General features: G+C 69.3%; 92 protein-coding genes and 2 pseudogenes. 58 read left to right on the forward strand and 36 right to left on the reverse strand.

The annotated features are described in order from the left end of the window. On the reverse strand, positions 1-750 hold a 750-nt coding region (locus tag A5695_RS18695; RefSeq protein WP_068085353.1), incomplete at its 3' end, for a cyclopropane mycolic acid synthase family methyltransferase. 184 nt (positions 751-934) lie between these two features. Further along, positions 935-1,654: a TetR/AcrR family transcriptional regulator gene (locus tag A5695_RS18700; protein ID WP_068085354.1), complete on the reverse strand. Its 720-nt coding sequence runs from the start codon at positions 1,652-1,654 to the stop codon at positions 935-937. 133 nt (positions 1,655-1,787) lie between these two features. Between A5695_RS18700 and A5695_RS18705 the strand changes: the two genes are divergently transcribed. From A5695_RS18705 to deoC, 6 genes are all read left to right on the forward strand, one after another. After that, entirely contained in the window at positions 1,788-3,170 is a 1,383-nt protein-coding gene (locus tag A5695_RS18705; protein ID WP_156749736.1) for a DUF445 domain-containing protein, read from the forward strand. An 84-nt stretch (positions 3,171-3,254) separates the two neighbouring features. Next, positions 3,255-3,683: a helix-turn-helix domain-containing protein gene (locus A5695_RS18710; RefSeq protein ID WP_068085577.1), complete on the forward strand. Its 429-nt coding sequence runs from the start codon at positions 3,255-3,257 to the stop codon at positions 3,681-3,683. Positions 3,684-3,829: 146 nt separating this feature from the next. After that, a complete protein-coding gene (locus A5695_RS18715; RefSeq protein WP_068085579.1) occupies positions 3,830-4,435 on the forward strand; it encodes a heparin-binding hemagglutinin in 606 nt (201 codons plus the stop codon). 38 nt (positions 4,436-4,473) lie between these two features. Next, complete coding sequence (locus A5695_RS18720; protein WP_067282206.1) at positions 4,474-4,761, forward strand: DUF2516 family protein; 288 nt, start codon at positions 4,474-4,476, stop codon at positions 4,759-4,761. Between the two features lie 4 nt (positions 4,762-4,765). After that, a complete protein-coding gene (locus tag A5695_RS18725; protein WP_068085360.1) occupies positions 4,766-5,182 on the forward strand; it encodes a DUF2599 domain-containing protein in 417 nt (138 codons plus the stop codon). Continuing rightward, positions 5,182-5,859: a deoxyribose-phosphate aldolase gene (gene deoC / locus A5695_RS18730; RefSeq protein WP_082946173.1), complete on the forward strand. Its 678-nt coding sequence runs from the start codon at positions 5,182-5,184 to the stop codon at positions 5,857-5,859. Before A5695_RS18725 ends, deoC begins: the two co-directional genes overlap by 1 nt. A 331-nt stretch (positions 5,860-6,190) precedes the next feature. On the opposite strand, the gene A5695_RS18735 is transcribed toward deoC, so the two are convergent. Genes A5695_RS18735 through A5695_RS18745 form a run of 3 tightly spaced genes read right to left on the reverse strand, consistent with a single transcriptional unit; the run spans position 6,191 to position 8,608 of the window. Continuing rightward, positions 6,191-7,231 (reverse strand): DUF2993 domain-containing protein, encoded by a 1,041-nt coding sequence (locus A5695_RS18735; RefSeq protein ID WP_068085364.1) that lies wholly within the window; start codon positions 7,229-7,231, stop codon positions 6,191-6,193. Continuing rightward, complete coding sequence (locus A5695_RS18740) at positions 7,228-8,058, reverse strand: carbon-nitrogen hydrolase family protein (protein WP_068085368.1); 831 nt, start codon at positions 8,056-8,058, stop codon at positions 7,228-7,230. Before A5695_RS18740 ends, A5695_RS18735 begins: the two co-directional genes overlap by 4 nt. A 25-nt stretch (positions 8,059-8,083) precedes the next feature. Continuing rightward, positions 8,084-8,608: a DUF2505 domain-containing protein gene (locus tag A5695_RS18745; protein ID WP_068085371.1), complete on the reverse strand. Its 525-nt coding sequence runs from the start codon at positions 8,606-8,608 to the stop codon at positions 8,084-8,086. 26 nt (positions 8,609-8,634) lie between these two features. On the opposite strand from A5695_RS18745, the gene A5695_RS18750 reads away from it, so the two are divergent. Next, on the forward strand, positions 8,635-9,732 hold the full coding sequence (locus A5695_RS18750) for a UDP-N-acetylmuramate dehydrogenase (RefSeq protein WP_068085374.1): 1,098 nt from the start codon (positions 8,635-8,637) through the stop codon (positions 9,730-9,732). Positions 9,733-9,792: 60 nt separating this feature from the next. Then, complete coding sequence (locus A5695_RS18755) at positions 9,793-11,139, forward strand: Ig-like domain-containing protein (protein ID WP_068085376.1); 1,347 nt, start codon at positions 9,793-9,795, stop codon at positions 11,137-11,139. Here A5695_RS18755 and A5695_RS18760 read toward each other — a convergent pair. Then, entirely contained in the window at positions 11,123-11,872 is a 750-nt protein-coding gene (locus A5695_RS18760) for an SDR family NAD(P)-dependent oxidoreductase (RefSeq protein ID WP_068085379.1), read from the reverse strand. The genes A5695_RS18755 and A5695_RS18760 overlap by 17 nt on opposite strands. A 242-nt stretch (positions 11,873-12,114) precedes the next feature. Between A5695_RS18760 and A5695_RS18765 the strand changes: the two genes are divergently transcribed. The 10 genes from A5695_RS18765 to A5695_RS30355 all read left to right on the forward strand — a co-directional run bounded on the left by A5695_RS18765 (position 12,115) and on the right by A5695_RS30355 (position 23,755). Next, positions 12,115-13,365, forward strand: a complete 1,251-nt coding sequence (locus A5695_RS18765; protein WP_231974899.1) for an ROK family transcriptional regulator — start codon at positions 12,115-12,117, stop codon at positions 13,363-13,365. A gap of 29 nt (positions 13,366-13,394) precedes the next feature. Continuing rightward, positions 13,395-14,696, forward strand: coding sequence for a D-inositol-3-phosphate glycosyltransferase (mshA, locus tag A5695_RS18770; RefSeq protein WP_231974898.1), 1,302 nt, complete (start codon positions 13,395-13,397; stop codon positions 14,694-14,696). Continuing rightward, a complete protein-coding gene (locus A5695_RS18775; protein ID WP_068085388.1) occupies positions 14,693-15,199 on the forward strand; it encodes a YbjN domain-containing protein in 507 nt (168 codons plus the stop codon). Before mshA ends, A5695_RS18775 begins: the two co-directional genes overlap by 4 nt. A gap of 10 nt (positions 15,200-15,209) precedes the next feature. Further along, positions 15,210-15,959, forward strand: a complete 750-nt coding sequence (locus A5695_RS18780; RefSeq protein WP_068085392.1) for a phosphoglyceromutase — start codon at positions 15,210-15,212, stop codon at positions 15,957-15,959. Positions 15,960-16,110: 151 nt separating this feature from the next. Next, the gene (locus A5695_RS18785; RefSeq protein WP_156749737.1) at positions 16,111-17,331 is read left to right on the forward strand and encodes a cell wall metabolism sensor histidine kinase WalK; all 1,221 of its coding nucleotides are present in this window, start codon (positions 16,111-16,113) and stop codon (positions 17,329-17,331) included. 49 nt (positions 17,332-17,380) lie between these two features. After that, on the forward strand, positions 17,381-18,064 hold the full coding sequence (gene regX, locus A5695_RS18790) for a two-component sensory transduction protein RegX (protein WP_046187060.1): 684 nt from the start codon (positions 17,381-17,383) through the stop codon (positions 18,062-18,064). A gap of 709 nt (positions 18,065-18,773) precedes the next feature. Next, entirely contained in the window at positions 18,774-19,196 is a 423-nt protein-coding gene (locus tag A5695_RS18795; RefSeq protein WP_197515544.1) for an MmpS family transport accessory protein, read from the forward strand. After that, the gene (locus tag A5695_RS18800; protein ID WP_068085401.1) at positions 19,193-22,129 is read left to right on the forward strand and encodes an RND family transporter; all 2,937 of its coding nucleotides are present in this window, start codon (positions 19,193-19,195) and stop codon (positions 22,127-22,129) included. Before A5695_RS18795 ends, A5695_RS18800 begins: the two co-directional genes overlap by 4 nt. 169 nt (positions 22,130-22,298) lie before the next feature. Further along, complete coding sequence (locus tag A5695_RS30125; protein ID WP_082946182.1) at positions 22,299-23,504, forward strand: PPE family protein; 1,206 nt, start codon at positions 22,299-22,301, stop codon at positions 23,502-23,504. A gap of 5 nt (positions 23,505-23,509) precedes the next feature. Then, positions 23,510-23,755 carry a hypothetical protein gene (locus A5695_RS30355; protein WP_156749738.1) on the forward strand — a complete coding sequence of 82 codons (246 nt, stop codon included), beginning with the start codon at positions 23,510-23,512 and terminating at the stop codon, positions 23,753-23,755. Positions 23,756-23,865: 110 nt separating this feature from the next. On the opposite strand, the gene A5695_RS18810 is transcribed toward A5695_RS30355, so the two are convergent. Genes A5695_RS18810 through A5695_RS18820 form a run of 3 tightly spaced genes read right to left on the reverse strand, consistent with a single transcriptional unit; the run spans position 23,866 to position 26,989 of the window. Then, positions 23,866-25,716, reverse strand: a complete 1,851-nt coding sequence (locus tag A5695_RS18810; RefSeq protein ID WP_068085406.1) for a GMC family oxidoreductase N-terminal domain-containing protein — start codon at positions 25,714-25,716, stop codon at positions 23,866-23,868. Continuing rightward, positions 25,713-26,042, reverse strand: coding sequence for a hypothetical protein (locus A5695_RS18815; RefSeq protein ID WP_068085409.1), 330 nt, complete (start codon positions 26,040-26,042; stop codon positions 25,713-25,715). The genes A5695_RS18810 and A5695_RS18815 overlap by 4 nt, the downstream gene beginning before the upstream one ends. Further along, positions 26,039-26,989 (reverse strand): hypothetical protein, encoded by a 951-nt coding sequence (locus tag A5695_RS18820; protein WP_068085412.1) that lies wholly within the window; start codon positions 26,987-26,989, stop codon positions 26,039-26,041. The genes A5695_RS18815 and A5695_RS18820 overlap by 4 nt, the downstream gene beginning before the upstream one ends. A gap of 42 nt (positions 26,990-27,031) precedes the next feature. Between A5695_RS18820 and A5695_RS18825 the strand changes: the two genes are divergently transcribed. Next, positions 27,032-27,784 (forward strand): FadR/GntR family transcriptional regulator, encoded by a 753-nt coding sequence (locus tag A5695_RS18825; RefSeq protein ID WP_068085415.1) that lies wholly within the window; start codon positions 27,032-27,034, stop codon positions 27,782-27,784. Here the strand turns inward: A5695_RS18825 and A5695_RS18830 are convergent. Continuing rightward, positions 27,747-28,541: a hypothetical protein gene (locus A5695_RS18830; RefSeq protein WP_068085418.1), complete on the reverse strand. Its 795-nt coding sequence runs from the start codon at positions 28,539-28,541 to the stop codon at positions 27,747-27,749. The two genes, A5695_RS18825 and A5695_RS18830, sit on opposite strands and share 38 nt — an antisense overlap. Before the next feature lie 121 nt (positions 28,542-28,662). On the opposite strand from A5695_RS18830, the gene A5695_RS18835 reads away from it, so the two are divergent. The 9 genes from A5695_RS18835 (at position 28,663) to A5695_RS18870 (ending at position 36,109) form a co-directional block, all read left to right on the forward strand. Then, positions 28,663-29,679: a Ppx/GppA phosphatase family protein gene (locus tag A5695_RS18835; protein ID WP_067306251.1), complete on the forward strand. Its 1,017-nt coding sequence runs from the start codon at positions 28,663-28,665 to the stop codon at positions 29,677-29,679. Then, on the forward strand, positions 29,676-30,611 hold the full coding sequence (locus A5695_RS18840; RefSeq protein WP_068085421.1) for a hypothetical protein: 936 nt from the start codon (positions 29,676-29,678) through the stop codon (positions 30,609-30,611). Before A5695_RS18835 ends, A5695_RS18840 begins: the two co-directional genes overlap by 4 nt. A 24-nt stretch (positions 30,612-30,635) precedes the next feature. After that, a complete protein-coding gene (locus tag A5695_RS18845; protein WP_068085424.1) occupies positions 30,636-31,478 on the forward strand; it encodes a sugar phosphate isomerase/epimerase in 843 nt (280 codons plus the stop codon). 14 nt (positions 31,479-31,492) lie between these two features. Further along, complete coding sequence (locus tag A5695_RS18850) at positions 31,493-32,335, forward strand: thioesterase family protein (RefSeq protein ID WP_068085427.1); 843 nt, start codon at positions 31,493-31,495, stop codon at positions 32,333-32,335. A 27-nt stretch (positions 32,336-32,362) separates the two neighbouring features. Further along, complete coding sequence (gene proC / locus A5695_RS18855) at positions 32,363-33,238, forward strand: pyrroline-5-carboxylate reductase (RefSeq protein ID WP_197515546.1); 876 nt, start codon at positions 32,363-32,365, stop codon at positions 33,236-33,238. Positions 33,239-33,378: 140 nt separating this feature from the next. Beyond that, positions 33,379-33,633, forward strand: coding sequence for a cell division/environmental response transcriptional regulator (locus A5695_RS18860; protein ID WP_046185670.1), 255 nt, complete (start codon positions 33,379-33,381; stop codon positions 33,631-33,633). 123 nt (positions 33,634-33,756) lie between these two features. Beyond that, entirely contained in the window at positions 33,757-33,858 is a 102-nt protein-coding gene (locus A5695_RS27790; RefSeq protein ID WP_003402602.1) for a 30S ribosomal protein bS22, read from the forward strand. Between the two features lie 53 nt (positions 33,859-33,911). Next, positions 33,912-35,039 (forward strand): SDR family oxidoreductase, encoded by a 1,128-nt coding sequence (locus A5695_RS18865; RefSeq protein ID WP_068085433.1) that lies wholly within the window; start codon positions 33,912-33,914, stop codon positions 35,037-35,039. Further along, positions 35,021-36,109 (forward strand): lysophospholipid acyltransferase family protein, encoded by a 1,089-nt coding sequence (locus tag A5695_RS18870; protein WP_197515547.1) that lies wholly within the window; start codon positions 35,021-35,023, stop codon positions 36,107-36,109. The genes A5695_RS18865 and A5695_RS18870 overlap by 19 nt, the downstream gene beginning before the upstream one ends. A gap of 99 nt (positions 36,110-36,208) precedes the next feature. Here the strand turns inward: A5695_RS18870 and A5695_RS18875 are convergent, their stop codons facing one another. From A5695_RS18875 to A5695_RS18900, 7 genes are all read right to left on the reverse strand, one after another. Then, positions 36,209-37,138: a cyclopropane mycolic acid synthase family methyltransferase gene (locus A5695_RS18875; protein WP_067282300.1), complete on the reverse strand. Its 930-nt coding sequence runs from the start codon at positions 37,136-37,138 to the stop codon at positions 36,209-36,211. A gap of 11 nt (positions 37,139-37,149) precedes the next feature. Continuing rightward, on the reverse strand, positions 37,150-37,659 hold the full coding sequence (locus tag A5695_RS18880; protein ID WP_068085436.1) for a MaoC family dehydratase N-terminal domain-containing protein: 510 nt from the start codon (positions 37,657-37,659) through the stop codon (positions 37,150-37,152). Between the two features lie 44 nt (positions 37,660-37,703). Then, positions 37,704-38,615, reverse strand: coding sequence for an HAD family phosphatase (locus A5695_RS18885; RefSeq protein WP_068085439.1), 912 nt, complete (start codon positions 38,613-38,615; stop codon positions 37,704-37,706). 356 nt (positions 38,616-38,971) lie between these two features. Continuing rightward, the gene (locus A5695_RS28715; protein WP_156749740.1) at positions 38,972-39,745 is read right to left on the reverse strand and encodes a hypothetical protein; all 774 of its coding nucleotides are present in this window, start codon (positions 39,743-39,745) and stop codon (positions 38,972-38,974) included. Beyond that, the gene (locus A5695_RS18890; protein WP_068085442.1) at positions 39,735-42,200 is read right to left on the reverse strand and encodes a putative adhesin; all 2,466 of its coding nucleotides are present in this window, start codon (positions 42,198-42,200) and stop codon (positions 39,735-39,737) included. The genes A5695_RS28715 and A5695_RS18890 overlap by 11 nt, the downstream gene beginning before the upstream one ends. 4 nt (positions 42,201-42,204) lie before the next feature. Continuing rightward, entirely contained in the window at positions 42,205-42,495 is a 291-nt protein-coding gene (locus A5695_RS18895) for a WXG100 family type VII secretion target (RefSeq protein WP_068085445.1), read from the reverse strand. Further along, positions 42,488-42,796: a WXG100 family type VII secretion target gene (locus tag A5695_RS18900; protein ID WP_068085448.1), complete on the reverse strand. Its 309-nt coding sequence runs from the start codon at positions 42,794-42,796 to the stop codon at positions 42,488-42,490. Before A5695_RS18900 ends, A5695_RS18895 begins: the two co-directional genes overlap by 8 nt. Positions 42,797-42,855: 59 nt before the next feature. On the opposite strand from A5695_RS18900, the gene A5695_RS18905 reads away from it, so the two are divergent. The 7 genes from A5695_RS18905 (at position 42,856) to A5695_RS18935 (ending at position 49,159) form a co-directional block, all read left to right on the forward strand. After that, the gene (locus A5695_RS18905) at positions 42,856-43,125 is read left to right on the forward strand and encodes a glutaredoxin family protein (protein ID WP_068085590.1); all 270 of its coding nucleotides are present in this window, start codon (positions 42,856-42,858) and stop codon (positions 43,123-43,125) included. Positions 43,126-43,251: 126 nt separating this feature from the next. Further along, positions 43,252-44,622 (forward strand): glutamyl-tRNA reductase, encoded by a 1,371-nt coding sequence (locus tag A5695_RS18910; protein WP_068085450.1) that lies wholly within the window; start codon positions 43,252-43,254, stop codon positions 44,620-44,622. A gap of 13 nt (positions 44,623-44,635) precedes the next feature. Next, a complete protein-coding gene (gene hemC / locus A5695_RS18915; protein WP_068085594.1) occupies positions 44,636-45,580 on the forward strand; it encodes a hydroxymethylbilane synthase in 945 nt (314 codons plus the stop codon). Positions 45,581-45,603: 23 nt separating this feature from the next. Beyond that, positions 45,604-47,262, forward strand: a complete 1,659-nt coding sequence (locus A5695_RS18920) for a uroporphyrinogen-III synthase (protein ID WP_068085452.1) — start codon at positions 45,604-45,606, stop codon at positions 47,260-47,262. A gap of 91 nt (positions 47,263-47,353) precedes the next feature. Continuing rightward, the gene (gene hemB / locus A5695_RS18925; RefSeq protein WP_082946177.1) at positions 47,354-48,337 is read left to right on the forward strand and encodes a porphobilinogen synthase; all 984 of its coding nucleotides are present in this window, start codon (positions 47,354-47,356) and stop codon (positions 48,335-48,337) included. Between the two features lie 49 nt (positions 48,338-48,386). Further along, on the forward strand, positions 48,387-48,899 hold the full coding sequence (locus tag A5695_RS18930; RefSeq protein ID WP_082946183.1) for a DUF3093 domain-containing protein: 513 nt from the start codon (positions 48,387-48,389) through the stop codon (positions 48,897-48,899). Further along, a complete protein-coding gene (locus A5695_RS18935) occupies positions 48,896-49,159 on the forward strand; it encodes a hypothetical protein (RefSeq protein WP_068085460.1) in 264 nt (87 codons plus the stop codon). Before A5695_RS18930 ends, A5695_RS18935 begins: the two co-directional genes overlap by 4 nt. On the opposite strand, the gene A5695_RS18940 is transcribed toward A5695_RS18935, so the two are convergent. Next, positions 49,146-49,571, reverse strand: coding sequence for an STAS domain-containing protein (locus A5695_RS18940; RefSeq protein ID WP_068085462.1), 426 nt, complete (start codon positions 49,569-49,571; stop codon positions 49,146-49,148). The genes A5695_RS18935 and A5695_RS18940 overlap by 14 nt on opposite strands. Before the next feature lie 315 nt (positions 49,572-49,886). On the opposite strand from A5695_RS18940, the gene A5695_RS18945 reads away from it, so the two are divergent. Next, positions 49,887-51,125 carry an acyltransferase gene (locus tag A5695_RS18945; RefSeq protein WP_068085465.1) on the forward strand — a complete coding sequence of 413 codons (1,239 nt, stop codon included), beginning with the start codon at positions 49,887-49,889 and terminating at the stop codon, positions 51,123-51,125. 93 nt (positions 51,126-51,218) lie between these two features. Next, positions 51,219-51,905 carry a GDSL lipase gene (locus tag A5695_RS18950; RefSeq protein WP_068085467.1) on the forward strand — a complete coding sequence of 229 codons (687 nt, stop codon included), beginning with the start codon at positions 51,219-51,221 and terminating at the stop codon, positions 51,903-51,905. A gap of 196 nt (positions 51,906-52,101) precedes the next feature. On the opposite strand, the gene A5695_RS18955 is transcribed toward A5695_RS18950, so the two are convergent. After that, positions 52,102-54,249, reverse strand: coding sequence for an acyltransferase family protein (locus tag A5695_RS18955; protein ID WP_068085470.1), 2,148 nt, complete (start codon positions 54,247-54,249; stop codon positions 52,102-52,104). A 9-nt stretch (positions 54,250-54,258) separates the two neighbouring features. After that, a complete protein-coding gene (locus A5695_RS18960) occupies positions 54,259-55,137 on the reverse strand; it encodes an esterase family protein (protein ID WP_231974901.1) in 879 nt (292 codons plus the stop codon). 409 nt (positions 55,138-55,546) lie between these two features. On the opposite strand from A5695_RS18960, the gene A5695_RS18965 reads away from it, so the two are divergent. The 4 genes and pseudogenes from A5695_RS18965 (at position 55,547) to A5695_RS18980 (ending at position 59,811) form a co-directional block, all read left to right on the forward strand. Next, positions 55,547-56,692 (forward strand): LLM class flavin-dependent oxidoreductase, encoded by a 1,146-nt coding sequence (locus tag A5695_RS18965; protein ID WP_068085474.1) that lies wholly within the window; start codon positions 55,547-55,549, stop codon positions 56,690-56,692. Positions 56,693-56,696: 4 nt separating this feature from the next. Then, positions 56,697-58,052 carry an MFS transporter gene (locus A5695_RS18970; RefSeq protein ID WP_068085477.1) on the forward strand — a complete coding sequence of 452 codons (1,356 nt, stop codon included), beginning with the start codon at positions 56,697-56,699 and terminating at the stop codon, positions 58,050-58,052. A gap of 55 nt (positions 58,053-58,107) precedes the next feature. Continuing rightward, positions 58,108-58,362 (forward strand): annotated as a pseudogene (locus tag A5695_RS18975) (class I SAM-dependent methyltransferase); the annotation flags it as partial. Between the two features lie 96 nt (positions 58,363-58,458). After that, positions 58,459-59,811: an amino acid permease gene (locus A5695_RS18980; RefSeq protein ID WP_068085480.1), complete on the forward strand. Its 1,353-nt coding sequence runs from the start codon at positions 58,459-58,461 to the stop codon at positions 59,809-59,811. Positions 59,812-59,829: 18 nt separating this feature from the next. Here the strand turns inward: A5695_RS18980 and A5695_RS27800 are convergent. Continuing rightward, positions 59,830-59,988 (reverse strand): annotated as a pseudogene (locus A5695_RS27800) (nitroreductase family deazaflavin-dependent oxidoreductase); the annotation flags it as partial. A gap of 48 nt (positions 59,989-60,036) precedes the next feature. On the opposite strand from A5695_RS27800, the gene A5695_RS28720 reads away from it, so the two are divergent. The 8 genes from A5695_RS28720 (at position 60,037) to A5695_RS19020 (ending at position 67,757) form a co-directional block, all read left to right on the forward strand. Continuing rightward, positions 60,037-60,381: a hypothetical protein gene (locus tag A5695_RS28720; protein WP_068085483.1), complete on the forward strand. Its 345-nt coding sequence runs from the start codon at positions 60,037-60,039 to the stop codon at positions 60,379-60,381. A 57-nt stretch (positions 60,382-60,438) separates the two neighbouring features. Then, positions 60,439-61,782, forward strand: a complete 1,344-nt coding sequence (gene hemL / locus A5695_RS18990) for a glutamate-1-semialdehyde 2,1-aminomutase (RefSeq protein WP_068085485.1) — start codon at positions 60,439-60,441, stop codon at positions 61,780-61,782. After that, positions 61,782-62,387 (forward strand): histidine phosphatase family protein, encoded by a 606-nt coding sequence (locus tag A5695_RS18995; RefSeq protein WP_068085487.1) that lies wholly within the window; start codon positions 61,782-61,784, stop codon positions 62,385-62,387. Before hemL ends, A5695_RS18995 begins: the two co-directional genes overlap by 1 nt. Positions 62,388-62,389: 2 nt before the next feature. After that, on the forward strand, positions 62,390-62,977 hold the full coding sequence (locus tag A5695_RS19000; protein ID WP_068085489.1) for a TlpA disulfide reductase family protein: 588 nt from the start codon (positions 62,390-62,392) through the stop codon (positions 62,975-62,977). Continuing rightward, the gene (locus A5695_RS19005; RefSeq protein WP_068085491.1) at positions 62,974-63,753 is read left to right on the forward strand and encodes a cytochrome c biogenesis CcdA family protein; all 780 of its coding nucleotides are present in this window, start codon (positions 62,974-62,976) and stop codon (positions 63,751-63,753) included. The genes A5695_RS19000 and A5695_RS19005 overlap by 4 nt, the downstream gene beginning before the upstream one ends. 113 nt (positions 63,754-63,866) lie before the next feature. Then, positions 63,867-65,456, forward strand: a complete 1,590-nt coding sequence (locus A5695_RS19010) for a cytochrome c biogenesis protein ResB (protein ID WP_068085598.1) — start codon at positions 63,867-63,869, stop codon at positions 65,454-65,456. Continuing rightward, positions 65,453-66,430 (forward strand): c-type cytochrome biogenesis protein CcsB, encoded by a 978-nt coding sequence (ccsB, locus tag A5695_RS19015; RefSeq protein WP_068085493.1) that lies wholly within the window; start codon positions 65,453-65,455, stop codon positions 66,428-66,430. The genes A5695_RS19010 and ccsB overlap by 4 nt, the downstream gene beginning before the upstream one ends. 37 nt (positions 66,431-66,467) lie before the next feature. Then, positions 66,468-67,757: a MinD/ParA family protein gene (locus tag A5695_RS19020; RefSeq protein ID WP_369830211.1), complete on the forward strand. Its 1,290-nt coding sequence runs from the start codon at positions 66,468-66,470 to the stop codon at positions 67,755-67,757. A 4-nt stretch (positions 67,758-67,761) separates the two neighbouring features. Here the strand turns inward: A5695_RS19020 and A5695_RS28725 are convergent, their stop codons facing one another. Further along, the gene (locus tag A5695_RS28725) at positions 67,762-67,920 is read right to left on the reverse strand and encodes a hypothetical protein (protein WP_156749741.1); all 159 of its coding nucleotides are present in this window, start codon (positions 67,918-67,920) and stop codon (positions 67,762-67,764) included. A gap of 118 nt (positions 67,921-68,038) precedes the next feature. Here A5695_RS28725 and A5695_RS19025 point away from each other — a divergent pair, with 118 nt between their 5' ends. Next, positions 68,039-68,332 (forward strand): DUF4229 domain-containing protein, encoded by a 294-nt coding sequence (locus tag A5695_RS19025; RefSeq protein WP_231974902.1) that lies wholly within the window; start codon positions 68,039-68,041, stop codon positions 68,330-68,332. On the opposite strand, the gene fabH is transcribed toward A5695_RS19025, so the two are convergent. Then, positions 68,326-69,333, reverse strand: coding sequence for a beta-ketoacyl-ACP synthase III (gene fabH / locus A5695_RS19030; protein WP_068085498.1), 1,008 nt, complete (start codon positions 69,331-69,333; stop codon positions 68,326-68,328). The genes A5695_RS19025 and fabH overlap by 7 nt on opposite strands. A gap of 108 nt (positions 69,334-69,441) precedes the next feature. Continuing rightward, positions 69,442-70,314, reverse strand: coding sequence for a 1,4-dihydroxy-2-naphthoate polyprenyltransferase (locus A5695_RS19035; protein WP_068085500.1), 873 nt, complete (start codon positions 70,312-70,314; stop codon positions 69,442-69,444). Positions 70,315-70,388: 74 nt separating this feature from the next. On the opposite strand from A5695_RS19035, the gene A5695_RS19040 reads away from it, so the two are divergent. Together A5695_RS19040 and A5695_RS19045 are read left to right on the forward strand one after the other, a co-directional pair. Further along, positions 70,389-71,165, forward strand: a complete 777-nt coding sequence (locus A5695_RS19040; protein ID WP_068085503.1) for an S-methyl-5'-thioadenosine phosphorylase — start codon at positions 70,389-70,391, stop codon at positions 71,163-71,165. After that, the gene (locus A5695_RS19045) at positions 71,162-72,190 is read left to right on the forward strand and encodes an NAD-dependent epimerase/dehydratase family protein (RefSeq protein WP_068085506.1); all 1,029 of its coding nucleotides are present in this window, start codon (positions 71,162-71,164) and stop codon (positions 72,188-72,190) included. The genes A5695_RS19040 and A5695_RS19045 overlap by 4 nt, the downstream gene beginning before the upstream one ends. A gap of 5 nt (positions 72,191-72,195) precedes the next feature. On the opposite strand, the gene A5695_RS19050 is transcribed toward A5695_RS19045, so the two are convergent. Then, positions 72,196-73,854 (reverse strand): hypothetical protein, encoded by a 1,659-nt coding sequence (locus A5695_RS19050; protein ID WP_068085512.1) that lies wholly within the window; start codon positions 73,852-73,854, stop codon positions 72,196-72,198. Between the two features lie 279 nt (positions 73,855-74,133). On the opposite strand from A5695_RS19050, the gene A5695_RS19055 reads away from it, so the two are divergent. From A5695_RS19055 to A5695_RS19065, 3 genes are read left to right on the forward strand one after another with little or no spacing between them, the layout of a single operon-like run. After that, positions 74,134-75,774 (forward strand): hypothetical protein, encoded by a 1,641-nt coding sequence (locus tag A5695_RS19055; protein WP_068085517.1) that lies wholly within the window; start codon positions 74,134-74,136, stop codon positions 75,772-75,774. 7 nt (positions 75,775-75,781) lie between these two features. Beyond that, entirely contained in the window at positions 75,782-76,435 is a 654-nt protein-coding gene (locus tag A5695_RS19060) for a glycosyltransferase family 2 protein (protein WP_068085521.1), read from the forward strand. Beyond that, positions 76,432-77,091, forward strand: coding sequence for a DUF2064 domain-containing protein (locus A5695_RS19065; protein WP_068085523.1), 660 nt, complete (start codon positions 76,432-76,434; stop codon positions 77,089-77,091). Before A5695_RS19060 ends, A5695_RS19065 begins: the two co-directional genes overlap by 4 nt. Before the next feature lie 15 nt (positions 77,092-77,106). Here A5695_RS19065 and A5695_RS19070 read toward each other — a convergent pair whose 3' ends face one another. The 10 genes from A5695_RS19070 to A5695_RS19115 form a co-directional block, all read right to left on the reverse strand. After that, positions 77,107-78,459 (reverse strand): hypothetical protein, encoded by a 1,353-nt coding sequence (locus tag A5695_RS19070; protein ID WP_068085526.1) that lies wholly within the window; start codon positions 78,457-78,459, stop codon positions 77,107-77,109. 11 nt (positions 78,460-78,470) lie between these two features. Beyond that, the gene (menE, locus tag A5695_RS19075; RefSeq protein WP_068085530.1) at positions 78,471-79,553 is read right to left on the reverse strand and encodes an o-succinylbenzoate--CoA ligase; all 1,083 of its coding nucleotides are present in this window, start codon (positions 79,551-79,553) and stop codon (positions 78,471-78,473) included. A 68-nt stretch (positions 79,554-79,621) separates the two neighbouring features. After that, positions 79,622-79,924: a DUF3349 domain-containing protein gene (locus tag A5695_RS19080; RefSeq protein WP_068085536.1), complete on the reverse strand. Its 303-nt coding sequence runs from the start codon at positions 79,922-79,924 to the stop codon at positions 79,622-79,624. A 56-nt stretch (positions 79,925-79,980) separates the two neighbouring features. After that, on the reverse strand, positions 79,981-80,280 hold the full coding sequence (locus A5695_RS19085) for a hypothetical protein (protein WP_068085538.1): 300 nt from the start codon (positions 80,278-80,280) through the stop codon (positions 79,981-79,983). Then, the gene (locus A5695_RS19090) at positions 80,280-81,524 is read right to left on the reverse strand and encodes an inorganic phosphate transporter (RefSeq protein WP_068085541.1); all 1,245 of its coding nucleotides are present in this window, start codon (positions 81,522-81,524) and stop codon (positions 80,280-80,282) included. Before A5695_RS19090 ends, A5695_RS19085 begins: the two co-directional genes overlap by 1 nt. Positions 81,525-81,621: 97 nt before the next feature. Next, positions 81,622-82,029, reverse strand: coding sequence for a VOC family protein (locus A5695_RS19095; protein ID WP_068085544.1), 408 nt, complete (start codon positions 82,027-82,029; stop codon positions 81,622-81,624). A gap of 30 nt (positions 82,030-82,059) precedes the next feature. Further along, entirely contained in the window at positions 82,060-82,953 is an 894-nt protein-coding gene (locus tag A5695_RS19100; protein WP_068085547.1) for an SDR family oxidoreductase, read from the reverse strand. 87 nt (positions 82,954-83,040) lie between these two features. Continuing rightward, positions 83,041-83,943 (reverse strand): 1,4-dihydroxy-2-naphthoyl-CoA synthase, encoded by a 903-nt coding sequence (locus A5695_RS19105; protein WP_068085549.1) that lies wholly within the window; start codon positions 83,941-83,943, stop codon positions 83,041-83,043. Between the two features lie 13 nt (positions 83,944-83,956). Next, positions 83,957-84,412: a nitroreductase family deazaflavin-dependent oxidoreductase gene (locus A5695_RS19110; protein WP_068085552.1), complete on the reverse strand. Its 456-nt coding sequence runs from the start codon at positions 84,410-84,412 to the stop codon at positions 83,957-83,959. Positions 84,413-84,423: 11 nt separating this feature from the next. Then, complete coding sequence (locus A5695_RS19115) at positions 84,424-85,347, reverse strand: aldo/keto reductase (protein WP_068085554.1); 924 nt, start codon at positions 85,345-85,347, stop codon at positions 84,424-84,426. Positions 85,348-85,430: 83 nt separating this feature from the next. Between A5695_RS19115 and A5695_RS19120 the strand changes: the two genes are divergently transcribed. Then, complete coding sequence (locus A5695_RS19120) at positions 85,431-85,985, forward strand: TetR/AcrR family transcriptional regulator (RefSeq protein WP_068085560.1); 555 nt, start codon at positions 85,431-85,433, stop codon at positions 85,983-85,985. 75 nt (positions 85,986-86,060) lie between these two features. On the opposite strand, the gene fadD8 is transcribed toward A5695_RS19120, so the two are convergent. Then, positions 86,061-87,662, reverse strand: coding sequence for a fatty-acid--CoA ligase FadD8 (fadD8, locus tag A5695_RS19125; protein ID WP_068085572.1), 1,602 nt, complete (start codon positions 87,660-87,662; stop codon positions 86,061-86,063). 78 nt (positions 87,663-87,740) lie between these two features. On the opposite strand from fadD8, the gene A5695_RS19130 reads away from it, so the two are divergent. Further along, positions 87,741-89,345 (forward strand): amidohydrolase, encoded by a 1,605-nt coding sequence (locus tag A5695_RS19130; RefSeq protein ID WP_068085575.1) that lies wholly within the window; start codon positions 87,741-87,743, stop codon positions 89,343-89,345. Then, positions 89,342-89,945, forward strand: a 604-nt coding sequence (locus A5695_RS19135) for an o-succinylbenzoate synthase (RefSeq protein ID WP_082946180.1), incomplete at its 3' end; no start/stop codon positions are given. The genes A5695_RS19130 and A5695_RS19135, both read left to right, overlap by 4 nt.

Consider the following 89,945-nt stretch of genomic DNA (forward strand, 5'->3'; position numbering starts at 1 on the left):
GGCCGCTTCCTTATTGGCCTCTAGATTTTCCGCCCAAATATTGAGAGTCCGCTCGTAGTGCTCACGCAGTAATTGGACCTTTTCGACCGAGAATCCGGCGGGCTCAGCGAATTTGAAAATATCTTCCTGGGTCGGCAGCTGGCCACCCGGAAAAATCTCGGTGCCGATGAATCGCGCGAATTTCACATCGTTCATCGTCAGCTTGATGCCGAGTGCGGGCATCTGCTGCCATTGATAGGTCAAAATGGTGTGCAACAGCATCCGACCGTCATCGGGCAGGATGTGGTGGGCGCGTTCAAAAAACGCCGGCCACCGGTCGGCCTTGAACGCCTCGAAGGCGCCAATGCTGACGATCCGGTCGACCTTGTCTTCGAACTCCTCCCAGCCCTGCAGCCGCACTTCGACGCTGCGCTCGGTGGGGATGGCGGCCATTTTGGCCTTGCTGTAGGCAAACTGGTTGCGACTCAGCGTGATCCCGATGACGTTCACGTCGTACTTCTCGATGGCCCGGCGCATGGTCGCGCCCCAGCCGCAGCCGATGTCCAGCAGCGTCATACCCGGTTCCAGCTTCAGCTTGCCCAGCGCCAGGTCGATCTTGGCGAGCTGCGCCTCTTCCAGGGTCATGTCGTCGCGCTCGAAGTAGGCGCAGCTGTACGTCTGGGTAGGGTCGAGGAACAGCCGGAAGAAGTCATCGGACAAGTCGTAGTGGGCTTGCACGTTTCCAAAATGCGGCGTGAGCTGCACAGACATGTCGAGAAGAGCCTTTCGTTACGCGGAGGCGGGGATGACCGGCCCGTGCGGCGCATGTGCGTCGCCCCCGAAGCGCCCCCTGCATGCTAGTCGCTGCGGCGATGCGCGTCATTCACTAGGGGCTCATAGCGTCACACGAACCGGGATGAATTGACAAAATGAGGCCCGCCACGCGGTATCGCCCCTACCGCGGGGACCGGTCCTGCTGCCGGCGGGGCGGAACGATCGGCGACGGGTGGGGCTCTTCGCGGAACTTTTCCAGCGATCCGCCGACCTCGACGATGCCCTTCAACGCGTTCCAGCTCAGCATCGTCAGGTAGTCGATCAGCTCGTCGCGGCTCATGCGTGGGAAAGACATCCAGGAGTGCGTAGCCAGCTGGACGCCGCCGACGATCAGGTAGGCCCACGGCTCGGCCCCGCCGGTGTCCATGCCCGCCTGCTGCATGCGGCGGCGCATCAGCACCGCGAGCATGCGGGCGATTATCCGCTCTGAGTCGGCGATCACCTTGCTCTTGCTGGCCGAGCTGTTCGACATCACGAAGCGGTACGGCTCGGGTTCGTTCGCGACCGTTTCGACATACACCCGGATGACCTCGCGGGTCAGGTCGAAGCCATCCAGATTGGACGTCAGCGCCGCGGCCAGGTTGGGAATCAGGGTGGTTTGGGTGAACCGCATCATGACGGCGGTCGTCAGGTCGTTCTTGTCGACGAAGTAGCGATACAGCACCGTCTTGGATACACCGATATCCGCGGCGATGTCATCCATGCTCAAGGTGCCGCCGTGCCGCCGGATCGCTTCGATCGTGCCGTCTACCAACTCGTTGCGGCGCTCCACCTTGTGCTGGTGCCAGCGCCGCTTGCGACCATCCGTCTTGGTCGCCACCGCCAACGTTCGCTCTGCCACTGTCGCCGATTTCCCATTCACTAGACGACCTCGATACTACGGCGTGCGGCCCCGTTTCGAACGCTGACCGCGCGCCCGTGCGGGCTTGTGAACAGTGCGGTCACACCAAACGCCCGCGACGATGAATGATGGAGTGGTGGTACACAGAGCCTCGCCCCGAGGCGAAGCGCCGGGCCCCCGCGCGGCGGGCCCGGTCCCGACGTCCCCGTTGAGCGAAACCGAGCGCCCGCACCCGTCGCTCGCCGAATCCTTCGCGGGCGCCGACCCGCAGGCCGACGCCGAGCGCCGCGTGGCGCTGCGCCGGATGAAGGCGGTGGCGCTGAGCTTCCTGATCGGCGCCACCGGCCTGTTCCTCGGCTGCCGCTGGGCCCAGGCCCACGCCCACCTGGGCGCCTGGGTCGGCTATCTCGGCGCCGCGGCCGAGGCCGGGATGGTGGGGGCCCTGGCCGACTGGTTCGCCGTGACGGCGTTGTTCCGGCATCCGCTGGGCATCCCGATCCCGCACACCGCGATCATCAAGCGCAAGAAGGATCAGCTCGGCGAGGGGCTGGGCACCTTCGTGCGGGAGAACTTCCTGTCTCCCCCGGTGGTGGAGACCAAGCTGCGCGACGCCGAGGTGCCCGGACGGCTCGGCAAGTGGATGTCGGAGGCCTCGCACGCCGAGCGCGTGGCCGGCGAGACGGCCACCGTGCTGCGGGTGCTGGTCGAGCTGCTGCGCGACGAGGACGTGCAGCAGGTGATCGACCGGATGATCGTGCGGCGCATCGCCGAGCCGCAATGGGGGCCGCCGGTCGGGCGGGTCCTGGCGACGCTGCTGGCCGAGAACCGTCAGGAGGCGCTGATCCAGCTGCTGGCCGACCGGGCCTTTCAGTGGTCGCTGAATGCCGGCGAGGTGATCCAACGGGTGGTCGAGCGTGATTCGCCGACGTGGTCGCCGCGGTTCGTCGACCACCTGGTGGGCGACCGCATCCACCGCGAGCTGATGGATTTCACCGACAAGGTGCGCCGCAATCCCGATCACGAGCTGCGCCGGTCGGCGACCCGGTTCCTGTTCGAATTCGCCGACGACCTGCAACACGACGCGGACACCATCGCGCGCGCCGATGCGATCAAGGAGCAGCTGATGGCGCGCGACGAGATCGCCAACGCGGCGGCGACGGCCTGGAAGACGCTGAAGCGGCTGGTGCTCGAGGGCGTGGACGACCCGTCGAGCGCGCTGCGCACCCGGATCGCCGACACGGTGGTCCGCATCGGGGAGTCGCTGCGCGACGACGCCGAGCTGCGCGACAAGGTGGACAACTGGCTCGTGCGCGCGGCCCAGCACCTGGTTTCCCAGTACGGGGTCGAGATCACAGCGATCATCACCGACACCATCGAGCGGTGGGACGCCGAGGAGGCCAGCCGGCGCATCGAGCTACACGTGGGCCGTGACCTGCAGTTCATCCGGATCAATGGGACGGTGGTCGGCTCCCTGGCGGGACTGGTGATCTATGCGGTCGCGCAGACACTTTTCTAGTAGTGCTAACAAGTGCTTGCAATAGCAAGCACTTGTAGTAGTCTGATGTCCGTCACCATCGACCATCGGACCCAGGAGCACGCCATGGCACCCGAGGAGAAGCTCTCCGCGAAGGTGTCCAACGCCGCCTCCGACATGGCCTCGGACATTGGCAGCTTCATCCGCAGCCAGCGCGAGCTCGCACAGGTCTCGGTGCGCCAACTCGCCGAAAAATCCGGGGTCAGCAATCCGTATCTGAGCCAGGTGGAGCGTGGCTTGCGCAAGCCGTCCGCCGACGTGCTCAATCAAATCGCGAAGGCCTTGCGGGTATCCGCCGAGGTTCTCTACGTGCGGGCCGGGATTTTGGAGCCGAGCGACAAAAGCCAGGTGCGCGACGCCATCATCACCGACACCGCAATCACCGAGCGCCAAAAGCAGGTTCTGCTCGACGTCTACACATCGTTCACCCAGCAAAACGAAATAAGTGAACCAAGCGACGAGGAGTGTTCCACCGAATCCAGCGGCGACGAATGAGCTCGCCCCGTTCCGGCCGGTATGCATAGACCACCGGCCGCGCGGGTTACCCAGGAGCGATGATCCGTCGGCGCCAGCGGAGCAGGAGGGGTGCGCCTCGCTTGCCCAACACACACCCCAAGAACGCCGATATGAAAGGAATCATCATGGCGGACAACACCAACATCGAAGATCTGCGGGCCCCGCTGCTCGCGGCCCTCGGCGCGGCCGACCTGGCCTTGGCGACGGTCAACGAGCTGATCGCCAACCTGCGTGATCGCGCCGAAGGGACGCGCGCCGACACCCGCACCCGGGTGGAGGAGAGCCGCGCTCGCCTGACCAAATTGCAGGAAGACCTGCCCGAGCAGATCGGCGAGCTGCGGGAGCGGTTCACCAGCGAGGAGCTCCGCAAGGCGGCCGAGGGCTACCTGGACGCGGCGACCAACCGCTACAACGAGCTGGTCGAGCGGGGCGAGGCCGCCCTGCAGCGGCTGCGCAGCCAGACGGGCCTGGACGACGCCTCCGCGCGCGCCGAGGGCTACGTGGACCAGGCCGTCGAGTTGACGCAGGAAGCGCTGGGCACCGTGGCCTCGCAGACCCGCGCGGTCGGTGAGCGGGCGGCCAAGCTGGTCGGCATCGAGCTGCCCAAGAAGTCTGACGAGACGGCCAAGAAGGCCCAGAAGGCCGTCGCGAAGAAGGCGCCCGCCAAGAAGGCCCCGGCCAAGAAGGCTCCGGCCAAGAAGGCGTCCGCCAAGAAGGTCACCCAGAAGTAAGGTCGACGTTTTCGACGGCGCCCGCATACGCTTATGGCGTGAGCCACCTCGTGGGAACCGTCATGTTGGTCTTGCAGATCGCCGTCTTGGTCACGGCGGTGTACGCGTTCGTGCACGCCGCGCTGCAGCGGCCCGACGCGTACACGGCGGCGGAAAAGCTGACCAAGCCGGTGTGGCTGGTGATCCTCGGACTGGCTGTCGCGCTGACATCCATCCTGAGTTTTGTTTTCGGGGTACTCGGGATGGCGATCGCCGCGTGCGCGGCCGGTGTCTATCTCGTCGACGTGCGGCCGAAACTTCTGGAAATCCAAGGTAAGTCGCGCTAGCCGGATGAAGGCGCTGCTGACGCCGCCCACCGCGGTGCTGCTCGCGCTTTGGGCCCCGGCGGGTACCGCGACGGCCGGACCGGTCACGGCGTCCCCGCCGTTCATCGACCACACCGAGTGGGGGCAGTGGCACGGCCTGAGCAGCCTGCGCGTCTTCCCGACACCTTCGGGGCGCGTGGCCGCCGCCGGGCAGGCGGGAAACGTCGCGCTCGCCGACGAGGCGTGGGGTGAGGTGTTGGCGCTCTCGCCGGACGCGGACACCCCAGGCATGCGCGCGCAGTTCGTCTGTCACTGGCAGTTCGCCGAAGTGGCCGAGCCCGACAAGACCAGCTGGAACCTGGAGCCGTGGCGCCCGGTCGTCGACGACGCCGAGATGGTGGCGTCCGGGTGCAATCCCGGCGGCCCGGAGGAAAGGTTCTAGTGGCGAGCAAACCCACCCGGGCGCAACTGGCCGCCATGGTCGACCACACCCTGCTCAAGCCGGAGGCCACCGAGGCCGACGTGGCCGCGCTCGTCGCCGAGGCCGCCGAGCTGGGCGTCTATGCGGTGTGTGTGTCGCCGTCGATGGTCCCGGTCGCCGTCCGAGCCGGCGGAGGCCTTCGGGTGGCCAGCGTCGCGGGTTTCCCGTCGGGCAAGCACATTTCGGCCGTCAAGGCGCACGAGGCCGAAGAAGCGGCGGCAGCCGGCGCCGCCGAGGTGGACATGGTCATCGACATCGGGGCCGCGCTGGCCGGCGACATCGACGCGGTGCGGGCCGACATCGCGGCCGTGCGCGCCGCCGTCCCGGGCGCCGTGCTCAAGGTGATCCTGGAGTCGGCGGTCCTGCTCTCGGGGACCGACGAGAGCACGCTCGTGCAGGTGTGTCGCGCGGCCGAGGACGCCGGCGCCGACTTCGTCAAGACCTCGACCGGTTTCCATCCCGCGGGCGGCGCCTCGGTGCGCGCGGTCACGGTGATGAGCCAGACCGTCGGCGGCCGGTTGGGCGTCAAGGCCAGCGGTGGAATCCGCGCCGCCTCGGACGCGCTTGCGATGCTAGACGCCGGCGCCACCCGGCTCGGCCTGTCGGGCACCCGGGCGGTGCTCGACGGGCTCGGCTGAATTGTCCGGCGCCTCCTCGCGCCGTGCCGGCGCGCATCGTTACCGGACGGCTGAATTGTCCGGCGCCTCCTCGCGCCGTGCCGGCGCGCATCGTTACCGGACGGCTGAATTGTCCGGCGCCTCCTCGCGCCGTGCCGGCGCGCATCGTTACCGGACGGCTGAATTGTCCGGCGCCTCCTCGCGCCGTGCCGGCGCGCATCGTTACCGGACGGCTGAATTGTCCGGCGCCTCCTCGCGCCGTGCCGGCGCGCATCGTTACCGGACGGCTGAATTGTCCGGCGCCTCCTCGCGCCGTGCCGGCGCGCATCGTTACCGGACGGCTGAAGCGCCGTCAGAGGTTCGCGAAGCAGGGGTCGTTGTTGTCGCCGGTGGGGATGCTCGCGTTCCGCGTCGAGAAGTGGCTCGTCACACCGTCATTGGTGACCTGCACGCTGTCCGCGTGGATGCCCAGGGGGTAGTTCTTGGTGAACTGCGAGGTGAAGTCGTCCAGGGTCGACTGCACCGACTCCTTGGGCATTGTGAAGCCGAGCGCGTTGAAGCTGACGATCTGCAGCTGCAGGCCGGTCCCCGACACCACCGGCTTGGTGATCAGGTTGTCCAACATGCCCTTGAGCTCGATGGTCCCGTCGGCGGGGTGGGTGATCACCGTGTTGGTGACGAAGGGTCCCAGCACGGGAATCGCGTTCTGGACCGACTCCTTGATGCCGTCGGACGTCCAGGTGACGGTCGCGTCGAGTGACCCGATCGTGCCCTTGGAGTCCTGCGTGTCATTGAGCCGGACATCGCGGATGTTGATGTCGATCTTCATGCCCTTGGCGTCGCGGACCTGGTTGCCCGCGGTCGACACCGAGATGTTGGTGTAGTGCTTGGTGAGCTGCTGCCACAGCATCAGCGGCGCCACCCCGAACGACGCGGTGGCCTGGTCCTTGACCTCGCAGGCCACCGCCTCGGCGACCTTGCTGTTGGCGACGTGGCGGACGTACAGCTCGCCCCCGACCAGGCCGGCGATCACCAGGCAGACCACGATGATGCAGACGAGCACCACCGAGAGCGGGTCGCGCAGGAAGCGACGCTTCTTCTTGCCCTGCGCCGGTTCCTCGCCCGGAGTGGGCAGCTTCTCCGTCGGCCCCGCGGGCGGGGTGGGCGGAGGCGGCGGCGCGTAGTCGGGCCGCTGCATGTTCGGCGGCGGCGTGGCGATCCGTTCGGTCTGACCCGGCGGCGGACCGGCGGCCGGCGGCGGCGCGGGGGCCGGACCACCGGTGTTGATCCGCTCGGTCGGCCGCTCGGTGGGGGGCTGGCCGAACGGGCCTTGGTTCCCGGGACGGCCCCACGTCGAAGGGTCCTGGTTCGGCGGTCCTTGTGGGTGCGTCACCCGACTGATTCTGCCCTATCGAGCTGAGCGAAATCTGAGTGGTTACGCAGCACCGCGATGCTCTCGCGGGCCTTGGCGACCCGGTCGACGTCGATGTCGGTCACCACCAACTGCGGCCCGGGCCCAGCCGACGCGACGACTTCGCCGAACGGGGAGGCCACCAGGCTGCCGCCTACCCCGGTGGGCGCGCCCGACCCGGTCAACGGGGCGCCCGGGTCGGCCTGGCCGGCCGCGGCGACGTAACTCATCGAGTCCAGGGCGCGGGCCCGTGCCAGGAGCGTCCACTGATCGAGCTTGCCGGGCCCCGCGCCCCACGACGCGCACACGGCGATCAGCTGGGCGCCGCGGCGGGCCAGCTCGGTGTACAGCGCCGGGAAGCGGACGTCGTAGCAGACGCTCAACCCCACCCGGACGCCGGCGACCGTGATCACCACCGGCTCGTGGCCGGGCGCGACCGTGCGGGACTCGGCGAAACCGAAGGCGTCGTAGAGGTGGATCTTGTCGTAGTGCGCGTCCGGGGCATTGGGGCTGCCCGGGCCGGCTGCGATCAGCGTGTTCTTCACCCGGCCGTCCCCGGCCGGGGTGAACATGCCGGCGATCACCGTGATACCGCAGTCGGCCGCGATCCGCCGCACACCTGTCGCCCACGGACCGTCGACCGGCTCGGCGACGGGCGCCAGCGGAACGCCGAACCGGCACATCGTCGCCTCCGGGAACACCACCAACTTCGCACCCGCGTCGGCGGCCTGCACGCTGTACTCGCGCACCAGGCCCAAGTTGGCTGCCGGATCGGTCCCGCTGAGGATTTGGGCCAACGCGATACGCATGGGCGCCAGCTTAGGCTCGGAGCGCTCACCCCGTTCTGGCGATCCACTCCGTGGTGAACCGCTGCTCCGCCGCCACCAGCTCGGCCAATTGGTTGCCGATGATGTTCTCCAACTTCCCGCCGATGATCGGGACGCGCACCTGGACGGTGGCCCTGAACGTCAGCCGGGCGCCGCCCGTCTCGGTGATCGGCAGCAGCGCCGCGGTGCCGGTGAGGTTGACCGGGGCGTCCAGGATCGCGCCGACGACGGTGCCCTGCGCGGTGCCGTCGGCGACCGGTCCCCATACTTCCTCGCGCCGGATCCGCAGATCGCCGGCGTGCAGCTGCGTGACCATCCCGGGCAGCTTGTGGCTGTGGATCACCTGCACGGTGACGACCTCGACGGTGTCGTCATCCCCGGTTTCGCCCCCGACCCGCATCGATTCCAGCGTGGCGACGTCAACACCGGATCCGGCCAGCCGTGCCCGCCAATAGGTCTCGTCGGTGAACGCCCGGTGAACCTCTTCAACGCTGCCGTCGTAGTCGGCCGACAAGTCGAATGAACGCGGCATAGCAGGTGAGGCTACCGTTACGGGCCATGAAATCCAGCGATGCCGGTCCGACGTTCGCCGGTGCGCAAGTCGCCGAAGCGGTGTCGCTCGCGCCGCTGACGACGTTGCGGGTCGGGCCGGTGGCGCGCCGCCTGATCACCTGCACCAGCACGGAGCAGGTGGTCGCCGTAATGCGCGAGCTGGACGCCGAAAGCCCTGGGGCAGAGCGTTCCCCGGTGTTGGTGTTCGCCGGCGGCTCCAACCTGGTGATCGCCGACACGTGCGCCGACCTGACCGCGGTGCGGCTGGCCAACAGCGGCATCACGATCGACGACACCCTGGTCCGCGCGGAGGCGGGCGCGGTGTGGGACGACGTGGTGGTCGCCGCCATCGAGCACGGTCTGGGTGGGCTGGAATGCCTGTCCGGAATCCCCGGCTCGGCCGGGGCCACCCCGGTGCAAAACGTCGGGGCCTACGGTGCCGAGGTCTCCGACACCATCACCCGAGTCAAGATCCTGGACCGCTCCAGTGGGGAGGTGCGATGGGTGCCGGGCGGCGAGCTCGGGTTCGGTTATCGCACCAGCGTGTTGAAACAGGCCGGCCCCGAAATCCCTTGGGTGGTACTGGAAGTCGAGTTCGCACTGGACGCGTCGGGCCGCAGCGCGCCGTTGCGCTACGGCGAGCTGGCGGCCGCCCTGCGGGTGAGCGGTGGCGAGCGGGCCGACCCGCGCACGGTCCGCGGGGCGGTGCTCAGGCTGCGGGGCCGCAAAGGGATGGTGCTCAACCCGGACGACCACGACACCTGGAGCGTGGGTTCTTTCTTCACCAACCCGGTGGTCGCACCCGAGGTGTACGACCGGCTTGCGGCGGCCGTCGACGGCCCGGTCCCGCACTACCCGGCCCCCGACGGCGTCAAGCTGGCTGCCGGCTGGCTGGTGGAGCGGGCCGGCTTCGCCAAGGGCTATCCGGACGATCCGGCGGCCCGATGCCGGCTGTCCACCAAGCACGCGCTGGCGCTGACCAACCGCGGTGGCGCCACCACCGAAGAGGTGATCGCGCTGGCCCGCGTCATCCGCGACGGGGTGCGCGATGTGTTTGGTGTCACATTGAGGCCGGAGCCGGTTCTGCTCGGCTGCAGGCTGTAGCTCCGCATCCCTCGACGCCCGAATTGTCGCGGCGGGGTCGGTGGATTTTGCCCGGTATCTTTGACTTTCGTGAGCACGTCGCGCGACCCGCAGCCGATCAACCGGCGCGTGGCTTTGGCGACCCTCGGACTGGGGGTGTTCGCCCCCGGCGTCTTGGCCGCGTGCGGTGGCCCGTCGGCCAAGCAGGCCGAGAAGAAGGAGCATCCCGCGCCGAAGCTGAAATTCTCACCGGCCGACGCGACCGAGAACGTGGCGCCGGTCGCGCCGATCAGCGTCGAGATCAGCGACGGCTGGTTCCAGCACGTGGCGCTGACGAATTCTGCGGGCAAGGCCGTGGCGGGCAAGTTCAACTCCGACCGGACCGTCTACAGGACCACCGAGCCGCTGGGCTACGACGCGACCTACACATGGAGCGGCTCGGCCGTCGGGCATGACGGCAAGGCAATCCCGGTCACGGGCAAATTCACCACGGTGTCGCCCAACAAGAAGATCAGTGGGGCGTTCCAGCTGGCCGACGGGCAGACCGTCGGGGTCGCCGCCCCGATCATCATCCAGTTCGACGCCCCGATCACCGACAAGGCCGCCGTCGAGAAGGCGCTGACGGTCACGACCAATCCGCCCGTCGAGGGCAGCTGGGCCTGGCTGCCGGACGAGGCGGCGGGCGCCCGCGTGCACTACCGCACCCGCGAGTACTACCCCGCCGGCACCACCGTCAACGTCGACGCCAAGCTGTACGGGCTCCCGTTCGGAGACAGCGCCTACGGCGCCGAGGACATCTCGCTGAACATCCAGATCGGCCGCCGACAGGTGGTCAAGGCCGAGGTCTCCTCGCACCGCATCCAGGTGGTCAGGGACGAAGGCGTGATCATGGACTTTCCGTGCAGCTACGGCGAGGCCGACAAAGCGCGCAACGTCACCCGCAACGGCATCCACGTGGTCACCGAGAAGTACGCGGACTTCTACATGTCCAACCCCGCCGCCGGCTACAGCCACGTTCACGAGCGCTGGGCGGTGCGGATCTCCAACAACGGCGAGTTCATCCATGCCAATCCGATGAGTGCGGGCGCGCAGGGCAACACCAACGTCACCAACGGTTGCATCAACCTGTCGACCGGCGACGCGGAGCAGTACTACGAGTCGGCGATGTACGGCGACCCGGTCGAGGTGACCGGCAGCTCGATCCAGCTGTCCTACTCCGATGGCGACCTCTGGGACTGGGCCGTGGATTGGGATACCTGGGTGGCGATGTCGGCGCTGCCGCCGCCCACCGCACGCCCGCCCTCCACCCAGATCCCGGTGACCGCGCCGGTGACGCCGTCGACCGCCCCGAGCCTGTCGGGGACGCCGACGACGACGACCACCACCACCACCACCTCGTCCAGCCCCGGGGCTAACCCCGGCGGTTAAAGCGGCTGGCCGACGCCTGGTCGCGCGGCTTCATGACGATCAGGTCGAGGTCGACGTGCGGCGGCCGCGAGGCCACGAAACCGATCACCTCGGCGACATCGGCCGCCACCAATGGCGTGAGGCCGGTGTAGACGGCATCGGCGCGTTGCCGATCGCCGTCGAAACGGACCAGCGAAAACTCGGTCTCGACCGCGCCCGGCGCGATCTCGGTGAGCCGCACCGGCTTGCCCAGCAGCTCGCCGCGCAGCGTGCGGTGCAGCGCCCCCTGGGCGTGTTTGGCCGCCGTGTAGCCGGCGCCCCCGTCGTAAACCTCAAGTGCGGCAACCGAAGTCACCGTGACAATCAGGCCGTCACCGGAGTCGATGAGCTTGGGCAGCAGCGCGCGGGTGACCCGCAGCGTGCCCATCACGTTGGTCTCCCACATCCACCGCCAGTGCTCGAAGTCGGCGTCGACGACCGGCGCCAGGCCGCGGGCGCCGCCGGCGTTGTTGACCAGCACGTCGACCCGGCTCAGCTCGTCGGCGAGCGCCGCGACCGCCGCGTCGTCTGTGACATCGGCCACAATGGCGGTTCCGCCGATCTCCCTCGCGAGGGCATTGATGCGGTCGGCCCGGCGCGCGACCGCGACCACGTGAAAGCCCTGCGCAGCAAGGGTCTGGGCCGTCGCCTCGCCGATTCCCGAGCTCGCGCCGGTGACCACGGCGACGCGTTCATTCCCGACATTTCCAGCCATCGAGACAACCTTAGTGAACGTGCTAAATTTTCGGTGTGCACCTCAGCGCCCTGTCCAGCACCACCACCGCGTGTCTTTGCGCGGCGGGTGCGTGCTGTTGTCGCGCACTTTGCCGCTCCTGACTTTCAGGTGTGGCCAGTGACGGCCAACAAGGACTCGGACAAAGGACGCTCGTGCGCTCTAATACCCTCACCCAGACTCATCATTCGCCCACCCGTGCCACCTATCGGGGCCATCGGTCGGTGCGCCGCCAGATCGTGCCGCCGGCCCTGCACATCGCCGACTCGGCGGCAGCGTCGGTGTTCCGGGCCGTCCGCTTGCGCGGCCCCGTCGGCCGTGACGTCATCGCCGGCGTCACCTCACTGAGCATCGCGACGGTCAACCGCCAGGTCATCGCCCTGCTCGAGGCCGGTTTGCTGCGGGAACGCGCCGACCTGGCCGTCTCCGGCGCGATCGGCCGCCCCCGCGTGCCGGTCGAGGTCAACCACGAACCGTTCGTGACGCTGGGCATCCACATTGGGGCCCGCACCACCAGCATCGTCGCCACCGACCTGTTCGGCCGCACGCTCGACACCGTCGAGACGCCGACACCGCTCAGCCCCGCCGGGCCGGCCCTGGCGACGCTGGCCGAAAGCGCCGCCCGCTATCTGCAGCGCTGGCATCGGCGGCGCCCGCTGTGGGTCGGCGTCGCAATCGGTGGGACCGTGGACAGCGCGACCGGTCACGTCGACCATCCGCGGCTCGGGTGGCGGCAGGCGCCCGTGGGCCCCGTGTTGGCCGACGCGCTGGCCTTGCCCGTGTCGGTGGCCTCGCACGTCGACGCGATGGCCGGGGCCGAGCTGCTGCTCGGCATGCGGCGATTCCTGCCCAGCTCGCCCACCAGCCTCTACGTGTACGCCCGCGAGACCGTGGGCTACGCGCTGGTGATCGGCGGACGGGTGCACTGCCCCGCCAGCGGCCCGGGCACCATCGCCGCCCTGCCCGCCCACTCCGAGTTGCTCGGCGGCACCGGCCAGCTGGAATCCACCGTCAGCGACGAGGCGGTCCTGGCCGCCGCCCGCCGGCTGCGGATCCTGCCGTTCGCGCCCGCGGGCCGCCCGAACACGTCGGCCGCCGGCATCAACGACCTGCTGCGGCTGGCCCGCGGCGGCAACGAGCAGGCCAAAGAGCTGCTCAACGAGCGGGGCCGGGTCCTCGGGCAGGCGGTGGCATTGCTGCGCGACATGCTCAACCCCGACGAACTGGTGGTCGGCGGTCAGGCCTTCACCGAGTATCCCGAGGGCATGGAGCACGTCGAGGCGGCGTTCGCCGAGCACTCGGTGTTGCCGGCACGCGACATCCGCGTCACCGTCTTCGGCAACCGGGTGCAGGAGGCCGGCGCGGGTACCGTGTCGCTGGGCGGGCTGTACGCCGACCCGCTCGGTGCGATGCGCCGCGCGGGCGCGCTGGGGCCGCGGCTGCGCGACGTGACCGCCGACGAGTCTTCCGCTTAACGCGAAGCCGTATCCGGGGCGTTGGGCTCGTGGGTCGAGCGTTCTGTAAAGATGAAAGTGTGTGGCACGACGACGTCTTTCGGCTGAAACCGCGCCGCGTCGCCGTGTTGGCGGTGCACACCTCGCCCCTGGCGCAGCCGGGCACCGGCGACGCCGGGGGGATGAACGTCTACGTGTTGCAGACCGCGTTGCACCTGGCGCGCCGCGGCATCGAGGTGGAGATCTTCACGCGGGCTACCGCGTCCGCGGACCCGCCGGTCGCACGGGTGGCGCCCGGCGTGCTGGTGCGCAACGTGGTGGCGGGGCCGTTCGAGGGTCTCGATAAGTACGACCTGCCCACCCAGTTGTGCGCGTTCGCCGCCGGGGTGCTGCGCGCGGAAGCCTCGCACGAGCCGGGCTACTACGACATCGTGCATTCGCACTATTGGCTCTCCGGACAGGTCGGGTGGTTGGCCCGCGACCGCTGGGCGGTGCCGCTGGTGCACACCGCGCACACGCTCGCAGCGGTCAAGAATGCGGCGCTGGCCGCGGGTGACGCGCCCGAGCCGCGGCTGCGCACGGTCGGCGAACAGCAGGTGGTCGACGAGGCCGACCGGCTGATCGTCAACACCGACGACGAAGCCAGGCAATTGATTTCGATCCACCGCGCCGACCCGGGCCGCATCGACGTGGTCCACCCCGGCGTGGATCTCGAGGTGTTTCGCCCTGGTGATCGCGGCGCGGCCAAGGCCGCACTGGGGTTGCCGCTCGACGAGGACGTGGTGGCATTCGTGGGGCGCATCCAGCCGCTGAAGGCGCCCGACATCGTGCTGCGCGCCGCCGCGCGATTGCCGGGCGTGCGCATCGTGGTCGCCGGCGGCCCTTCGGGCAGCGGCCTGGCCTCCCCGGGCGGACTGCACGAGCTCGCCGATGAACTCGGCATCACCGCGCGGGTGACTTTCCTGCCCCCGCAGTCCCGCTCCGATCTGGCCACCCTGTTCCAGGCCGCCAGCTTGGTCGCGGTGCCGAGCTATTCGGAGTCGTTCGGCCTGGTCGCCGTCGAGGCCCAAGCGTGTGGCACCCCGGTGGTGGCCGCCGCGGTCGGCGGCCTTCCGGTTGCCGTGCGGGACGGGATCACCGGCACGCTGGTAGCCGGCCACGATGTCGATCGGTGGGCGGACGCGCTGGACCGGATGCTGCGCTTGCCGGCGCCGCAGGCCGCGGCGATGAGCCGGGCCGCCGCCGCGCACGCGGCCACGTTCTCCTGGGAGAACACCACCGACGCGCTGCTGGCCAGCTATCGCCGCGCGATCAGCGAGTACACCGCCGAACGCCGCGGGGTGGGCGCGTGAGCGCCACGGTCGAGCGCGTGATCGAGGACGCGTTGCAGGCCAGCGGTCTCGTGTACTCCAAACACGATGGCGCGCACGGCGGTTCATCCGGACTGGTGGTGGAGCTGCCCGGCGAGCGCAAGCTCAAGACCAACACCATCCTGAGCGTCGGCGAGCACTCGGTGCGTGTCGAGGCGTTCGTGTGCCGAAAGCCCGACGAGAACCACGAGGGGGTCTACCGCTTCCTGCTCAGGCGGAACCGCCGCCTCTACGGCGTGGCCTACACGCTGGACAACGTCGGCGACATCTACCTGGTTGGCCGCATGTCACTGGCATCCGTGGACGCCGACGAGATCGACCGGGTGCTCGGACAGGTGCTCGAGGCGGTGGACGCGGACTTCAACACGCTGCTCGAGTTGGGATTTCGCTCGTCGATCCAGAAAGAATGGGAGTGGCGGGTGTCTCGCGGCGAGTCGCTGAAGAACCTGCAGGCGTTCGCTCATTTGATCGACGACGACGAATAAGCTAACCGGCATGGGAGATACCGGCACGTTGGTGCTGCTCCGCCACGGCGAGAGCGAATGGAACGCAAGCAACCAGTTCACCGGGTGGGTCGACGTGGACCTGACCGAGAAGGGCCGGGCCGAGGCCGTGCGCAGCGGCGGGCTGCTGGCCGAGCAGAACCTGTTGCCCGACATCCTCTACACGTCGCTGCTGCGCCGCGCGATCACCACGGCGCACCTGGCCCTGGACGCCGCCGACCGGTTGTGGATCCCGGTGCGGCGCAGCTGGCGGCTGAACGAACGGCACTACGGGGCGCTGCAGGGCCTGAACAAGGCGGAGACCAAGGACCGCTACGGCGAGGAGCAGTTCATGACCTGGCGGCGCAGCTACGACACGCCGCCGCCGCCGATCGAGAAGGGTAGCCCGTTCAGCCAGGACGCCGACCCCCGCTACGCCGACATCGGTGGCGGCCCGCTGACCGAATGCCTGGCCGACGTGGTCCTGCGGTTTCTGCCGTACTTCACCGACGTCATCGTGCCGGACCTACGCAGCGGTAAGACGGTGCTGATCGTCGCGCACGGTAACTCGCTGCGGGCTCTGGTCAAGTACCTCGACCAGATGTCGGACGACGACGTCGTCGGGCTGAACATTCCGACCGGGATCCCGCTGCGCTACGACCTCGACGCCGACCTGCGGCCGACGGTCCCGGGCGGCACCTACCTCGATCCGGAGGCGGCCGCGGCGGGTGCCGCCGCGGTTGCCAGCCAGGGGCGCCGGTAAAACGCGCCACGGGCCCAGGCGAGTTTCACAGGCCAGTTTGCCGAACATCGCGTGAACGGGAGTGGAACACCTGAAGCGGAATGTGTGACTTGTCCGATTTTGGCCTCGTTCCGCTAGGGCTGTGTTTCCGAAGATTTGTAGGATTTGCTATGTGACTGTGTTCTCGGCGCTGTTGCTGGCCGGGGTCTTGTCCGTGCTGGGGCTGGCCATTGGTGTAGCAGCCGGAACCCGGCTGTCGCCGAAAGCCGCTCACCGCAGGCAGCGGGTGAGCGCCGAGTGGACCGGGATCACCGTCGCGCAGATGCTGCAACGCATCGTCGCGCTGATGCCGCTGGGGGTGGCGGTGGTCGATTCCCACCGCGACGTCGTCTACCTCAACGATCAGGCCAGGGAGCTGGGCCTGGTGCGCGACCGCCAGCTCGACGACCAGGCGTGGGAGGCGGCACAGCAGGCGCTTGGCGGGGTCGACGTCGAATTCGACCTGCGGCCGGCCAAACGGGCGGCCGGCCGGTCCGGGCTGGCGGTGCACGGCCAGGCGCGGCTGCTCAGTGAGGAAGACCGGCGGTTCGCCGTGGTGTTCGCCCACGACCAGTCCGATTACGCGCGCATGGAGGCCACCAGGCGCGACTTCGTGGCCAACGTCAGCCACGAGCTCAAGACCCCGGTGGGCGCCATGGCCCTGCTCGCCGAGGCTCTGCTGGCGTCCTCGGACGACTCCGAAACAGTCCGCCGGTTTGCCGAGCGGGTGCTCGTCGAAGCCAACCGGCTGGGGGACATGGTCGCCGAGCTGATCGAGCTGTCCCGGCTGCAGGGCGCCGAGCGGTTGCCCAACGTAACCGAGGTCGACGTGGACACCGTAGTGTCCGAGGCGATTTCACGTCACAAGGTCGCCGCCGACAACGCTCAGATCGAGGTGCGCACCGATGCCCCCAGCGGCCTACGGGTGCTGGGCGACGAAACGCTTCTGGTCACCGCCCTGGCCAACCTGGTGTCCAATGCGATCGCCTACTCGCCACCCGGTTCGCCGGTTTCGATCAGCCGCCGCCGTCGTGGGGACAACATCGAGATCGCCGTCACCGACCGGGGCATCGGGATCGCGCTGGAGGATCAGGAGCGGGTCTTCGAGCGGTTCTTCCGGGGGGACAAGGCACGCTCGCGCGCCACTGGCGGCAGCGGGCTGGGCCTGGCGATCGTCAAACATGTCGCGGCCAATCACAACGGCAGCATCGGGGTGTGGAGCAAGCCGGGGACGGGCTCCACCTTCACGCTGTCGATTCCGGCCTACAAGGACAACGACGAAGAACCCGAACAACCGCAGGGCCGCGAGGTGCGGCCCAACAGGTCACAACGAGAGGAAGAACTAAGTCGATGACCCGCGCTAACGACGCTGCACAGCGTCGCGATCAGAAGGAGTGGCGCGCATGACCAGTGTGCTGATCGTGGAGGACGAGGAGTCGCTGGCCGATCCGCTGGCGTTCCTGTTGCGCAAGGAGGGCTTCGAGGCCACGGTCGTGACGGATGGACCGGCCGCGCTGGCCGAGTTCGACCGTGGCGGCGCCGACATCGTGCTGCTCGACTTGATGCTGCCCGGCATGTCGGGCACCGACGTGTGCAAGCAGCTGCGCGCCCGTTCCAGCGTGCCGGTGATCATGGTGACCGCCCGAGACAGCGAGATCGACAAGGTCGTCGGGCTGGAACTCGGTGCCGACGACTACGTGACCAAGCCGTATTCGGCGCGCGAGTTGATCGCCCGGATTCGCGCGGTGCTCCGCCGTGGCGGTGACGACGACTCCGAGATCAGCGACGGTGTGCTCGAGTCGGGACCGGTGCGGATGGACGTCGAGCGTCACGTCGTCTCGGTCAACGGCGACACGATCACCTTGCCGCTCAAGGAGTTTGACCTGCTCGAGTACCTGATGCGCAACAGTGGTCGGGTGTTGACCCGCGGGCAGCTGATCGATCGGGTGTGGGGCGCCGATTACGTCGGCGACACCAAGACGCTCGACGTCCACGTCAAGCGTCTGCGGTCCAAGATCGAAGCCGACCCGGCCAACCCGGTCCACCTGGTGACCGTGCGGGGTCTCGGTTACAAGCTGGAGGGCTAAACCGAGTCGGTGAAAGTGCGGATTATCGCGCCGCCTTGGCGGCCTCGCGATGACCCCTCTTTTTCGCACGGGTCGAACAGCAATGCGACATATCGCAATGGAACTGATTACTGCATTCATGCGAGCAATAAATTGACGCGGCCGGAAGCCAATCCGGATCGGACAGGTCGCGTGGTCGGTCGCTGGGATCGAACGTGTGGCCGCAATGCACGCAGGTCCTGACCTTCGTAGCCATGCCGTCAGGCTACGCGCGAGCGCACTTTATCGCCGCTGGTTTCTGCATTTTCGCAAAGTCGCCAAGTGGGCAATTCAGCCCGGAATTGCCCACTCCAGCGAATTACTTTTTGTAACTAACTCGGTCGTGTCCGTTTGTCGATTGCACCGCGGTCCGACGCGGCCGCGCGGTCATTCTCGATGAAATCTGCCGCGGGACAGGTCAATAGACGGTTGGTCGGCACCATCTAGCGAAATAGCTTGGGGCGCAGACGCTTTCTACGTGTGCGTGGCCGGCCGGCGTCGCGAGTGGCCCGGGCGGGATGCGCGGCCCCCGCGCGACGGTAACTCGGCACGCGAGCAGGACGGCGCACCGGAGGAATTAATCCGGCGGCCATGACGTTCGGGTTAGCCGTGGCGCACGCGACGAAATGCTGGAACAGATGAGGTGTCTTAGCCTGTGCCCGTTGGGCGACCGTGATCGGGGGGAACGGTGTTGACGCTTCTCAAGCGGGCATGGGTTCCGTTGGTCGTGGTCGTGGCGGTGATCATCGGCGGCGTTGCGGTGGACCGCCTCAACGGTGTCTTCCCGGGACCCGGTCTGCCCAAGCCCGATCCGCGGGACGCGACCCCGCCGTACGCGGCCAAGACCGCCATCTACGAGATCCTGGGACCGCCTGGGACGACCGGCGTCGTCAACTGGATGGATGCGGACGCGCAACCGCAGAAGGCCAACTTCTCCACGTTGCCGTGGTCGCACACGATCGTCGCCGAGATGCCCGGCATCTTCGCCTACGTCGTCGCCCAGGGTGACAGTCCTTCCCTCGGTTGCCGCATCACCGTCGACGGCAAACTGGTCGATCAACAACAAGTCGACGCGCGTGATGCGCAGGTTTCCTGCCTGGACAAGTCCGCATGACCGCCGACACGAGCGACACCGACGAAATCCCCGTCGCGCGCCCCGCCGACGTCGAGCGCAAACCGCGTCTGGCCCGTGCCATCCGCGTGCTGGCGCTGCCGATCGTCGTGTGCTGGGTGCTGATCGCGGTCGGCGTCAATGTCTTCGTTCCCCAGTTGGAAAAAGTCGCCGAGGACGTCTCCGTGCCGCTCTCACCCTCCGACGCGCCGTCGGTGACCGGGATGAAGCACATCGGCGAGAAGTTCAAGGAGTACGACTCCGACAACCTCGTCCTGGTGACGCTGGTCGGTGATAAACCCCTCGGCGAGGACGCGCACCGGTATTACGACGAGCTGGTCAAGAAGCTGAAGCAGGACACCAAGCACGTCGAGCATGCGCTCGACTTCTGGGGGCAGCGGTTTACGGCGTCGGGTGTCGAGAGCTACGACCATAAGTCGGCCTACGTCCAGGTCAACCTGCGCGGTGACCAGGGTGGCGCCGTCGGCGACAAGTCCGTTGACGCGGTTCGCCAGATCGTCGCGGACTCGAAGCCTCCGCCGGGGGTGAACGCCTACGTCGCGGGTCAGGGAGCCCTGACCGACGACACGATCGTCGTGGGCAACCAAAGCCTGTTCAAGATGACGATCATCACGATCGTCATCATCGCGATCATGCTGGCGTTCGTCTATCGGTCCGTCGGCACCGTGCTGCTGACGATGGTCATCCTGTTCGTCGGACTGGCTACCAGCCGAGGCGTCGTATCGCTGCTGGGCAATACCGGCATCATGGGGCTGTCGACGTTCGCCGTGAACATGCTGACGGCGCTCGCGATCGCAGCCGGCACTGACTACGCGATCTTCATGGTTGGCCGCTATCAGGAGGGTCGCGAGCGGGGCCTGGACCGCGAAGCCGCCTACTACGACACCTTCGCCGGGGTCGCCAAGGTGGTTCTGGGTTCGGGTTTGACGATCGTCGGGGCGCTGGCCTGTCTGCATTTCACGCGGCTGCCCTACTTCAGTTCGTTGGCGTATCCGTGCGCAATCGGCCTGTTGGTGGTGGTGATCGCCGGGGTGACCCTGACACCGGCGCTGATCGCGTTCGCAAGCGGCTTCGGCCTGTTCGATCCGAAGCGAAAGTTCAACTACACCCGCTGGCGCCGCCTGGCGACGGCCATCGTGCGGTGGCCGGCACCGATCCTCGCGACTTCGGTCATCCTGGCGATCGTCGGCGCCCTGGGATTGTCGGGCTTCAACCCGCGCTACAACGACCTGTACTACCTACCCAAAAGCGCGTCCTCAGTCCAGGCGTACGACGCGGCCGACCGACACTTCACCCAGGCCCGGCTGAACCCGGACCTCCTGATGATCGAATCGGATCACGATCTGCGCAATACGACCGACATGCTGGTCCTGGACAAGATCGCCGGAGCCATCTTCCGGGTGCCCGGTATCGAACGGGTGCAGAGCATCACCCGACCTCTTGGACCGCCGATTCAAGACGGGTCCGTTCCGTTCCAGCTCAGTATGCAAACCGCTCCGATCCGCAGCAACCTGAACTACCTCAAGGACCGCGTCGCCGACATCAAGAAGATCACCGGCTTCCTCGACACCCAGATCACCCTGTTGGAGCGCCAGTACGCGGTGACACAGAGGCTCGCGGACGCCGCGGACGACAGCTCGAAGACGACGGCTGAGACGGCGGCCATCACCGACGAAATCCGGGACCACATCGCGGATTTCGACGACTTCTGGAGGCCGATTCGCAGTTACTTCTACTGGGAGAGGCACTGCTACGACATCCCCATCTGCTGGTCGCTACGAAGCCTGTTCGACGCCCTCGACGGATTCGACCAACTGGCCGAGAAGTTCCACGCTCTCACCAGCGACCTCAACCACACGGCTACGGCGACGCGCGAACTGCTGGCGATCATCCCTGAGAACATCGCCGTCACAAAGGCGATCCGCGATACGACGCTGACCATCTACAGCACGTTCGAGAACCTGGTCGACCAGTTCGACCGGCTGACCGACACGAACGCCGTGATGGGCAAGTCCTTCAACGACTCCCAGATCGAGAGCCTGTTTTACCTGCCGCCCGAGATCTTCAGCAACCCGGACTTTCAACTGGGGTTGAGCCTGATGGTGTCGCCGGACGGCAAGGCCGCTCGCTTCATCATCACACACTCGGTGGATCCCGCGACGACGGAAGGGATCTCGTCCGTCGACAAGGAACGCAGCGCGGCCAAGGAGGCGCTGAAACTCACCTCGCTGCAAAACGCCGACATCTACCTCGGTGGCACGGCCGCAACGTTTTACGACATCGCCAACGGCGCCAAGTACGACCTGCTGATCGCCGCGGTGGCCTCGATCGTGCTCATCTTCATCATCATGGTGATCGTTACCCGCGCTTTGGTCGCTGCCGGCGTCATCGTCGGCACGATCGTGATGTCGCTTGGGGCCGCCTTCGGGTTCTCGACACTGATCTGGCAGCACCTTCTGAACTTCCAATTGCATTGGGTTGCCACAGAATTCGCGCTGATCGTCCTTTTGGCGGTGGGGTCGGACTACAACTTGATGTTGGTGTCGCGAATCGAAGAGGAGATCGGGTCCGGGCTGAAAACGGGGCTTATCCGCGGGATGGGTCTCACCGGACCGGTGGTGACCGCGGCAGGTCTGGTATTCGCCGTCACCATGGCCACGATGATCACCAGTGACCTCCGGGCGATCGGTCAGTTCGGCACGACGATCGGGCTTGGCCTGATGTTCGACACCTTCGTCGTGCGATCGCTCATCACCCCGTCGATCATGACGGTGATGGGACGCTGGTTCTGGTGGCCGAAGCGGGTGCGGGTCCGTCCGGCGAGCCAGATGCTTCGGTCCGTCGGGCCGCGCCCGCTGGTTCGTGCGCTGCTCTACCAACCGCCGCACGCGGTCGCGCGGGACCCGCAGCCGTAACCGCCTAGCCCCTCGCGTTCCTCGTCGGGGCCGCGCGCGGCTCGACTGTCGCGCGCCAATGTCGCCATTGCTGGTGCTCGGCCACCGCAAGGGTTATTCTATCGCTGTTGAAAAAGTATTCTATGGCGGTTGAAAAGTGCGCATGCCCGCCGCGGAGAGGACGGACGACATGGACTTTGCGTCGCTGCCTCCGGAGGTCAACTCTGGCCTGATGTACTCCGGTCCCGGGGCGGGGCCGATGCTGGCGGCCGCGGCGGGTTGGGACGCACTGGCCGCGCTGCTGGAGTCCGCCGCCGGCGGCTACACGGCCGAGCTGGCGAGCCTGACCGGCCAGGCGTGGTCCGGCCCGTCGTCGCTGCTGATGACGGCCGCGGCCACACCCTATGTCCAGTGGCTGTCCACCGCCGCGGCCCGGGCCGCGCAGACCGGCGCCCAGGCCTACGCGGCGGCGGCGGCCTACGAGGCGGCGTTTGCGATGACCGTGCCGCCGCCGGTGATCGCGGTCAATCGGGCGCAGTTGCTGGCGCTGATCGCGACGAACTTCTTCGGACAGAACACCCCGGCGATCGCGGCCACCGAGGCGCAATACCTGCAGATGTGGATCCAGGACGCCACGGCGATGTACGGCTATGCCGCCGCCTGCGAGACCGCCAGCACGCTGACCCCGTTCGACGAACCGCCGCGCACCACCAACCCGGCCGGGCAGGGCGCTCAGGTCCAGACGCTGGCGGCGCAGGCCACCGGCAACGTCACCCGGCAGCTGGCCTCGCCCAATGCCGCGATGCACACCGCCAACGCCGTCACGCCCGTCGCTCCCGGCGAAACGGTCACCGCCCCACCGGGCAGCACCATCACGATCGGCGCCAACACCGGCATGTACCTCAACAGCGGCTCGCTCTCGATCACGGGTTCGGGCACCAACCTCATCACCTTCGGCTCCGTTATCGTCAACCCTGGCAGCACAATTCACACGATCATCGACTGTTCCGAGGGCGGTGTCCTGGTCCCCGGCGGCGTCGACGTCACGGCCGGCTCCAGCCCGCTCGTCCTGACCCCGGGATCGTTCCAGGAGGTTCTGGTCACCCTCGTCAACGGCTCGGCCACCCTCCCCGTTGTCGGCGCGGAACAGGTCGCCGTCCAAACCTTCGGGAGCACCGCCACCGCGATCGTCGGCCCCGCGGGCGCGTCCATCACCAATGTCTTCGGCACCGTCAGCATCGCCACGGTCACCCCGATACCCAGCTCGTCGAGCGCCGTGGCGGCCCCGGTGGCCGGGTTTGCCACCCCTGGGCTGGCGGGTACCGCCGGAATTCAGCCCCAGCTCGACGTGGACGGGCTATTGGACTGGGCGCAAACGCTTTCCGGCGCGCGGTGACGGACATGGCCACACGCCCCAACCCGCCATTGGCATGGCCGTTTGGCCCCCGTATAGGCGCGCCGTGCGCCGGGGTGGGCGGCGCGGCCTCACTCGGTGGGCTGTCAGTGCCCGCGACCTGGACGACGACCACCGCGCGGGCCGAGTCACCTCGGCCCTTGGTGCCGGATACCCGCGTCGACGCCGGCCGGCCGGGACGCACTTTCCAGCGGGCGCTGATGGCGACGATCGTCGGACGCGATGCCGATTGATCATCCTCGACAACGAGCGTGCGCTCAGGGCCTCGAGTCTGCGGCCAGGGCGCATATTTGCTCGATTCGTCGCCCAGGGCTCACCCGCAAAGCCCTGACCGCACACTCGATCACCGGGCGCCCATCACCTCGTCGGCCACACCCAGCGCCAGCGCCATGATCGACACCTGCGGGTTGACCTCCGGGCAGCTCGGCAGGATCGAGGCGTCGGCCACCCATACGCCGTCCACGCCGCGCAGCCGGCCGGCCTCGTCGACCGGGCACAGCTGAACGTCGGCGCCCGCGGCCGCCGTGCCGGTCGGGTGGAAGGCGGCCAGGTGCAGGCTTCGGGGGTCGCTGCGCCGCAACGCATCCCGCAGATCGGGCAGCGACGTCACCGTCATCGCGCCGGGCAGACCGGTGAGCACTTCGGTCGCCCCCGCGGCGAACAACAGCCGCCCCATCGCCTCGATCGCCACTACCAGCTTGCTGACGTCGGCGGGGGAGATGTTGTAGCGCACCAGCGTCTCGCCGCGCACCGTCGAAACCGACCCGACACCGCGATCGGCCACCATGGCGCCGAACGTGGCCACCCGGGGCGCGGCGTCCAGCCAGCCCAGCAGCTCCGCGCCGTAGCCGGGATAGACCATGGAGCCCATCCCGGGCGGGGTGGAGGTGGCTTCGATGAGCACGCCGTGCGATTCGTGCAGCTCGTGCACCGCGGCGCTTTGCAGCACCCCCTGCCAGGCGAAGACGTCGTCGTCGAAGCGCCCGGCGAGCATCGTCGCCGGATGCAGCGCCAGGTTGCGGCCGAGCCGCGGGTGCCAACCAAAGCCGCTGCGCCGCAGCAACCCCGGCGTTTCGGTGGCGCCGGCCGCCACGATGACCGTGTCGGCCAGGACGTCCAGCGCCGTGCCGTCGGGCCGCCGGGCCCGCACGCCGCGGGCGCGTCCATGCCGGTGCAACACCCGCTCGACACGGGCCTGCGAGATGATCCGCGCGCCCGCCGCACACGCCTGTGGCAGCGCGTTGAGGTGCACGCCGAACTTGGCGTTGCGCGGGCAGCCGATCGCGCACTGGCAGCACCCTTCGCAGCCTGGCGCGTTGCGCGGGATGGGGGCCGCCCGCCAGCCCAGCGTCGCCGCGGCCTCCAGCAGCAGCCGGCCGTTGCGGCCCATGATCTCCAGCGGCACCGGGGCGACCTGCAGCGTGCGCTCGACGTCGTCGAGGTGTTCGCCGAGCCGGTCGGGATCGGCCAGGGTGAGCCCGAAGTCCTCGCGCCAGCGCCGCTGCACCGCGGCCGGCGGGCGGTAGCAGGTGCCGGAGTTCACCACCGTGGTGCCGCCCACCGCGCGGCCGATGGGCAGCACCACCGAGGGCCGCCCCAGCGCGACGGTGGCGCCGGCGCCACGGTACAGCCCGGCGTAGCGATCGATGGGATGGGTCGTGCGGAATTCCCCGACCGTCCACCGGCGTCCCTCCTCGAGGACGACGACGTCCAGTCCGGCCCGCGCCAGCGCGCGGGCCACCATCGCGCCGCCGGCGCCGGACCCCACGATCGCCGCGTCGGCGGTGACAACGGAGCGGTGATCGGCCGACGAGACGATGTTCAGCGCCGCGTCGGGCCGCGCCGTCCCGTGCTCGGCGGCATGCGAAAGCAGCTCGGGCGCATAGGTTTCCGCGCCGTTGGCCAGCAACACGATCGCCTTGATGGCCTCGACGGCCGCGCCGGCGTCCGGGCTCAGCGCGGCGACCCGGCGCAGCACCCGCTCGCGTCGGTCGGGGGCCAGCCGCGCCATGGACCGGCCGGTGGTGACGTAGCTCGCCGCGGCCAGCGTGAGCAGCCCGGCGCGGGCCGCCACCCGTGACGTCGTCGGCAGCTGCCGCAGGTAGCGCTCGACGCGCTCCGCCAGCTCGGGCGCCGCCGGGCCGCCGCATTCCTCGGGCAGGAGCGCCGAACCGAACGAGGTGACCAGGCTCATATCAGCCGCGCCAGGCGGCGACCCATCTTGATGAAGAACGGGTAGGTGGCGAAGATGACGCCCGCCGCGGCGTGCAGCGGCCACTCCGCCTCGGCGGTGTCCACGCCGAAAACGCCGCTGTTCCACATGAAGTCGCGGCCATTGCGCGCGCGGAAGGGTCGCCACAGCAGCCCGAGACCGGGCACGTTGTGGTAAAGCCCGAATGACCCGCCGAAGAAGACGCCCAGGGTGGCGGCCTCGGCGACATCGCGTCGGTCGGCGGGCAGCCGCCGCTCGATGAGCACGCCGGAGGCGAACAGCAGTGGTGGGTCGAGCAGAAAGCTCACAAGGGGATCCTTTCGTTGACATCCGGTGCCGCATTGCCCCGCAGGCCCACCTCGGCGTGCCCGGTGCCCAGCACCGACCAGTGCCGGTCGTCGATCTCGATGTGGACATCGGCCTGTTCGGTGTTGGTGCACACCGCCTTGCCGCCGTCAGGGTCGGTGTATTCCAGGCTCACGCACCTGTCCGCCGGTTGGTCGATTCGGATGAGCACCCGCTTGCCACCGATGCGTCCCTCCAGCTGCCAGTGCGCCAGGCCAAGCGTGGTCCGCATCCGTAGCGACGGCAATATGCCTGCGGGCCAATCCTTTCCGTCGATGCGAAACCGGACGAACGCCAGCGGGGCCAGCCTGCGCAGCCCCGGCTTGTGCGAGACGGCGGTGACCGCTTCCACCACATCACCGTTGGCGAGATCGGCGTGCACCCATCCCCAGCGCTTGGCGTTGCCGTGCCCGTAGATGTGCGCGACCCCGCCGCGCCACCCCTCGAGGCGCAAAGCGGTGTCGGCCACGGTGAGCGAGCCGGCGAAGTCGGCGGTGGGGGCGAGGACGACCTGGGCGCCCGGCAGCAGCTCGCGGTCCCAGGCCGCGCGGGGAAACGTCCACAGCGGTGCGCCGGTGTCGGTCCAGGACATCTCCCAGGCGAGTGATCCGGCGCGGCCACTCAGCTGGTTGTCACCCACCCGCGCGCCTGCGGCGTCGAACCACCAGGGGCCCGACGCGGGCCGGGTGGGGGCGGGACCGAACCGCTCGGTGCGGGGCGGGCCGTCGGCCGGGAACCAGGTGGCCCAGCCGTGCGCGTAGGCGTCGCCCTTCAGCGGGGCAACCGTCTCGCAGTGCACCCACAGCCCGGCGCGCGTCGCCGGGTCCGACAGGGTGGCGTACCAGACCTCCAGGCGGCCGGGCTTGCCGCGCCAGCGTGGGGCCGCCGCCAATCGCATGTCGCCGTCCATTGCTCACCTTCCGTGGATTCGTCCACTATATTGGTTGAGCCAATGAACCAGTCAAGTCCGCTGCGCCCGCCCGACCGCCAACGCGTCGACGAACAGATCGCCGCGTCGATCACCGACGCGATCCTCGACGGCGCGTTTCCGCCGGGCACCGCCCTGCCGCCCGAGCGGGACCTGGCCGAACAGCTGGGCGTCAACCGCACGTCGCTGCGCCAGGGCCTGGCCCGGCTGCAGGAGATGGGTCTGATCGAGGCCCGGCACGGCAGCGGCAACGTGGTCGCGGACCCCCACGGGCTCACCCACCCCGCCGTGGTCGAGGCGTTGGTGCGCAAGCTGGGGCCCGAGTTCCTGGTAGAGCTGTTCGAGATCCGGGCGGCGCTGGGCCCGTTGATCGGCCGGTCGGCGGCGCGACGGGGCGCACCCGAGGATGCCGAGGCCCTGCGCGCCGCGCTGGCCGCGGTCCGCGACGCCGATAGCGCGCAAGCGCGGCAGGCGGCCGACCTCGCCTACTTCCGGGTGCTCATCGCGCACGGCGGCAACCGCGCGCTGGTGTTGCTGTATCGCTGGGTGGAGCACGCTTTCGGCGGCCGGGAGCACGAGCTGACCGCCGCATACGACGACGCCGCGCCAGTGGTGGCCGGCCTGGCCGCGATCACCGAGGCCGTGCTGGCCGGCGACGAGGCGGGGTCGGCCGCCGCGGTCGAGGCCTACCTACACGCCAGCGCGCAGCGAATGTTGTTGTCCTACAAGAAGACTGGTGCTACTCGGCGAGCCGAGTCGCCGGATGCACCGCAATGAGCCCCAACTTGCCGCGGCGTTTGCACATCGCCGCCAGCTCCGTGTAGGCCTTGGCGCCCAGCAGCTCGGTGAGCTCGTCGGCCATGCTCTCCCACACCTGCTTGGCGCCGACATGGGCGCCGGGGTCGCCGGTGCAGTACCAGTGCAGGTCGGCGCCGCCGGAACCCCAACCGCGGCGGTCGTATTCGGTGACCCAGGTCTTGAGGATCTCGGTGCCGTCGGGCCGGGTCACCCACTCCTGGCTGCGCCGGATCGGCAGCTGCCAGCAGACGTCGGGCTTCATGGTCAACGGCGCGACGCCGAGCTTGAGGGCCTTGCTGTGCAGCGCGCATCCGACGCCGCCGGGGAAGCCGGGCCGGTTCAGGAAGATGCAGGCGTCCTTGTGCTTGCGCGTGCGGTACTGAGGCTGGTCGTCGTGCTCGTCGAGCTCCAGATACCCCTTGCGGCCCAAGCCCTTTTCGCGGAATTGCCAGTCTTCGTCGGTCAGCTGCTGCACGGCGTCATCGAGCCGGGCGCGGTCGTCGTCGTCGGACAGGAACGCCCCGTGCGAGCAGCAGCCGTCGTCCGGGCGGCCCGCCACCGTGCCGTGGCAGGCGGGCGTGCCGAACACGCAGGTCCACCGCGACAGCAGCCAGGTGAGGTCGGCCGCGATCAGGTGCTCGGGATTGTCCGGGTCGTAGAACTCCACCCACTCGCGGGCGAAGTCCAGTTCGACCTCTTGTCCCGGTTCGGGGTAGGAATTCGCCACGGCGTCCACGTTAGTCGACGAATCCGGCTCTTCGACCCGCTGACACTCGGGGCCCGGCGGATCACAGATCGGCAACCTCCGCAGCGGGGCGCGACGCGGGGCCCGCCCGTATCCGACTAGGTTGTTTCCCGTGCGATTGGGCGTGCTCGACGTGGGCAGCAACACGGTTCACCTCTTGGTGGTTGATGCGCACCGTGGCGGGCATCCCACGCCCATGAGTTCGACGAAGGCCACGCTGCGATTGGCCGAGTCGATCGACAGTTCGGGCAAGATCACCAAGCGCGGCGCCGAGAAGCTGATCTCCACGATCGATGAGTTCGCCAAGATCGCGGACAGCTCCGGGTGCGCCGAGCTGATGGCGTTTGCCACCTCCGCGCTCCGCGACGCGGTGAACTCCGACGACGTGCTGGCCCGCGTCCGCAAGGAAACGGGCGTCGAGCTGGAGGCGCTGAGCGGCGTCGATGAGTCGCGGCTGACCTTTCTGGCGGTGCGCCGGTGGTACGGCTGGAGCGCGGGGCGGATCATCAACCTCGACATCGGCGGCGGCTCGCTGGAGATGTCCAGCGGTGTCGACGAGGAGCCCGAGGTGGCGCTGTCGCTGCCGCTGGGCGCCGGCCGGCTGACCCGCGAATGGCTGCCGGACGACCCGCCCGGGCGGCGACGGGTCGGGATGCTGCGGGACTGGCTGGACGCCGAGCTCGCCGAGGCCAGCGAGCAGGTGCTCGACGCCGGCGCGCCCGACCTGGCGGTGGCGACGTCGAAGACGTTTCGCTCGCTCGCGCGGCTCACCGGCGCGGCGCCGTCGGCCGCCGGACCGCGGGTGAAGAGAACGCTGACGGCAAACGGCCTCAGGCAACTCATATCTTTCATCTCTAGGATGACGACCGCTGACCGGGCAGAACTGGAAGGGGTGAGCGCCGAGCGTGCGCCACAGATCGTGGCGGGTGCGCTGGTGGCGGAGGCGAGTATGCGAGCGCTGTCGATCGAATCGGTGGATATCTGCCCGTGGGCGTTACGGGAAGGTCTCATCTTGCGCAAACTCGACAGCGAAGCCGACGGAACGCCCCTCATGAAGCGATCCGTGCGCGATGCTGGAGGCCAGGCAGGTGATCGGGACGGCAACCGATCGAGAGGCGACAAAGCATGACCGGACCACACTCCGAGACCGAGAGCCCCGGGACTCGGCCGATCTCGGTGGCCGAACTTCTGGCCAAGAACGGGACGATCGGCGCCCCCGCGGTCACGCGGCGCAGGCGCCGGCGGCGCGGCGACAGTGACGCGGTGACCGTCGCCGAGCTGACCGGCGAGATCCCGATCATCCGCGACGACGACGAGGACCCCCGCACGGCCGAACGGCCGGCCGCCGCCGAGGAAACCGAGCCCGAGCAGCAAACCGAAGACAAGCCCGCGGCCGCGTACTGGTCGCAGCCCGAGCCGCGATGGCCCAAGTCGCCGTCGCAACTCAAGAAGGCCACCGGCCCCGAGCGCAGCGCCTATCCGCGCCCCCTGAGCCACGGCGAGGCGGGGGAGACCAACGGCGCCGGGCAATCGGGCGCCGAGGACATGAATCCCGACCCGCTGGACCATTACTCCGATCTGCCGGTGGATGTGATGGATTCGGACGTGCGTGACGCCGAGCCGGCGTTGGAGGATTCCGCCTACGTGCGCTCCTACCTGCAGACCGAGTCCGACGAGGATGAAGAGGACGCGCAGGACCCGTTCGCCGCCGGCTTGTTGCCGCACGACGAGCGCGACGAGGACCACCTCGACGGGGCGGCTACGGCCACGGACGTCCACGCGGTCCCGGGCAGGCTCGGGGCGCTGTGGCGCGGCACCCTGGTCGTCTTCCAGTCGATCCTGGCGGTGGCATTCGGCGCCGGACTGTTCGTCGCCTTCGACGAGCTGTGGCGCTGGAACAGCATCGTGGCGCTCGTGCTCTCGGTGCTGGTGATCCTCGGCCTGGTCGTCGGGGTCCGGGTGGTGCGCAAGACCGAGGACATCGCGAGCACGCTGATCGCGGTCGCGGTCGGAGCGCTGATCACCCTGGGCCCGTTGGCGCTGTCGTTGCAGTCGGGCTAGGCGGACCGGGGACCACACAGACCCTTGCGCCCAGCTATCAAAGTCGGACTCTCAACGGCTTCGGTGTACCCATTGCGGGCCGAGGCCGCCTTCGAGTACGCGGCCCGGCTCGGCTACGACGGCGTCGAGCTGATGGTGTGGGCGGAGTCGGTCAGCCAGGACATCGACGCCATCGCCAAACTGTCCCGGCGCTATCGCATCCCGGTATTGTCCGTGCACGCGCCGTGCCTGCTGATCTCTCAGCGGGTGTGGGGCGCCAACCCGGTCCCCAAGCTGGATCGCAGCGTGCGGGCCGCCGAACAGCTCGGCGCGCAGACCGTCGTGGTGCACCCGCCGTTCCGTTGGCAGCGGCGCTACGCCGAGGGATTCAGCGACCAGGTCGCCGAACTGGAGGCCTCGAGCGACGTGCTGATCGCGGTGGAGAACATGTTCCCGTTCCGGGCGGACCGGTTCTTCGGATCGGGCCAATCGCTGGAGCGGATGCGCAGGCGCGGCGGCGGCCCGGGTCCGGCGATATCGGCGTTCGCGCCCTCCTACGACCCGCTGGACGGCAACCACGCCCATTACACGCTGGACCTGTCCCACACCGCGACCGCGGGCAGCGACTCGCTGGACATGGCGCAGCGGATGGGCGGCGGATTGGTGCACCTGCACCTGTGCGACGGCAGCGGCCTGCCCGCCGACGAGCACCTGGTGCCCGGGCGCGGGACGCAGCCCACCGCGGAGGTGTGTCAGCTGCTGGCCGGCAGCCACTTCGCCGGCCACGTCATCTTGGAAGTTTCCACGTCCAGCGCGCGTTCAGCCAATGAGCGCGAAAGCATGCTCGCCGAATCGTTGCAGTTCGCCCGCACGCATCTGCTGCGCTGACAACCCAGGAGACCATGAACGCGTTATTCACCACCGCGATGGCATTGCGGGAGGTCGGCCCCGGCGTCTTCGAGGGCGAGCTCAACAAGCACTGGACCATCGGTCCCAAGGTGCACGGTGGCGCCATGCTGGCGCTCTGTGCCAACGCCGCCCGCACCGCCTGCAGGGGGCCGTCGACCGACTTTGACGCGGTTCAGCAGCCGGTGGCGGTGTCGGCGAGCTTCCTGTGGGCGCCGGATCCGGGGCCGATGCGGCTGGCGACGTCGATCCGCAAGCGCGGCCGCCGGATCAGCGTCGTGGACGTCGAGCTCACCCAGGGCGACCGGACCGCCGTGCACGCCGTGGTCAACCTCGGCGAGCCCGAACACTTTCCGCCCGACGGCGACGCCAAGCCGCTGCTGTCGGCCAACCCGGTGGTGGACCTGATGGCGCCCGAGCCGCCGGACGACATCGCACCGATCGGGCCGGGCCATCCGCTGGCCGGCCTGGTCCACCTCGGCGAGGGCTGCGACGTGCGACCGGTGCTGTCGACGCTGGGCCCGACGGCCGACGGAGGCCCGCCGGTGATCCAGATGTGGGCACGCCCCCGCGGCGTCGCCCCCGACGCCCTGTTCGCGCTCATGTGCGGGGATCTGTCGGCCCCGGTGACCTTCGCCGTGGAACGCACCGGCTGGGCGCCTACCGTCCAGCTGACCGCCCTCCTGCGCGGCCTGCCCGCCGATGGATGGCTGCGAATCATCGCGACGTGCACCGAGATCGGGCACGACTGGTTCGACGAGGACCACACCGTCGTCGACAGCATGGGCCGCCTCGTCGTGCAAGCCCGTCAACTGGCGTTGGTCCCTGCCGCTGGATAGGCCCGGGGGTCTGCGATGCTGTCGGGCATGGCAAGAATCGCGATCATCGGTGGCGGCAGCATCGGGGAGGCGCTGCTCTCGGGTCTGCTGCGCGCGGGCAGGCAGGTCAAAGACCTGGTGGTGGCCGAACGTGTTCCCGAGCGCGCCCAGTACCTGGCCGACACCTATTCGGTGTTGATCACCTCGGTGGCCGACGCGGTGGAGAACGCGTCCTTCGTGGTGGTCGCGGTGAAGCCCACCGACGTCGAACCGGTGCTCGCGGAGCTGACCCGGGTGGCGGCCGCGTCCGAGAGCGACACCGCCGAGCAGGTGTTCGTCACCGTCGCGGCGGGCATCGGCATCTCGTATTTCGAATCCAAACTGCCGGCCGGGACGCCGGTGGTCCGGGCGATGCCCAACGCGGCGGCGCTCGTCGGCGCGGGGGTGACCGCGCTGGCCGCGGGCCGGTTCGTCACCGCCCCGCAGCTCGAAGGGGTGTCGGCCCTGTTCGACTCCGTGGGTGGTGTGCTGACCGTGGCGGAAGCCCAGATGGACGCCGTGACCGCGCTGTCGGGGTCCGGCCCGGCTTATTTTTTCTTGATGGTCGAGGCGCTGGTGGATGCCGGGGTGGCGGCCGGGCTGAGCCGGGAGGTGGCCACCGACCTGACGGCGCAGACGATGGCCGGGTCCGCGGCCATGCTGCTGGAGCGGATGGACGCCGACGGCCGGCCGGGGGAGGGCGAGGCGCCGGGGTTGCGCGTGGACGCCACGGCGACGCAGCTGCGGGCGACCATCACCTCGCCGGGCGGCACCACCGCCGCGGGGTTGCGCGAACTGGAACGGGGTGGCCTGCGGGCGGCCGTCGACGCGGCCGTTCAGGCCGCCAAAACGCGCTCTGAGCAGCTAAGAATTACATCGGAGTAATCCAAGAAATTTCAACTGATTGTCCCCCACCAGTACCAGTAACCCCATTAGTCCCGCTATTCTCCTCTTTGTATGCACGTGTGGGTGCCAGCGGAGGGGAAGCCGCTGGCATTGCGGGTGCCTGACACGATTGGGTTGCGATGACGTCTACGAACGGGCCATCGGCGCGCGATTCTGCTGGTAAGCGGGACACCGGTTCCGGCGAGGGCCAGCAGGGCAGGACACAATTCTTGACCGTCGCCGAAGTGGCGGCGTTGATGCGGGTCTCCAAGATGACGGTGTACCGGCTGGTGCACAACGGCGAGCTGCCCGCGGTCCGGGTCGGGCGGTCTTTCCGGGTGCACGCCAAGGCAGTGCACGACATGCTGGAGACGTCTTACTTCGACGCGGGCTGACCCGAAACCACACTCCGCCCCTCGCTCGGTGGTCGCCGGCGCCATTTGGTGTTCGGTGCGTCCCGCCGGGTAAAGTGTCCGGGTCAATCCTGCAAGCAGGTCACGGGTCAGATAGCGGAGTTCATGGGTTCAGTAATCAAGAAGCGGCGCAAGCGCATGTCGAAGAAGAAGCACCGCAAGTTGTTGCGCCGCACTCGGGTGCAGCGCAGAAAACTCGGCAAGTAAGGCCCGCCCGCGGCGTCGTGCTGCGGTCTGTGCTGAGTCGATAGGCTGTTTGGGTGGATCAGTCGAGTGGGGATGGCGCCGGAACCGGCGACACCGCGAGCCACACGGTGCACTACCCCAAGGTGGTGCTGGTCACCGGTGCGTGCCGATTCCTGGGTGGCTACCTGACGGCCCGGCTCGCGCAGAACCCGATGATCAACGCGGTCATCGCGGTCGACGCGATCGCGCCCAGCAAAGACATGCTGCGCCGGATGGGTCGCGCGGAGTTCGTCCGCGCCGACATCCGGAATCCCTTCATAGCCAAGGTGATTCGCAACGGCGAAGTGGACACCGTAGTGCACGCGGCCGCGGCGTCGTACGCGCCGCGATCCGGTGGCACCGCGGCGCTGAAGGAAATCAACGTGATGGGTGCGATGCAGCTATTCGCGGCCTGTCAGAAGGCGCCTTCGGTGCGCCGCGTGGTGGTCAAATCGACCTCCGAGGTGTACGGGTCCAGCGCGCACGATCCGGTGATGTTCACCGAGGACAGCACCAGCCGGCGGCCGCTGCGCGGCGGTTTCGCCAAGGACAGCCTGGACATCGAGGCCTATGCCCGCGGACTGGGGCGGCGCCGGCCCGACATCGCCGTGACCATCCTGCGGCTGGCCAACATGATCGGGCCGGCGATGGATACCACGTTGTCGCGGTACCTGGCCGGGCCGCTGGTGCCCACGATGTTCGGCCGCGACGCGCGACTGCAGTTGCTGCACGAGCAGGATGCGCTGGGCGCGCTGGAACGCGCGGCGATGGCCGGCAAGGCCGGCACGTTCAACGTCGGCGCTGACGGGATCATCATGCTGTCGCAAGCGATCCGCCGGGCTGGCCGGATTCCGTTGCCAGTACCCGGTTTTGGCGTGTGGGCACTCGATTCGCTGAGACGGGCCAACCGTTACAACGAGATCAGCCGCGATCAGTTCGCCTACCTGAGTTACGGCCGCGTCATGGACACCACCCGGATGCGCGCGGAGCTGGGCTATCAGCCGAAGTGGACGACTGCCGAGGCTTTCGACGACTACGTTCGCGGCCGCGGCATGACTCCCATTATCGACCCGCATCGGGTACGCTCCTTGGAAGGTCGCGCCATTTCCCTAGCGCAGCGCTGGGGCAGCCGAAATCCAATTCCGTGGGGTGGGGTCAGGTAGGTATCGTGGCGGGTGAAAACAGAGCGAATGTTATTCCGCTGCATACGAATCGGGGTCGGGTAGCAGCACGCCGGAAAGCCGATCAACGCGCGGAGTCAGCCCGCCAGCATCCCTCGTTACTCTCGGATCCGCACGGTCGGGCGTCGGCCGAGCAGATTGCCGCCGTCGTCCGCGAGATCGATGAGCACCGGCGGGCGGCCGGCGCCGGGTCGTCGGATGTGTCGCTCAACGATCTCGCCCGGCGCGTTGCCGCGGTCGCCGGGTTCATGCGCCAGCGGATCACCGGTGATTACACCGTCGACGAGTTCGGTTTCGATCCACACTTCAACAGCGCGATCGTTCGCCCGTTGCTGAGGTTCTTCTTCCGGTCGTGGTTTCGGGTGGAGGTCAGCGGCGTCGAAAACCTGCCCAGCGAGGGCGCCGCGTTGGTGGTGGCCAACCACGCCGGGGTCCTGCCGTTCGACGGGTTGATGCTGTCGGTGGCCGTGCACGACGAGCACCCCGCAAAGCGCGACCTGAGGCTGCTCGCCGCCGACATGGTGTTCGACCTGCCCGTCGTGGGTGAAGCCGCCCGTAAGGCCGGCCACACCATGGCCTGCACCACGGACGCGCACCGGCTGCTCGCCGCAGGCGAGCTGACCGCCGTGTTTCCCGAGGGCTACAAGGGGTTGGGCAAGCGCTTCGAGGACCGTTATCGGTTGCAGCGGTTCGGCCGCGGCGGGTTCGTCACCGCGGCGCTGCGCACCAAGGCGCCGATCATTCCGTGCTCGATCATCGGCTCGGAAGAGATTTACCCGATGCTGACCGACGTGAAGTTGCTGGCGCGGCTGTTCGGGCTGCCCTACTTCCCGATCACGCCGCTTTTTCCGCTGGCGGGGGCCGCGGGCCTGGTGCCGCTGCCGTCGAAGTGGCGCATCGCGTTCGGCGAGCCGATCTACACCCACGACTACGCCGCGTCGGACGCCGAGGACCCGATGGTCACCTTCGAGTTGACCGATCAGGTGCGCGAGACCATCCAGCAGACGCTGTACCGGTTGCTCGCCGGGCGGCGCAACATCTTCTTCGGCTGACGCTTTTCGTTTATTGACCCGGCGGGCTTCGGTATCCGGCCTGGCGCTGACGCGAAAACGCCCCGGAGCCAAGGGCTTCCGGGGCGTTTTTCGGGCGAATTACTTGACCATGGTGAACTGACAGACGTTGGTGTAGCCGTCGCGGAACAGGTCGGAGCAGCCGCGCAAATACTTCAGGTAGATGTCGTAGGTTTCCTGCCCCTTCAGGGCGATCGCCTCTTCCTTGTGCGCCTCGAGCGCGTCGCCCCAGGCGGTCAGCGTCGGGACGTAGTTCTTGCCGATGAAGTGATGGCGCTCGATCTTGAAGCCCGCGTCGGTCGCGTACTTGTCGACCAGGTCGACCTGGGGCAGCTTCCCGCCGGGGTAGATCTCCTTCAAGATGAAGCTGATGAAGCGCAGCAGGGTCATGTTCACCTGCAAGCCCATCTTCTTGCCCTCTTCGGCTGAGGGCACCACGATCGAGTGCAGCAGCATGCGGCCGTCGTCGGGCAGCAGGTCGTAGTACTTCTTGAAGAAGGTGGCGTACCGCTCGTACCCGGCGTCACCCGCGCCGTCGGCGAAGTGCTCGAACGCGCCGAGTGACACGATGCGGTCGATCGGCACGTCGCCGGGAAATTCCTCCCAGCCCTGGATCCGCACTTCCTTGCGGCGGGGGCTGTCCATCTTGTCGAACTCGGCCACGCAGTGGGCGTACTGGTTCTCGCTGAGCGTCAGGCCGATCACGTTGACGTCGTACTCGGCCACCGCGTGCCGCATCGTCGAGCCCCACCCGGAGCCGATGTCGAGTAGCGTCATCCCGGGCTCGAGGTTGAGCTTGTCCAGCGCGAGCTTGCGCTTGGCGTACTGCGCCTCTTCCAGCGTCTTGGTCAGGTTCTGCGGGTCGGGGTTCTCGTCGAAGTAGCCGCAGCTGTAGGTCATCGACGGGTCAAGCCAGAGCTTGAAGAACTCGTTTGATTTGTCGTAGTGCGAGCGGACCTTCTCGACCGGCGGCTTGAGCTGGGTGCTGCCGGTTTCCCCCTGTGACGTCATTGAAATCGACCCTACTTTCCAGCTGATATTGATGCAATCGCGGCCACTGTTGCGTCAGTGTCGGCTTGGGTTGTGGCTTCTCCCAGCATCGTGACTACGCTGGTGATAAGCGGTGTCCCGTCGGCATCTGTTACCTCGCTGCGGATCTGAGCGAGCACGGTGCCATGGGACTCGATCACCGAGTCTAGATAGGTGTCGAAGTAAAGCTTATCGCCAGCGACGATCGGTCGGTGGAATTTGAATTTCTGATCGCGGTGGATGACTCGGGCGATGTTGATCGGGATGCTGAACTTGGTGAAGATCTCCAGCTGCACCCGCCGCCCCGCGATCGCCAGGAACGTCAACGGCGCCACCAGCGAGTCGTACCCGTCGGCGGCGGCGTCGGCCTCGCTGAAGTGGGAGGGGTGATCGTTCTTGACCGCGATCGCGAATTCCCGGATCTTCTCCCGTCCGACGAGGAAGTAATCCGGTGCCCGGTAATGGCTGCCGATGAGCCCTTCGGCCTCTTTGGGGGTCGTCATGCCGCTGTCGCCTCCGCTCGAATTGGTCTCAGCGGCGCAGCCTATCAGCGCGATTGCCGCCGGGATGCCACCGCGGCCAGTGCGCCACCGGCCGCCCCCAGCGCCAGGGCCGACGGGACCCCGATCCGGGCGGCCTTGCGGGCGGTGCGAAAGTCCCGGATCTCCCAACCGCGTTCGCGGGCCAGCGTGCGCAGGCGCGCGTCCGGGTTGATGGCGACGGCGGTGCCCACCAGCGAGAGCATGGGCACATCGTTGAAGCTGTCGGAGTAGGCCGTGCAGCGTTTGAGCTTTAGCCCCTCCCGGATCGCCAGCGACCGCACAGCATGCGCCTTGCCGGTCCCGTGCAGGATGTCGCCGACCAGCCGGCCGGTGAACACCCCGTCGAGGGATTCCGCGACGGTGCCCAGGGCGCCGGTGAGGCCGAGCCGTCGCGCGATGATCGCCGCGAGTTCGTAAGGCGTGGCGGTGATCAGCCACACTTGCTGGCCCGCGTCGAGGTGCATTTGGGTGAGTTCGCGGGTGCCCGGCCAGATCTTGTCGGCGATGATCTCGTCGTAAATCTCCTCACCCAGCGCCACCAGCTGTTCGACCGACCGGCCCTCGATGAAGGCGAGCGCCTTGCGGCGACCGGCGGCGACATCGTTGCTGTTCTCCCTGCCGAGGACCTGAAATTTGGCCTGGGCATAGATGAAGCCGAGCACATCGCGATAGGTGAAGTAGTTGCGCGCGGCCAGCCCGCGGCCGAAGTGCACCGCCGAGGAGCCCTGCACCAGCGTGTTGTCCACGTCGAAGAAGGCGGCCGCGGTCAGGTCGATCGGCGGCTGCGGCCGATCCTCGCCGGAGGCGGCCTTCTCGGCTTGCAGCCCTTCCAGCGCGCGGGCGGCGCTGGCGTCGGCGGCCAGCGACTCCAGGTCAGCGCGACTGACGTCTCCGTTGACCGGGTCAGAGGAAGTCATCGCCAAACCTCCAAGATCGCTGTGTTGCCTGGCGAACCGGTGGGTCCCGGCACTCAACCCTATCCGTCGGGTGGCGGGGAATGCGGTGCGTGTTCGGCAAGCTCACAGTCGGTCGTTGGGTGGTGCCACGAGTGAGCGCTCGGCAGTCCGGTCCTTTATTCGCGTCAGCTGATCCACTTGAGGGTCTCCGGGAAATAAGCCAACTATAAAAGTAGATTGCTTAGCCGAAAACCAGGACCTCGGGACCAGATGGTGGCTACTTGAGTCGCAATCGGTCCGCTAGGTCCAACCCATCTGGTTACCACGGCCGACGATTCCTTCACGCCGTGTGCGTGACTGCTCCCGCCGATTAATTGTCACGCTCCATTGCTCTCGTCGAGCCCTAAAGCTTTTCGATCAACAACTACCCAATCGTCTGCGTTGTTCATCACCTGGACACCTTTAATGTCAGGCAACGCACGGAGCATTTCTTTTAACGCAGACCAGCGCAGGCCCCCGTATCGAATTCCGGGACGAAGCCGGCTAGTATACGCACGTATCACAGGTCCGAGCGGTTCGATCAGAAAAGAATTCATGCTCTGACGGCCGTCATCTCTTGTTGAGCGACTCATCTCAAGGAATATCTCGCGATCCTCAAGCGCGGCTGTCACTGCAGAAACCGAACTCATGGATTTGGAGCCAACGGCACGGCTCACCGATTCCTCGACAGGGTCGGATGCATGATCTTCTTTGGGCGACGTCGCATCAACGGCGTTTTCGAGGAAGTCAAGATATGCCGGAATATGAGCCTTATGAATTGAAACCCATTCTGAAGTCCGATTTGTTACGATTACCCAATCGAGCTCCGGCATTTTGAGGCCTGCCTTCAGCGCGGACTCGAACGTTGCCCCTGCGAAGGAGTCCGGTAGATCCGGATGTGATTTAGAAGTATATAACATCATGGCGTGGGCGCCATCCGGAAGCAAAAGCAAGGGAACCGCTTTAACTTCCGCATCATCGCGAAACGTCGCTTCAAACGGCAGAAAAACTTCGTGGTGCTTTAAGGCAAGGATTGCTCCGCGAAGATCGGCTTGCTCCTGCGTACGAGCCGCCGTGCTTATCAATTCATCGACGTTCTCGCTATTTGCCACGTGAATTAGGCCTTTCGTAAGGGCTCAATTCTCCAGAATTCTCGTCCCATATACCTTCTACATCATATACCTTGCCGGTCGGACAGGTACCGTCGTAAGTGCATACGGCGAGGTGGACATTCCCCATGTCGTTCTCAAGTAGTTCGCTCAGCCTCGTCGGAATTAGCACTGTCCGCGGTTCGCCGAGGATATTCAGTCCGTCGGGTGGGTAAATCGTGTAGTCGGGTATGGATTCGCCTGCACGGAAGACCTGCGAAAAGACTCGAGACGTGTCACCGCGGGTCTCGATGAGGTTGCCGAGGGCGTCAGTGATTGATGACCCATGCTCGGCGTACGCGGTGACCGTGGTTCCGCGAGGCACGAGCGTTGGACCGTGAAGGGGGTTGTACCCCCCGTGGCCGCTAATCACGACATCACCTGTCATTTGGTCGGCGGCATCAACGGGTAAGAGCGGTGCTCCCGCTGACGGGTGGTCGCCATGGCCGGTTAGAGGGCTGTCGGTCGGCGACGGTGGCTCCGTCGCGTTGCCTTCCCCGGGCATCGGGTCTGATGGTGACGCTTCGCCCTCGACCGGGCGAACAGGGCCATCGTGGGGGCCGGGCATCTCGGCCGGGTGCCCACCCGGTTCCCCGCCGTGGGGCATGTCGCCGAGCGGGGTAGGAGCTTCGGGAGGTACGCCTCCGCCCATGGGCATCGAAGGCGGCGTCGGCAGGTGCGGCTCCGGTAGTGAGGGGAGACCCGCGCTGGGAGTTGCAGCGGCCGGTGCGCCACCGGGCGAAGTCGGCGCGTGGGCCGGCACCGGATCGGCCGGCTTGGAATGGGGTACTGGCGCCTGTTCGGCCGACGCGGGCACCGCCGGCTTGCTGCCGGGCTCAGTTGGCGCGACCGCCGGTTTGGGTGGCTCTCCGGTGGGGGGTTTCTCGCCGATCGGTGGCTTGGATTCCGTGGGGCTGTGCGGAAGTGGGCCATCTGCGGGCCCGGGTGCCGGCTTGCCCGACGCTGGGGGTGGACCCGATTCCGGCTTGCCCGGGGCTGCGGGGGGTCCCGATGCCGGCGGCTTGGGACCTGCGGGCGGCGGCTCCGTCGGGGGCTTCACCGCGGGCGGTTTCACGCCCTCCGGCAGTCGCGCCTCCCGCAAACCTTTGAGCGCATCGCTCATACCTCGACCGAGCTTGCCGAGCTTGGACAGCGGCCCACCGGGCACCGCCAAAGTTGCTACGTCGAAGAGGGTCTTTCCGAATGCTTCGTCGGGGTGCTCGGACCACTCGTCCCAGTGGGTGACCTGCTTGCCCAGCGCTTTCCACGCCTCGCCGGCCCCGTGTAGACCGTCGGGACCCAAGCCCGCCAGCGTCGCTTCCCCTTCGACCATGCCGACCGTGTCTCTGAAGAAGCCAACCGGATCGCTTTGGAGGCGGGTTGGGCTGAATTGGTTGAGGCCCTCGAGGTAGTCGTAGCCCTCCTCGCCCAGGCCCTTCAGAGACTGGCCCACGTGATTGAGGACCCTGCCAACCCCGGTGCCATGCAGGAAGTGGTCCCACTCTTTTCCCGCCCAGCGGCCCATATCCTCAATCGCTGTGGCAGCAGCCGACATGGTGGCGCTGAGTTGGTCGCCCAGCGTCTCGGCTTCCTGCGCAAAGTTGTTGACCACCGTGCGGATGTCGTCGGCGATCCTCTTGATCTCGTCTTCGTCTTCGTCGGTGAGCCACTCCCAGACCTCTTTGATTCCGGTCAAGGGGTCACAGATGCGCGACAACAAATCCAGAATCGCCGCGTGTACCTTGTCGACCTTGGCCGCATAGCTGTTGAGCTGCGCGGCGATCGTTTGGCACTGACGTGCGACGTTGATGGTGGCGTTGGAGGCATCCGCCAACGCCTTGTTGATGGCGGCGCCCTCCGGTATCTGCTGGGAGGCGATGGCGGCCATCGTCCCCCCGCCCGCTGCCGTCTCGGTGGCCACGAAGTTCGCGCCCGCGGTGGCCCACGCCGCCGCGGCGGCTCGCAATTTCGCCGAATCTCCACTGGGCCAGATCATTCCGATGTATGGAGCCACCCAGCCCCAGCCCGCCGGGGCGCCGCTGCCTGCGCCCACTGCCGACGGCGGCTTCGCCCCGACGGTCATGGGCGCGGTCACCTGCGGTGCCGGCAAACCCGCGGCCTGGCCGGTGACATCCGACAGCGCCTCGGCCAGGGCATAGTTGTGGGCCGACATTCGCACCCCGTCGCCGATGCTGCACAACCCGTTGCGGATGCTGGTCATCGCCTCGACCGCCTTGGCCGCGGCGCCGTCATATTTCCGACCCAGCGCCGCGCCCACCGGATCGTCGCCGGCCATGCCCGCGCTGCCGCCCAGCGCGGCGGTCAACGTCGAGATCACCGACCCCAGCGACTCACCGGCCGCCAGCACCGTGGCACCGGTGCGATCTAGGGCCGTCGGGTCACACGCCAGCGGCGCCATCTGTTCACGACCACATGCCGAGATTCGTCGACATCGCCCCGGTGTAGTTGCCGTGCGCGGTCGCGGCCACCTTTTTAAGCTGCGCCAGCGCCTCGCGCATCATCGCCTCACCACGCACCCAGTGCTGATGCGCCTCGGCGTGCGCGGCCGCGGCCTCACCCGTCCACGTTGTGTGCAAACGCGTTACGCGGGAATCGATTTCGGCGATCATGTCCTCGGCGTGGCGCTGGAAGGTCGCCATCCGTTGTACCGCGTCGGCCAATGACTGCGGATTCACCCGAAATGCCTCAGCCACCGCGCACCCCCCGTTCCGCCTGGGCGGAGCCGGCCTCGTTGGCCTGATAGGCCTCGCCGGCCTCACTCACCAGGTGCGCCAACACCGACAACCCCAGCTGCACCTCGCGAGCGCCACGGTGCCAAAGCTCCCACGCCGAGCCGTACGCCTTCCCCGCAGCGCCCTGCCAGCCCCCTAACATCTGACCGACCTGATCGTCGAGCTGGTCCAGCTGAGCCGAAAGGTGCTCTGCCGCGCCGCGGATGGACACGGCGTGGCTCTGCATCACCACCGGGTCAACCCGTACGGTCTCGTCGGCCATAACCGGAAAATAATGCCAGCTAGATGTCCCCACAAGTCACCGGTGCCAGACTGATGGCCATGACCGACGAACCCCGACGGCCGCAGGTGGAACTGCTGACCCGCGACGGCTGCACCATCTGCGAGCGGGTGCATGACCGGCTTAGGGAGCTCGCACCCGAGCTGGGTTTCGAGCTGTCGACGACCGACGTCGACGCCGCAGCGGCCGCCGGCAACCCGGCGCTGCGGGCCGAATTCGGCGACCGGCTGCCCGTGATCCTGCTGGACGGTCGCGAGCACAGCTACTGGGACCTTGACGAACCCCGGCTGCGTGAGGACCTCGGTCGATGACGGTGCGGCCGCCGGCGGGCCGGTGTGACGCTGGGCAATTATTTGGTAGCCCACCTGATAAGCGATTACCGTGGAAACCAGTTCAGTTACTGGAGGAAGCAAGGGAGCTGGCCAGGTGATGCTGCCGTGAGCGTCTTGCTCTTCGGGGTTTCGCACCGCAGTGCGCCGGTCTCCGTCCTGGAACAACTCAGCATCGACGAATCCGATCAGGGCAAGATCGTTGACCGAGTGTTGCAGTCGCCGCTGGTGACCGAGGCGATGGTGCTGTCGACATGCAACCGGGTCGAGGTCTATGCGGTGGTCGACGCGTTCCACGGCGGGTTGGCGGCCATCGGGCAGGTGCTGTCGGAGCACTCCGGAATGTCGATGGGGGATCTGACCAAACACGCGTACGTCCGCTACAGCGAGGCCGCCGTCGAGCACTTGTTCGCGGTGGCCAGCGGCCTGGACTCCGCGGTGGTCGGTGAGCAGCAGGTGCTCGGCCAGGTGCGCCGCGCGTACGCCACCGCGGAAAGTAATCGCACCGTCGGTCGGGTGCTGCACGAGCTGGCCCAACGGGCGCTGTCGGTGGGCAAGCGGGTGCATTCCGAGACCGCCATCGACGCGGCCGGCGCCTCCGTGGTGTCGGTCGCCCTCGACATGGCCGAACGCCGGCTGGGCGGTCTGGAAGGCAAGACGGCCGCGCTGGTCGGCGCCGGCGCGATGGGCGCCCTGGCCGCGGCCCACCTGACCCGCTCCGGCGTCCAGCGCGTGCACGTCCTGAATCGGTCGCTGTCCCGGGCGCAACGGCTGGCCCGCAAGATCCGCGAATCCGGCGTACAGGCCGACGCGATGTCCCTCGACCGCCTGGCCGACGCGGTGGCCGACGCCGACGTCGTGGTCAGCTGCACCGGCGCGGTGAGCCCGGTGGTGACGCTGGCCGACGTGCACCACGCGCTGGCCGCCGCGCGCCGCGACGAGTCGACCCGTCCGCTGGTCATCTGCGACCTGGGCATGCCCCGGGACGTGGATCCAGCGGTCTCCGGCCTGCCCGGGGTGTGGGTCGTCGACGTGGACCGTGTGCAGCACGAGCCTTCGGCGCACGCGGCGGCGTCCGACGTGCACCATGCCCGCCACATCGTGGCGGCCGAAGTGGCCGCCTACCTGGCCGGCCAGCGGATGGCCGAGGTCACCCCGACGGTGACCGCGTTGCGCCAGCGCGCCGCCGACGTGGTGGAGGCGGAGCTGCTGCGCCTCGACAACCGGTTGCCCGGGCTCGAGACCGCTCACCGCGAGGAGGTGGCGCGCACCGTGCGGCGGGTGGTGGACAAGCTGCTGCACGCGCCCACGGTGCGGATCAAACAACTCGCCAGCGCCCCCGGCGGCGACAGCTACGCCGAGGCCCTGCGCGAACTTTTCGAACTCGACCAGACCGCCGTCGACGCCGTCGCTGCGGGCGAATTGCCCGTCATAGCAACGGGATTCGATGCCGGAACGCAAGAATCCGCCGCCGAGTAGCCGATTGGCGAATGTGATCCGGATAGGTACCCGGGGCAGTTTGTTGGCCACCACCCAGGCCGGCGTCGTCAGGGACGCCTTGATCGCCAACGGCCACCCCGCGGAATTGGTGATCATCACCACCGCCGGCGACCGCTCGTCGGCGCCCATCGAGACCCTGGGTGTCGGCGCCTTCACCACCGCGTTGCGCGAGGCCATCGACGACGGCCGAGTGGATGCCGCGGTGCACTCGCACAAGGATTTGCCGACGGCGGACGACCCGCGGTTCACGATTGCGGCGATACCACCCCGCAACGACCCCCGCGACGTGGTGGTGGCCCGCGACGGGCTGGTGCTGGGGGAGTTGCCACCGGGTTCGCTGGTGGGAACGTCTTCCCCACGCAGGGCCGCGCAGCTTAGAGCATTGGGTCTCGGTTTGGAAATCCGCCCCCTACGAGGCAACCTAGATACCAGGTTGAACAGGGTAAGCAATGGTGATCTCGACGCGATCGTGGTGGCCCGGGCCGGACTGGCCCGCCTCGGTCGCCTCGACGATGTCACCGAGACGCTAGAGCCGGTGCAGATGTTGCCAGCACCGGCTCAGGGCGCGCTCGCCGTCGAATGCCGCGCGGGTGATGACTTGGTCGCGGTGCTGGCGGAGCTGGACGACGCCGACACGCGCGCGTCGGTCACCGCGGAGCGAGCCCTGCTGGCCGAACTGGAGGCGGGTTGCTCCGCACCGGTGGGCGCGATCGCCGAGGTGGTCGAGTCCATCGATGAGGAGGGCCGCGTCTTCGAAGAGCTGTCGCTGCGCGGTTGCGTGGCGGCGCTGGACGGGTCCGACGTGATACGCGCGTCCGGCATCGGCACCGCCGATCGGGCGTGGGAGCTGGGGGTATCGGTCGCCGCGGAGTTGTTCGAACTCGGCGCCCGAGAGCTGATGGCCGAAGCGCGGCAGGACCCGAACCGAGGAAATTAATTGCGAGTGACGTGGGAGCGACAATGACGACGCGAGGGCGTAAGCCGACACCCGGCCGCATCACGTACGTGGGTTCGGGGCCCGGCGATCCGGGTCTGTTGACCACCCGGGCCGCAGCGGTCTTGGCGAACGCCGCCCTGGTGTTCACCGACCCCGACGTGCCGGAGCCGGTGCTGGCGCTGATCGGCAAGGACCTACCACCGGTTTCCGGCCCGGCTCCGGCCGACGCCGCCGCCGGCGATGGCGACGCGGCCACCGGCGGAGCCCAGCAGCCGGCGGTGATATCGGCCGGTCCGGATGTCCGCCCGGCGCTGGGCGAGCCGGCCGAGGTGGCTAAGACGCTGACCGCGGAGGCCCGTACCGGTGTCGACGTGGTGCGGCTGGTGGCGGGCGACCCGCTGACGGTCGACGCGGTGATCACCGAGGTGAACGCGGTCGCGCGGAGCCACCTGCACATGGAGGTCGTGCCCGGCCTGGCGCCGACCGGCGCCGTACCCAGCTACGCGGGGCTGCCGCTGGGCTCGTCGCACACGGTGGCCGACGTGCGCGACCCGAATGTCGATTGGGAGGCTCTGGCCGCGGCGCCCGGCCCGCTGATCCTGCAGGCCACCACCTCGCATCTGGGCGATGCGGCGCGCACCCTGATCGACCACGAGCTGGCCGAGAGCACGCCGTGCGTGGTGACCGCGCACGGCACCACCTGCCAGCAGCGGTCGATCGAGACGACGCTGGGCGGTCTGACCGACTCCGCCGTGCTCGGCGGGACGGACCCGGCGGGCCCGTTGACCGGGCCGCTGGTGGTGACCATCGGCAAGACGGTGGCCAGCCGGGCGAAGCTGAATTGGTGGGAGAGCCGCGCGCTGTACGGCTGGACGGTGTTGGTGCCGCGCACCAAGGACCAGGCCGGCGAGATGAGCGAGCGGCTGACCTCCTACGGCGCGCTGCCGATCGAGGTGCCGACCATCGCCGTCGAGCCGCCCCGCAGCCCCGCCCAGATGGAACGGGCCGTCAAGGGTCTGGTCGACGGCCGCTTCCAGTGGGTGGTGTTCACCTCGACCAACGCGGTGCGTGCGGTGTGGGAGAAGTTCGGCGAATTCGGTCTGGACGCGCGGGCGTTCTCGGGCGTCAAGATCGCCTGTGTCGGCGAGTCGACGGCGGACCGGGTCCGGGCGTTCGGCATCAGCCCCGAGCTGGTGCCGGCCGGCGAGCAGTCCTCACTGGGCCTGCTGGACGACTTCCCGGACTACGACAGCATTTTCGACCCGGTGAACCGCGTCCTGCTGCCGCGGGCCGATATTGCCACCGAGACGCTGGCCGAGGGTCTGCGCGAACGCGGCTGGGAGATCGAGGACGTCACCGCCTACCGGACGGTGCGCGCCGCCCCGCCGCCGGCGGAGACGCGGGAGATGATCAAGACCGGCGGCTTCGACGCCGTGTGCTTCACCTCCAGCTCGACCGTGCGCAACCTGGTCGGCATCGCCGGCAAGCCGCACGCGCGGACGATCATCGCCTGCATCGGTCCCAAGACGGCTGAGACGGCCGCGGAGTTCGGTTTGCGGGTGGACGTGCAGCCCGAGACGGCCGCCGTCGGTCCGCTGGTGGACGCCCTGGCCGAGCACGCCGCCCGGTTGCGCGCCGAGGGAGCGCTGCCACCGCCGCGTAAGAAGAGCCGCAGGCGCTAGTGGGCGCGGTGCGGGCGAGCGTGCGTGTCTGTACGACGACACGCCGTAGAGCGCGTACAACTACGCACCCTCGCAGCGGCGAAACCGCTCCATGAGTGCCTACCCGCGGCAGCGGCCGCGCCGGCTCCGCTCCACCCCCGCGATGCGTCGCTTGGTGGCGCAAACATCCTTGGAGCCAAGGCATTTGGTGCTGCCGATGTTCGTCGCCGACGGGATATCGGAATCGCGACCCATCCCTTCTATGCCCGGCGTGGTGCAGCACACCCGCGATTCGCTGCGCAGCGCGGCGGCCGACGCCGTCGCCGCCGGGGTGGGTGGGCTGATGCTGTTCGGGGTGCCTCGCGATGAGGACAAGGACGCGACGGGGTCGGCCGGCACCGCCCCCGACGGCATCCTCAACCTCGCCCTGCGCGACCTGGCCAAGGACCTCGGCGACGCGACGGTGTTGATGGCCGACACGTGCTTGGACGAATTCACCGACCATGGCCACTGCGGCGTTCTGGACGCCAGAGGCCGGGTGGACAACGACGCCACACTGGCTCGCTACGTGAAACTGGCGGTGGCACAGGCGGAATCGGGCGCGCACGTGGTCGGCCCGAGCGGGATGATGGACGGCCAGGTGGCCGCGATCCGCGACGGCCTGGACGCGGCCGGCTACGCCGACGTCGTCATCCTGGCCTACGCCGCAAAGTTTGCCTCGGCGTTCTACGGCCCGTTCCGTGAGGCGGTCAGCTCCAGCCTGTCCGGGGACCGGCGCACCTACCAGCAGGAGTCGGGCAATTTCCGCGAGGCGCTGCGCGAGATCCGGCTGGACCTCGACGAGGGCGCGGACATCCTGATGGTCAAGCCCGCGCTGGGCTACCTCGACGTGGTGGCCGCCGCGGCGGAGGTGTCGCCGGTGCCGGTGGCCGCGTACCAGGTCTCGGGGGAGTACGCGATGATTTGTGCTGCGGCCGCCAACAATTGGATCGACGAGCGGGCCGCGGCGCTCGAGTCGTTGACGAGCATCCGCCGGGCCGGAGCCGATATTGTGCTCACCTACTGGGCCGCCGACGTAGCTGGTTGGCTCTCGTGAGATGGGACATGCTGTGAATTCCGATTCGACGGCCGCGGAACGGAAGCCGTTGTTCTACGAACCTGGCGCCAGCTGGATATGGGTGCTGTGGGGCCCGGTAGCCGCGGGCGCGATGATCCTGATCGAAATCTGGAGCGGCGCCCGCGTGTCGTTCGTGATCCCGCTGATCTTCTTGGTGCTGGTGTCGGGGTTCGTCGGGTTACAGGTGAAGGCGGCACGGATCCATGTCTCGGTCGAGCTCACCGAAGACGCCCTGCGCCAGGGCACCGAAACCATCCTGGTGCGCGAGATCCTCAAGGTGTATCCGGAACCGGAGAACCACGAAGCCTCGGGCAAGGAGTTGGCGCGGTGGCAGTCGGCGCGGGCCCTCGGCGAATTGGTCGGAGTGCCCCGCGGCCGGATCGGCATCGGTCTGAAGCTGACCGGGGCGCGCTACGCACAGGCATGGGCGCGACGGCACCGTGAGCTCCGGGCGGCCCTGACCCCACTGGTCCAGGAGCGGGTCGAACCCGCCGACGTCACCGACTTCGACCGCGACGACGACAACGGGTCCGCGCAGTGAGCGCCCGCCACCGGAGCAACAGGGCGTGGATCGAGCTCGTCCTGGCCTGCGCGGCGCTGATCGGCGCGGGAGTCAGCTGGGCGCGTTCCCACCACACGGTGGCGGTGGCGCCGATCGCGGACGGGCAGCCGTTCACCGCGTCGATGGTTTATGACCCGCAGCTGCTGCTGCTGGCGCTGTTGCTGTTGACCGGCGCAGGCGTGCTGGCGGTGATGGGAATCGCCAGGCTGCGCCGTGAGCGGCGCGCTAAGACGTCCTGATCAGCGGCAACGCCATCCGGCGGCGGCGGGCGATGGCGTCGGCCAGGTCGTGCAGGGCCTCGGGTATCGAGTAATCGTCGGAGAAACCGCCGTCGGTCACCAGTGCGGCGACCGCCGGGCTCGCCACCAAGGTCCACTGCACCCCCTCGGCGCGGCACGCGTCGTCGAAGGTTTCCAGAAGTGAAATGCCCGCTGTAGCAAATTCGCTTACGCCGCCCAGGTCGAGCACCACGCGGTCCTCTCCGAGGACGAAACGCCGAATGTGATCGCCGACCTTGTCGGCATTGCAGGCGTCTATTTCACCCCGGATCGTCACCACGGTCGCCAGTTGGCGGCGGTAAGGCCGAACCCATGCACCGCCGCACTCGAAGATGCCGTTCTGATCCCGTGTCAGGACATCGGCGATCGTCATGGGCACCCCTCATTCTCCGTGGCGCTCGCTATGACTTTGACGCTAAACCGCAAGCTTAAGGAGGGTGAAAGCCGCACCTAACTTTTTGTTAAGAAGCGATTCTCGCCGCCATTTCGCGCCGGTCCGAGCAAAGCTGGTCCGGCGTCGCTCGGCGGCGAAAGTCCGCGTGCCACACCACAACCGTCCGCGCGTCGGGGCGATTGCGCTGCTAGGCTGCCAGGGCTACCGGTTGCGAGGCGGGGGCTTGTGACAGCGCGAGGTCGCCCGGTCAGCCGAGCTACCAGGCGAACGTGGAGTCCAGGCGGAAAGAGCATCGTGCGCGGCGCAGAGATCAGGGGAGAGATCAAGGCCCTGACGGGACTGCGCATCGTCGCCGCGTTGTGGGTGGTGCTGTTCCACTTCCGACCCATGGTGGGCGACGTGGGACCCGACTTCCGCGACGCCCTCGCGCCCGTGCTCAACTGCGGGGCCCAGGGCGTCGACCTGTTCTTCATCCTCAGCGGGTTCGTGCTGACCTGGAACTACCTGGACCGGATGGGCCGGTCGTGGGCCACGCGCGCGACCCTGCACTTTCTGTGGCTGCGGCTGGCCCGGGTGTGGCCGGTGTACCTGGTCACCCTGCACCTGGCCGCCCTGTGGGTGATCTTCACCCTGCACGTCGGCCACGTGCCGTCGCCCGACGCCGGTCAGCTCACCGCGATGAGCTACGTCCGCCAGATCCTGCTCGTGCAGTTGTGGTTCGTGCCGTTTTTCGACGACTCCAGCTGGGATGGGCCGGCCTGGTCGATCAGCGCCGAATGGCTGGCGTACCTGCTCTTCGGCCTCCTGGTGCTGGTGATCCTGCGGATGAAGCAGGCCACGCGGGCGCGCAGTCTGATGGTCCTCGCGTTCGTCGCTGCGTTGCCGCCCGTGATCATGCTGCTGGCCAGCGGCCACTTCTACACCCCGTGGAGCTGGCTGCCGCGGATCGTGACACAGTTCGTTGCCGGCGCGCTGGCGTGCGCGGCCGTGCGCAGGCTGCGGCTGACCGATCGCGGCCGCCGCGTGGCCGGATACGTGTCCTTGCTTCTCCTGGCCGCCATGGTGGGCGTCTTGTATTGGTTTGACGCCCATCCGATCTCCGGCGTCGTGGAGAACGACAGCGGCGGCGTGGTCGACATCCTGTTCATTCCGTTGGTGATCACGCTGGCGATCGGCGTGGGCAGCCTGCCGAGGGTGCTCGCAACCCGGTTGATGGTGTACGGCGGGCAGATCTCGTTCTGCCTGTACATGGTTCACGAGCTGGTGCACACCGCCTGGGGATGGTCCGTCGAGCAGTTCGAGCTTGTGCCGCAGGACAATCCGTGGAAATGGAACGTCATCGGCCTGCTGGCGATCGCCGTGTTGATCTCGAGCGCGATGTATCACTTCGTCGAAGAACCCGCCCGCCGGTGGATGCGAAAGATGGTCGACGTCAAAGCCGTCAGCGCGAAAAGCGAACCCGAAGAGGCCGCAGGCGGCAAGGTCCATCCGATCGACCGTTCGCTGGAAAAGGTTTCAGCACGCGCCGTGTGAGGGTTGTCTTAACGCCTCGCCGCGAATCGCGGGCGATAATCGATCGAACGCAGTGGCACATGACGATGCCGTTGACAGGGGAGGGAGGCAGGAGTGAGTCGTCTGGCCACCTTCGTCGTCGCCCTGACCTTTCTGGTCGGCGTCGGCGTCGCCTATCCCGCCCAGGTACGCACCTACGACACGCTGACCCTGGATTTCCGGTTGAACCACCTGGCCGTCGTCGGGGATTCTTACACCACCGGCACCGGTGAGGGCGGCCTGGGCCCGAGGTCGTGGCCCGCCCGCGCGTGGGACGGGCTCGCCGCGCGGGGCGAGCGGATCTCGGCCGACGTGGCGGCCGAGGGCAGGGCCGGTTACGGCATGCCCGGTGACCACGGCAGCGTGTTCGAGGACCTCACCTCCCGAGCCGTGCAGCGCGACGACGTGCTGGTGGTGTTCTTCGGCTCCCGCAATGACGAGCCGATCGACTCGGGTGTGATCGGTCAAAAGGCCCGCAGCACATTCGATTTGGCCCGCCGACTGGCGCCATCGGCGCGGTTTCTGGTGATCGGGCCGCCATGGCCCACGGCCGACGTGCCCCTGCCGATCCTGTTGATCCGCGACGCGCTCGCCGCGGCTGCCGGGGCCGCGGGGGCGACGTGGGTCGACCCGATCGCCGAACACTGGTTCGTCGGGCGGCCCGACCTGATCGGTGCGGACGGCGTGCACCCCAACGACGCGGGGCACCAATACATGGCGGACAAGATCGCGCCGCTGATTCGGAACCAGCTGTCGATCTAGGTAAGGCTGAGGTTCAGTCCTCGGCGTGACGCTCGTAGTCCCATCGCTCCAGGCGGGCTTGCAAATTCAGCAAGCCGAACCCGGCGACCGGAGCGGCGGCCGCAATGCAGGCCAGCAGCAGCGGAGTCATCCCCTACAACCTCCCAAAACCCTTCGCTGATATGACGTTCGTCAACCACCAGAAGTTCATTGCCGTTCACCCACCCGCCAGGGCGCGGTCCGCGAGCGCGCCCATCACCGGCGCCAGCAACTGCGCGTACTCGGTCGTCACGTGGTTGTCGTCGCGGAACACCAGGGTGTTGCCGACGATCATCGGGCAGCGGTCGGGGGTGCAGAACAGGTCGGTGAGATCCGCGTACTGGCCGCCGCCGGCCGTGGTTGCCGCCCGCTCGGCGGCGATGCCGTCGTCGTTGACCGCGGAGGACCGCGTCGGCGCGCAGGCGCCGGCGTCGTCGAGGTGCGCGGAAAGGCAGGCGGGCAGCGAGGAATGCGGATCGGGGGCGGGCCCCAGGATCAACACCGCTGCGCCGGTGCCGCGCAACTGCGCGACGGTGCGGCCCAGGGTGTCGATCCATGCCGGGTCGTAGGAGGTGAAGCCGAAGTCCGCGGCGTAGCGCCGGCTCATGTCCACCACCACCAGGCGCGGATGTTCTTCGGCCACCCGGGCCATGATCTGGCCGCGCCACTGTTCGCACTCGGTGTACTCGCGGCCCAGGTAGGGGCTGGTGATGTGCAGATCCTGGACGGGGCAGGTCACCTTGGCCAGCGTCTCCAACCGCCAGTGGCGCTGCTCGGCGACCTGCGCAAAGGCCGGGTCCCACATCGCAGCGTGCGAGTCGCCGATCAGGGTGACCCTTGTCGGTGAGGCGAGATCGCCCGTCGCGCACTCGTTTTGCCCGACCTCGCGCCAGGAACGCACGCAGCCGTTGACGAAGACGGCGGCCTTGTCCGCGGGCGCCTTGGCGAGCGGAGGATCGAGATTGGCGGGAACAGCTTTGAGGTTCGCCGATGCGGCGACGGCCGCGCGCGCCTGCGCGAACGCCGCACGGACCGCCGCCTCGGGCGCGCCGACGGTGGGGGCGGCGCTGGGCGGTGCCGCCACGATGTTGGCCCGCGGGGCGGCCGCCCCATGACCGACCGGCACCGGCACCGCGTTCAGCAACAGCATGCAGGCGCAGGCCGCCACGGCGCTGGCGGCACCGGCGACGGCGAGGCTGGCCCTTGCCGACCGGCGCAAGGCGGCGGCGAACCGGCCCGGATTTTCGACCAGGTGCAAGGTGAGGATGGCCAGCCCGGCGGACACGGCCGTCGCGGTGAGCCGGGCCGGCAGGCCGGCGGGCTCGCCGAGCAGCGCGGGCATCAGCAGCAGCACCGGCCAATGCCACAGGTACCAGGAATAGGAGATCCGGCCGATGGCGCGCATCGCCGGCCGGCACAGCAGCCGACCCGCCCCCAAGCCGCGGGTGACGCTACCGCCGCCGATGACCAGCGCGGTGCCCAGCACGGGCATCAGCGCCGCGGTGCCGGGGTAGGGGGTGTGCGCGTCCAATTGCGTGCAGGTCAGCAGGATCAGCGCCAGGCCGCCCCAGCCGGCGATCGACCCGGTGCGCAGCGACAGGTGGCGCCAGTGCTGGATCGACAGGGCCAGCAAGCCACCCGCGGCCAGTTCCCAGGCGCGGGTCGGCAGGGAGAAGAACGCCCAGGACGGCGAGGTCCGGCTCCACAATACGGCCCCCGTCAGCGAAAACGCGCCCACCAAGCCCAGGACCACCGCAAACGGTGTGGCGCCCCGCGGCGCCGGGACGCGCCGAACCAGCCAGGCGGTCCCGATGATCAGCACCGGCCACACCAGATAGAACTGTTCCTCCACGCCCAGCGACCAGTAGTGCTGGAACGGCGACTCCAGGTGCGGGGTCAGGTAGTCGGTGCCCTGGGTGGCGAAACGGTAATTGCCGACGTAGAGGGCGCTGGCGATGCCGTCGAGGAACACCCCGCGCGCCTGCAGCGGCGGCAGCACGACCGCCGCGCCGATGGCGGTGAGGATGCCGACGACGGCGGCGGCCGGAAGCAGGCGACGGGCCCGCGCCCCGTAAAAGCGGCCTAGTGCAACGGTGTTGGTGGAGGTCACCTCCCGGAACAACAGCCCGGTGATGAGGAAGCCGGAAATGACGAAGAACACGTCCACGCCGATGTATCCGCCGGTGATTCCCGGGATGCCCGCGTGGTAGAGCACCACCGCGATGACCGCGACCGCCCGCAGGCCCTCGATGTCGGGCCGAAATCCGGTCCGCTGCACTGCCCGCTCGCTTTGGCGGGTGGGGAGTTCACTTTGCCGGACGCTCATCGCTTTGCGCTAGGTCGCCATCCAGGCGAGCTCGCCGGGCAACATAAGACGCCACCAGGTCATGTCGTGTCCGCCGACCGTGAAGCTGACTGTCGGTGGCGTTTTGAGTTGGCTGACGAACTGGCGGGTGGCGGGATAGAAGCGGTCGAAGGTGCCGCAGTCCACCCGTAGCGGAATCTGCGACAGCGCCGGCACGCCCAGCACGCTGTTCTGTACCCAGTCGTCGTTGCTGTCGAACGCCTTGGGCGCGCTGTCGGCGAACGAGCTGTACAGCGCCGGGCTGATCGCGCAGATCCCCGCGGTCCGCGCCGGCCCCAGCTTGGCGCCCAGGTGCAAAGCCCCGTAGCCCCCCATCGACCAACCCATGAAGCCCACCCGGGAGGTGTCGAAACCCATCGAGGACAGCATCGGCAACAGCTCGTCGAGCACCATCGCGCCGGCGTCGGTGCCGTCGGCCCGCTTGTGCCAATAGGAATCGCTGCCGCCGTCGACGCCCACCACCGCGAACGGCGGCTTGCCCTCCTTGACCAGCTGGGCCAGGCCTTGCTCGACACCGCAGTCGAGCATCATGTTCGCGTCGCCGTCCTTGCCGTGCAGGGCGATCACGGGGCGCAACGTCCCGGTATGGCCGGGTGGCAAGGCGATCACGTAGTTCGTCTTCACACCCCCGCGGGCGGCGGAGACGAACGAACCGGTGAGTCTGGTCGGCAGGTTGCTGCTCGCCGCGGACGGCTCGAACGGGGCCGGAGCCTGCGGCAGCGTCGCGGCCTGCGCCCGGACCGGATCGAGCAGGCCACTCAAGGCGAACACGCCGGCGGCTCCCAGGCCGGCGCCGGCTCCCATCCGCAGCACCGCCCGGCGGGTCAGGTCAGGCATGATCGCAATGATGCCGCCCTGATCGGCGATTACCTGCCGAGCCACGCCGAAATGGAAGCATTGTGTGATCTGGCGTGACCCATCGGTTTCCAACCGGTTACCTAAGGATGCACCGATTCGCCGCCTCGCGCCGCGCGCGGCGGCCGAGTTGCGGCCTCGTGATACGGCCATCATCATGGCCCCGGCCGGCGTGCCGGCGCGGGATCTGGCAGATCGTATTTCATTGCGCTGCAATGGCAGAGGGGTCGAACGCCATGGCGCGACAGGGGGCGAACCGACCGCGCGCGGCGCGCGCCCGCCACGGTGGCACCGCCGCCGGCCGGGGATGCAATCTCGCCGGTTTCAACCCTCGCGGGGTGGACGGAAGTTTCGCAGGATGGAGCTTTCGTGCTTGGCGTCGTGGATTGAAAGAGGGTTGAGGATGAGTCTGGCGTTCCACTGGTTTCTGCCGACCTACGGCGATTCCCGGAACCTGGTGGCGGGCGGACACGGCACGCCGATGTCCGGCGACCGGCCCGCCACGCTGCGTTACCTGCGCCAGATCTGCGCGGCCGCCGAGGACAACGGCTTCGAGGCGGTGCTCACGCCCACCGGGTTGTGGTGTGAGGACGCGTGGTTGACGACGGCAATGCTGGTCGAGGCCACCGAAACCTTGAAGTTCCTGGTGGCCTTTCGGCCCGGGCTGCTGAGTCCCACCCTGGCCGCCCAGATGGCCGGGACCTACCAGCGCCACTCGGGCGGGCGGCTGCTGCTCAACGTCGTCACCGGCGGCGAGCCCCACGAGCAGCGGGCCTACGGGGACTTCCTGGACAAGGAGGCGCGGTACGCGCGCACCGCCGAATTCTTGGACGTGGTGCGCCAACTGTGGACGTCCAAGAAGCCGGTGACCTTTGCCGGGGAGCACATTCGGGTCGAGGGTGCGCAGCTGAACAATCCGCCCGATCCGATACCGGCGGTGTTCTTCGGCGGATCGTCGGCGTCGGCCGGCCCGGTCGCGGCCAAGCATTCCGACGTGTATCTCACCTGGGGCGAGCCGGCCAAGGCGGTCGCCCAGAAACTGGACTGGATCCGGAGCCTGGCCGTCGACGCCGGCCGAATCCTGCAGTACGGCTTGCGCATTCACGTCATCAGCCGTGACACCTCCGAACAGGCGTGGGCCGAGGCCGACCGGTTGCTGGCCGCCGTCGACCCGGCCGACGTGGAGCGGGTCCAGGCCAGCCTGGCGCGCAGCGAATCGGAGGGTCAGCGCCGCATGCTGGACCTGCACGGCGGCAGCAGCACCCGGCTGCTGGTCGGGCCCAACCTGTGGGCGGGTGTGGGCCTGGTGCGCGGCGGGGCGGGCACGGCCTTGGTGGGGTCGCACGCCGAGGTCGCCGAGCGGCTGGCCGAATACGCCCAACTCGGCATCACCCACTTCATCCTGTCGGGATATCCGCACCTGGAAGAGGCCTACTGGTTCGGCGAGGGCGTGCTGCCGTTGCTGGAGCGAATGCGATTGTGGCAGCACCCGAACCGTCCAGCCCACCCGGTATCGGCGACGCCGTTCGCCGTCGCCGCGGCCCACTAAGGTCATGGCGGCCACCCTGCCGGCGCCCCCGACGGGCGCAGGGCTGAGCGCGATCGCCGGCCCGGCCGACGAGTCCGACGCGCAGCAACGCCGGCGCCTGCGCGTCGTCGTCGCGGCCAGCCTGTTGGGCACCACCGTGGAGTGGTACGACTTCTTCCTCTACGCGACGGCGGCGGGCCTGGTGTTCAACAAGGTCTTCTTCCCCAGCCAGAGCTCGCTGGTCGGGACGCTGCTGGCGTTCGCGACGTTCGCCGTCGGGTTCGTCATGCGCCCGGTCGGCGGGCTGGTGTTCGGCCACATCGGCGACCGGATCGGCCGCAAGCGCAGCCTGGCGCTGACCATGCTGATCATGGGTGTAGCCACGGCGCTGATCGGGGTGTTGCCCACCGCCGCCCAGATCGGGGTGTGGGCGCCGTTGTTGTTGTTGGCGCTGCGCATCCTGCAGGGGTTCGCCCTCGGCGGCGAGTGGGCGGGTGCGGTGTTGCTGGCGGTGGAGCACAGCCCCGAAGGCCGCCGCGGCCGGTTCGGAGCGATTCCGCAAGTCGGCCTGGCGCTCGGATTGGCGCTGGGCACAGGCATATTCGCGTTCCTGCAGATCACTTTGGGTCCGGCCCGATTCCTCGCCTACGGCTGGCGTATCGGGTTTTTGCTCAGCCTGGTCCTCGTCGTGATCGGCATCGTGGTGCGGCTGCGGGTGGAGGAGACACCGGCCTTTCGGGAGCTGCGCGACCTCGAAGCCACGGCCACCGTGCCGATCCGTGAGATCGTGCGAGAGCCCCGGTCGCGGCGAAACACCTTGCTGGGCTTGCTGTCTCGCTGGGCCGAAGGCTCGGCGTTCAACACCTGGGGCGTGTTCGCCATCAGCTACGCCACCGGGGCGCTGGGCTTCAACCGAGTGTCGGTGCTGGTGGTGGTGACCATCGCGGCCCTGCTGATGGCAGTGTTGCTGCCCGTGTCCGGGGCACTGACCGACCGGTTCGGGGCCCGCCGGATATATCTGGTCGGGGTGGCCTGCTACGGCGTCGCGGCGTTTCCCGCCTTCGCGCTGTTCGGCAGCCGGAATCTGGTCTGGTTCGCCGTGGCGCTGATCGTCGTGTTCGGGGTGGTGCATGCCCTGTTCTACGGCGCCCAGGGCACGCTGTACTCGTCGCTGTATCCCACCAGCACCCGCTATACCGGTTTGTCGTTCGTCTATCAGTTCTCGGGCATCTTCGCCTCCGGGGTCACCCCGATGATCATGACCGCGCTGATCGCGGCCCTCGGTGGTGCACCGTGGCTGGCGTGCGGCTATCTGGTGGCGACGGCCGTCATCAGCGTGCTCGCCACCGCGGCGATCCGCGAGCAAGACCTGCACCTCTAAGCCTTGCGCGCAGTACTCTCGTTCGGAGTCGGCAGGCGCGAGGAAGCGAGAAGACATGACTGACGCGAACGTCGCCGGTTTCGAACCGCTCTACGACGCGGCCGAACACGACGGCCGCCGGATCCCCGGGGACATCGGCGGCCCGCAGCAGTTGGTGGCCTACGGCGGGATCCGCGGCGAGGTGCTCGATCCCGGCACGGGCCGAGGTCACTCTATTCATTTTGCGGCACAAGGGTATTCGACAACCGTTATCGATGATTCGCCGTCGGCCATCGAGCAAGCCAAACGCAACGCGGAGCTGTCGGGCGTCATCGACCCCCTCCTGGACGACCACCGGGTGCACCTCCCGGTGTGGTCCGTGGTGGCCGCCCGGCTGGCCTGACGCCGGTTCACCGGGCGGGGATCGATGGCCAGCACTCCGCAACTGCGCCAAGGGTTGTCGCAGCGGCAGCTCAGCATGATCGCGCTCGGCGGGGTGATCGGCGCCGGCCTGTTCGTCGGCTCCGGAGTGGTGATCAAGGACACCGGCCCGGCGGCGTTCCTGACGTACGCGCTGTGCGGCCTACTGATCGTCCTGGTGATGCGCATGCTCGGCGAAATGGCGGCCGCGAACCCGTCGACCGGATCCTTCGCCGATTACGCGGGCCGGGCGCTGGGCGGCTGGGCGGGCTTTTCGGTCGCCTGGCTGTACTGGTACTTCTGGGTGATCGTCGTCGGCTTCGAGGCGGTCGCCGGCGGGAAGGTCCTCGACTACTGGTTTCACGCGCCGCTGTGGCTGCTGTCGCTGGGCCTGATGGTGTTGATGACCGCGACCAACCTGTTCTCCGTGTCCTCCTTCGGAGAGTTCGAATTCTGGTTCGCCGGAATCAAAGTCGCGACCATCGCGGTTTTTCTCGGCGTCGGCGCCGCGTTCGTCCTGGGCCTGGTGCCCGGGCATCCCGGGGGCCTGGGAAACCTCACCGCCCACGGCGGCTTCTTCCCGAAGGGCGTCGGGTCCGTCTTCGCCGCGATCGTGGTGGTGATCTTCTCCATGGTGGGCGCCGAGATCGTCACCGTGGCCGCCGCCGAAAGCCGGGACCCCGAACTCGCGGTGCAGAAGGCGACGAGGTCGGTGGTGGCGCGGGTCGGTGTCTTCTTCGTCGGCTCGGTCTTCCTGCTGGTCGCGATATTGCCCTGGGACTCAGTGGAACTCGGCGCCTCGCCCTATGTGGCCGCGCTGCACCACCTGGGACTGCGCGGCGCCGACCAGGTGATGAACGCCGTGGTGCTCACCGCGGTGCTGTCCTGCCTGAATTCGGGGCTCTATACGGCGTCGCGCATGCTGTTCGTGCTCGCCGACCGCGGCGAGGCCCCGGCGCGGTTGGTCAGGCTCAGCCGGCGGGGCGTTCCGCACATCGCCATCCTGTGCTCGTCGGCGGTCGGATTCGGTTGCGTCATCATGGCGCGCGTCGCGCCCGACACCGTGTTCCTCTTCCTGCTCAACTCCTCGGGCGCCGTCATCTTGTTCGTCTACTGGCTGATTGCGCTGTCGCAGATCATCCTGCGCCGCCGCACGCCCGCCGAGAAGCTGCGGGTCAAGATGTGGTTCTTCCCGGTGCTCTCCATTCTCACCCTCGCCGGAATCACCGCGGTGCTGGTGCAGATGGCGTTCGACCGCTCGGCGCGCAGCCAGCTCTGGCTCAGCCTGCTGTCCTGGGCCGTGGTGGTCGGGCTGTACTTCGCGGCACGGGCCCGGGGGCGGGGGCCCGTGGACGATTGAGGGGCCCTGCCCGCGCGCTCAGCCGGTTTTCGTCAGCAGCGCCGCGTCCTCGAACGGCAGCCGCGCGAAAATCGGCCGCGCTTTAGGGCTTACGTGTGCCGCGGCTTCGGCCTCGGTGACGATCCGCGGGTCCGCGATGCCGAAGGCCTTGCCGTTGCGGCGCATCCGCCCGCGCCGCCCGGCATCAACCCAACTTTTCACGGAAAACGGGTCTACTGTTTGAGCATGGGTGGCTCGCCGGGTGACGAAGCGGCCCAGCGCGCGGAGGAGCTCAAGCGCAGGGCGGAAGCCCTGGCCGCCCGCAAGCCCATCACCCCCGAAGACGTCGAGCTTGCGAACACCCGCGCCCAGCACGCCCACGAGCGGGACCAGGAGGCGCACCGCCGCGACCGAGATCGCCACTATGAGGCCGCCGTCGCGCACGAGCGCGCCGCCGAGGTGCATGAGCGGGCGGTCGACGAGCACCTCGGGAACGTCGAGGCGCACCGGCGGGCGGCGGAAAAAGAGCGCGACGCGGCCCGCCATCATTTCCAGGCCGCGCGGGAAGCCCAGCAGCAGGGCGGCACCTGACCCTGCCTGCTACACCCTGTAGTTGTACCCGCCGCGGGGGCTGGGACACTGGTTGTCATGGGAAGCAGTGACCAGGCGACCGCGCACGCCGCGACGACGGCGGCGTCGGCCCGGCTGTTCGCCGACGCCTGCGCCGTCATCCCCGGCGGGGTGAACTCCCCGGTGCGGGCGTTCACCGCGGTGGGCGGGACCCCGCGCTTCATCACCGAGGCCAACGGATACTGGCTCACCGACGCCGACGGCAATCGCTACGTCGACCTGGTCTGCTCGTGGGGCCCGATGATCCTCGGGCACGCGCACCCCGCCGTCGTCGACGCCGTCACCCGGGCCGCGGCGTCCGGCCTGTCCTTCGGCGCGCCCACCCCGGCGGAGAGCCAGCTGGCCGCCGAGATCATCGGGCGGGTGGCGCCCGTCGAGCGGATCCGGCTGGTCAACTCCGGCACCGAGGCCACGATGAGCGCGATCCGGCTGGCCCGCGGGTTCACCGGCAGGCCCAAGATCGTCAAGTTCTCCGGCTGCTACCACGGCCACGCCGACGCGCTGCTCGCCGACGCGGGATCCGGCGTGGCGACGCTGGGGCTGCCGTCCTCGCCCGGGGTCACCGGCGCGGCGGCGGCCGACACCATCGTGTTGCCGTACAACGACATCGACGCGGTGCGGCAGGCGTTCGCCGAGCTCGGCGACCAGATCGCCGCGGTGATCACCGAGGCCAGCCCCGGCAACATGGGCGTCGTCCCGCCCGCGGCCGGCTACAACGCGGCGCTACGGGCGATCACCGCCGAGCATGGCGCGCTGCTGATCGTCGACGAGGTGATGACCGGCTTCCGGGTGAGCCGAAGCGGCTGGTACGGAATCGATCCCGTCGACGCCGACCTGTTCACCTTCGGCAAGGTGATGAGCGGCGGGCTGCCCGCGGCCGCGTTCGGCGGCCGCACCGAGGTGATGGAGCGGCTCGCGCCGTTGGGGCCGGTGTATCAGGCCGGCACCCTGTCGGGTAATCCGGTGGCCGTGGCCGCCGGCCTGGCGACGCTGCGCGCCGCCGACGCCGCCGTCTACGCCGCCCTGGATGCCAACGCCGACCGGCTGGCTGGGCTGCTCTCCGAGTCATTGACCAACGCCTCTGTGCCACATCAGCTTTCACGGGCCGGCAACATGCTCAGCGTGTTCTTCACCGACGCGCCGGTGACCGACTTCGCGTCCGCGCGGGCCAGCCAGACCTGGCGTTACCCGCCGTTCTTCCACGCCCTGCTGGGCGCGGGCGTCTACCCGCCGTGCAGCGCCTTCGAGGCATGGTTCGTCTCGGCGGCGCTGGACGACGCGGCGTTCGACCGGATCGCCGAAGCCCTGCCCTTTGCCGCCCGCCGGGCGGCCGAGGCGGCCGCCGAGGAGGACAGGCCCTGATGGCCGATCAAACCCGGGTGCACGTGGTGCGCCACGGCGAGGTGCACAACCCCACCGGCATCCTCTATGGACGGCTGCCCGGATTCCACCTGTCCGAGAAGGGCCGCGAGCAAGCGGCCGCGGTGGCCGACGCGCTCGCCGGCCGGGACATCGTCGCGGTGGTCGCCTCCCCGCTGCAGCGGGCGCAGGAGACCGCCGCGCCGATCGCGGCCAAGCACGACGTGACCGTGGACACCGACCACGACCTGATCGAATCGGCGAACTTCTTCGAGGGTCGGCGGGTCGGCCCGGGCGACGGCGCCTGGCGCGACCCGCGGTTCTGGTGGCAGCTGCGCAACCCGTTCACTCCGTCCTGGGGTGAGCCGTACACCGAGATCGCGGCGCGGATGGCGACCGCGGTCGACAAGGCCCGCGCCCGCGCCGCCGGCCGCGAGGCGGTGTGCGTCAGCCACCAGCTGCCGGTGTGGACGCTGCGGCTGCATCTCACCGGCCGGCGGCTGTGGCACGACCCGCGCCGGCGGGAGTGTGGGCTGTGCTCGATCACCACGCTGGTGTACGAGGGCGACCGGTTGGCCGACGTCGAGTATCAGGAACCGGCACCTTAACCATGTGGCGACTGGCGATGGCCGGGGTCGTGCTGACGGCCCTCGTTGCGGGCTGCTCGTCGGGTCGCGACGCGGTGGCCCAGGGCGGCACCTTCGAATTCGTCTCCCCGGGCGGCAAGACCGACATCCACTACGACCCGCCGTCGAGCCGGGGCCGCCCCGGCCCGCTGACCGGGCCCGACCTGGCCGACCCCACGCACCCGCTGTCGCTGGACGACCCGATCTTCGCCGGCCGGGTCGTCGTCATCAACATCTGGGGCCAGTGGTGCGGCCCCTGCCGCGCCGAGGTCGGCCAGCTGCAGCAGGTCTACGACGCCACTCGCGGCGCGGCGGTGTCGTTCCTCGGCATCGACGTGCGCGACAGCAACCGGCAGGCCGCGCTGGACTTCGTCAACGACCGCCACGTGACGTTCCCCTCGATCTACGACCCGGCCATGCGCACCCTGATCGCGTTCGGCGGTAAGTACCCCACCACCGTGATCCCCTCCACGCTCGTCCTGGACCGCCAGCATCGGGTCGCGGCGGTGTTCCTGCGCGAACTGCTGGCGGCCGACCTGCAGCCCGTGGTGCAGAAGCTGGCCCGCGAGTGAACGGGTTCACCCAGATCGCCGCCGCCGGACCGCTGCTGGTGGCCCTCGGCGTGTGTCTGCTGGCGGGGCTGGTTTCCTTCGCCTCGCCGTGCGTGGTGCCGCTGGTGCCCGGTTACCTGTCCTACCTGGCAGCCGTCGTGGGCGTCGACGAGCAGCCGCTGCCCGGCCAGGTCAAGGCGCCGCCGTCGGCGCGGTGGCGGGTCGCGGGCTCGGCGGCGCTGTTCGTCGCCGGGTTCACCACGATCTTCGTGCTGGGCACGGTCGCGGTTCTCGGAATGACGACGACGCTGATCACCAATCAGCTGCTGCTGCAGCGGGTCGGGGGCGTGCTGACGATCGTGATGGGGCTCGCGTTCGTCGGCCTGATCCCGGCCCTGCAACGCCAGGCCCGGTTCAGCCCGCGCCAGCTGACGACGGTCGCCGGGGCCCCGCTGCTGGGCGCGGTCTTCGCGTTGGGCTGGACGCCGTGCCTGGGGCCGACGCTGGCCGGCGTGATCACCGTGGCCTCGGCCACCGACGGCGCGAGCGTGGCCCGCGGGATCGTCCTGGTGATCGCGTACTGCCTGGGGCTGGGCATCCCGTTCGTGCTGCTGGCGTTCGGCTCGGCCGGCGCGGTCGGCGCCCTGGGCTGGCTGCGGCGGCACACGCGGGGGATCCAGATCTTCGGCGGCGCGCTGCTGATCGCGGTCGGCGTCCTGCTGGTCACCGGCGTGTGGAACGACTTCATCTCCTGGCTGCGCGACGCTTTCGTGTCCGACGTGAGGCTGCCGATTTGACGGCGCCAGAGACACCGCGAGCAGACGCAAAATCGCACAAGACCGTGCGGTCTAAGGCGATTTTGCGTCTGCTCGCGCAGAGGGGGCGCAACACCTGGCGGGCGCTGACCTCGATGGGCACCGCGCTGGTGCTGCTGTTCCTGCTCGCGCTGGGCGCCATACCCGGAGCGCTGCTGCCACAGCGCAGCCTCAACGCCGGCAAGGTCGACGACTACCTGAAGGCCCACCCGGTCATCGGGCCCTGGCTGGACCGGCTGCAGGCGTTCAACGTGTTCTCCAGCTTCTGGTTCACCGCCATCTACGTCCTGCTGTTCATGTCGCTGGTCGGCTGCCTGACGCCGCGGATGATCGAGCATGCCCGCAGCCTGCGCGCCACCCCGGTGGCCGCCCCGCGCAACCTGGCCCGCCTGCCCAAGCACGCCAGCGCGCAGGTGCCGGCCGACCCGGGCGAGCTCAACGCCCTGGCGAACACGATCACCGGCCGGCTGCGCGGCTGGCGCACCGCCATCCGACACCCCGATGACGACGAGGCCAGCCTGGTCGAGGTGTCCGCCGAGAAGGGCTACCTGCGCGAGTTCGGCAACATCGTCTTCCACTTCTCCTTGCTGGGCCTGCTGGTCGCGGTGGCCGTCGGCAAGCTGTTCGGCTACGAGGGCAACGTCATCGTCATCGCCGACTCCGGACCGGGCTTCTGCTCGGCCTCGCCGGCCGCGTTCGACTCGTTCCGGGCCGGCAACACCGTCGACGGCACCTCGCTGAACCCGATCTGCATCCGGGTCAACGACTTTGCAGCGCACTACCTGCCGTCGGGGCAGGCCACCTCGTTCGCCGCCGACATCGACTACCAGGCCGGGCGCGACCTGGCAGCCAACAGTTGGCGGCACTACCTGCTCGAGGTCAACCACCCGCTGCGGGTCGGCGGCGACCGGGTGTACCTGCAGGGCCACGGCTACGCGCCGACCTTCACCGTGACGTTCCCGGACGGGCAGACGCGCACCTCGACCGTGCAATGGCGCCCCGACAACCCGCAGACCCTGCTCTCTTCGGGGGCGGTGCGCATCGACCCACCGGCCGGCAGCTATCCCAACGCCGTCGACCGCCGCCAGCACGAGATCGCGATCCAGGGCCTGCTGGCGCCGACCGAGCAGCTCGACGGCGCCCTGTTGTCGTCGCGGTTCCCCGCCCTGAACGCCCCCGCCGTGGCCGTCGACATCTATCGCGGCGACACCGGCCTGGACACCGGGCGGCCCCAATCGCTGTTCACGTTGGACCCGCGGCTGATCCAGCAGGGCAGGCTGACCAAGGAGAAGCGGGTCAACCTGCGGGCCGGGCAGGAGGTCCGGATCGAGGCGGGCCCGGCGGCCGGCACCGTCGTCCGCTTCGACGGCGCCGTGCCGTTCGTCAACCTGCAGGTCTCGCACGACCCGGGCCAGGTCTGGGTGCTGGTTTTCGCCATCACGATGATGGGCGGCCTGCTGGTGTCGCTGCTGGTGCGGCGCCGCCGGGTGTGGGTCCGCCTCACTCCGGGGGCCGGTACGGTGAACGTCGAATTGGGCGGGCTGGCCCGCACCGACAACTCCGGGTGGGGCGACGAGTTGGAGCGGTTGACCGAGCGGGTGCTGGACGGCCTGGGCCGGCCCGATCGCGCTCAGACAGTCAAGCCCCCCGCGTCCAGAAGGAGTTCTGAGGTGGACGTCAAATGAACACGCTGCACGTCAACATCGGGCTGGCGCGCTACTCCGACTGGGCGTTCACGTCGGCGGTGGTGGCGCTCGTCATCGCGCTGCTGCTGCTGGCCTTCGAGCTGGCGTACGCCGGCGGCCGCCGCGTCGACCGGCGCGAGCGGGTGTCGGCCGGCGCGGTCGCCTCGGACAGCATCACCCCAGGCATCGTCGAGGACGTCCCCGGACGGCCGCTGGACGAACGCGTCGGGCGCGCCGGGCTGGCGGTGGTTTACCTCGGCATCGGACTGCTGCTGGCCTGCATCGTGCTGCGCGGCCTGGCCACCCTGCGGGTGCCGTGGGGCAACATGTACGAGTTCATCAACCTGACCTGCATGTGCGGCCTGCTCGCCGGGGCGTTCGTGCTGCGCCGCCCGCAATACCGCCCGCTGTGGGTCTTCCTGCTGGTGCCGGTGCTGATCCTGCTCACGGTGTCCGGGCGCTGGCTCTACACCAACGCCGCGCCGGTGATGCCCGCGCTGCAGTCCTACTGGCTGCCCATCCACGTGTCGGTGGTCAGCCTGGGCTCCGGGGTGTTCATGGTCGCCGGCATCGCCAGCATCCTGTTCCTGCTGCGCACCTCGCGGCTCGGCGATCCGGACGCCGAGGGGGCGCTGGCCCGGGTGGTGCGGCGCTTCCCCGACGCGCAGACGCTGGACCGCGTCGCCTACCGGACCACGATCTTCGCCTTCCCCGTCTTCGGCTTCGGCGTCATCTTCGGCGCGATCTGGGCGGAGGAGGCGTGGGGGCGGTACTGGGGCTGGGACCCCAAGGAGACTGTGTCCTTCGTCGCCTGGGTGATCTACGCCGCCTACCTACACGCCAGGTCGACGGCGGGATGGCGAGACAGGAAGGCGGCCTGGATCAACGTCGCGGGGTTCGTGGCCATGGTCTTCAATCTGTTCTTCGTTAACCTGGTGACCGTGGGCCTGCATTCGTATGCGGGCGTGGGGTGACCGCCAGCGACCGACCCAAGTAACGCAACAAGGGGGAGTGCACGTGTCCGACCATCCGACGACGGGCGTGGGGGCGCCCGAGGAGCTGACCACGCAAATTCCTCCGCCGGGGCCGCCGGCCTCGCCCGTGACCGGCGACCAACCGCCCGCCGACGGCGGCGAAGCGCCGACCCGCGCGTTCGCCGGATTCCGCACCGAACGGCGACCGGAGCGGCGGGACGCGGCGCCGCCGACCACGCCCCGGCCCGCGGGGATGCCGCCCTGGGATTCCACCCCGGTGACCGGCATCCCGCGGGTCGACCCGACCGCGTACGGCGCCTACTACACCGGCCCCGCGGAAGCCCCCCGCCCGCAAGCCCCGCCGCGCCCCGAGCCGCTGCCGCACACGCCGTACCCGGAGCTGTCCACCGGCATGTTGCTGCGGCCGGTCAAGCCGCCGCCGTCGGAGGGCTGGCGCCGGCTGCTCTACGAACTGTCCGGCCACCTGATCAACCTCGGGGAGAGCCCGCGGGCCGCCCGCTACAACAACCTGGTCGCGCAGGTGAACCGGCCGTTGCGCGGCTGCTACCGGATCGCGCTGGTGTCGCTCAAAGGCGGCGTCGGAAAGACGACGATCGCCGCGACGATGGGCGCCACCTTCGCCTCCATCCGCGGTGACCGGGTGGTCGCGGTCGACGCCAACCCCGACCGCGGCACGCTGAGCCAGAAGATCCCGTTGGAGACCGCGGCGACGGTGCGTCAGCTGCTGCACGACGCCGGGAGCATCGAGCGCTACAGCGACGTCCGCCGCTACACCTCGAAGGGCCCGAGCGGACTGGAGGTGCTGGCCTCAGAAACCGACCCGGCCGTCTCGGAGGCATTCAGCGCCGGGGACTACACCCGCGTCCTGGACGTGCTGGAACGGTTCTACGGCCTGGTCCTCACCGACTGCGGCCCGGGCCTGCTGCACTCGGTGATGTCCTCGGTGCTGGAGAAGGCCGACGTCCTGGTCGTGGTCAGCTCCGGATCCATCGACGGGGCGCGCAGCGCGTCGGCGACGCTGGACTGGCTGGACGCGCACGGCCACCAGGAAATGGTGCGCAACGCGGTCGCGGTGATCAACGGGGTGCGGCCGCGCACGGGCAAGGTCGACATGAACAAGGTGGTCGACCACTTCGCCCGCCGCTGCCGCGCCGTCCAGGTGGTGCCGTTCGACCCGCACCTCGAAGAGGGCGCCGAGATCGACCTGGATCGGCTGAAAAGGTCGACGCGCGAGGCGCTCACCGAGCTGGCGGCCATCGTCGCCGACGGGTTTCCGCGGGATCAGCGCAATCCCGGGATCGCGTAGCGCCTCACCGGGGGGTGTCCCCGTGGCCTAACCGCCGCAAGAACTCCGGATCATCGTCGGGCCCGATCACGCGCGTCTTCGGCCTGTTCATCTGCGACCGCGCCGTACGCCAGCCAACGTAGATCAGCGTCCCCAACATCAGGACGAGCAGCAGGTAGAGCACTCAACACCTCCTCGCACGAATATACCCGCGCCGTAGGCTCTCCCCTGTGTCAGAAGGAGCCAGCGACAACAGCCCCGGGGGCGGCGGGGGCCAGGCGCCGGGCACCGGTCGCCGGGCGGTGATCGACGTGCTGCTTTACGCGGCGGCCCGGCTGCTGCTGGCGGTGGCGCTCGCCGCCGCCATCTACGGGGTGGCGCGCCTGATCGGGGTCAGCCAGTTTCCGATCGTCGTCGCCGCGTTGTTCGCGCTGGTCATCGCGATGCCCCTGGGCATCTGGCTGTTCGGCCCGCTGCGCCGGCGCGCCACCGCGTCGCTGGCGACGGCCGGTGAACGCCGGCGCCGGGAACGCGAACAATTGCGGGCCCGGCTGCACGGCGAGCCGGGGCCCGACGAGCGCGCGGCCGATCAGTAGTTGGGCATCCGCACGACCTGCGCGGCATAACTGAGGCCCGCGCCGTAACCGATCAACAGGGCCAGGTCGCCGGGCTTGGCCGCCCCGGTGTCCAGCAACTCGGCCATCGCCAGGGGGATGGAGGCCGCCGAGGTGTTGCCGGTGTGCTCGATGTCGTTGGCGACGACGGCGTCCGGCCGCAGCTCCAGGCTCTTGGCCAGGACCTCATTGATGCGGCTGTTGGCCTGGTGGGGCACGAAGACGTCGATCTCGTCGGGCCGCACACCCGCCGCGTCCATCGCCTGCCGGCCGACCTTGCCCATCTCGAACGCCGCCCACCGGAACACCGCGCTGCCCTCGAGCCGCAGGAACGGGCGGGGGCCGGTGGGGGCGTCCATGTAGTCGATCCAGTCGATGTCCTGCCGTATCGCCAGGGCCTGTTCGCCGTCGCTGCCCCAGACGGTGGGGCCGATGCCCTGATCGGGCGTCTCGCCGACCACCACGCCCGCCGCGCCGTCGGCGAAGATGAAGCAGTTGGTGCGGTCCTGCATGTCCACCGTGGGGGACAGTTTCTCCGAACCGAGGACGAGCACCTTGGCGGCGGTCCCGCCGCGGATCATGTCGGCCGCGACGCCGAGCGCGTAGCCGAAGCCGGCGCACCCCGCCGAGACGTCGAACGCGGGCACGCCCGTGGCGCCCAGGGCGGCGGCAACCGCCGGGGCGCACGCCGGGGTCTGCAGGAAATGGGTGCTGGTCGCGACGATCACGCAGTCGATGTCCGACGGCGTCAGCCCCGCGGTCGTGATCGCCTGCCGTCCGGCCTCGGTGGCCATGGACGCGGCGGATTCGTCGCGGGCGGCGAACCGGCGGGTCTTGATCCCGGTCCGGGTGAAGATCCACTCATCGGACGACTCGATGTTCTGGCATATCTCGTCGTTGGTGACGACCCGTTCGGGGCGGTACGCCCCGACGCTGAGCAATCCGATGTTCCTCGGTCCACTGGTAGCGGCGATCTGCTTCACTGCTGTCCCCGATCGGTGTTGTCCATGACCGGCCGTTGATCGCGGGCCGACCACCCATTGTTATCCGATCCATCGCCGGGGCTTGGCAGTACCGACACATCCGGGGAGTCAGCCGGCCAGCGCCAGAGCCACCGCCACCGCGATCGCCCAGGCCACCATGGCCAGCCCGGTGTCCCGCAGCACGGGAATCAGTTCCGGGCCGCCGCGCCCCGACCGCACCGGGCCCGCCGCGCGCAGCGCCAGCGGCGTGGCCACGAATCCCACGGCGCACCACGGCGTCGCGGCCATCAGCACCAGGGTCAACACCCCGGCGGTCGCCAGCAGCGCCTGGTACAGCGTGCGGGTGTGGGCATCGCCGAGCCGCACCGCCAGGGTGATCTTGCCCGACTGCGCGTCGGTGGGGATGTCTCGCAGGTTGTTGGCCACCAGCACCGACGACGACAGCGCCCCGATCGAGACCGCCAGCGCCAGCCCCACCCAGTCCACCCGCAGCGCCTGGGTGTACTCGGTGCCGAGCACGGCCACCAGCCCGAAGAACACGAACACCGCGACCTCGCCGAAACCGGCGTAGCCGTAGGGTTTCGAGCCGCCCGTATACAGCCACGCGCCGGCGATGCACACCGCACCGACGGCGAGCAGCCACGGCGCGCTGACCAGCGCGAGGGCCAGGCCGGCCACCGCCCCGACCGTCAGGCTCGCCACCGCGGCGGCGAGCACCGACCGCGGGGTCGCCAGCCGCGAGCCCACCAGGCGCATCGGGCCGGCCCGCTCGTCGTCGGTCCCGCGGACGCCGTCGGAGTAGTCGTTGGCGTAGTTGACGCCGACGGTCAGCGCGACCGCGACGGCCAGCGCCAGCAGCGCCTTCCACCACACCGCGGATCCCAGCCACGCCGCCGCGCCGGTCCCCGCGACCACCGGCGCCACCGCGTTGGGCAGCGTCCGCGGCCGCGCACCGGAGACCCACTGCCCGAAATTGGCCACGAGAACATCCTGCCAGCACCCCTCCCCCCGCCCGCGCCCACGATCCGGTGCGGGCCATGCACCACAATGGGCGGATGCTCGGAGTCATCGGCGGCAGCGGCTTTTACACATTCTTCGAGTCCGACACCCGCGCCGTCGACGTCGACACCCCGTACGGGCCGCCGAGCGCACCGGTCACCGTCGGCGCCGTCGGCGGCCACGAGGTCGCGTTTTTGCCCCGGCACGGGACCAGCCACCAGTTCTCGGCACACACCGTGCCGTATCGGGCCAACATGTGGGCCTTGCGCAAGCTCGGGGTGCGTCGGATCTTCGCACCCTGCGCCGTCGGCAGTCTCGAGCCCCGAAACGGTCCGGGCGCCATCGTGGTGCCCGATCAGCTGGTCGATCGCACCAGCGGCCGCCCCGACACCTACTTCGATTCCGGCGGCATCCACGTCGACTTCGCCGACCCGTACTGCCCCAGCTTGCGCGCCGCGGTGACCGGCCTGCCGGGCGTGGTCGACGGCGGCACCATGGTGGTGATCCAGGGGCCGCGGTTTTCCACCCGGGCGGAAAGCCGGTGGTTCGCCTCGGCGGGGTTCTCGCTGGTGAACATGACGGGCTACCCGGAGGCGGTGCTGGCCCGGGAGCTCGAAATATGTTATGCCACAATCGCTTTGGTGACCGATCTGGATGCCGGGGTAACGGCCGGCGAGGGGGTGACCACCGTCGAGGTGTTCGCCGAATTCGAGAAGAACATCGGCGGGTTCAAAGAGCTGGTGCGCCAGGCGATCGGCCGCGTCGCGAGCGAACGCAACTGCACGCACTGCCTGCCGCATACCGGGGTCACGCTGCCCGTCGAGCTGCCATGAGGGTGCTGCTCACCGGGGCGGCCGGTTTCATCGGTTCGCGGGTGGACGCGGCGCTGCGCGCGGCGGGTCACGACGTGGTCGGCGTCGACGCGTTGCTGCCCGCGGCGCACGGCCCGGATCCCGTGCTGCCGCGGGGATGTCACCGCGTCGACGTCCGCGACGCCGACGCGCTGGATCCCCTGCTGGACGGGGTGGACCTGGTTTGCCATCAGGCGGCGATGGTCGGTGCGGGCGTGGACGCCACCGATGCCCCCGCCTACGGCGGCCACAACGATTTCGCCACGACGGTGCTGCTGGCGCGGATGTTCGCGGCCGGGGTGCGCCGCCTGGTGCTGGCCTCGTCGATGGTGGTGTACGGGCAGGGCCGCTACCACTGCGGGCGGCACGGGGACGTCGACCCGCTGCCGCGGCGGCGCGAAGACCTCGACGCCGGCGTCTTCGAACACCGCTGCCCGATCGGGGGCGAGGAGCTGGCTTGGCGCCTCGTCGACGAGGACGCGGCGTTGCGGCCGCGCAGCCTGTACGCGGCCAGCAAGACCGCGCAGGAGCACTACGCGCTGGCATGGTCGGAGTCGACGGGCGGGTCGGTGGTGGCGCTGCGCTACCACAACGTCTACGGCCCCGGCATGCCGCGCGACACCCCCTACTCCGGGGTGGCGGCCATCTTTCGGTCATCACTCGAAAAGGGCCAGCCGCCAAGGGTTTTCGAGGACGGCGGCCAGATGCGGGACTTCGTCCACGTCGACGACGTGGCCGCCGCCAACCTCGCGGCCATCCAGCACACGGACGGATTCACCGCCGTCAACGTCTGTTCCGGGCGGCCGGTCTCGATCCTCGAGGTGGCCGGCGCGCTGTGCGAAGCGCGTGGCGGATCGCTGGCACCGGTGATCACCGGCCAATATCGCAGCGGCGACGTGCGCCACATCGTCGCCGACCCGTCCCTTGCCGCCGAGGTGCTGGGCTTCCGGACGCGCATCGGCCCGGCCGAGGGCCTGCGGGAATTCGCGTCCGCCCCGCTCCGCTGAGCGTTCTACGCCTGCGGCGGCCGATAGATCTTGGGTTTCTGGACGGGTATCTGCCGTGTCGCGGAATCGTCGCCCCGGAAGATCCGGGGACCGGTGCTGATCCGGGTGGTCGCCGCGACCGACGGCGCGGCGGCGCGGCCGACCGGGACGCGCGCCGGCGAAGCGGGGGGAGCGCCCGCCGGGGCGGCGGCCTTGCGGGCGCGGCGGCGGCGCAGACGCCGGCCGTGCAGCTGCCCGGTGACGATCGCGGCCCCCAGGATGCACAGCGCGAGGCCGCACAGGGCCACGTCGAAGGTGCTGGTGATCTGCTGGGCCAGGTTGTTCCCGTAGACCGGGTGCTGCGCCGGGGACGTCGGCGAGTCCGCGAATCGTGGAGCCAGCACCACGCCCACCACCACGCGCGCGACGCTCAGCGTCGCCACCAGCCCGCACAGTGACGAGATCAGGCGCGCCGAGCGGGCGGTGTCGGCCAGGTTGATGCGCAGCCAGATCGCCAGCAGCGCGGTGGCCAGGTCGAAGCCGGCCAGCACGACGCTGTCGTAGCGCGAGAACGGGTAGTTCAGGCTCACGGAGACGAAGAGATCGGTCAGCCGCATCACCATCGAACCCAGGGCCCATACGGCGATGAGCAGCAGGCCATTTCGGGCCGCCGCCCGCCAGGCGCTCTCCTCGGCCCCGGTGGTATTCCGGTGACCGAACAGGGCCCGCGGGGCGAACGCGGCCGCGGCCGCGGCCCACGCCAGGTAGCCCTCGAAGCCGACCCCGGCGGTCGACGTGTTCTGCGCGATGCCGTGGAACGCGTCGATGTCCCGCCCCACCGGCAGAATCCACACCAAGATGCCGGCGACCAGTGTCGAGGCGCCGAGTGCGACGGTGGCCAGCCGGGCGGACCTGGTGCCGCGGAGCAACCACCTGGCGGCCACCAGCACGGCGACCAACGCCACCGCGCCGTACACCACCGCCGTCACGATGACCGCGACGTTCTGCTTGCCGAACTCGGCTGCGCCCCCGGCGCTTTGCAGCGCGTAGCGCACCCGCCAGTACAGGTTGACGCCGAAGCTGAGCACCGCCAACACCATCGACGCGTAGCCGATGAAGCGGGCGGACCGCAGCCAGCCGGCGTGGTCGTCGCCTTCGGGGACCGGTCCCGACCGGGCGCCCGCGGTCGGGGCTTGCGCGCTCAGCATGCAGCCGGCGATGCCCAGCCACGCCCCGGGTCCCACGCCGCCGGGCACGGTCACCGTGCCGCCGAACCGGACGGTCTCGAACACGTCGAACCCGACGAAGGCCAGCACCAGCAGCGCGTAGGGCATGTTGAGCGCCAGGCGCAGCCGACCCGCCGTGGCCGGGTTGAACCGCGCGCCCGACGCCCTCCAGGAACCGGCCACCGCGACGGCGACGACGGACAGCACGGTCACCGCCAGCAACACGGCGAACAAGAACGGTTTGCTACCCGGAATCCCGACGCCGAAGTACAGGTTCCACGGCAGGAACACGGCGATGACGAGCAGCGCGACGGCGGTCAAGTCGCCGACCCACCGGCGCCGGGTCGGGTCGGGGGGCGCGGCCGCGGCGCTCGGGGCCGGCCGGACGATGCGAGTGGTCTGCTGCCCCTGGCCGTGAATGGGGCCCGTTGGTGCGTCGTCACTGCTCTGGGTCACCATGCCCCCCGCAAATCACGGACGATTACGTGCGGCGCAGGTTCGGTTGCGCGGCGGGCGAATACCCTGCCGGGGCGGCCGCACTGCTCGCTTGCGAACATATTCTCCGTTCGGACGCCGTGGCGGATCCCCTGGCGACCGTCCTGTCGTTCGAGAAGCTGGTTACGCTGCGCTATAGGCAAACCTTTGTCGCCCGAATAACGGATACTGCCAACGGTATCGCAAGTGTAATGATGCCGGGACATTGCTGGCCGTGGGGTGGCCAGCCGAAGGAGAACCGGGATGGACGTCGTGTTGGGGGTCGCGGTCACGGGCCCCGTCGCCCGCTTGGCGCTTGTCGGGCCGGGCGCCGACGTGATCGACCAGTCCGTCGTCGACCTGGAGGACGATCCGGTCGGCAAACTCACCGAGACGGTGGCCGGCACCAATCGGCTACTGGCAGACGAGAACCACCGGCTGGTCGGCACCCGGGTGTGCTGGAGCGACGATCCGCTGGCCGGCCAGCTGCGGCAAGCCCTGGAAAACTCCGGCGTCCCCAACGTCGCGGTGCTCTCCGAGTCGCAGGCGGTAACCGCCCTGATGCGCGCGGCCGGCCGCCCCGGCGCCGCGCTGGTGATGAACGACGCGACGGCGACGCTGTCGGTGCCGGGCCCCGGTGCGGACCCGGACGCCCCGCCGACCGTACTGGCCCAGGAGCCGCTGGCCGGCGGCGATGGGACCGCCGCGTTCGACACGATGATGGCCCAACTCAGCAACCGGCCGGACGCCCCGGCCGAGGTGTACCTGTTGGGCGCATCCCCCGAGCTGATCCAGGTCGCCGACCAGTTCCGCGATGCGTCGACCATGCGGGTGCAGGTCGCCGACGACCCGTCTTTCGCGGTCGCCCGGGGTGCCGCCATGGCCGCCGCGGCGCAATCCGCGTCGGCCGCCTGGGACGCGACGGCGATGGCACCGGCGGTGGGGCTCACCGGCGACGAGACCGCGAATGCGCCGGCCGCGGGGCTCGCCGGGGACGAGACGACGGTCGTGCCCCCGGCCGCCGCTGAGGAACCCCAGCTGGCGTACTCGATGACCGACGACGCCGAGCCGTTCGCGGGCGACGAGTACGACCCCGAATACGACGGATACGACGCCTTCGACCAGACCGAGGCCATCCCCTCGCGGCTCAGCCGCCGATCCCTGGTGCTGGGCAACGCCGTCATCGCCTTCGCGGTCATCGGTTTCGCGTCGCTGGCCGCCGCGGTGGCCATCGCGGTCCGGCCCACCGCGAGCCAGCAGCCGGTGGTGGGCCACCAGAACGCCGCCCCGGGCAAGTTCATGCCGCTGCTGCCGACGCAGCAGCAGGCGCCGGTGCCCCCGCCCCCGGCCGATCAGCCCAACGCCGGTTTCCAGGGCGGCGTCATCCCGGACGCCAACGGTCTTCTTCCGGTGCAGGGCACGTCGCCCGGCGCGGGCGTCCCGGCCGCGCCCGCCCCGGTGGCGCCCGTCCCCCCTAGCGTCGTGCCCAACCCCAATCCCGATGTGCCGCTGCCGATCCCGGTCATCGTTCCGGTCCCGATATATCCGCCGCCGCCCTACAACCCGCCGACGACCACGACGCCGACGATCACCACGACCACGACGACGCCGACGATCACCACCACGACGCCGCCGACGATCACCACCACCACGACGGCGCCGTCCACCAACACGCCCACCACGACGATGCCGACGACCACCACCGAGCCGCCGGTGACGACCACGACGGCGCCGACGAACACCAAGACGCCGTTGACCCAGACACAAACGCCGACCACCGCCGCGCCGCCGCCCAGCACCCACCAATCGACGGTGGCGCCGCCGCACACGCAGACCCAGCAGCCGCAGACCCAGCAACCGCAGACGCTCGTCCCGCAGCAGCCACGTACCCATCGCGGGTTCTGAGCCGGCCATGCCCGACGTCGTCACGGTGGTGCTGCCCTGCCTGAACGAGGAGGAGTCGCTGCCGGCGGTGCTGGCGGCCATTCCTGCCGGGTATCGGGCGTTGGTGGTCGACAACAACAGCACCGACGACACCGCCGCGGTCGCGCGGCGGCACGGCGCCGAGGTGGTCACCGAGCCGCGGGCCGGGTATGGCTCGGCGGTGCACGCGGGCGTGCTGGCCGCGACCACCCCGATCGTCGCGGTCATCGACGCTGACGGCTCGATGGACGCCGGTGACCTGCCGCGGCTGGTCGCCGCGCTCGAGCAGGGCGCCGACCTGGTGATCGGCCGGCGCCGGCCGGTGGCCGGGCTGCACTGGCCGTGGGTGGCCCGGGTCGGCACCGTGGTGATGAGCTGGCGGCTGCGCACCCGGCACCGATTGCCGGTGCACGACATCGCGCCGATGCGGGTGGCGCGGCGCGAGGCGTTGCTGAACCTGGGTGTCACCGACAGGCGTTCGGGCTATCCGCTGGAGCTGCTGGTGCGCGCGGCGGCCGCCCGTTGGCGCGTGGTCGAGCTGGACGTCAGCTACGGTCCCCGCACCGGCGGGAAGTCGAAGGTCAGCGGTTCGCTGCGGGGGAGTGTCACCGCGATCCTGGACTTCTGGAAGGTGATCTCGTGACAGTGCCGGTGACGCTGCTGGTGGTCGCCAAGGCGCCGGAGCCCGGCCGGGCCAAGACCCGCCTCGCGGCGAGGGTGGGGGACCTGGTGGCCGCCGAGATCGCCGCGGCCGCGCTGCTGGACACGCTGGACGCGGTGGCCGCCGCGCCGGCTGCGAATCGGGTGGTGGCCATGACCGGCGACCTCGATGCCGCGGCCGGCGCCGCCGAGATCCGGCAACGGCTGCAGACCTTTACGGTGATTCCCCAGCGCGGTGACGACTTCGCCGACCGGCTGGCCAACGCGCATGCGGATGCCGCCGACGGCTATCCGGTGGTGCAGATCGGGATGGACACCCCGCAGGTGACCGCCGACATGTTGATCGACTGCGCCCACCGGCTGCGGGAGGCGGCGGCCGTGCTCGGGCCGGCCGTCGACGGCGGCTGGTGGGTGCTGGGTTTACGCAGCCCCTCGGCGGCCGAATGCCTGCGCACCGTCCCGATGTCGCAGCCGGATACCGGCTTGCTGACGTACCGGGCGTTGCACGACATGGGAATCGAGCCTTACGCGGCCCCGGTGCTGGCCGACTTCGACTTCGCCGACGACGTCGCCGCGGTGCGCGCTGCCTGCGGTCCGTCCAGCCGCTTCGCGGAGGTCACCCGCGCGGCCGGCCTGTAGCGGCGAGCCGGCCGCCTACCAGTTCGTGACGATGAGGGTGTTCAGCAGCACGGTGCCCGCGGCGTTAAGCCCGAGCCACAGCCGATGCGACCGGACCGGCAGCAGCGCGGGCGCCGCGGTGAGCCAAACGGTGAAGGGCAGCCAGATCCGCTCCACCTCGGCCTTGCTCAGCATGCTCAGGTCGGCGCACGCGATGGCGGCCAGGATGCCCAGCAGCAGCAGGTGAAACCCGGAGCGGCGACGGATGGCCGCCGCGTCGAATACCCGGGCGAGGCCGGCGACGCTGCCCAACCCGATCGCGCAGACGATGGACGCCAGGTTGGCCCAGCTCCAGTACTGAAACGGGCGGTCCTTGGCGATACCCTGCCAATAACGTTGCTGCACAAGGTTATAGCCGTCGAACCAGTAGAATCCCGCCACCGCGAAGGTGGACGCCACGGCCACGGCCGCCAGGGCCGCCGGGCCGAGCGCCCGCAGCGCCGCGCGCCAGTCGGAGGCCGACGCCAGCACCGCCAGCGCCGGCAGGCCCATCAGCATCAGGCCGTAGTTGCAGAACACCCCCCAGCCCAGCAGCAGCCCGGCGGCGGCGGCCGTCAGCGCGGGGAAGCGGACCCGTCGGTGCACCGCCACGGCCAGCAGTGCGATGCCCCACGCCGCCACCCCGGCGAAGTAACCGTCGGCGGAGACCGCGACCCAGATCGCGGTCGGTGCCACCGCCACGAACGGCGCGGCACGGCGAGCGGTCCGCTCGTCGGCCAGCGCGCGTACCGCGACCAGCACGGCGGCGGCCGCGCTGGAGCCGGCCAGCAAGCACAGCAGCCCCGCCCAGGCACCCCCGTGCAGGCCGATCCGGTCCAGCCAGACGAACGTCAGCAGCGCACCGGGCGGATGCCCGGAGACGTGGGTAGTCCAGGAGTTCGGTTGGTAGTCGACGATCCGGCTCGCGAACGTGCGCAGCGTGGCGGGGATGTCGGTGATGCCCGGCACCTGCGACAGGTACTCGTCGCGGGTGGTCAGCCGGCCGGCGAAGCCGCGCTGCCAGCCGTCGATCATCGCCAGCGCGAAAGCCCATCCGCAGGCGGTGGCCCACGTGCTCAACGCCAGGAGCCGCCACGAAAGGCGTTGCGCCAGAGCCGGTCCCCACGCCACCGCGGCGGCCGCGATCGCGATGGCCGGGCCGGTGCCCCAACTGGCGTGGATTTCCCAGGCGCCGAAGATCGGCGCGGCCCCGGAGTGCGTGCCGAACCGTTCCTGGCCCACGTCCGTCCGCGGCCGCACACCCAAGTGCAGCCGCGGCAGCACGAACGCCGCGCCCACCAGCACCGCCCCGACCGCGACGGCCACAGACTCCCGATGTGCCACCCTCACGGTCGACCAGCCTATTGATCGGCCGGACCGGCGAACCGGCGCACCAGCGCCGCCCGGTCGAGCTTGCCGATGCCGCGCCGCGGCAGCGCCTCGACGACGTGCACTTCGCGCGGCGCCGCGGTGGCGTCCAGGGTCCGCGCCACGTGCGCGCGCAGGGCGTCCAGCGTCGGCGCCGGTCGACCCTCGGCCACCACGATCGCCGCTACCACGCGCTGGCCCAGCCGGTCGTCGGGCAGGCCGAACACCGCGCAGTCCCCGACGGCGGGATGGGCGCCCAGCGCCGCCTCGACCAGTTGCGGCAGCACGGTCAACCCGCCCGTGCTGATCGCGTCGTCGGCGCGGCCCAGCACGGTCAGCACCCCCGCCTCGTCGACGACGCCGAGGTCGTCGGTGCGAAACCAGCCCGGCTCGGCGAACGGGTTGGGCTGCACCGGGTTGCGGTAGCCCTTGGCCAGCGTGGCGCCGCCGAGGACGACGCGCCCGTCGGCCGCGACCCGGACCAGGACGCCGTCCAGCGGCACCCCGTCGTAGACGCAGCCGCCCGCGGTCTCGCTCATCCCGTAGGTGCGGACCACGGCCACGCCGGCCGCCGCGGCGGCGTCGAGCACGCGCTGCGGGGCCGGGCCGCCGCCGAGCAACACGGCGTCCAGTTCGCCGAGCGCGGCCGTGGCCGCCGGGTCGGTCAGCGCCTTGGCCAGCTGCGCGGCCACCAGTGACGTGTACCGCCGGCCCGGCCCCAATCGTTCTACCGCGCTTGGTAATTCGGCGAGATCGAAGCCGGCGGAGACATCCAGCTCGACGGGCGGCGAGCCGGCCAGCGCCCCGCGCACCAGCACCTGCAGCCCGGCGATGTGATGGGGCGGCAGCGCCAGCAGCCAGCGGCCCGGGCCACCGAGGCGGTCATGGGTGGCCGTCGCGCTGGCCGTCAGGGCGGCGGCGGTGAGCAGCGCGCCCTTGGGGGCGCCCGTGGTCCCCGACGTCGTCACGACCACGGCCACGTCGTCGTCGATGGGTTCGCCGACTCGCAGCCCCGCCGCCAGCGCCTCCGAGCCGGGCGCGACGGCGACCAGAGCGGAGTCGCGCCCGTCCAGCACGCGTTCCAGGGCGGGTAACAGCGACGAGACGGCCGAGCCCGGCGGGACGGTGAGTGCGCGCAGTAGGGCTATGCGGGGTCCTCGACCTCGTCCGCGTCGTCGAACGGCCAGCCTTGGGCGGCCAACCGCACCCGCACCCGCTCGACGTCGTCGGGCGAGGGCAGGTTGTCGGTGATCTGGGTGATCAGTACCCCGATGTCGACGTCGTCGAACTCGCCCCGGCTGACCAGCTCGCAGGCGACGGCCTTGACCTCGTCGTTGGACAGCCGGCGCGCGAGCAGGGCGAGCACCGGGAAGGTGTCCGTCGCCGGGACGCCTTCGGGGTATCCCGCGCGCAGCCACGAGACGATCGAGTTGAGAAATCCGTTCACGCTGGTACAGGTCCCCCCGGTGTCCGGCTCGGTAACGCGGTGGGCATCACTCGATGCTACTTGGGTTTGGCTCCGAGGAAGGCCACGCCGGTGTGGTGGGCGATGAAGTCCCGCGAGATGTACGCCAGGGCGAAGGCGATCACCACGATCACCAGCGCATAGATCAACCAGGCGAGCACCAGCAGTGCAGGATTCTTCTGTGGCGGGGCGCCCTCGGTGCTCACTTGCCCGGCGCCCACCGCGTGCAACCGCAGCCCCAGGGCGAACAGCCCCGGCAAGGCGGCGCCGGCCAGCATGGAGAACAGCAGGATCTTGAGGGAGGCCTGGTAGTTGAACCAGTCGCTGAAGTGACTCATCAAGCGTTCGCCTTCATCGTGGGGTCGTCGGAGTCGTACCGGGGAGACGTGCCGCTGCCATTAGTCGGGTGAACGTCCGTTGGCGGGTGGTGGTGGGCATCCTCGGCTTCGAGCCCGGCGGTCAGGTCGCCCTTCCATTCGGCGTTGACGTTGTTGTGGTCGACCTTGACCTTGCGCGACCGGATGTAGATGGTGGCGGAGACCGCGACCAGCATCGCGAAACCGACGATGGCGCCCGGGTAGCCGCCGATCAGGTGCACGATCCAGTAGGTGACCGCGCCGACCAGCCCGGCCAGCGGCAGCGTCACCAGCCAGGCGACGCCCATGCGGCCCGCAACTCCCCAGCGGACCTCGCCGCCGGGCTTGCCGAGCCCGCTGCCCAGCACCGAGCCGGTGCAGACCTGGGTGGTCGACAGCGCATACCCGAAGTGGGTGGACAGCAAAATCACCGCGGCGGAAGAGGATTCGGCCGCCATGCCCTGCGGCGACTGGATTTCGACGAGGCCCTTGCCCAGGGTGCGGATGATGCGCCAGCCGCCCAGGTAGGTGCCTGCCGCCATCGACACCGCGCAGGCTCCGATGACCCACAGCGGCGGCGCAGCCGTGCTCTTGCTGATCGACCCGTAGGACATCAGGGCCAGGAAGATGACGCCCATCGTCTTCTGTGCGTCGCCGGTGCCGTGTGCCAGCGATACCAGCGACGCCGAGCCCCACTGGCCGTAACGGAAGCCGGCCTCGGTGCGCTTGGTGTCGAGGCCCCGGGTGACTCGGTAGACCAGCCAGGTCGCGATGGCCCCGACCAGGATGGCCAGGATCGCGGCGACGACGGCTGGGATGAGCACGTGGGACACCAGCCCCTTCCAGAGCACGCCGTGCCCGCCCACGGCCGCGATAGTGGCGCCGACGATGCCGCCGATCAGGGCGTGCGAGGAGCTCGACGGGATGCCGAGGAGCCAGGTCAGCAGATTCCACACGATGCCGCCGACCAGGCCGGCGAAGACCAGCTCGAGCGTCACGATGTGCCCGTCGATCAAGCCCTTGGCAATCGTGGCGGCGACGGCGGTGGACATGAAAGCGCCCACGAGATTGAGCACCGCGGACAGCGCGACGGCCGCCTTGGGCTTGAGCGCGCCGCTGGCGATCGAGGTCGCCATCGCGTTGCCGGTGTCGTGGAAGCCGTTCGTGAAATCGAAAGCCAGTGCCGTGATTACGACAATGATCAGAAGGAACAATTGGATGTTCACAGCGCCCGATTCTGGTGGTAGGGGGATTCCATTGTCGAATGCAGCAAGACCCGAATCGCGGATGTACCTAGACTCGTCGCCAGATGTTACCTCTCAGTTAACCGGACTTCCTCTGTCGTTCACCCCTGGTGTCGCGCCGTAGCGGGTGGTCCGGCGGGATCTGAACGAAGATCAGCGTGATCCCGTCCGGGTCCGTCACGTGCATTTCGTGTAGGCCCCAGGGCTCTTGGCGCGCCTCGCGGGCGATCGCCACGCCCCGGCTTTGCAGCTCGGCCTGGGTGGCCTCGATGTCGCGCACCTGGAGCCACAGGGCGCCGGGGAAGGGGCCGCGGGAGTGGTCCGGAGAGCCGAAGCCGGCCAGCTCCAGCAACGACTGGCCGGCGAAAAAGACTGTGCCCCCGCCGTACTCGCGGGCTATCGCGAGCCCGATCTGGTCCCGGTAAAACGCCAACGATCGCTGATAGTCCGCCGGCCGGAACAGCATCCGGCTGGCCAGGATCTCCATGGTGTCGTGTCTATCACACGAGCCGGTCAGCTACTGCTCAGCGCGGTTGGGCTGGATGCTTTGGCGTTGCATGATCGCGTTGACGAAGCGGGGGCCGAAGGTGTCCAGCGCCTTGGCGGCGATCGCCATCCGCGGCGCGATCCGCACCGGCCGGGTGCGGGCGGCGGTGAGCATCCATTCGGCGGCCTCGGCCGGCGTGAGCGCGGGCATGCCCTCGTAGGCCTTCGTCGGCGCGATCATCGGCGTGGCCACCAGCGGGTAGTACAGCGTCGTCGAATGCACGCCCCGGTTTCCCCACTCGGTCTCCACGACGCGGCTCACCGCCGACAGCGCCGCCTTCGACGCGTTGTACACCGCGAACAGCGGCGAGGCCTCCGACAGCACCCCCCACGTGGACACGTTGATGACGTGGCCGTCGCCACGTTCGAGCATCCCGGGCGCCAGCCCGCGGATCAGCCGCAACGGCGCGTAGTAGTTGAGCGCGATGGTCCGCTCGACGTCATGCCAGCGTTCCAGTGACTCGGCCAGCGGCCGCCGGATGGACCGGCCGGCGTTGTTGATCAGGATGTCCACCCCGCCGAGGCGCTTTTCGACGTCGGCGACCAGCGCGTCGACGGCGTCCAGGTCGGAGACGTCGCACGGCAGGGCGAGCGCGCTGCCGCCCGCCGCGGTGATCCGTTGCGCGAGCGCGTCGAGCAGGTCCTGACGCCGGGCGACGGCCACCACCGTCGCGCCCTCGCCGGCGAGCAGCTCGGCCGCGGCCTCGCCGATGCCCGACGACGCCCCGGTGAGCAGGATGCGCTTGCCGGCGAGGTCGACCGGCTTGATGGCGGGCCGGTTGACCAGCACCTGCGGGGCCATCGGCGGCCGCATGGTGGCCAGTACGAGCTGATCGGTGATCCGACGCAGAGGACTCTTACTCACGTGGGGAGTCTAGGGGCGGACTCGAATCCCACGGCCGCCACGCCAGCGTGACGTTCGGCGCCGAGCGTCACGCCAGCGTGACCGCGCTCAGAAGTAGCGGGGGAACCGGCTCCAGTCCGGCGGCCGCTTCTCCAGGAAGGCGTCTCGGCCCTCGACGGCCTCGTCGGTCATGTAAGCGAGCCGGGTGGCCTCGCCGGCGAACAGCTGCTGACCCACCAGCCCGTCGTCGAGCAGGTTGAAGGCGAACTTGAGCATCCGTTGCGCTTGAGGCGATTTGGCGTTGATCTCGGCCGCCCACTCGATTCCGGCCCGTTCCAGGTCGGCGTGGTCGATGACCGCGTTGACCGCGCCCATGTGGTGCATCTGCTCGGCGGTGTACGCGCGGCCCAGGAAGAAGATCTCGCGGGCGAACTTCTGGCCCACCTGACGCGCCAGGTAGGCGCTGCCGTAGCCGCCATCGAAGCTGCCGACGTCGGCGTCGGTCTGCTTGAACCGGGCGTGCTCGCGGCTGGCCAGGGTGAGGTCGCACACCACGTGCAGGCTGTGCCCGCCGCCGGCCGCCCACCCGGTGACCAGGCAGATGACCACCTTGGGCATGAACCGGATCAGCCGCTGCACCTCGAGGATGTGCAGCCGCCCGGCGCGGGCGGTGTCCACGGTGTCCGCAGTGTCGCCGCTCGCGTACTGGTAGCCGCTGCGGCCGCGGATGCGCTGGTCGCCACCGGAGCAGAACGCCCAGCCGCCGTCCTTGGGCGACGGGCCGTTGCCGGTCAGCAGCACGACCCCCACGTCGGGCGACATCCGCGCGTGGTCGAGCACCTGGTAGAGCTCGTCGACGGTGTGCGGGCGAAACGCGTTGCGCACCTCGGGGCGGTCGAACGCCACCCGGACCGTCGCGTCGGTGACGTGGCGGTGGTAGGTGATGTCGGTGAGCCCGTCGAACCCGTCCACGGGCCGCCAGGCCCCCGCGTCAAATGGATTGTCAGTCAAGGTGTTTGAACTCCTAAACCGGGTCCAGGCGGAACACGGCGCAGCGGCCCGCCAGGGCCTCGAACTCCTCGGGGCGGCCCTCGGTGACGAGTCCCGCCCGCTTCATGAAGCCGACGCCCGTCGGCACCTCGGTGGGGAAGCGCCGCAGGATCGGCCGCGCGTGCTCGGCCGGCAGCTCGGCCATCCGCACCTTCTGGGCGTGCCGGCCGCGCGCGATCGTCGCCTCACCGGCGGCCCGAACGTTGGCCACCCAGTCGGCGCCCGGGAACCCCGCGACGACGTACTGCCGGCCGTCGACGGTCATGGGGGTCACCGGGGTCGAGCGCGGCGCGCCGGACTTGCGACCGGCCACCGTCAACACGACGGGGCTCTCGCCGCCGAAACTCATTCCCAGCCGCGACATCTGGATGAAGACCTTGTTGGCCGGCTTCAGCCACCACGGCGGCTTGATCGGTTTGCCGCTTCCCATACCCAGCGACGTTACCTGTGGAAGGACTCCACACCATGGGGCTGGGGCTCGGTTGCGCCGATGGCGTCCAGCCTTTCCAGCGCTTCGGCATCCAGGGTGACGTCGCCTGCGCCGAGGTTTTCCTCGAGGTGCCCGACGGAACGCGTGCCCGGGATCAGCAACGTGTTCGGCGCGTGCGCCAGCAGCCACGCCAAGCCGACCTGGGCGCCGGTGACGCCGAGCCGCGCGGCGATCTCGGCTACGACCGGATGGTCGGCGACCTTCGGGAAGCCCGGGAACGCCGAGCCCAGGGGGAAGTAGGGCACCCACGCGATGCCCTCGTCCGCGCAGAGTTGCAGGGCGGCTTCCTGCGAGCGGTCGAGGACGCTGTAGGCGTTCTGCACGCAGGCGATGCCCGCCGGCAGCGCGCGCCGCACCACGTCCACCGGCACGGAGCTGATGCCGATCGCGCCGATCTTGCCCTCGTCGCGCAGCGCGATCATCTCCGCGAGCTGGTCGTCGAGGTCCACGATCTGGTCGTCCTCGGCGGCGGCGCCGGGCCCGAGGTCCGTGCGCCGCAGGTTGACCACGGGGACGCACTCCAGGCCGAGCTGGCGCAGGTCGGCCTCGACCGCGGAGCGCAGCTCCGCGGGCTTTTGCGCCGCCGCCAGCGGTACCGGCTGTTCGCCGGTGAAGCGCGCCCCGACCTTGCTGACGATGACGAGGTCGTCGGCGTAGGGGGCCAGCGCCGCCCTGATCCGGCGGTTCACCTCGCCGGGGCCGTAGAACGACGCCGTGTCGATGTGGTTGACGCCGAGCTCGACCGCGCGGCGCAGCACCGCGGCCGCGTCCTCGACGGTTGGGGCCTCGACCAACTGCATTGCGCCGTATCCCATGCGCGCGACGGTCGACGCGCCGATGCTGCCGGGACCGCCGGGCCGTGGTGTGTCCGTCATTGGTGCTCCCTCTGTGCCACACTGGGAAAGATGCGGAGGGTCCTCCGCTTATTCGAGCGTAGCAGAAACGGAGGAGCCTCCGCTTGGCCGAGATCCGATCGGACGCGCGCCGCAATCGCGAGCGGCTGCTCGAGGTGGCGACGGCGGCGTTCGCCACCGCCGACGGGCGACCGGTGTCGCTGGAGGCCATCGCACGCGAGGCCGGCGTCGGGATCGGCACGCTATACCGGCATTTCCCGAGTCGAGAGGCGCTCGTCGAGGCGATCTACCGCGCCGAGCTCGACGAAGTGGCCGCGGCGGCCGACCGGCTGCTCAAGCGCCACCCGCCCGAGGCGGCGCTGCGCCGCTGGATGGACCGCTACGCGTCATTCGTGGCCGCCAAGCGGGGAATGGCCGAGTCGCTGCAGGCGATCTTCGCCTCCGGCGCCATGCAGGCCAGCCAGAGCCGCGACAGCATCGTCGGAGCCGTCGACCTGCTGTTGCGGGCCGGCGCCGAGGACGGGAGCCTGCGCGCCGACGTGCAGGCCGACGATGTGGTGTCCAGCCTGATCGGCATCTTCCTGGCCAGCCGCTCGCCCGAGCAGACCGGTCGCATGCTCGACCTGCTCGTCGCCGGCGTCTCGGCCCAGCCTGCCTAATGCCGCCCGAGCGCCCGCCTGGCCGGGCGCAGGGCCGCGACCGCCCGGCGAGCCGGGCGCTCGGCCTCAAAGCCTCTAGCCGACGGCGCGACCGGCGCCCTCCCAGAACTGCGCGCGCACGGCCTTCTTGTCGGGCTTGCCCAGCGCGGTCACCGGCACCGAGTCGACGACGATCACCTGCTTGGGCGATTGCACCGAACCCTTGCGCTCCTTGACGGCGGACTGGATCTCGACGGTCACCCGCGCCACCGACTCCTCGTCGGAGGGATGGTCGGGTCGCAGCACGATCACCGCGGTGACGGCCTCGCCCCACTTGTCGTCCGGCGTGCCGATCACGCACACCTGCGCGACGGCGGGGTGCTCGGCGACGACGTCCTCGACCTCGCGCGGGAACACGTTGAAGCCGCCGGTGACGATCATGTCCTTGACCCGGTCGACGATGAACCAGAAGCCGTCCTCGTCTTCACGGGCCATGTCACCGGTGTGCAGCCAGCCGCCGGAGAACGTCTTGGCCGTCTCCTCCGGCAGGTTCCAGTACCCGCCGCTCAACAGCGGCCCGGACACGCAGATCTCGCCGACCTCGCCCTGCGGCACCGGCTTGCCGTCGGCACCCAGCAGTGCCGTGCGGGCGAACAGGGTGGGCCGCCCGCAGGAGGTGAGTCGCTTCTCGTCGTGGTCCTTCTTGGCCAGATAGGAAATCACCATCGGGGCTTCGGACTGCCCGTAGTACTGGGCGAAGATCGGCCCGAAGCGGCGGATGGCCTCGGCCAGCCGCACCGGGTTCATCGCCGAGGCGCCGTAATACACCGTCTCCAGCGAGGACAGGTCGCGGGTGTGCGAATCGGGGTGGTCCATCAGCGCGTAGATCATCGACGGCACCAGCATGGTTGCGGTGATCTTCTGCTCCTCGATCACCCGCAGCACCTCGGCCGGGTCGAACTTGGTCAGCACCACCAACTCGCCGCCCTTGATGATGGTCGGCACGAAGAACGCCGCCCCGGCGTGCGACAGCGGGGTGCACATCAGGAAGCGCGGGTTCTGCGGCCACTCCCACTCGGCCAGCTGGATCGTGGTCATCGTGGTGATCGACTGCGCGGTGCCCAGCACCCCTTTGGGCTTGCCGGTGGTGCCGCCGGTGTAGGCCATGCCGCCGATGTGATCGGGCGGAAGCTCGGCCGCCACCAACGGCTTCGGCGGATACTTCGCGGCCTCGGCCACCAGGTCCACCGCGGAATCGCCGAGCGCTTCGGGGACCGGCCCGATCGTCAGGACCTGCTTGAGGCCGGGCACCTTCTGCAGCAGGCCCAGCGCCCGCTCGACGAACGCCGGGTTGGGGTCGATGATCAGCGACGTCACGCCGGCGTCGCCCAGCACGTAGGCGTGGTCGTCCAGGGAGCCCAGCGGGTGTAGTGCCACGCGTCGGTAACCCTGGGTCTGGCCGGCGCCGATAATCATCAGCACCTCGGGCCGGTTCAGCGAAAGCAGCCCGACGGTGGTGCCGGTGCCCGCACCGAGCGCCTCGAACGCCTGGATGTACTGGCTGATGCGCTCGGCGAGCTGTCCACCGGTCAGCGTGGTGTCGCCGAGATGCAGCACCGGCTTGTTCTTGTTGCGCTTGAGCGCACCGACCGTCAGGTGTCCGGAATGAATGGGATGGCGCAGCAGCTCGTCACTCATGAGGCCAACACTAGAACGTGTTGCAGTTTTAGTCAGCCACCCCCTCGATGACACCCCGGACCACTAGCATCCCTGCACATGGCCGCCGCAGACCTCGTCCTCACCGGAACCATCCTGACCGTCGACGAGAAGCGGCCCACCGCCGAGGCGCTCGCCGTCGCCGACGGCCGGATCGTCGCCGTCGGCGGCCGGTCGGACGTCGACGCATGCATCGGCCCGAACACCCGGACCATCGACGTCGGCGACGGCTGCGTGATGCCGGGATTCGTCGAGGCGCACGGTCATCCGCTGATGGAAGCCCTCGCGCTCTCGGACCGGATCGTCGACATCCGGCCGGTCACCATCAACAGCGCGGACGACGTCGTCGCCGCGGTGCGCCGCGAAGTCAAAGCGCGGGGGGCCGACGGCGCCTACCTGAACGGCTGGGACCCGCTGCTGCAGTCCGGGTTGCCGCAGCCGACGCTGGCGTGGCTGGACGAGATCGCGCCGGGCGGGCCGTTGATCATCATCCACAACTCCGGGCACAAGGCCTATTTCAATTCGCACGCGGCCCGCCGCGCCGGCCTGACCCGCGACACCCCCGATCCCAAAGGCGCCCGGTACGGCCGCGACGCGCGGGGCGAGCTGGACGGCACCGCCGAGGAAACCGGCGCAGTGTTCCCCTTGCTGGCCGGGGCCATCGCGCCCGGCGACTACCCGGCGATGCTGCTCGCCGAATGCGCGCGGCTCAACCGCGCCGGCCTGACCACCTGCTCGGAGATGGCCTTCGACCCGGCGTTCGGTCCGGTGGTCGAGCGGCTGCGCGAACAGCTGACGGTCCGGCTGCGCACCTACGAAATCTCCAACCCGCAGATGCGCACCGACTCCACCCCCGGCCAGGGCGACGACATGCTGCGCCAGGTCGGCATCAAGATCTGGGTCGACGGCTCCCCGTGGGTCGGCAACATCGCCCTGTCCTTCCCGTACCTGGACACCGACGCCACCCGCACCATCGGCGTGCCGCCCGGTTCCTGCGGCCACGCCAACTACACCCGCGAACAGCTGAGCGAAATCGTCGGTGCCTACTTCCCGCTGGGCTGGCCGATGGCCTGCCACGTGCAGGGCGACGCCGGCGTCGACACCATCCTCGACGTCTACGAGGAGGCCCTGCGCCGGCACCCGCGCGACGACCACCGGCTGCGGCTCGAGCACGTCGGCGCCATCCGGCCCGAGCAGCTGCGGCGCGCCGCCGACCTCGGGGTCACCTGCAGCATCTTCGTCGACCAGATCCACTACTGGGGCGACATCATCGTCGACGGCCTGTTCGGTCCCGAACGCGGATCCCGTTGGATGCCAGCCGGTTCCGCCGTGGCGACCGGCATGCGCATCTCATTGCACAACGACCCCCCGGTCACACCGGAGGAACCGTTGCGCAACATCAGCGTCGCGGTCACCCGGACGGCGCCCAGCGGCCGGGTGCTGGCGCCCGAGGAGCGGCTGACGGTCGAGCAGGCGATCCGCGCGCAGACCATCGACGCGGCCTGGCAACTGTTCTCCGACGACGCGATCGGCTCGCTGGAGGTCGGCAAGTACGCAGACCTGGTGGTGCTCTCGGCCGATCCCCGGACCGTCCCGCCCGAGGAGATCGCCGACCTATTGGTGCGCGCGACGTTCCTGGCGGGGCGCCAGGTCTACAGCCTGTGACACCCACACGCCCGCCCCGCCTACAAGACCTGCTGGACCGCCTGCACGTGGTCGCGTTGCCGATGCGGGTGCGCTTCCGCGGCATCACCACCCGGGAGGTGGCGCTGATCGAGGGCCCCGCGGGCTGGGGGGAGTTCGGGGCCTTCCTGGAGTACGAGCCGCCGGAGGCCGCGCACTGGCTGGCCGCCGGCGTCGAGGCCGCCTACCGCCCGCCGCCGGCGCCGCGGCGCGACCGCATTCCGATCAACGCCACCGTGCCGGCCGTCGACGCCGCCCGGGTCGGCGAGGTGCTGGCCCGGTTTCCGGGCGCCCGCACGGCCAAGGTGAAGGTCGCCGAGCCCGGCCAGACGCTGGCCGACGACGTCGACCGGGTCAACGCCGTGCGCGCGCTCGTGCCGACCGTGCGCGTCGACGCCAACGGCGGTTGGAGTGTCGCGCAGGCGGTGCGGGCGGTGGCGGCGCTCACCGCCGACGGCGCGCTGGAGTACGTCGAGCAACCCTGCGCCACCGTCGCCGAGCTCGCCGAGCTGCGCGCGCAAACGGACGTGCCGATCGCCGCCGACGAAAGCATCCGCAAGGCCGACGACCCGCTCGCGGTCG

It is taken from the genome of Mycobacterium sp. E1747 (genome assembly GCF_001667775.1).
GTDB lineage: Bacteria > Actinomycetota > Actinomycetes > Mycobacteriales > Mycobacteriaceae > Mycobacterium.

What these genes read in the sequence shown, in the direction of transcription:
- A5695_RS18965 (WP_068085474.1), top strand. Translation starts at nt 55,547, where the DNA reads ATGAGTCTGGCGTTCCACTGGTTTCTGCCGACCTACGGCGATTCCCGG.
- A5695_RS19045 (WP_068085506.1), top strand. Translation starts at nt 71,162, where the DNA reads ATGAGGGTGCTGCTCACCGGGGCGGCCGGTTTCATCGGTTCGCGGGTG.
- A5695_RS19110 (WP_068085552.1), bottom strand. Translation starts at nt 84,412, where the DNA reads ATGGGAAGCGGCAAACCGATCAAGCCGCCGTGGTGGCTGAAGCCGGCC.
- A5695_RS19010 (WP_068085598.1), top strand. Translation starts at nt 63,867, where the DNA reads ATGGGCACCGCGCTGGTGCTGCTGTTCCTGCTCGCGCTGGGCGCCATA.
- A5695_RS19060 (WP_068085521.1), top strand. Translation starts at nt 75,782, where the DNA reads ATGCCCGACGTCGTCACGGTGGTGCTGCCCTGCCTGAACGAGGAGGAG.
- A5695_RS19085 (WP_068085538.1), bottom strand. Translation starts at nt 80,280, where the DNA reads ATGAGTCACTTCAGCGACTGGTTCAACTACCAGGCCTCCCTCAAGATC.
- A5695_RS19000 (WP_068085489.1), top strand. Translation starts at nt 62,390, where the DNA reads ATGTGGCGACTGGCGATGGCCGGGGTCGTGCTGACGGCCCTCGTTGCG.
- A5695_RS30355 (WP_156749738.1), top strand. Translation starts at nt 23,510, where the DNA reads ATGGCCACACGCCCCAACCCGCCATTGGCATGGCCGTTTGGCCCCCGT.
- A5695_RS18820 (WP_068085412.1), bottom strand. Translation starts at nt 26,989, where the DNA reads ATGGACGGCGACATGCGATTGGCGGCGGCCCCACGCTGGCGCGGCAAG.
- A5695_RS18885 (WP_068085439.1), bottom strand. Translation starts at nt 38,615, where the DNA reads ATGACTTCCTCTGACCCGGTCAACGGAGACGTCAGTCGCGCTGACCTG.
- A5695_RS19095 (WP_068085544.1), bottom strand. Translation starts at nt 82,029, where the DNA reads ATGGAGATCCTGGCCAGCCGGATGCTGTTCCGGCCGGCGGACTATCAG.
- A5695_RS18955 (WP_068085470.1), bottom strand. Translation starts at nt 54,249, where the DNA reads ATGAGCGTCCGGCAAAGTGAACTCCCCACCCGCCAAAGCGAGCGGGCA.
- hemL (WP_068085485.1), top strand. Translation starts at nt 60,439, where the DNA reads ATGGGAAGCAGTGACCAGGCGACCGCGCACGCCGCGACGACGGCGGCG.
- A5695_RS18710 (WP_068085577.1), top strand. Translation starts at nt 3,255, where the DNA reads ATGGCACCCGAGGAGAAGCTCTCCGCGAAGGTGTCCAACGCCGCCTCC.
- A5695_RS18800 (WP_068085401.1), top strand. Translation starts at nt 19,193, where the DNA reads ATGACCGCCGACACGAGCGACACCGACGAAATCCCCGTCGCGCGCCCC.
- A5695_RS19115 (WP_068085554.1), bottom strand. Translation starts at nt 85,347, where the DNA reads ATGACGGACACACCACGGCCCGGCGGTCCCGGCAGCATCGGCGCGTCG.
- A5695_RS18900 (WP_068085448.1), bottom strand. Translation starts at nt 42,796, where the DNA reads ATGGCCGACGAGACCGTACGGGTTGACCCGGTGGTGATGCAGAGCCAC.
- A5695_RS18745 (WP_068085371.1), bottom strand. Translation starts at nt 8,608, where the DNA reads ATGCCGCGTTCATTCGACTTGTCGGCCGACTACGACGGCAGCGTTGAA.
- A5695_RS18840 (WP_068085421.1), top strand. Translation starts at nt 29,676, where the DNA reads ATGACCGGACCACACTCCGAGACCGAGAGCCCCGGGACTCGGCCGATC.
- A5695_RS18725 (WP_068085360.1), top strand. Translation starts at nt 4,766, where the DNA reads ATGAAGGCGCTGCTGACGCCGCCCACCGCGGTGCTGCTCGCGCTTTGG.
- A5695_RS18715 (WP_068085579.1), top strand. Translation starts at nt 3,830, where the DNA reads ATGGCGGACAACACCAACATCGAAGATCTGCGGGCCCCGCTGCTCGCG.
- A5695_RS18875 (WP_067282300.1), bottom strand. Translation starts at nt 37,138, where the DNA reads ATGACGTCACAGGGGGAAACCGGCAGCACCCAGCTCAAGCCGCCGGTC.
- A5695_RS18810 (WP_068085406.1), bottom strand. Translation starts at nt 25,716, where the DNA reads ATGAGCCTGGTCACCTCGTTCGGTTCGGCGCTCCTGCCCGAGGAATGC.
- A5695_RS18780 (WP_068085392.1), top strand. Translation starts at nt 15,210, where the DNA reads ATGGGAGATACCGGCACGTTGGTGCTGCTCCGCCACGGCGAGAGCGAA.
- A5695_RS18940 (WP_068085462.1), bottom strand. Translation starts at nt 49,571, where the DNA reads ATGACGATCGCCGATGTCCTGACACGGGATCAGAACGGCATCTTCGAG.
- fadD8 (WP_068085572.1), bottom strand. Translation starts at nt 87,662, where the DNA reads ATGAGTGACGAGCTGCTGCGCCATCCCATTCATTCCGGACACCTGACG.
- proC (WP_197515546.1), top strand. Translation starts at nt 32,363, where the DNA reads ATGGCAAGAATCGCGATCATCGGTGGCGGCAGCATCGGGGAGGCGCTG.
- A5695_RS18970 (WP_068085477.1), top strand. Translation starts at nt 56,697, where the DNA reads ATGGCGGCCACCCTGCCGGCGCCCCCGACGGGCGCAGGGCTGAGCGCG.
- A5695_RS19040 (WP_068085503.1), top strand. Translation starts at nt 70,389, where the DNA reads ATGCTCGGAGTCATCGGCGGCAGCGGCTTTTACACATTCTTCGAGTCC.
- A5695_RS18890 (WP_068085442.1), bottom strand. Translation starts at nt 42,200, where the DNA reads ATGGCGCCGCTGGCGTGTGACCCGACGGCCCTAGATCGCACCGGTGCC.
- A5695_RS18825 (WP_068085415.1), top strand. Translation starts at nt 27,032, where the DNA reads ATGAACCAGTCAAGTCCGCTGCGCCCGCCCGACCGCCAACGCGTCGAC.
- A5695_RS18905 (WP_068085590.1), top strand. Translation starts at nt 42,856, where the DNA reads ATGACCGACGAACCCCGACGGCCGCAGGTGGAACTGCTGACCCGCGAC.
- A5695_RS18850 (WP_068085427.1), top strand. Translation starts at nt 31,493, where the DNA reads ATGAACGCGTTATTCACCACCGCGATGGCATTGCGGGAGGTCGGCCCC.
- A5695_RS18920 (WP_068085452.1), top strand. Translation starts at nt 45,604, where the DNA reads ATGACGACGCGAGGGCGTAAGCCGACACCCGGCCGCATCACGTACGTG.
- A5695_RS19130 (WP_068085575.1), top strand. Translation starts at nt 87,741, where the DNA reads ATGGCCGCCGCAGACCTCGTCCTCACCGGAACCATCCTGACCGTCGAC.
- A5695_RS18860 (WP_046185670.1), top strand. Translation starts at nt 33,379, where the DNA reads ATGACGTCTACGAACGGGCCATCGGCGCGCGATTCTGCTGGTAAGCGG.
- A5695_RS28720 (WP_068085483.1), top strand. Translation starts at nt 60,037, where the DNA reads ATGGGTGGCTCGCCGGGTGACGAAGCGGCCCAGCGCGCGGAGGAGCTC.
- A5695_RS19050 (WP_068085512.1), bottom strand. Translation starts at nt 73,854, where the DNA reads ATGGTGACCCAGAGCAGTGACGACGCACCAACGGGCCCCATTCACGGC.
- A5695_RS19055 (WP_068085517.1), top strand. Translation starts at nt 74,134, where the DNA reads ATGGACGTCGTGTTGGGGGTCGCGGTCACGGGCCCCGTCGCCCGCTTG.
- A5695_RS27790 (WP_003402602.1), top strand. Translation starts at nt 33,757, where the DNA reads ATGGGTTCAGTAATCAAGAAGCGGCGCAAGCGCATGTCGAAGAAGAAG.
- regX (WP_046187060.1), top strand. Translation starts at nt 17,381, where the DNA reads ATGACCAGTGTGCTGATCGTGGAGGACGAGGAGTCGCTGGCCGATCCG.
- A5695_RS18740 (WP_068085368.1), bottom strand. Translation starts at nt 8,058, where the DNA reads ATGCGTATCGCGTTGGCCCAAATCCTCAGCGGGACCGATCCGGCAGCC.
- A5695_RS18880 (WP_068085436.1), bottom strand. Translation starts at nt 37,659, where the DNA reads ATGACGACCCCCAAAGAGGCCGAAGGGCTCATCGGCAGCCATTACCGG.
- A5695_RS30125 (WP_082946182.1), top strand. Translation starts at nt 22,299, where the DNA reads ATGGACTTTGCGTCGCTGCCTCCGGAGGTCAACTCTGGCCTGATGTAC.
- A5695_RS18995 (WP_068085487.1), top strand. Translation starts at nt 61,782, where the DNA reads ATGGCCGATCAAACCCGGGTGCACGTGGTGCGCCACGGCGAGGTGCAC.
- hemB (WP_082946177.1), top strand. Translation starts at nt 47,354, where the DNA reads ATGAGTGCCTACCCGCGGCAGCGGCCGCGCCGGCTCCGCTCCACCCCC.
- A5695_RS18980 (WP_068085480.1), top strand. Translation starts at nt 58,459, where the DNA reads ATGGCCAGCACTCCGCAACTGCGCCAAGGGTTGTCGCAGCGGCAGCTC.
- A5695_RS18760 (WP_068085379.1), bottom strand. Translation starts at nt 11,872, where the DNA reads ATGGCTGGAAATGTCGGGAATGAACGCGTCGCCGTGGTCACCGGCGCG.
- ccsB (WP_068085493.1), top strand. Translation starts at nt 65,453, where the DNA reads ATGAACACGCTGCACGTCAACATCGGGCTGGCGCGCTACTCCGACTGG.
- A5695_RS18750 (WP_068085374.1), top strand. Translation starts at nt 8,635, where the DNA reads ATGAAATCCAGCGATGCCGGTCCGACGTTCGCCGGTGCGCAAGTCGCC.